General features: G+C 71.6%; 86 protein-coding genes, 1 tRNA gene and 1 rRNA gene (1 of these 88 running past the window's edge). 30 read left to right on the top strand and 58 right to left on the bottom strand.

Annotated features, from left to right (window positions below; all coding sequences use genetic code 11):
- Positions 1-731, bottom strand: partial view of a M16 family metallopeptidase gene (locus tag ABTZ58_RS24520; protein WP_351360480.1) — the 5' portion only. 658 nt of this gene lie to the left of the window's left edge; the window shows 731 of its 1,389 coding nt (coding positions 1-731); its start codon is at positions 729-731; its stop codon lies beyond the left edge, outside the window.
- Complete coding sequence (locus ABTZ58_RS24515; protein WP_351360477.1) at positions 728-2,116, bottom strand: M16 family metallopeptidase; 1,389 nt, start codon at positions 2,114-2,116, stop codon at positions 728-730. Before ABTZ58_RS24515 ends, ABTZ58_RS24520 begins: the two co-directional genes overlap by 4 nt.
- A 219-nt stretch (positions 2,117-2,335) precedes the next feature.
- On the opposite strand from ABTZ58_RS24515, the gene ABTZ58_RS24510 reads away from it, so the two are divergent.
- Positions 2,336-4,792 carry a DNA gyrase/topoisomerase IV subunit A gene (locus ABTZ58_RS24510; protein ID WP_351360474.1) on the top strand — a complete coding sequence of 819 codons (2,457 nt, stop codon included), beginning with the start codon at positions 2,336-2,338 and terminating at the stop codon, positions 4,790-4,792.
- On the opposite strand, the gene ABTZ58_RS24505 is transcribed toward ABTZ58_RS24510, so the two are convergent.
- Positions 4,789-5,937, bottom strand: coding sequence for a CobW family GTP-binding protein (locus ABTZ58_RS24505; protein ID WP_351360471.1), 1,149 nt, complete (start codon positions 5,935-5,937; stop codon positions 4,789-4,791). The genes ABTZ58_RS24510 and ABTZ58_RS24505 overlap by 4 nt on opposite strands.
- A 456-nt stretch (positions 5,938-6,393) precedes the next feature.
- Positions 6,394-7,554, bottom strand: coding sequence for a citrate synthase/methylcitrate synthase (locus ABTZ58_RS24500; protein ID WP_351360468.1), 1,161 nt, complete (start codon positions 7,552-7,554; stop codon positions 6,394-6,396).
- 110 nt (positions 7,555-7,664) lie between these two features.
- On the opposite strand from ABTZ58_RS24500, the gene ABTZ58_RS24495 reads away from it, so the two are divergent.
- The 4 genes from ABTZ58_RS24495 (at position 7,665) to ABTZ58_RS24480 (ending at position 12,378) form a co-directional block, all read left to right on the top strand.
- Positions 7,665-8,945 carry a citrate synthase gene (locus ABTZ58_RS24495; RefSeq protein WP_351360465.1) on the top strand — a complete coding sequence of 427 codons (1,281 nt, stop codon included), beginning with the start codon at positions 7,665-7,667 and terminating at the stop codon, positions 8,943-8,945.
- A gap of 53 nt (positions 8,946-8,998) precedes the next feature.
- Entirely contained in the window at positions 8,999-9,943 is a 945-nt protein-coding gene (locus ABTZ58_RS24490; protein WP_351360462.1) for a ferredoxin family protein, read from the top strand.
- A gap of 84 nt (positions 9,944-10,027) precedes the next feature.
- Positions 10,028-11,698, top strand: a complete 1,671-nt coding sequence (locus ABTZ58_RS24485) for a sensor histidine kinase (protein ID WP_351360459.1) — start codon at positions 10,028-10,030, stop codon at positions 11,696-11,698.
- Positions 11,698-12,378, top strand: coding sequence for a response regulator (locus tag ABTZ58_RS24480; protein WP_351360456.1), 681 nt, complete (start codon positions 11,698-11,700; stop codon positions 12,376-12,378). Before ABTZ58_RS24485 ends, ABTZ58_RS24480 begins: the two co-directional genes overlap by 1 nt.
- Positions 12,379-12,471: 93 nt before the next feature.
- Here ABTZ58_RS24480 and ABTZ58_RS24475 read toward each other — a convergent pair whose 3' ends face one another.
- From ABTZ58_RS24475 to ABTZ58_RS24465, 3 genes are all read right to left on the bottom strand, one after another.
- Complete coding sequence (locus tag ABTZ58_RS24475) at positions 12,472-14,064, bottom strand: monocarboxylic acid transporter (protein WP_351360453.1); 1,593 nt, start codon at positions 14,062-14,064, stop codon at positions 12,472-12,474.
- Positions 14,061-14,615, bottom strand: coding sequence for a DUF485 domain-containing protein (locus tag ABTZ58_RS24470; protein WP_351360451.1), 555 nt, complete (start codon positions 14,613-14,615; stop codon positions 14,061-14,063). The genes ABTZ58_RS24475 and ABTZ58_RS24470 overlap by 4 nt, the downstream gene beginning before the upstream one ends.
- A 166-nt stretch (positions 14,616-14,781) precedes the next feature.
- Positions 14,782-16,905 carry a DNA gyrase/topoisomerase IV subunit B gene (locus ABTZ58_RS24465; protein ID WP_351360448.1) on the bottom strand — a complete coding sequence of 708 codons (2,124 nt, stop codon included), beginning with the start codon at positions 16,903-16,905 and terminating at the stop codon, positions 14,782-14,784.
- 440 nt (positions 16,906-17,345) lie between these two features.
- Between ABTZ58_RS24465 and ABTZ58_RS24460 the strand changes: the two genes are divergently transcribed.
- The gene (locus ABTZ58_RS24460; protein WP_309094441.1) at positions 17,346-17,576 is read left to right on the top strand and encodes a DUF7455 domain-containing protein; all 231 of its coding nucleotides are present in this window, start codon (positions 17,346-17,348) and stop codon (positions 17,574-17,576) included.
- Positions 17,577-17,963: 387 nt separating this feature from the next.
- Here ABTZ58_RS24460 and ABTZ58_RS24455 read toward each other — a convergent pair whose 3' ends face one another.
- The 7 genes from ABTZ58_RS24455 to ABTZ58_RS24425 form a co-directional block, all read right to left on the bottom strand.
- Complete coding sequence (locus tag ABTZ58_RS24455; protein WP_351360445.1) at positions 17,964-18,794, bottom strand: S1 family serine peptidase; 831 nt, start codon at positions 18,792-18,794, stop codon at positions 17,964-17,966.
- Between the two features lie 163 nt (positions 18,795-18,957).
- Complete coding sequence (locus tag ABTZ58_RS24450; protein WP_351360443.1) at positions 18,958-20,496, bottom strand: RNA polymerase sigma factor; 1,539 nt, start codon at positions 20,494-20,496, stop codon at positions 18,958-18,960.
- 425 nt (positions 20,497-20,921) lie between these two features.
- On the bottom strand, positions 20,922-21,809 hold the full coding sequence (locus ABTZ58_RS24445; protein ID WP_351360440.1) for a FadR/GntR family transcriptional regulator: 888 nt from the start codon (positions 21,807-21,809) through the stop codon (positions 20,922-20,924).
- A 161-nt stretch (positions 21,810-21,970) separates the two neighbouring features.
- Complete coding sequence (locus ABTZ58_RS24440) at positions 21,971-24,301, bottom strand: ABC transporter ATP-binding protein (RefSeq protein WP_351360437.1); 2,331 nt, start codon at positions 24,299-24,301, stop codon at positions 21,971-21,973.
- A gap of 158 nt (positions 24,302-24,459) precedes the next feature.
- Positions 24,460-25,218, bottom strand: a complete 759-nt coding sequence (locus ABTZ58_RS24435) for an NUDIX hydrolase (protein ID WP_184589838.1) — start codon at positions 25,216-25,218, stop codon at positions 24,460-24,462.
- 130 nt (positions 25,219-25,348) lie between these two features.
- Entirely contained in the window at positions 25,349-27,268 is a 1,920-nt protein-coding gene (locus ABTZ58_RS24430) for a glycogen debranching N-terminal domain-containing protein (protein WP_351360434.1), read from the bottom strand.
- 626 nt (positions 27,269-27,894) lie between these two features.
- Positions 27,895-29,856: a DUF4192 family protein gene (locus ABTZ58_RS24425; RefSeq protein ID WP_351360432.1), complete on the bottom strand. Its 1,962-nt coding sequence runs from the start codon at positions 29,854-29,856 to the stop codon at positions 27,895-27,897.
- 142 nt (positions 29,857-29,998) lie between these two features.
- Between ABTZ58_RS24425 and ABTZ58_RS24420 the strand changes: the two genes are divergently transcribed.
- Together ABTZ58_RS24420 and ABTZ58_RS24415 are read left to right on the top strand one after the other, a co-directional pair.
- Positions 29,999-32,164, top strand: coding sequence for a RecQ family ATP-dependent DNA helicase (locus tag ABTZ58_RS24420; RefSeq protein ID WP_351360429.1), 2,166 nt, complete (start codon positions 29,999-30,001; stop codon positions 32,162-32,164).
- Positions 32,165-32,503: 339 nt separating this feature from the next.
- On the top strand, positions 32,504-33,118 hold the full coding sequence (locus ABTZ58_RS24415) for a hypothetical protein (RefSeq protein WP_351360426.1): 615 nt from the start codon (positions 32,504-32,506) through the stop codon (positions 33,116-33,118).
- 286 nt (positions 33,119-33,404) lie between these two features.
- On the opposite strand, the gene ABTZ58_RS24410 is transcribed toward ABTZ58_RS24415, so the two are convergent.
- The 3 genes from ABTZ58_RS24410 to ABTZ58_RS24400 form a co-directional block, all read right to left on the bottom strand.
- A complete protein-coding gene (locus tag ABTZ58_RS24410) occupies positions 33,405-34,034 on the bottom strand; it encodes a hypothetical protein (RefSeq protein ID WP_351360423.1) in 630 nt (209 codons plus the stop codon).
- A 68-nt stretch (positions 34,035-34,102) separates the two neighbouring features.
- Positions 34,103-34,804 (bottom strand): ribonuclease HII, encoded by a 702-nt coding sequence (gene rnhB / locus ABTZ58_RS24405; protein WP_351360420.1) that lies wholly within the window; start codon positions 34,802-34,804, stop codon positions 34,103-34,105.
- 81 nt (positions 34,805-34,885) lie between these two features.
- A complete protein-coding gene (locus ABTZ58_RS24400) occupies positions 34,886-35,503 on the bottom strand; it encodes a TetR/AcrR family transcriptional regulator (RefSeq protein WP_351360417.1) in 618 nt (205 codons plus the stop codon).
- 187 nt (positions 35,504-35,690) lie between these two features.
- Between ABTZ58_RS24400 and ABTZ58_RS24395 the strand changes: the two genes are divergently transcribed.
- On the top strand, positions 35,691-37,241 hold the full coding sequence (locus ABTZ58_RS24395) for an MFS transporter (protein ID WP_309097464.1): 1,551 nt from the start codon (positions 35,691-35,693) through the stop codon (positions 37,239-37,241).
- Positions 37,242-37,680: 439 nt separating this feature from the next.
- On the opposite strand, the gene ABTZ58_RS24390 is transcribed toward ABTZ58_RS24395, so the two are convergent.
- The 3 genes from ABTZ58_RS24390 to ABTZ58_RS24380 form a co-directional block, all read right to left on the bottom strand.
- Entirely contained in the window at positions 37,681-38,586 is a 906-nt protein-coding gene (locus ABTZ58_RS24390) for an ADP-ribosylglycohydrolase family protein (protein WP_351360414.1), read from the bottom strand.
- A gap of 12 nt (positions 38,587-38,598) precedes the next feature.
- Positions 38,599-39,258, bottom strand: a complete 660-nt coding sequence (locus tag ABTZ58_RS24385; protein ID WP_351360411.1) for a histidine phosphatase family protein — start codon at positions 39,256-39,258, stop codon at positions 38,599-38,601.
- Between the two features lie 140 nt (positions 39,259-39,398).
- Positions 39,399-40,004: a YdbC family protein gene (locus ABTZ58_RS24380; RefSeq protein WP_309098163.1), complete on the bottom strand. Its 606-nt coding sequence runs from the start codon at positions 40,002-40,004 to the stop codon at positions 39,399-39,401.
- 155 nt (positions 40,005-40,159) lie between these two features.
- Here ABTZ58_RS24380 and ABTZ58_RS24375 point away from each other — a divergent pair, with 155 nt between their 5' ends.
- A complete protein-coding gene (locus tag ABTZ58_RS24375) occupies positions 40,160-40,693 on the top strand; it encodes a TerD family protein (protein WP_351360408.1) in 534 nt (177 codons plus the stop codon).
- Between the two features lie 119 nt (positions 40,694-40,812).
- On the opposite strand, the gene ABTZ58_RS24370 is transcribed toward ABTZ58_RS24375, so the two are convergent.
- Both ABTZ58_RS24370 and nrdR read right to left on the bottom strand, forming a co-directional pair.
- Positions 40,813-43,704 (bottom strand): vitamin B12-dependent ribonucleotide reductase, encoded by a 2,892-nt coding sequence (locus ABTZ58_RS24370; protein WP_351360405.1) that lies wholly within the window; start codon positions 43,702-43,704, stop codon positions 40,813-40,815.
- 163 nt (positions 43,705-43,867) lie between these two features.
- Positions 43,868-44,428, bottom strand: a complete 561-nt coding sequence (gene nrdR, locus ABTZ58_RS24365; RefSeq protein ID WP_351360402.1) for a transcriptional regulator NrdR — start codon at positions 44,426-44,428, stop codon at positions 43,868-43,870.
- A 624-nt stretch (positions 44,429-45,052) separates the two neighbouring features.
- On the opposite strand from nrdR, the gene lexA reads away from it, so the two are divergent.
- Positions 45,053-45,832, top strand: coding sequence for a transcriptional repressor LexA (gene lexA, locus ABTZ58_RS24360; protein WP_309096025.1), 780 nt, complete (start codon positions 45,053-45,055; stop codon positions 45,830-45,832).
- A gap of 174 nt (positions 45,833-46,006) precedes the next feature.
- Here the strand turns inward: lexA and ABTZ58_RS24355 are convergent, their stop codons facing one another.
- From ABTZ58_RS24355 to ABTZ58_RS24340, 4 genes are all read right to left on the bottom strand, one after another.
- Entirely contained in the window at positions 46,007-47,986 is a 1,980-nt protein-coding gene (locus tag ABTZ58_RS24355; protein ID WP_351360399.1) for an ATP-dependent DNA helicase, read from the bottom strand.
- Between the two features lie 357 nt (positions 47,987-48,343).
- Positions 48,344-49,318, bottom strand: a complete 975-nt coding sequence (locus tag ABTZ58_RS24350) for a GNAT family N-acetyltransferase (protein ID WP_502996120.1) — start codon at positions 49,316-49,318, stop codon at positions 48,344-48,346.
- An 80-nt stretch (positions 49,319-49,398) separates the two neighbouring features.
- Positions 49,399-51,381, bottom strand: coding sequence for an IucA/IucC family protein (locus ABTZ58_RS24345; RefSeq protein ID WP_502996119.1), 1,983 nt, complete (start codon positions 51,379-51,381; stop codon positions 49,399-49,401).
- Between the two features lie 98 nt (positions 51,382-51,479).
- Entirely contained in the window at positions 51,480-52,856 is a 1,377-nt protein-coding gene (locus tag ABTZ58_RS24340) for an aminotransferase class III-fold pyridoxal phosphate-dependent enzyme (RefSeq protein ID WP_351360573.1), read from the bottom strand.
- Positions 52,857-53,322: 466 nt separating this feature from the next.
- Between ABTZ58_RS24340 and ABTZ58_RS24335 the strand changes: the two genes are divergently transcribed.
- The gene (locus ABTZ58_RS24335; protein ID WP_351360393.1) at positions 53,323-54,546 is read left to right on the top strand and encodes a trypsin-like serine peptidase; all 1,224 of its coding nucleotides are present in this window, start codon (positions 53,323-53,325) and stop codon (positions 54,544-54,546) included.
- Positions 54,547-54,770: 224 nt separating this feature from the next.
- Positions 54,771-55,970 carry a trypsin-like serine peptidase gene (locus ABTZ58_RS24330; RefSeq protein ID WP_351360390.1) on the top strand — a complete coding sequence of 400 codons (1,200 nt, stop codon included), beginning with the start codon at positions 54,771-54,773 and terminating at the stop codon, positions 55,968-55,970.
- A 70-nt stretch (positions 55,971-56,040) separates the two neighbouring features.
- On the opposite strand, the gene hflX is transcribed toward ABTZ58_RS24330, so the two are convergent.
- The 6 genes from hflX to miaA form a co-directional block, all read right to left on the bottom strand.
- The gene (gene hflX / locus ABTZ58_RS24325) at positions 56,041-57,534 is read right to left on the bottom strand and encodes a GTPase HflX (RefSeq protein WP_351360387.1); all 1,494 of its coding nucleotides are present in this window, start codon (positions 57,532-57,534) and stop codon (positions 56,041-56,043) included.
- A 161-nt stretch (positions 57,535-57,695) separates the two neighbouring features.
- The gene (locus ABTZ58_RS24320; protein WP_351360384.1) at positions 57,696-59,237 is read right to left on the bottom strand and encodes a M1 family metallopeptidase; all 1,542 of its coding nucleotides are present in this window, start codon (positions 59,235-59,237) and stop codon (positions 57,696-57,698) included.
- A gap of 92 nt (positions 59,238-59,329) precedes the next feature.
- Positions 59,330-61,594 (bottom strand): RelA/SpoT family protein, encoded by a 2,265-nt coding sequence (locus ABTZ58_RS24315; RefSeq protein ID WP_351360381.1) that lies wholly within the window; start codon positions 61,592-61,594, stop codon positions 59,330-59,332.
- Between the two features lie 279 nt (positions 61,595-61,873).
- On the bottom strand, positions 61,874-62,746 hold the full coding sequence (gene dapF / locus ABTZ58_RS24310) for a diaminopimelate epimerase (protein ID WP_351360378.1): 873 nt from the start codon (positions 62,744-62,746) through the stop codon (positions 61,874-61,876).
- 193 nt (positions 62,747-62,939) lie between these two features.
- Positions 62,940-63,452 (bottom strand): hypothetical protein, encoded by a 513-nt coding sequence (locus tag ABTZ58_RS24305; protein WP_351360570.1) that lies wholly within the window; start codon positions 63,450-63,452, stop codon positions 62,940-62,942.
- A 108-nt stretch (positions 63,453-63,560) separates the two neighbouring features.
- Positions 63,561-64,499 (bottom strand): tRNA (adenosine(37)-N6)-dimethylallyltransferase MiaA, encoded by a 939-nt coding sequence (miaA, locus tag ABTZ58_RS24300; RefSeq protein WP_351360375.1) that lies wholly within the window; start codon positions 64,497-64,499, stop codon positions 63,561-63,563.
- Positions 64,500-64,681: 182 nt separating this feature from the next.
- Between miaA and ABTZ58_RS24295 the strand changes: the two genes are divergently transcribed.
- Positions 64,682-64,951 (top strand): hypothetical protein, encoded by a 270-nt coding sequence (locus ABTZ58_RS24295; RefSeq protein ID WP_351360372.1) that lies wholly within the window; start codon positions 64,682-64,684, stop codon positions 64,949-64,951.
- 25 nt (positions 64,952-64,976) lie between these two features.
- The gene (locus tag ABTZ58_RS24290) at positions 64,977-65,378 is read left to right on the top strand and encodes an antitoxin (RefSeq protein ID WP_351360369.1); all 402 of its coding nucleotides are present in this window, start codon (positions 64,977-64,979) and stop codon (positions 65,376-65,378) included.
- A gap of 294 nt (positions 65,379-65,672) precedes the next feature.
- Here ABTZ58_RS24290 and ABTZ58_RS24285 read toward each other — a convergent pair whose 3' ends face one another.
- The 4 genes from ABTZ58_RS24285 to ABTZ58_RS24270 all read right to left on the bottom strand — a co-directional run bounded on the left by ABTZ58_RS24285 (position 65,673) and on the right by ABTZ58_RS24270 (position 69,764).
- Complete coding sequence (locus ABTZ58_RS24285; RefSeq protein ID WP_351360366.1) at positions 65,673-66,392, bottom strand: class III extradiol dioxygenase subunit B-like domain-containing protein; 720 nt, start codon at positions 66,390-66,392, stop codon at positions 65,673-65,675.
- An 85-nt stretch (positions 66,393-66,477) separates the two neighbouring features.
- Complete coding sequence (gene miaB, locus ABTZ58_RS24280) at positions 66,478-68,004, bottom strand: tRNA (N6-isopentenyl adenosine(37)-C2)-methylthiotransferase MiaB (RefSeq protein ID WP_351360363.1); 1,527 nt, start codon at positions 68,002-68,004, stop codon at positions 66,478-66,480.
- 63 nt (positions 68,005-68,067) lie between these two features.
- Entirely contained in the window at positions 68,068-68,721 is a 654-nt protein-coding gene (locus ABTZ58_RS24275; RefSeq protein WP_309096012.1) for a response regulator, read from the bottom strand.
- Positions 68,721-69,764, bottom strand: a complete 1,044-nt coding sequence (locus tag ABTZ58_RS24270; protein ID WP_351360359.1) for a sensor histidine kinase — start codon at positions 69,762-69,764, stop codon at positions 68,721-68,723. Before ABTZ58_RS24270 ends, ABTZ58_RS24275 begins: the two co-directional genes overlap by 1 nt.
- 123 nt (positions 69,765-69,887) lie before the next feature.
- Between ABTZ58_RS24270 and ABTZ58_RS24265 the strand changes: the two genes are divergently transcribed.
- Positions 69,888-70,373: a cation:proton antiporter regulatory subunit gene (locus ABTZ58_RS24265; protein ID WP_351360356.1), complete on the top strand. Its 486-nt coding sequence runs from the start codon at positions 69,888-69,890 to the stop codon at positions 70,371-70,373.
- Positions 70,374-70,377: 4 nt separating this feature from the next.
- Positions 70,378-71,601, top strand: a complete 1,224-nt coding sequence (locus tag ABTZ58_RS24260) for a cation:proton antiporter (protein ID WP_351360353.1) — start codon at positions 70,378-70,380, stop codon at positions 71,599-71,601.
- Between the two features lie 65 nt (positions 71,602-71,666).
- Here ABTZ58_RS24260 and ABTZ58_RS24255 read toward each other — a convergent pair whose 3' ends face one another.
- Positions 71,667-72,074 carry a pyrophosphohydrolase domain-containing protein gene (locus ABTZ58_RS24255; RefSeq protein WP_351360350.1) on the bottom strand — a complete coding sequence of 136 codons (408 nt, stop codon included), beginning with the start codon at positions 72,072-72,074 and terminating at the stop codon, positions 71,667-71,669.
- A gap of 94 nt (positions 72,075-72,168) precedes the next feature.
- Between ABTZ58_RS24255 and ABTZ58_RS24250 the strand changes: the two genes are divergently transcribed.
- Positions 72,169-73,170: a TAXI family TRAP transporter solute-binding subunit gene (locus tag ABTZ58_RS24250; RefSeq protein ID WP_351360347.1), complete on the top strand. Its 1,002-nt coding sequence runs from the start codon at positions 72,169-72,171 to the stop codon at positions 73,168-73,170.
- On the opposite strand, the gene ABTZ58_RS24245 is transcribed toward ABTZ58_RS24250, so the two are convergent.
- Both ABTZ58_RS24245 and ABTZ58_RS24240 read right to left on the bottom strand, forming a co-directional pair.
- Entirely contained in the window at positions 73,160-74,566 is a 1,407-nt protein-coding gene (locus tag ABTZ58_RS24245; protein WP_351360344.1) for a sensor histidine kinase, read from the bottom strand. The genes ABTZ58_RS24250 and ABTZ58_RS24245 overlap by 11 nt on opposite strands.
- A gap of 9 nt (positions 74,567-74,575) precedes the next feature.
- Positions 74,576-75,262, bottom strand: a complete 687-nt coding sequence (locus tag ABTZ58_RS24240; protein WP_309098141.1) for a response regulator transcription factor — start codon at positions 75,260-75,262, stop codon at positions 74,576-74,578.
- 290 nt (positions 75,263-75,552) lie between these two features.
- Here ABTZ58_RS24240 and ABTZ58_RS24235 point away from each other — a divergent pair, with 290 nt between their 5' ends.
- From ABTZ58_RS24235 to ABTZ58_RS24200, 8 genes are all read left to right on the top strand, one after another.
- Positions 75,553-76,329: an amino acid ABC transporter ATP-binding protein gene (locus ABTZ58_RS24235; RefSeq protein ID WP_351360341.1), complete on the top strand. Its 777-nt coding sequence runs from the start codon at positions 75,553-75,555 to the stop codon at positions 76,327-76,329.
- 74 nt (positions 76,330-76,403) lie between these two features.
- On the top strand, positions 76,404-77,249 hold the full coding sequence (locus ABTZ58_RS24230; protein WP_351360339.1) for a glutamate ABC transporter substrate-binding protein: 846 nt from the start codon (positions 76,404-76,406) through the stop codon (positions 77,247-77,249).
- Positions 77,250-77,377: 128 nt separating this feature from the next.
- Complete coding sequence (locus ABTZ58_RS24225; RefSeq protein WP_351360336.1) at positions 77,378-78,055, top strand: amino acid ABC transporter permease; 678 nt, start codon at positions 77,378-77,380, stop codon at positions 78,053-78,055.
- Positions 78,052-78,960 carry an amino acid ABC transporter permease gene (locus ABTZ58_RS24220; protein ID WP_351360333.1) on the top strand — a complete coding sequence of 303 codons (909 nt, stop codon included), beginning with the start codon at positions 78,052-78,054 and terminating at the stop codon, positions 78,958-78,960. The genes ABTZ58_RS24225 and ABTZ58_RS24220 overlap by 4 nt, the downstream gene beginning before the upstream one ends.
- A 281-nt stretch (positions 78,961-79,241) precedes the next feature.
- Positions 79,242-80,873 (top strand): FAD-dependent monooxygenase, encoded by a 1,632-nt coding sequence (locus ABTZ58_RS24215; protein WP_351360568.1) that lies wholly within the window; start codon positions 79,242-79,244, stop codon positions 80,871-80,873.
- A gap of 24 nt (positions 80,874-80,897) precedes the next feature.
- On the top strand, positions 80,898-81,119 hold the full coding sequence (locus ABTZ58_RS24210; protein ID WP_351360330.1) for a putative leader peptide: 222 nt from the start codon (positions 80,898-80,900) through the stop codon (positions 81,117-81,119).
- A 95-nt stretch (positions 81,120-81,214) separates the two neighbouring features.
- The gene (locus ABTZ58_RS24205; RefSeq protein ID WP_351360327.1) at positions 81,215-81,754 is read left to right on the top strand and encodes a cupin domain-containing protein; all 540 of its coding nucleotides are present in this window, start codon (positions 81,215-81,217) and stop codon (positions 81,752-81,754) included.
- 38 nt (positions 81,755-81,792) lie between these two features.
- Positions 81,793-82,167, top strand: coding sequence for a rhodanese-like domain-containing protein (locus tag ABTZ58_RS24200; RefSeq protein ID WP_502996118.1), 375 nt, complete (start codon positions 81,793-81,795; stop codon positions 82,165-82,167).
- A 54-nt stretch (positions 82,168-82,221) separates the two neighbouring features.
- Here ABTZ58_RS24200 and recX read toward each other — a convergent pair whose 3' ends face one another.
- The 4 genes from recX to ABTZ58_RS24180 form a co-directional block, all read right to left on the bottom strand.
- Complete coding sequence (recX, locus tag ABTZ58_RS24195; protein ID WP_351360324.1) at positions 82,222-83,211, bottom strand: recombination regulator RecX; 990 nt, start codon at positions 83,209-83,211, stop codon at positions 82,222-82,224.
- A 3-nt stretch (positions 83,212-83,214) separates the two neighbouring features.
- Positions 83,215-84,339 (bottom strand): recombinase RecA, encoded by a 1,125-nt coding sequence (gene recA, locus ABTZ58_RS24190; protein ID WP_351360321.1) that lies wholly within the window; start codon positions 84,337-84,339, stop codon positions 83,215-83,217.
- A gap of 958 nt (positions 84,340-85,297) precedes the next feature.
- A complete protein-coding gene (locus ABTZ58_RS24185) occupies positions 85,298-86,566 on the bottom strand; it encodes an AI-2E family transporter (protein ID WP_351360318.1) in 1,269 nt (422 codons plus the stop codon).
- A 90-nt stretch (positions 86,567-86,656) separates the two neighbouring features.
- Positions 86,657-86,851, bottom strand: a complete 195-nt coding sequence (locus tag ABTZ58_RS24180; protein WP_309097601.1) for a DUF3046 domain-containing protein — start codon at positions 86,849-86,851, stop codon at positions 86,657-86,659.
- A 78-nt stretch (positions 86,852-86,929) separates the two neighbouring features.
- Between ABTZ58_RS24180 and ABTZ58_RS24175 the strand changes: the two genes are divergently transcribed.
- Entirely contained in the window at positions 86,930-87,874 is a 945-nt protein-coding gene (locus ABTZ58_RS24175) for a hypothetical protein (protein WP_351360315.1), read from the top strand.
- Here ABTZ58_RS24175 and ABTZ58_RS24170 read toward each other — a convergent pair whose 3' ends face one another.
- From ABTZ58_RS24170 to ABTZ58_RS24160, 3 genes are read right to left on the bottom strand one after another with little or no spacing between them, the layout of a single operon-like run.
- Positions 87,875-88,183, bottom strand: coding sequence for an AzlD domain-containing protein (locus tag ABTZ58_RS24170; protein ID WP_351360312.1), 309 nt, complete (start codon positions 88,181-88,183; stop codon positions 87,875-87,877).
- Positions 88,180-88,899, bottom strand: coding sequence for an AzlC family ABC transporter permease (locus tag ABTZ58_RS24165; RefSeq protein WP_351360309.1), 720 nt, complete (start codon positions 88,897-88,899; stop codon positions 88,180-88,182). The genes ABTZ58_RS24170 and ABTZ58_RS24165 overlap by 4 nt, the downstream gene beginning before the upstream one ends.
- A gap of 23 nt (positions 88,900-88,922) precedes the next feature.
- Positions 88,923-89,780 carry an AraC family transcriptional regulator gene (locus ABTZ58_RS24160; protein ID WP_502996117.1) on the bottom strand — a complete coding sequence of 286 codons (858 nt, stop codon included), beginning with the start codon at positions 89,778-89,780 and terminating at the stop codon, positions 88,923-88,925.
- 194 nt (positions 89,781-89,974) lie between these two features.
- On the opposite strand from ABTZ58_RS24160, the gene ABTZ58_RS24155 reads away from it, so the two are divergent.
- Both ABTZ58_RS24155 and ABTZ58_RS24150 read left to right on the top strand, forming a co-directional pair.
- Positions 89,975-94,954: an ATP-dependent helicase gene (locus tag ABTZ58_RS24155; protein WP_351360306.1), complete on the top strand. Its 4,980-nt coding sequence runs from the start codon at positions 89,975-89,977 to the stop codon at positions 94,952-94,954.
- Between the two features lie 59 nt (positions 94,955-95,013).
- Positions 95,014-95,838 (top strand): Fpg/Nei family DNA glycosylase, encoded by an 825-nt coding sequence (locus ABTZ58_RS24150; protein ID WP_351360303.1) that lies wholly within the window; start codon positions 95,014-95,016, stop codon positions 95,836-95,838.
- 705 nt (positions 95,839-96,543) lie between these two features.
- On the opposite strand, the gene ABTZ58_RS24140 is transcribed toward ABTZ58_RS24150, so the two are convergent.
- The 9 genes from ABTZ58_RS24140 to ABTZ58_RS24100 form a co-directional block, all read right to left on the bottom strand.
- Positions 96,544-97,014 (bottom strand): Dps family protein, encoded by a 471-nt coding sequence (locus tag ABTZ58_RS24140; protein ID WP_309097046.1) that lies wholly within the window; start codon positions 97,012-97,014, stop codon positions 96,544-96,546.
- 234 nt (positions 97,015-97,248) lie between these two features.
- Positions 97,249-97,629, bottom strand: coding sequence for a helix-turn-helix domain-containing protein (locus tag ABTZ58_RS24135; RefSeq protein WP_309097037.1), 381 nt, complete (start codon positions 97,627-97,629; stop codon positions 97,249-97,251).
- A 109-nt stretch (positions 97,630-97,738) separates the two neighbouring features.
- On the bottom strand, positions 97,739-98,284 hold the full coding sequence (locus tag ABTZ58_RS24130) for a CinA family protein (protein WP_309097038.1): 546 nt from the start codon (positions 98,282-98,284) through the stop codon (positions 97,739-97,741).
- Entirely contained in the window at positions 98,281-99,129 is an 849-nt protein-coding gene (pgsA, locus tag ABTZ58_RS24125) for a CDP-diacylglycerol--glycerol-3-phosphate 3-phosphatidyltransferase (RefSeq protein ID WP_351360295.1), read from the bottom strand. The genes ABTZ58_RS24130 and pgsA overlap by 4 nt, the downstream gene beginning before the upstream one ends.
- Positions 99,126-100,607 (bottom strand): 30S ribosomal protein S12 methylthiotransferase RimO, encoded by a 1,482-nt coding sequence (rimO, locus tag ABTZ58_RS24120; RefSeq protein ID WP_351360292.1) that lies wholly within the window; start codon positions 100,605-100,607, stop codon positions 99,126-99,128. The genes pgsA and rimO overlap by 4 nt, the downstream gene beginning before the upstream one ends.
- 93 nt (positions 100,608-100,700) lie before the next feature.
- The gene (locus ABTZ58_RS24115) at positions 100,701-101,546 is read right to left on the bottom strand and encodes a helix-turn-helix domain-containing protein (protein ID WP_351360289.1); all 846 of its coding nucleotides are present in this window, start codon (positions 101,544-101,546) and stop codon (positions 100,701-100,703) included.
- Between the two features lie 263 nt (positions 101,547-101,809).
- A complete protein-coding gene (locus ABTZ58_RS24110; protein WP_351360286.1) occupies positions 101,810-104,569 on the bottom strand; it encodes a DNA translocase FtsK in 2,760 nt (919 codons plus the stop codon).
- A gap of 127 nt (positions 104,570-104,696) precedes the next feature.
- Positions 104,697-105,377 carry a response regulator gene (locus ABTZ58_RS24105; RefSeq protein ID WP_311689162.1) on the bottom strand — a complete coding sequence of 227 codons (681 nt, stop codon included), beginning with the start codon at positions 105,375-105,377 and terminating at the stop codon, positions 104,697-104,699.
- A 307-nt stretch (positions 105,378-105,684) separates the two neighbouring features.
- Positions 105,685-111,156 (bottom strand): HAMP domain-containing protein, encoded by a 5,472-nt coding sequence (locus ABTZ58_RS24100; protein WP_351360282.1) that lies wholly within the window; start codon positions 111,154-111,156, stop codon positions 105,685-105,687.
- Positions 111,157-111,532: 376 nt separating this feature from the next.
- Here ABTZ58_RS24100 and ABTZ58_RS24095 point away from each other — a divergent pair, with 376 nt between their 5' ends.
- Entirely contained in the window at positions 111,533-114,286 is a 2,754-nt protein-coding gene (locus ABTZ58_RS24095) for a SpoIIE family protein phosphatase (RefSeq protein ID WP_351360279.1), read from the top strand.
- A gap of 44 nt (positions 114,287-114,330) precedes the next feature.
- On the opposite strand, the gene ABTZ58_RS24090 is transcribed toward ABTZ58_RS24095, so the two are convergent.
- The 3 genes from ABTZ58_RS24090 to rrf form a co-directional block, all read right to left on the bottom strand.
- Positions 114,331-114,406, bottom strand: a tRNA-Thr gene (locus ABTZ58_RS24090).
- A gap of 73 nt (positions 114,407-114,479) precedes the next feature.
- Entirely contained in the window at positions 114,480-115,142 is a 663-nt protein-coding gene (locus ABTZ58_RS24085) for a DegT/DnrJ/EryC1/StrS family aminotransferase (protein ID WP_351360562.1), read from the bottom strand.
- A gap of 114 nt (positions 115,143-115,256) precedes the next feature.
- Positions 115,257-115,343, bottom strand: a 5S ribosomal RNA gene (rrf, locus tag ABTZ58_RS24080); the annotation flags it as partial.

The raw sequence follows: 115,343 nt of genomic DNA, 5'->3' as shown, positions 1-115,343 counted from the left end.
GGCACCGGGCGCGGCTCGGCCGGGGAACCGGTCCAGGAGCCCAGGGTGTCGCCGAGCAGGGCGTCCAGGTCGATGCCCGTGTAGTCGCCGACCACCACGGCCGTGGCCGTGGCGGGACGGACGTGCTTCTCGTAGAAGGCGCGGACGGCCGCGGAGTCGATCGCGGTGACCGTCTCCTCGGTGCCCTGCCGGGGCCGCGACATGCGCGAGCCCGCCGGGAACAGCTCCTTGGAGAGCTCCTTGGCGGCGCGGCGGGAGGGGTTGGCCAACTCGTGCGGGATCTCGTCGAGGCGGTTGCGGACCAGCCGTTCGACCTCGCTGTCCGCGAACGCGGGCGCCCGGAGGGCGTCGGCGATCAGACCGAGCCCCTTGGCGAGCCGGGAGGCCGGCACCTCCAGGCTGATCCGGACGCCGGGGTGGTCGGCGTGCGCGTCGAGGGTGGCGCCGGCCCGCTCCAGCTCGGCGGCGAACTCCTCGGCGGAGTGCTTGTCGGTGCCCTCCGAGAAGGCCCGCGCCATGATCGTGGCCACGCCGTCGAGACCGGCCGGCTCGGCCTCCAGGGGCGCGTCCAGCAGCACCTCCACGGCGACGACCTGCTGGCCGGGGCGGTGGCAGCGCAGCACCGTCAGGCCGTTGTCGAGCGTGCCGCGCTCGGGGGCCGGGAAAGCCCAGGGCCGGGCCTCGCCCGCCTGCGGCCGGGGGTGGAAGTCCATCGTGGCCAGCTCGGTCACTTGGCCGCCTCCTCGTTCTCGTCGCCGGCCGCGGCTGCGGCGTCCCCGGCGGTGTCGGCCTCGTCGGTCTCGTCGGTCTGGTCGGCGACGGGCTCGTAGACGAGCACCGCGCGGTTGTCGGGGCGCAGCCGGGCCTTGGCGACCTCCTGGACCTCCTCCGCCGTGACCTCCAGGACGCGCTGCACGGCGGTCAGCGCCAGCTGCGGGTCGCCGAACAGCACGGCGTACCGGCACAGTTCGTCGGCGCGGCCGGCGACCGTGCCGAGCCGGTCCAGCCACTCGCGCTCCAGCTGGGCATGGGCGCGCTCCATCTCCTCGGCCGTGGGGCCCTCCTCGGCGAACCGGGCGAGCTCCTCGTCGATGGCGGCCTCGATGACCGGCACCTCCACGTCACCGGACGTCTTCACGTCCAGCCAGCCCAGCGAGGGCGCCCCGGCCAGCCGCAGCAGGCCGAAGCCCGCCGCTACGGCCGTGCGGTCGCGCCGCACCAGGCGGTTGTACAGGCGGGAGGACTCGCCGCCGCCGAGGACCGTCAGCGCCAGGTCGGCCGCGTCGCACGCGCGCGTGCCGTCCTCGGGCAGGCGGTAGGCGGCCATCAGGGCGCGTGCCGGGATGTCCTCCTCGACGACCTCGCGCAGCTCCTCGCCGATGATCTCGGGCAGCGAGCCGTCCCGCGGTACGGGCTTGCCGTCGTGACCGGGGATGGAGCCGAAGTACTTCTCGATCCAGGCCAGGGTCTGCTCCGGGTCGATGTCGCCGACCACGGAGAGCACGGCGTTGTTCGGCGCGTAGTACGTGCGGAAGAACGCGCGGGCGTCCTCCAGGGTGGCCGCGTCCAGGTCGGCCATGGAGCCGATGGGGGTGTGGTGGTACGGGTGACCCTCGGGGTAGGCGAGGGCGGTGAGCTTCTCGAAAGCGGTGCCGTAGGGGACGTTGTCGTAGCGCTGGCGGCGCTCGTTCTTCACGACGTCCCGCTGGTTCTCCATCGACTCCTCGTCCAGGGCGGCGAGGAGGGAGCCCATGCGGTCGGCCTCCAACCAGAGGGCGAGCTCCAGCTGGTGGGCGGGCATGGTCTCGAAGTAGTTGGTCCGCTCGAAGCTGGTGGTGCCGTTCAGCGAGCCGCCCGCGCCCTGGACGAGCTCGAAGTGGCCGTTGCCCTTGACCTGGGCGGAACCCTGGAACATCAAGTGCTCGAAAAGGTGAGCCAGGCCGGTACGCCCCTTGACTTCGTGGCGCGAGCCGACGTCGTACCAGAGGCACACCGCCGCGACGGGGGTCAGGTGGTCCTCGGAGAGCACCACGCGCAGACCGTTGGCCAGGCGGTGCTCGGTCGCTGTCAGGCCCCCGGAGCCTGCCTGGGCTGTGGCCGTGTGACCCATGGGCATGTACGTCCCTTCGATCGCGGAGCGGTCTTCACAACCGCGGATTCCTGCCGGTCCTGCCACTGTATGCAAGCGTGCCAAGCGCCGGTGAAGTTCCCGGCGCCGGCCCGGCTCTCGGACCGCGGGAGGCCCTCGGTACAGGGTCCTGGTCCCGGTTGTCAGTGCGGCGGTCCACAATGGTCGGCGTCAGACACGGATCGCAGCAGCAAGGAGCCGGCAGCGATGGCCCGCCGCAGCACGAAGACCCCGCCGCCCGACGACTCGTACGAGGAGCGGATCCTCGACATCGACGTCGTCGACGAGATGCAGGGCTCCTTCCTCGAGTACGCGTACTCGGTCATCTACTCCCGGGCCCTGCCGGACGCCCGCGACGGCCTGAAGCCGGTGCACCGGCGCATCGTCTACCAGATGAACGAGATGGGCCTGCGCCCCGAGCGCGGGTACGTCAAGTGCGCCCGCGTCGTCGGCGAGGTGATGGGCAAGCTGCATCCGCACGGCGACGCGTCGATCTACGACGCCCTCGTGCGCATGGCGCAGCCCTTCTCGATGCGCGTCCCGCTGGTGGACGGCCACGGCAACTTCGGCTCCCTGGGCAACGACGACCCGCCGGCCGCCATGCGGTACACCGAGTGCCGGATGGCCGAGGCCACGAGCCTGATGACAGAGTCGATCGACGAGGACACCGTCGACTTCAACCCCAACTACGACGGCCAGGAGCAGGAACCGGCCGCCCTGCCCGCCGCCTTCCCGAACCTCCTGGTCAACGGCGCCTCGGGCATCGCGGTCGGCATGGCCACGAACATGCCGCCGCACAACCTGCGCGAGGTCATCGCCGCCGCCCGGCACCTGATCAGGCACCCGAACGCGGACCTCGACGCCCTGATGAAGCACGTCCCCGGCCCCGACCTGCCCACCGGCGGCCGCATCGTCGGCCTCTCCGGCATCCGGGACGCCTACGAGACCGGCCGCGGCACGTTCAAGATCCGGGCGACCGTCTCCGTGGAGCAGGTGACGACCCGCCGCAAGGGCCTCATCGTCACCGAGCTGCCCTTCGCAGTCGGCCCGGAGAAGGTCATCGCCAAGATCAAGGACCTGGTCGGATCGAAGAAGCTCCAGGGCATCGCCGACGTCAAGGACCTCACCGACCGCGAGCACGGCCTGCGCCTGGTCATCGAGATCAAGAACGGCTTCGTGCCGGAGGCGGTGCTGGAGCAGTTGTACAAGCTGACGCCGATGGAGGAGTCCTTCGGCATCAACAACGTCGCCCTGGTCGACGGCCAGCCGCTCACCCTGGGCCTGAAGGAGCTGCTGGAGGTCTACCTCGACCACCGGTTCAACGTCGTCCGGCGGCGTTCGGAGTTCCGCCGCGGCAAGAAGCGCGACCGGCTGCACCTGGTCGAGGGTCTGCTGACGGCCCTGCTGGACATCGACGAGGTCATCCGGCTGATCCGCTCCAGCGAGAACTCCGCGCAGGCGAAGCAGCGCCTGATGGAGCAGTTCTCACTGAGCGAGGTGCAGACGCAGTACATCCTCGACACGCCGCTGCGCCGCCTGACCAAGTACGACCGCATCGAACTGGAGACGGAGAAGGAGCGGCTCACCGGGGAGATCGAGGAGCTGACCCGGATCCTCGACTCGGACGCGGAACTGCGCAAGCTCGTCTCCTCCGAACTGGCCACGGTCGCCAAGAAGTTCGGCACCGACCGGCGCACGGTCCTGCTGGAGTCGGGCGGTGCCCCGGTCGCGGCCGTGCCGCTGCAGGTGGCCGACGACCCGTGCCGGGTGCTGCTGTCCTCGACGGGACTGCTGGCCCGCACGGCGAACGGCGAGCCGTTCCCGGAGGCCCCCGGCGCCAAGCGCGTGAAGCACGACGTGATCATCTCGGCGGTGCCGGCCACCGCGCGCGGCGAGGTCGGCGTGGTCACCTCGGCGGGCCGGCTGCTGCGGCTGAACGTGGTCGACCTGCCACAGCTCCCCGAGTCGATGCCGACGCCGAACCTCGCGGGGGGCGCCCCGCTGGCGGAGTTCGTCTCCCTGGAGGACGACGAGACGGTGATCTGCCTGACGACGCTCGACGAGTCGTCGCCGGGCCTGGCGCTCGGCACGGCACAGGGCGTCGTGAAGCGCGTGGTGCCGGACTATCCGGCCAACAAGGAAGAGCTGGAGGTGATCACCCTCAAGGAGGGTGACCGGATCGTCGGCGCGGTCGAGCTGCGCACGGGCGAGGAGGACCTGGTCTTCATCACCGACGACGCCCAGCTGCTGCGCTTCCAGGCCGCCCAGGTGCGCCCGCAGGGCCGCCCGGCCGGCGGCGTGGCCGGCATCAAGCTCGCCGAGGGCGCGAAGGTCATCTCCTTCACGGCGGTGGACCCGGCCGCGGACGCGGTGGTCTTCACGGTCGCGGGCTCGCGCGGCACGCTGGACGACTCGGTCCAGACGACGGCCAAGCTGACGCCGTTCGACCAGTACCCGCGCAAGGGCCGGGCCACCGGCGGCGTCCGCTGCCAGCGGTTCCTGAAGGGCGAGGACTGTCTGTCCCTCGCCTGGGCGGGTCCGAGCCCCGCGCTGGCCGCCCAGAAGAACGGCAGCCCGGCCGAGTTGCCGGAGACCGACCCCCGGCGGGACGGCTCGGGTGTGTCGCTGGCGAAGACGGTGGCGGTGGTGGCCGGGCCGGTCTAGGCCGGATCGGCGGGGCCGTCGTCCGCGGTCCCGCCGTCGTCCACGAACCGGTCGGGGTCCTGGCCGAAGTCCCCGTCCGGGTCGCGCACGAGGTCCCCGTCGGGGTCGCGCACGTACCGCAGGACGCCCCACATGCCGTGCTCGTCGGCGTGGAGGGCGTCGCTCCGGCAGGCGTCGAGCTGCTTGCCCAGGGCGGGGGCGTCGATGCCCGAGCCGATGAGGACCAGTTGCGTGAGGCGCTCCTCGCCGGCCGGCCAGGGCTCCGGGTAGAAGCGCAGGAACCGCCCGACGGCGTGGACGGCGTAGCGGTTGCGGACGTCGTACGGGCCGAAGTCGACGTACCCCTTGATCCGGTACAGCCCCTGGGGGCGGCTGTCGAGGAACTCCATCAGCCGGCGCGGGTCGAGGGGCTGCGGCGAGACGAACGACAGGCTGTCGTAGGCGTCGTGCAGATGCCCGGCGTGATCGTCCCGCGCGCCGGGCTCGCCGTGCTCGTGGAGGTCGTCGAAGGACAGCTGCCCGATGCGTTCCTCGCTCGGCCGGCAGTCGAAGAGGAACTCGGGGTCGATCCGGCCGTAGGAGGCCGGGACGACGGCGGCGCGGTCGACGAGGGACCGGACCAGCCCGAGGACCCGCTCGCCGTCCGCCGCCCGGTCCACCTTGTTGACGACGGCCAGGTCGGCCAGCGCGAGATGCCGGTCGATCTCGGGATGCCGGGACCGGGTGGCGTCAAACTCGGCGGCGTCGACCACCTCGACGAGTCCGCCGTACACGACGCCCGGGTGCTCGCTGGCGAGCACCATCCGCACGAGCTCCTGCGGTTCGGCGAGGCCGCTGGCCTCGATGACGATCACGTCGATGCCGAGGGAGGGTTCCGCGAGCCGCTCCAGGTACTGGTCGAGTTCGCTCGCGTCGACCGCGCAGCACAGGCATCCGTTGCCGAGGGAGACCGTCGAGTCGCCGAGCGCACCGGCCACGGCCATCGCGTCGATCTCGATGGCCCCGAAGTCGTTGACGATGGCGCCGATGCGGCTTCCGCCGCTGTGGTGGAGGAGGTGGTTGAGCAGCGTGGTCTTACCCGAGCCGAGGAATCCGGCCAGGACGACGACCGGGATCTGCTGCGGTTTCGAACTCGGCTGACGCACCGTACGACCTCTCTCACACCGACGCGCGCACCGGCTCGCGCGGCCGGCACGCCCACGAGCTGGGGACGCGGCCCAGGATACGAGCCGGGGATCACGCCGCGGGCGACGACCGCCGGTGGCCCGCGCGTCCGCCCGCCGGGGCGCCGCCGGGCGCCGCCGGGCGCGGCCGACGAGGTCCGGCGCGGGGCGGGCGGGGGCCGGGCCGGGTGGACGGGCGCGAGTCGGCAGGACGAGGCCGGGCCGGCAGGACGAGGCCGAGGCCGAGGCGAGTGGAGAGGCCCCGGCCGAATGGACGGGGCCAGGGCAGATGGACCGGGCCGGCCGGGCAGGACGGGGCTGAGGCTAGTGGGGAGGGCCGGACCGAATGGACGGGCCGGGCCAGGTGGACAGGCCCGGGTGGAATGGACAGGCCGGGCCGGGTGGACGGCGGCGGCTCCTCATGGTCGCTCGGAGGGCTCAGGCGGGCACCGGTGCCGGTGCCTTTGGACCCACGTAGCGGGCCACCGGGCGGATGATCTTCGTGTCCTCCGCCTGTTCCAGAATGTTGGCGCTCCAGCCCACCACCCGCGCGGCGGCGAAGGTCGGGGTGAACATCTCGCGCGGCAGGCCGCACAGTTCCATGACCACGCCCGCGTAGTACTCGACGTTGGTGTGGAGTTCACGACCGGGCTTCAGCTCGGCCAGGATCGCCTCGACGTGCCGCTCGACCTCCACCGCGAAGTCCACCCGAGGTCCGCCGAACTTCTGGGCGACCTCGCGCAGCATCCGCGACCGCGGGTCCTCCGTGCGGTAGATCGCGTGCCCGAAGCCCATGATCCGCTCGCCCGCCAGCACCCGCTCCCGTACCCAGGAGTCGATGCGGTCCGGGGTGCCGATCGCGTCCAGCGTGTCCAGCGCGCGACTGGGCGCGCCTCCGTGCAACGGCCCCGACAGCGCCGCCACGGCACCGGCGAGGCATGCCGCCACGTCCGCGCCCGTCGAGGCGATCACCCGGGCCGTGAAGGTTGATGCATTGAATCCGTGGTCAATGGTTGAGATGAGGTATTGCTCGATGGCCCGGGCGTGCCCGTCGTCCGGTACCGAGCCGGTCAGCATGTAGAGGTAGTTCGCCGCGCAGGACAGGTCCTCGCGCGGCTCCACCGGATCGAGCCCCTGCCCCAGCCGGTGCAGGGCCGTGAGCAGCGTGGGCACGGCCGCCGCCGCTTCGAGGGTGTCGCGTCGGCGCTGCTCGGCGTCCACGTCGTACACCGGGCGGAAACCCCTCGCCGCGCCCAGCAGCGAAAGTGCCGTGCGCATCCCGGCGAGCGGGCCGGAACGCCCGCCGGCCGCCGCGACGGCGGGCAGCGCGGCACGCACCTCGTCGGGCAGTCGCCGCAGCGCGGCGGTCTCCCGCGCGAAGGCCGCGCTCCGCCGGGCGTCGGGCAGTTCGCCGTGCACGAGCAGGTGCCAGACGTCCTCGAAGCCGCGGGTCCGCGCGAGATCGACGGCCGAGTACTGGCGGTAGTGGTAGAAGCCCTCGAGACCGCGGACGTCGCCGATCCGGGTGTCGGTCACGACGACACCGGCGAGTCCCCGCGGTACCTCGACAAGAGTGGCTGCGGACCTGTTGACGGACATGTCTTCCTCCCTGGACTTGATTCGACTGTCCACGCTTGACTCAACCTGTGTCAATATTGATTGAATCAATGTTGCGATCAATGATCCGCGAGACGGATACGGTGACCCCCATGCGCGATCAAGAACCCGCTCCCCTCGACCCGGAGCGGCGGCTGAGCACCAAGGAGGCCGCCGAGCTGCTCGGCGTGAAGCCGGAGACGGTCTACGCGTACGTCAGCCGCGGCCAGCTCAGCAGCCGACGGGGCAGCGGCGGCCGGGGCAGCACCTTCGACGCCCGGGAGGTCGAGGCGCTCGCCCGGCGCAACCGGCGCGAGAGCGCGGGCACTTCGGGGACCGGCGGCGAGCTGTCCGTGCGCACCCGCCTCACCCTCATCGAGAGCGACCGGTGCTACTTCCGCGGCGTCGACGCGGTCGACCTGGCCACACGGCACAGCTACGAGGAGGTCTCCGAATGGCTGTGGACGGGCCGGATGCACCCGGGCAGGACGTTCACCGCGCCCGCCGGCTCCGTGGCCGTCGCCCGCCGCGCCGTCGACGCCCTGCCCGAACACGCCGCCCCCGCCGACCTGCTCCGCGTCGCGACGACGGCCGCCGCGACCGTGGACCCGCTGCGCTTCGACCTGTCCGAGGACGCCGTGCTGGGAACGGCGCGCACGCTCATCCCGACGCTCGTCGCCGCGCTGCCGCCGGCGGGGCGTGACCGTCGCGACGACCGCCGCGACGACCGCCGTGACCAGGGCCCCCTGGCCCACCGCCTGTGGACCCGGCTGTCCCCGCGGGACGCCGACGAGGCGTCCCTGCGGGCCCTGGACACAGCCCTCGCCCTCCTCGTCGACCACGACCTGGCCGCCTCCACCCTCGCGGTGCGGGTCGCCGCCTCGGCCCGTGCGCACGCCTACGCGGCCGTCTCCGCCGGTCTCGGCGTGATCGAGGGCCCGCTGCACGGCGCGGCCAGCGGGCTCGCCCACCGGATGCTCCAGGACGTGCTCGACCAGGGCGACGCGGGGCCGGTGATCGCGGACGAACTGCGCGCCGGGCGCCGCATCCCGGGCCTCGGGCACCGGCTGTACCCGGGCGAGGACCCCCGCGCGCGTGCCTTGTTCGCCCTGCTGGAAGGCATCCCGCGCGCCGAGCCGGCCCTGCTGGCGGCCCGCGACGTCGTCGACACCGCCGCCCGCCACGCCCCGCTGCACGCCAACGTCGACCTCGCGCTGGCCGTGCTCACCGCGTCCTGCGGCATGCCCCCGACCGCCGGAGAGACGATCTTCGCGGTGGCCCGTACGGCGGGCTGGATCGCCCATGCCCTGGAGGAGTACGGCGAACGACCGCTGCGGATGCGTCCGAGCGGCCTCTACGCGGGTCCGAAGCCGCCGCAGCCACTACCGGAGTAGGCAGCGGCGGCCCCGGGAGGAGAGCCGCGCCAAGTCAGGTTAGGCTCACCTCTGTGAGTACGTGCTCAAGCGTCTCCCGGGACTCCGACGAGCCCGTTTCGGGAACCGCGGCCACCGCGAGGACCTGGCTGCTGCTGGAGCAGCCCGGTCCGTGGGGTGCCAAGGCGCTCACCTCGAGCCACCTGGACCCCGACCTGGGGCGTGCCCTGGAGGCGGCCACGCAGGACACGGGCGTACGGATCGTGCTCATCCGCCGCCCCGGGCGCCACGCGGACCGCCGGATGCCCGCCACCCGCCGGGTGTACGTGGCGCACACCGTCCCGGGCAACGTCTGGCTGCGCACCGCCACGACCTCGGATCCCGCGCGGCTGCTCGACCTCGACTTCGCCGCGCTCGGCCGGGGCGACCACGGCACCTTCGACGCGGTGCTCGGCGGAGTACCGCACGAGGGCGACCCGCTGGCGCTCGTCTGCACCAACGGCAAGCGCGACCGCTGCTGCGCCCTTCTCGGCCGTCCTCTCGCGGCCGAACTCGCCACCTCCGGGGTCGAGGGCGTCTGGGAGGTCACCCATCTGGGTGGTCACCGTTTCTCCCCGACCGTGCTGGTCCTGCCGTACGGCTACGCCTACGGGCGGGCCGAGGCGCACCTGCTCAAGGAGGTCCTGCAGCGCGCGCGGGACGGACGGGTCGTCGTGGAGGGCTGCCGGGGCAGGTCGGCCTGGGAGCGGCCGGGCCAGGCCGCCGAACTCGCCGTACGCACCGGCACCGGCGAGTACGCGGCGGAGGCGCTGTGCGTCGTACGGACGGCCGGTGCCGCCCCGCACTGGGAGGTGACCGTCGCGCACGTGGACGGACGCCGCTGGCTGGTCGAGGTGGCCCAGAGCGCGGCTCTGCCACCCCGTCCGGAGAGCTGCGGGGCGTCGGTCCTGGGCTCCCCCGCCCGGATGGACGTGGTGGCGGTGCGCGAGCTGAGGGTGACAACGGCCCTCGCCGGCTGACGCCGATCCCCGCTGCACCATTGATCAAGAGATCCATGCCACACCCGTTACAGGAGCCGGGCGGCCGCACGTACCGTCTTCGGTATGAGCCCCACTCCCCCCGGACGTCGCCTGCGCCTCGGCCTGCCGCGGCGGGTGTTCTCGCAGGTGCTGCTGATGCAGGTGGCCATCGCCGCGGGCGTCGCGGTCCTCGCGACCGGGCTGTTCCTCGCGCCCCTCGGCGACCAGCTGGACGACCAGGCCATGCGCCGCGCGCTGGCGATCGCGCAGACCACCGCGCAGCAGCCCGGGCTCGCGGACGACCTGCGGGAGACACCGCCCTCGCCGAATGGCCCGGTGCAGCGGGAGGCGGAGCGCATCCGGAAGGCCACCCAGGCCGAGTACATCGTGGTGATGGACTGGCGGGGCGTGCGCTGGTCGCACACCGACCCCGAGCAGATCGGCGGGATCGTCTCCACCGACCCGGGCCAGGCCCTGGCCGGCCGCGAGGTCATGGAGATCGACAACGGCACCCTCGGCCGTTCCGCCCGGGGCAAAGTGCCGCTGCGCGACAGCGACGGCAGGGTCGTCGGCGCGGTGTCGGTCGGCATCGCCTACGACAGCGTCCGGGCCCGGCTCATCCACGCGATCCCGGGGCTGCTCGCGTACGCCGGGGGTGCCCTGGCCGTGGGCGCGCTGGCGGCCTGGCTCGTCTCCCGCCGTGTGCACCGGCAGACCAGGGACCTGGCCTTCTCGGACATCGCCGCGCTGCTGTCGGAGCGGGAGGCGATGCTGCACGGCATCCGGGAGGGCGTCGTCGCCCTGGACCGCACCGGCCGCATCCGGCTCGTCAACGACGAGGCGCAGCGCCTGCTGGGCCTCGGGGAGACGGTGGTGGGCCGCACCCCCGACGAGGCGCTGGGCGCGGGCCGTACGGCCGATGTCCTGGCCGGACGCGTGACCGGCACGGACCTGCTCACCGTGCGCGGCCAGCGCGTGCTGGTGGCCAACCGGATGCCCACCGACGACGGCGGCGCGGTGGCCACCCTGCGCGACCGCACGGAGCTGGAGCAACTCGGCCGGGAACTGGACTCCACCCGCGGCCTGATCGACGCCCTGCGCGCCCAGGACCACGAACACGCCAACCGGATGCACACGCTCCTGGGGCTGCTGGAACTGGAGATGTACGACGACGCCGTCGACTTCGTCGGCGAGGTGGTCGGCGACCACCGTGCCACCTCCGAGCAGATCACCGAGCGGATCGAGGACCCGCTGCTCGCCGCCCTGCTGGTCGGCAAGGCGACCGTCGCGGCCGAGCGGGGCGTCGCCCTGGGGGTGTCGGACCGGACCGGGCTGCCCGACCGGCTGGTCGACCCGCAGGGGCTCGTCACGGTCGTCGGCAACCTGGTGGACAACGCCCTCGACGCGGTCGCGGGCACGCCGCACGCGCGCGTGGAGGTCGAACTGTGCGCCGAGGGGCGGGCGGTGACCCTTCGGGTGCGGGACACGGGCCCGGGAATCCCGCCCGAGCACCGGGAGTTGATCTTCGCCGAGGGATGGTCCACGAAGAAGCCGCCGGCCCACCGGGAGCGGGGCATCGGGCTGTCCCTGGTACGCAGGCTCGCCGAACGGCAGGGCGGCAGCGCGACCGTCGGCGAGGCGCACGGCGGGGGCGCGGAGTTCACCGTCGTCCTGCCCGAGGCGCTGACCGAGCCGGGCCCCAAACCGGCCCTGACCGTGCCGTCCGTCGCGCAGAACGCCGAGGAGGGGTCGTGATGATCGAGGTCCTGGTCGTGGACGACGACGCCAGGGTTGCGCGGGTCAACGCCGCCTACGTCGAGAAGGTGCCGGGTTTCCACGTCGCCGGCGAGGCCCACAGCGCCGCGGACGCGCTGCACCGGCTGGAGACGCTGCCCCGGCTGGACCTGGTGCTGCTGGACCACTACCTGCCCGACGACACGGGGCTGGCGGTCGTCCAGGAGATGCGGCGGCGCGGCCACCAGACCGACGTGATCATGGTGACGGCGGCCCGGGACGTGTCCACCGTGCAGGCGGCGATGCGGCACGGAGCCCTGCAGTACCTGGTCAAGCCCTTCGCCTTCGCGGGTCTGCGCGCGAAGCTGGAGGCGTACGCGGAGCTGCGCCGCACGCTCGACGGGGGCGGGGAGGCGGAGCAGGCGGAGGTGGACCGCATCTTCGGCGCCCTGTCCGCCGGGGCAGAGCCCGCCCTGCCCAAGGGGCACTCCCCCACGACGGCGGAGCTGGTCCGGCAGTCCCTGATGAACGCCGACGGGCCCCTGTCCGCCCAGGAGATCGCCGAACGGACCGGGGTGAGCCGCCAGACCGCCCAGCGCTACCTCAAGCTCCTGGAGCGCACGGGACGGGCCCGCCTCACCCTCAAGTACGGCGACGCGGGCCGCCCGGAACACCGCTACGTGTGGGCGACCCGCTCGTAGCGGCTCGGCAGTGCGTGCGGCGACCCGCTCGTAGCGGTCCCGCAGTGGGTGCGGCGACCCGCTCGTAGCGGCTCCCCAGCGCGGGGCCGGCCGCTAGGCCGCTCCCGCCCCCGTCAGCGACCGCACCTCGGTCTCCGCGTGCCGGGCGTCGTCCGGGACCTCCGCCGACGTGACCGTGCCCAGCCAGCCCGCCAGGAAGCCCAGGGGGATCGACACCAACCCCGGGTTCTGCAACGGGAAGTACTGCAGGTCGACGCCCGGGAAGAGAGAGTCGGGGCTCCCCGAGACGACGGGGGACAGCACCACCAGCACCACGGCCGGGATCAGACCGCCGTAGACGGCCCATACGGCGCCTCGGGTGGTGAAGCCGCGCCAGAACAGGGAGTAGACCAGCACGGGCAGGTTCGCCGACGCGGCGACGGCGAAGGCGAGGCCCACCAGGAAGGCGACGTTGAGGTCCCGCGCCAGCAGACCGAGGGCGATGGCGACCACGCCGACCCCGACGGCCGCGACGCGGGCCACGGCCACCTCGCTGCGCGGCTTCCCGCCCTTGCGTCGCAGGGACGCGTACAGGTCATGGGCCACGGACGCCGAGGACGCGAGCGTGATCCCGGCGACCACGGCGAGGATCGTGGCGAAGGCGACCGCGGCGACGATGGCGAACAGAACCGTTCCCCCCGTGCTTCCGGCACCGCCGCCCAGGTCGAGCGCCAGCAGCGGAACCGCCGTGTTCCCGGCCGCGTTCGACCCGCGCACGGCGTCCGGACCCACGATCGCGGCCGCGCCGAACCCGAGCACGATCGTCATCAGGTAGAAGCCGCCGATGAGTCCGACCGCCCAGACGACCGACCGGCGCGCGGCCCTCGCGGTGGGCACGGTGTAGAAGCGGGACAGGATGTGCGGCAGTCCCGCCGTGCCCAGGACGAGGGCCAGTCCCAGGCTGATGAGGTCGAACCGTGCGGTCCAGTCGCCGCCGTACTTCAGCCCGGGCGCCAGGAACGCCTCGCCGTGCCCGCTCCGCTCGGCCGCCGTGAGCAGCAGCCGGTTGAGGTCACCGTGGAAGCGCACGAGGACGAGCGTCGTCAGCGCGATGGTGCCGCCGAGCAGCAGGACGGCCTTGACGATCTGGATCCAGGTGGTCGCCCGCATCCCTCCCAACGACACGTAGATCACCATGAGCGCCCCGACACCGATGACCGTCCAGGCCCGCGCCGCCCCGCTCGTGCCCCCGAGCAGCAGCGCCACCAGGCTGCCCGCGCCGACCATCTGCGCCACCAGATACAGAACGGACACGGTGACCGAGGAGGTTCCCGCCGCGATCCGCACCGGCCGTTCCCTCATCCGCGCCGCCACGACGTCGGCGAGCGTGAAGCGACCGCAGTTGCGGACCAGTTCGGCGACGAAGAACAGCACCACCAGCCAGGCCACCAGGAATCCGACGACGTACAGCAGCCCGTCGTACCCGAACAGCGCGATGAGGCCGGTGACGCCCAGGAAGGACGCGGCCGACATGTAGTCACCCGCGATGGCAAAACCATTTTCCATGGGGGTGAAGAGCCGCCCGCCCGCGTAGAACTCCTCCGCCGAACCACGCCGGTTGCGGCCCACCCACGCCGTGATGCCCAGCGTGACCGCGACGAACCCGCTGAACAGCAGCAGCGCCAGGCTCTGGTGCTCGCCCGTCACGAGGCACCGCCGTTCACGCCGCGCGTCAGTTCCTGGGTGTCCCAGCGCAGTTCCAGTGCCGCCCGGTCCCGCCGCAGCCGCGCGTGCCGTGCGTACGCCCAGGTGAGCAGGAACGTGGTCAGGAACTGGCCGAGCCCCGCCAGCAGCGCCACGTTCACCGCGCCCGCCACGGGCCGGGCCATGAGCTCCGGCGCGGTCGTGGCCGCCACGACGTACCCCACGTACCAGGCGAAGAAGGCCGCGAAGGCCGGCACCACGAACCTCCGGTACCGCCGCCGCACCTCCTGGAAGGCCGCGCTGCGCTGCACTTCCAGATACACGTCGGCCGCCGCGACGCCACGGACGCCCGCCTCACACGCCCGAGGCACCGCCGCGGGCGCTCCGGCCCCCTCCGACTCGCCCCAGCCGGAGGCGAGGGCGTCGTACCAGGGGTCGTCGTACCTCAGCCGTACGGCCTCCTCGGCCGGACCCGGGTCATGACCGTCGAGCGGCTCGATGGAACTCTCCTGACCAGCCCCGACTCCGCGGGGACGCCCCTTGCTTGACTGCATGCCCAAGGATGGACAGAACGGGAAGATTCCCGGCTCTTCTTCCCCCCGCTCTTCACCCCATCAGGTGACGCGGCCCGCATGGGACCGCACCGGGCACCCTGCCAGGAACGCCGAACGCCCGCCGGGAGCCTCCGCGCTCCCGGCGGGCGTGAGCCCAGTGAAGCCGCTATGCGTCGATCCGCGACCGGTCCAGCGTCGCCGCCGAGTTGGAGATGAACTCCTTGCGCGGCGCGACGTCGTTGCCCATCAGCAGGTCGAAGACCTGCTCGGCCGCCTCCAGGTCGGAGAGGTTGATCCGGCGCAGCGTGCGGTGGCGCGGATCCATGGTCGTCTCGGCCAGCTGGTCGGCGTCCATCTCGCCCAGACCCTTGTAGCGCTGGATCGAGTCCTTGTAACGGATGCCCTTGCTCTGGAACTCCATGAGCTTGTCGCGCAGTTCCCGGTCCGAGTACGTGTACACGTACTTGTCCTGGCCCTTCTTGGGCTGGGTGATCTCGATCCGGTGCAGCGGCGGCACCGCCGCGAACACCCGGCCGGCCTCGACCATGGGCCGCATGTAGCGGTGGAAGAGCGTCAGCAGCAGGGTGCGGATGTGGGAGCCGTCGACGTCGGCGTCGGTCATCATGATGATCTTGCCGTAGCGGGCCGCGTCGATGTCGAAGGTCCGCCCGGAGCCGGCTCCTATGACCTGGATGATCGCGCCGCACTCGGCGTTCTTCAGCATGTCCGTGACGGACGACTTCTGGACGTTGAGGATCTTGCCCCGGATCGGCAGCAGTGCCTGGAACTCGGAGTTCCGGGCTAGCTTCGCCGTGCCGAGCGCCGAGTCGCCCTCGACGATGAACAGTTCGCTGCGGTCGACGCCGTCGCTGCGGCAGTCGGCGAGCTTCGCCGGCAGGGAGGAGGACTCCAGGGCCGTCTTGCGGCGCTGCGCGTCCTTGTGCTGCCGAGCCGCGATACGCGTACGGGCCGCGGCGACGGCCTTCTCCATGACGACCCGGGCCTGCTGGGCGGCGTCGCGCTTCGTGGACGTCAGGAACGCCTTGAGTTCCTTGCTGATCACGTTGTTCACGATGCGACGGGCCGCCGAGGTCCCCAGGACCTCCTTGGTCTGGCCCTCGAACTGCGGCTCGGCCAGACGCACCGTGACGACCGCGGTCAGGCCCTCCAGGGCGTCGTCCTTGACGATGTCGTCCTCGGCGACGCGCAGCAGCTTCTTGGCGCGCAGCACCTCGTTCATCGTGGCCGCCACGGCCTGCTCGAAGCCGGCGACGTGAGTGCCACCCTTGGGTGTGGCGATGATGTTCACGAACGACTTCAGGGTCGTGTCGTATCCCGTGCCCCAGCGCATGGCGACGTCGACGTCGAGCTCCCGGGTGACCTGGGTCGGGGTCATCTGGCCGTGCTCGTCCAGCACCGGGACGGTCTCCCTGAAGGTGCCCTGCCCGGAGAACCGGAGGACGTCGCAGACCGGCTTGTCGGTGGCCAGGTACTCGCAGAACTCGCTGATGCCGCCGTCGAAACGGAAGGACTCCTCGCCCTTGCTGCCGCCCTCGCCGAGCCCGTACTCGTCGCGGACGACGATGGTCAGGCCGGGCACCAGGAACGCGGTCTGGCGGGCACGCTGGTGCAGCGTCTCCAGATTGAGCTTGGCGTCCTTGAGGAAGATCTGGCGGTCGGCCCAGTACCGCACGCGCGTGCCGGTGCGGTTCTTCGGGATCTTCCTGGCCTTGCGCAGGCCGCTCTTCGCCTCGAACCTGGCGTCCTGGCCGTTTCCGGCGAAGGCACCGGGGACACCGCGGCGGAAGCTGATCGCGTGGGTGTGCCCGCTGCGGTCCACCTCGACGTCCAGCCGGGCGGACAGGGCGTTCACCACGGAGGCGCCGACGCCGTGCAGACCGCCGGAGGCGGCGTACGAGCCGCCGCCGAACTTTCCGCCGGCGTGCAGCTTGGTCATGACGACCTCGACGCCGGAGAGGCCGGTCTTGGGCTCGACGTCGACCGGGATGCCCCGGCCGTTGTCCCGGACCTCTACCGAGCCGTCGTCGTGGAGGATGACCTCGATGTGGTCGCAGTAACCACCGAGGGCCTCGTCGACGGAGTTGTCGATGATCTCCCAGAGGCAGTGCATCAGACCGCGGCTGTCGGTCGAGCCGATGTACATACCCGGGCGCTTGCGCACGGCCTCGAGCCCCTCGAGGACGAGCAGGTGCCGCGCGGTGTAGTTGGAACCGTCCCGGTCTGCTCCTGCCAGCAGAGCTGTGGACGGCACGGACGTCTCGGCGGTCACGCGGTTCGCTCCTCGCTGAATTTCAGATGGGGCCCTCATGGGTAAGGGCGCGGCTTCAGTCACCGGTGAGAGGGTACCCAGGCCTGGTAGAGCCCTTGTAACGCCACCCTCGCCGGGAACTCAGACTAGTCGAGACTCGCATGCCTGTTCGATCCCTCGATGGAGTGAAGTCCACATCACGTTCCCTTCCAGGCATGAACCATTTAGGCTCCGGGCACGTCCTCATGAACAACCGGCAACCCAGCCGGGAGGACCGACCACCGATACGACGCGAAGCCCCGTAAGACACATAGACACGCAATACGGCACATTCGCCGCCAACCGGCAGCAGACAGCCGCCTCGGAAGATTTTTCGAGGAAAAGCCACGAGCGGGAACGTTTTGGGGCTGGTTGGATGTTGACCCTGGTACGACAGCTCGTCGAGCTAGAGAAGAGGCGACGTGACTACTGTTCTGACCCCTGCGAGCCAGTTGACGGCCGCTGATCGCTGCGACCGCTGCGGCGCCCAGGCGTACCTGCGCGTCGTCCTGCTCAGCGGCGGAGAGCTGCTCTTCTGCGCCCACCACGGGCGCAAGTTCGAGCCGGAACTCAAGAAGATCGCCGCTGAGATACAGGACGAGACGGAGCGACTCACGGCCGCTCCCGCGACCGCCTCCGAGGAAGATCGCTGACACCTCGCGTCCGACGACGAGCCAGCCGGCACAGGCCGGAGAGCGGGCGGCTGCCTCTCCCAGAGGCAGCCGCCCGTCCTCGTCTCCATGGAGCCGCACGCGCTCCGTCGGACGCCTCACAGCCTTTCCGGCCGGGTCCGGTGCGGCTCCGGGTCCGGCTCTGCGTCGGACGCCTCACAGCCTTTCCCGCCGCGTCCTATGCGGTTCCGGGTCCGGCTCTGCTTTCGGGGTCGGCCTCCTGCGGGGGGCCGGACCCATCCGCGGCAGGTCCCCTTCCGCACCGGCCCCTCGCCGCACCGAACTCCCGCCGCACCGGCCTCCTGCCGGAGCGGGCCCCCTTCCCGGGCCCGCTCCGGCACTGGTCCGGTCTCCCTGCTGCCCGGATCCCTACTGCCAGCCGAGCGTCCGCATGATGTCGGACACCCGCACGTACACGCCGGGACTGCCGGCCCGCCCGCAGCCGATCCCCCAGGACACGAGGCCGATCAGCCGCCCCCGAGCGACCAGCGGGCCCCCGCTGTCGCCCTGGCAGGCGTCCCGGCCCCCTTCCGGCTCTCCGGCGCACAGCATGCTCCCGGCGTGGTAGGTCCCGTTGGCTCCGCCCGGATACGCCTCCTCGCAGAGAGCATCGGGGAGCACGCGCACGCGCGCCGCGCGAAGATCGCTGGGATACTGCCCGGTGCCCGAGATGTCACCCCACCCGTACACCGTCGCGACCTCCCCCGCCGCGTACGCCGGGTCGCCGTGGGCCGCCATGCCGATGACCGACTCGGCGGGCAGCGGCCGGTCGAGCGCGAGCACGGCGAAGTCGCCGATGTTGCTCACGTCGTCGTAGGCCGGGTTCACCCAGGTCGAACGCACGGCGATCTCCTGGCCGCCGCGGTCCGCCAGCAGGTCCGTGCGGCCGGCTATGACCCTGAGGTCCGTCACCCGCTCCGGAGGGCCGCCGAGGACCGCCCGGTCCATGCAGTGCGCCGCGGTGAGCACCGTGGTGCGTCCGACCGCCACGCCGCCGCAGAACTGCCCTGCGCGTGTACCTCCGAACCGGTCACGACTGGACAGGGCCACCGTCCAAGGGCTCTGCGACACATCGACCGGGAACCCGCCTATGACCGCCCGGTCGGCGGCCACAGAGGCCGTGGAGCCCGCTGACAGGGCGGTGACCGCGGCTGCCAGGGCCAGCGGTCGGACCAGGGCTCGGACCAGTCGTCGACGCATACGCACTCCTCACTCCGTGATGCCGGCGAGACACCCAGAGTGATGCAACCGACAGCACCCCGCACCCGCGCGGAGGCCACCTCTCGCGCACACCGGCGAGAGGGGCACGGCAAAGGCCCGGCCCCCTGAGGGGAACCGGGCCTCGCGTGTCGTACGACCTCGATCAGTCGAGGTAGTCGCGCAGCACCTGGGAACGGGACGGGTGGCGCAGCTTCGACATCGTCTTGGACTCGATCTGGCGGATCCGCTCACGCGTGACGCCGTAGACCTTGCCGATCTCGTCGAGGGTCTTCGGCTGACCGTCGGTGAGACCGAAGCGCATCGAGACGACGCCCGCCTCACGCTCGGACAGAGTGTCGAGCACGGAGTGCAGCTGCTCCTGGAGGAGTGTGAAGCTGACGGCGTCGGCCGGGACGACCGCCTCGGAGTCCTCGATGAGGTCACCGAACTCGCTGTCGCCGTCCTCGCCGAGCGGGGTGTGCAGCGAGATGGGCTCGCGGCCGTACTTCTGGACCTCGATGACCTTCTCCGGGGTCATGTCGAGCTCCTTGGCCAGCTCCTCCGGGGTGGGCTCGCGGCCCAGGTCCTGGAGCATCTGGCGCTGCACGCGCGCGAGCTTGTTGATGACCTCGACCATGTGCACCGGGATACGGATGGTGCGGGCCTGGTCGGCCATCGCGCGGGTGATCGCCTGACGGATCCACCAGGTGGCGTACGTGGAGAACTTGTAGCCCTTGGTGTAGTCGAACTTCTCGACCGCGCGGATCAGACCGAGGTTGCCCTCCTGGATGAGGTCCAGGAAGAGCATGCCGCGGCCGGTGTAACGCTTGGCCAGGGAGACCACCAGGCGGAGGTTGGCCTCCAGCAGGTGATTCTTGGCGCGGCGGCCGTCCTCGGCGATGATCTCCAGCTCGCGCTTGAGCTTGGGCGCCAGCTTGTCGGCGTTGGCCAGCTTGTCCTCGGCGAACAGACCGGCCTCGATGCGCTTGGCGAGCTCGACCTCCTGCTCGGCGTTGAGCAGGGGGACCTTGCCGATCTGCTTGAGGTAGTCCTTGACCGGGTCGGCGGTGGCGCCGGCGGCCGCGACCTGCTGGGCGGGCGCGTCGTCCTCGTCCTCGTCGGACAGCACGAAGCCCGCGGCCTCGGTGCCCTCGGGCTCCTCGCCGGCCTTGCCGGGGGCTGCTTCCTCGAGCACCTCCTCCTCGAGGATCTCGACGTCGTCCTTCTTGGCGCTGGTCTTCTTGGCCACCGTCTTCTTGGCGGGGGCCTTCTTCGCCGTCGCCTTCTTGGCGGTGGTCTTCTTGGCGGCCGCCTTCTTGGCGGGCGCCTCCTCCTCGGCGGCGGGCTCGGAGGTGGGCGCCGCCGGCGTGGCGCCGGCGGTGGCCTTCCTCGTGGTCACCGCCTTGGCCGCGACCGTCTTGGTGGCGGTGCGCTTGGCGGGACTCTTCGCTGCGACGCTCTTTCGGGTGCGCTTGGGCTCTGCGGCACTGACCATCAGCGTCACACCCTCTTCCTCGAGGATCTGGTTGAGGCTGCGCAGTACGTTCTTCCACTGAGTGGCCGGAATCTGGTCAGCTTCGAAGGCCCGACGCACGTCATCGCCGGCGATCTGCCCCTCAGCCTTTCCCCGCTCAATGAGCGCCATGACAGAGACGGACTCGGCGATCTCCGGCGGGAGCGTACGGGATGTGCTGGCCGACACGAACAACCTCTCGGAACGTTGGAAAACGGCTTCCGGCCCCGTCCACAGGGACAGGAGCCGACCGCCGGCTTGGGGATGGGCCGACGGCGCGGGCGGGGGCCGGGAAGATGCACAGCGCCGTGAACGGCGTCCGTATTCCCTCCGCGGCTGTCACCTCTTAGGTCATCGCGTTCTTCCCACGAGCGTTACGCCCAATCTGCGTGGCCCGAGTCACACCCCGTAAGCGAACAAAAACGGTCATACGCTGACAGAGATGGTCACCTCTGACATCGGCCCGGCCGCCCCGGCGGTCCACCACCCCTTCGCGCCGTCGGACCCCGCGGGATCACCAAGGATCCCACGGGGTCCGACGGGAGGCGGGTCACCGAGCGGGCGTTGCCACAGGAGGGGGGTGGCACACCCGCCGCGCCGCCCGTGGAACGCGGTCAGTGCTCGCGCGGGGCGGGCACTACGCGTTCCACCTCGGGAAGGACCGTGAGGAGTTGCCGCATCGCCGCCTCGGCGCCGGCTCCGTCGCCGGCGGCGAGGGCGTCGCAGATGCGGCCGTGGTGAGCCAGCGACGCCTCGTTCGGCCGGTCACAGCCGGTGACCGGACCGCCGGAGACCTGGAGGGCCGCGGAGACGATCCCGGAAAGGTGCTCCAGCATGCGGTTGCCCGCGACCTGGATGAGCAGCGAGTGGAACTCGGCGTCGGCGCGGGAGAAGGTGAGCGCATCACCCTGGGCCATCGCGTGCCCCATGATCTCGACCATGTCCACGAGGCGCTGCTGGACGTCCTCGCGGCCGTGCCCCGCGGCGAGGCGGGCGGCGAGCGGCTCGATCGTCCAGCGCAGCTCGCTCAGCTCACGGCGCTGGTTGTCGCGCTGTGGCCCGAAGGCCCGCCACTCGATGATGTCCGGGTCGAGGAGGTTCCAGTCGCTGACGGGGCGCACGCGCGTGCCGACGTTCGGCCGGGCGCTGACCAGGCCCTTGGCCTCCAGGACACGGAGCGACTCGCGGACGACGGTGCGGGAGACCTCGAAGCGCTGGCCGATCTCCTCGGGCACCAGCGGGCGGTCGGCGCCCAGGTCGCCGGAGACGATCATCTGACCCAGCTGCTGAACGAGTTGGCCGTGCAGTCCGCGCCCGCGGCTGCCTGTGGCGCGCCGGCCGACACGGCCAAGCTCCGGGTCCCCGCCGTCCCAGGCAGGGGCCCCGACACGGTCGACGGCGGGCGCCTCGGCGTAGGGGTAGCGGTCGAGTTCGCCCGGGCTCGCGAGGCCGGTGTCAGCAGAGCGGGCGGCGGTCATCATGGTGTGCGCAAGGGTACTCACGCATCCTTTGTCGGCGTCCTCTCCAACTCCCTTGAGGTCTTTGGTGAAAAGCACACGAAAGGGTGATCGCTCACCCCGTCGCAATTGACGCCTTATCGGAAAGAAATGGGCGTTCTGGGGGGAGTTGTGCGCATAGCCGAACTAAGGGTTACGGACAGTCGTCACCGGAACCTGTTCCGCAGGCCGGTGAGCAGGTAGGCGCAGAGCAGCGCGGCCAGCGACAACGTCAGTGCGCCGCCCACAGGTTGGGAGATCACCCGCAGCGCGGCCTCCAGATACCGCTCTCCCCCGAAGGGCCACCGCGGCAGCAGGGCCTCGCGCAGCCGCGTCGGAAGCCCGGCCGCGGTCCGCACGGACGGTCCGTTCAGGAGCTGGTGTACGACGGGGACGACGAGCAGGGGCACGGCGGCAACGGCGGCGAGACCGGCCGTGGTGGACCGGAAGACTCCTGCGGCCAGCACCCCGGCCCAGGCGCAGCCGGCCACCAGCCCGATCCAACTCGCACTGAGCGGGAGCCAGTCGGCGGGAACCTGGGCGAGTTCCCGTCCGTAGACGAGATAGAGCACTTCGGCGTTGCAGCCGACGGTGAGGACGGCCAGCGTGAGCGCGGTGGCCGAGGCGACGAGCAGTTTGGCGACCAGCAGCCCCAGCCTGCGGGGCACGGTGCCGCGATCCGCCGCCAGGGCGGGGTGGCGGAACTCGTCCCCGAAGGCCAGCGCGCCGAGCAGGCCCGCGCCGAGCGCAGCGGGCGGCAGGGGCAGTTCCTGGGGCCACGCGGCCAGCAGGCGTGGCTGCGGGGTGTGCCCGATGCGGGCGAGCACGACGGCGGTCACGGCGGACACGACGAGCACGACGGCCCCCGTGAGGAACCCGGTACCGATCCCGGCGGCCCGCCGGATCTCGTAACGGAGAGGGCGTAGAGGGCTGGGCGCGGGACGGACGGAGATGGGAGGCGGCAGCGGGGGCAGCGCGTCGAGGGTGCGCGCGCCGCGGGCATCGAGATTGCGCGTGGTACCGGCATCGGGGATGCGGGCTGTGCGGGCATCCGGGGAACGGGTGGCGTAGGCATCAAGGGGACGGGTGGTGCAGGCATCGGGGGTACGGGTCGTGCAGGCATCGAGGGGACGGGTGGTGCGGGCTCCGGTGGGGTTCGGCGGGCGGAGGCCGGGGCTGCCGTGCGGGGCTTCCGTGCCGACAGGCACGGGCGGCGCAGCGCCGGGCTCGCCGATCGAGGAATCCCTGCCGACGACTCGCGCCGACGGAAGGCCGGCGTCACCGGCCAGGGCCTCCACTCCGACAAGTGGCCGTGAGGGAACGCCGGGGTCGTCGGTCGGCGCATCCACGTCCGCGTGCGCACTCGACGATGAGGGTGCCATCGGAGCCGCCTGGGCTCCGTCCCCCGCATGGTTGGCCGATGCGGCGTCCGAGTGCGCGGAAGGCTCGCCCGAGTGCTGATCCGGCCCGGAGGAGGCCGGCGGCTCCCCGACCCCTGACTCCGGGACCTCTGTGGTGGCGAGCGGGTCCAGCGTGTGACGCCGCTCGGCGATGACGGTGCTGGTGACGGTGACTGGCTGCGTGGCGACCGGACTCGGCGCTGCCGGAGCGGCTCCCGCGCCAGGCCCCATGTCGCCGATCTCGTCGGCGAGTTGATGGACGACGATGCCGTGACGGAACGCGGTCTCCCCGACGTCCGCGCAGGTACTGCCGTACACGGACAGGCGGTTGCCGCCCTCGCGTACGACTTCGACGGAGCGCTGCGCGGCACGGGCCTGCTTGGTCAGGAGGGCTGCGAGACGGGCCGCGTGCGGGCTGCGTACGGCGACCCGGGGACGCAGTCGGGTCCGCGAGAACTCCGCTGCCTCCTGGTCGGCCACGACCCTGCCCTGCTCCAGGGTGACGACGCGGTCGGCTGTGCGGGCGGCCTCCTTGGGGTCGGCCGTGGTGAACAGGACCGTGCCGCCCTGTGCCGCGTGGGCTCGCAGCATGCCGTGCAGCCAGTTGCCCTCCCGCGTGGAGAGCCCGTCGGCGGGGTCGTCGAGGACGAGGGTGTGCGGGTCGGCCAGGAGGACGCAGGCCAGGCCGAGTCGGCGGTCCATACCGCGGGAGAGGGTGCCGAGACGCTCCTCGCGCAGGCTCACGAGCCCGACCGCCTCGAGGACTTCGTCGGCACGCCGGACCGGCACCCCCGCCGCTGCGCACAGCATGCGCAGATGACCGCGGACCGTCCGGGCCGGGTGACCCGGTACGTCCCCGAGCAGGACGCCGACCTCACGGGAGGGGTGAGCGATGCGATGCAGGGGCCGGCCCCGGAAGTAGGTGATCCCACGGCCCTGTTGTAGCTCCAGCATGAGTCTGAGGACCGTCGTCTTCCCGGCGCCCGGCGCACCGAGCAGCGCGGTGACACGGCCCGCTCGCGCCTGGAAGGAGACGTCGTCGGCCGCGGGCGGCAGCTCTTTGCGGGGGTTGCTGGTCAGTCCGAAGGCCTCGATCACCCGCAGCAAGATAGCGCGCTATGTCCGTTTTTCCGGACATCCGGCGGCCCTTCGCACGGCCTGCCCCAGCACGACGGGGCGACCCCGCGCGGGCCATGGACGGCCCTCGGTCGCAGGCTCGTGACCCTGATGCCGTTCGTGAGAGTCCGCTCCCGCGATCACACCTCGGGGCGCAGCATCGGGGGATTGAGCAGAGTCGCCCCACCCGCGCGGAACAGCTGCGCCGGGCGGCCGCCCTGTCGGGTGGTCGTCCCGCCGGTGGGGACGAGGAAGCCCGGTGTGCCCGTCACCTTGCGGTGGAAGTTGCGCGGGTCGAGCGCCACGCCCCACACCGCCTCATAGACGCGGCGCAGCTCCCCCACCGTGAACTCCGGCGGGCAGAACGCCGTGGCAAGCGACGAGTACTCGATCTTGGAGCGGGCGCGTTCGACCCCGTCCGCCAGGATCTGCGCGTGGTCGAAGGCCAGCGGCGCGACCGGCTCGGCGTCCCGTCCGTATCCGCCCTGCTGCAGCAGTTCCTCGACCGGCGCCCAGCGGGCGTTGCTGGCATCACCGCCTGCCCTCGGTGCGGGCAGGTCGGGTGCCAGGGCGAGGTGCGCGACGCTGACGACCCGCATCCGGGGGTCCCGCTTGGGGTCGCCGTAGGTGGCGAGCTGCTCCAGATGTGCACCGTTGTCCTGGGCGGGGACGGCCGGGTCGTGGACACGCAGCCCGGTCTCCTCGGCGAGCTCGCGTGCCGCCGCCTGCGCCAAGTCCTCGTCGGCCCGCACGAAACCGCCGGGGAGCGCCCACCGGCCCTGGAACGGCGGTTCGCCCCTGCGTACCGCCAGCGCACACAGGGCATGGCGGCGCACGGTCAGCACGACCAGGTCCACGGTGACGGCGAAGGGCGGAAACGCTGACGGGTCGTAGGGCATGCCGCGATCATAGTCGTCTGCCTGACGATAAACACTCCCTTCGCCGGTCGCTTCGCTTACTGATCCACTTGCTTACGGAATGGGCTCGACGTCTGTGCCAGGCAGTCCGCAAATGACAGGTCATGGCAGGTCACACCCCCAGTTGCAGTCCGTCGGCCGCCTCTTCGACCATGGCGAGGCCCAGTCGGCTGACCCGCACGGAGAACGGCTCACCGGCCACTCGCAGTCCGGTGAAGCCGATCTCGCCGAGGGGTGCGCCGCGCACGGGCCGGAGGGTGACCGTCCCGGCCGGGGCGTCGGGGCGGATGCCGGCGAGAGTGGTCAGCAGCAGCACCCCGGCCGCTGCCGCGGTGGCGGCGGGGCGGCAGGCGGCCGGGTGCGGGAGCGGGGCGCCCCCCTCCGTGCGCTGCTCCCCCGCGTACATCTCGGGCAGGCGGTGGTCGAAGGCCGCGGCGGCCGCGAGGGCGCCGTGCAGCAGCGACGTCGCCTCCCTCTCGTAGCCGGCGGCGGCCAGTCCCGCGACGGCGAGTGCCGTCTCCTGGACCCGTACGGCCCCGGCGCGGTGCCCGAACGGATTGAAACCCCGTTCCTTCGCACCGAGTCCGCGCAGGCCCCAGCCCGAGTCCATGACCGGGCTGCCGAGCAACCGGGCGAGGTGCTCGGTCCGCGCCTTGTCGAGCAGCCCGGGCGCCATGGCTCCCCCGCCCAGCAGGCCGGTGTCGAGGAGGTGGGCCGCGGCCGAGCTGAGATGCGGCACGGGCCTGCCGTCCGGCGCGCGGGCCACCGCAGGCCTTCCGCCGCCCAGGTCATCCACCCAGAAGTCCTCGCGGAACGCGGTCCTCAAGGCCTGTGCCCACTGTCTGAGCCCGTCCCCGCCCGTGCGTCCGCAGGCGTCGAGCAGGTCGGCACCGAGCAGCGCGGCCCGGTGGGCGTGTGCCTGTGTCTCGCAGCGGGTGAGACCGCCGGAGTGCAGATCGCGCAGGTACGGGTCGTCGCCCACCGTAGTCCGCAGCCACGTCAGGCATCGTTCGGCGGCGGGCAGCAGAGCCTCCGTCTCCTGCTCGGAGAGACCCCAGCGGCGGGCCTCGGCGAGCAGGGCCGGGAAGAGCAGCGTGGCCTCCGTGCCGGTGCACTGCGGCGGTAGGAACGGGCCGGCGTCCCGTCTCGGGCCGGGGATCATCCCGGACTGCGGTCCTGGGCCGGTGAGCTGGGTGCGGGCGAGGATGCGCAGCGTCCCCGCGGCCAAGCCCGTGCCGAGGGGCAGGACCATACGGGCGGCGACGAGTGCGTCGGCCGGGGCCAAACCGCAGCGCCAGGGCGCTCCTGCCGCGAGATGGGTGTCGGCGGGATGGGCGGAGTCCCGCAGCAGGAGGGACTGGAGGTCCTGGATGCTCGTCCGCAGCAGGGCGGCGGCTGCGGGATCGTCGCCCTCCGCCTGTGCCGCGGCCAGAGGGCTGGTCGCCGCGCGGCCCACGGCTCGGAGGGGACCCGCGCCGTCCGGCCGCACCCGCAGTTCCACGCTTCTGCTGCCGCCCGGCGGCAGGTCCAGCTCCCAGCGCAGCAGCCCGGCCGAGGCGACGGCGTCCGAGGGAGGCGGTTCGGCCGTTACGGACGCGTTGCCGGTGGCGCAGGACCACCGCAGGCCCGAGGCATGGACGCTGGGGGGAAGTTCGGGACCCTCGTTGCCGGAGGCGATCGCCCCGAGTTCGGCGAGGTCCGAGCCCAGGGCCACCTCGACCGGCAGGCGCAGCGGCCGGGAAGCCGCGCTGTGCAGGGTGATCCGCTCGGTGCCGTCCGCGTAGCGGTTGCGTTCCACCACCACGTCCGGGTCCGGTCCCCCCTGCGGGGACGTGCGAAGCGTGCCCACGAAACGAGCTCGGTCGGCGGCGATCATCCGGGCCTGCACCGCGAGGGGCTCCCGTCCGGCCACGCGGATCTCGCACCGGGAGAGCACGCGTCGGCCGGCACGGTAGAAGCCCTCCAGTCCCCGCCCGGTCAGCTGCCCTGCCTCCGTCGAGATGGCCAGGCCGGGAAGGGCGACACAGATCATCGCCGTGTGGGCGGGCGGCAGGTCCGCGGACCAGCGCAGTCCGGGGATGGTGGCTCCCCGGGGAGGTGGTGCTTGCCCCGTGGGATTCGGGGCCCGGTCCTGGGCCGAGGGTGGTGAGAGGGGCGAGGGCGAGCCGTAAACCGCAGCGGGACCTGGCCGACGGTCCTGCCCCGTCCACCGGGAGGACGGCCGGCCCGGCCCTGCCGCAGAGGGCGGGCTCGACTCCGGGCCCGTGGAAGGTGAGGCGTAAGCAGCGCCGTCCGGGAATCGGGGCCCGAAGCCGTCGACCCGGGCAGCTGCGCGCGGAGGTGCGTCGGTCTCACCCGGCGACCGTGTGCCCGGCCCTGGTTGCGCCCCGGACACAAGCTCGGATTCGGCGGGCGGCGCGGGCATGCCCGGGGAGAGACGGTCGTCGGCGGCGGAGGGCGGAGTCGGCTGGTGCATGGGAAGGCTTCCTCTGCGCTCTGTGCGCCTCGATCGGGTTCGGTGCCGGAGGGCTCCGACGGGGCAGGGGGAGTGCGGCGTCGCAGCCGGTCCGGGCGTTCCGCCACTCAGGTGAACGGTGGGGACGTCGTCGGGGTCACGCCCGCGCCCCGACCCCTTGCCCGCCCGGATCGCCCGGGTCCTCACTCCTCCCCCTCCGCGGCCCGGTCGAGACGGGTGCCGTCCTGTCCCGTGTCCCGGCTGGGCAGGGCCGCTTCGTGCGACCCACGTGCACGCGTGGCTCCCGCACGCGCGGTCCCGGGTCGCCCGGTGTTCCGCCATCCCGCGCGGCCGGGGCGCGTGACAGCTTCGGCAGCACCGGCAGGGCGCGAGGGGCCTGTCGGCGTATGCCGGTGGGACGCTCGCGGGCTCGGATCACGGTCGGCTGCACGGGTACGACCGGGGGACGCGCCGACAGAACGCGGGCGCCGGCGACGGCGAGGGCTCGCTGTGTCGGGCGCGGGGTCGGAGTCAGCCTGGGGTGGCACTTCCTCCGTCTCCGAAGCGACCGCTACGGCGTCCGATTCAGCCGGTACGGCTTCCAAGCCGGCTGCTTGAGCTCGCGATCCGGCCGGGCCTGCCTTCGAACCGACCGCTTGAGCTTCCGAACCGACTCGTCCAGCTGGCGAGCCGACTGCTTGAACTCCCGAACCGACGCCTCCAACTGCCGAACCGACCGCTTGAACCTCCGAACCAGCCTGCTCAGGCACCGAACCGACCGCTTGAACCTCCGCACCGGCCCGCTCTGTCGCCAAACCGGCCGCTTGAGATTCCGGGGCCGCCCCCCGCGCAGGCAAGCCCTCGGCCCGTACACCGGCCCCCGGGGCCACAGCCCGCCCGCGCCCTGCTCGCTCCGCCCGCAGGCAGCGGCGAATCGACTCCGGTTCGAGCCCTTCGTTGCAGGCCTGGTGCAGCAGACGGGCGAAGAGGTAGTCGGGGTCCGCACCCAGAGCCATGGCCAGGGCTTCTCGTGCCTCCAGTTCGTCGCCGGTGGACCATGCGACCCAGCCGGCGAGGGTGAGCGGCGCGGCGGCGTGTTCGCCGTAGGGTCCGACGCACCGGCGGGCCAGGGTCCGCCAGAGGCGCAGGGCGAGTGCGGCCTCGTCGCCCTCCATCCACTCGGCCGCCCGGTCCCGGGTCGAACGGTCCTGGAGACCGAGGATCAGCCGGGCGGCCTCGTCGTGCCCGATCAGTTCGTCGTCGCGAAGGTCGGCCAGGAGCATGCCCGAGACGGGCTCCGCCCCGGCCAGGCGGTCCAACATCCGCTGGACCAGGTCGAGCGTCTCGTCGGCGACCTCGTCGCGGCCTGCCTCGTCCAAAATGCGCGGGACGAGCGCCATGCTCGCGGCGTCCAGAGCAGCCTCCTGATCGAGGGCTGCCGCGATCTCCCAGGGCTGCAGCCGGGCACGCAGCTCCTTCAGCGTGCCGCGGACCTGGATTCCGGCATAGGCGGCTGCGGCGGCGAGCACGGAGGTGCCGGGCAGACCCATCGGCGCGCCTTCGGGGGAGCAGCAGACCGGGTTGTCGCAGCAGTACGACCAGTAGCGCCCTTCCGAGATGCACAGAGCCTCGACCACCACCACGTCGAGCGAACCGCACTCGATGCGCAGCCGCTGGGCCAGGGGCCTCAGCCGCTCCATGACCTGGCGCCCGGTCCGGCCTTCCCCCGGCTCCTGGCACAGGAAGGCCACCATGGACTCGGGACGGGCTCCTCTGCGCTCGCTGCCCTTCACCAGGCCGTGTGCCAGTTGCCGGGCGGCGGAGGGCCAGTCGTCCTCGTGGGGGGGAATGCCGAGCCGGGCCCGGCCCCCGAACCGGCCCCGGCCGTCCTTGTCGTGCAGGGCGACGAGGACGATGCTGTCCTCCGGCCGGTATCCGAGCAGGTAGGGGAGGGCGTCGGCCAGTTCGGCCGGGGTGCGCAGAGTGACCTGGTGCTCGCCGCCGTGACTGCCGTATGCCTGGCCGGGAACGCGCGGTCCGGCCGGGGGGTCCGCCCGCTTCTCATGTCCGCTCTCCCGTCCTTCCGCTGCGGGAGCGCGGTGTGCCCCGGACGCTCCGATGTCGCCGTTTTCAGAGGATCCAGTCGTTTCGCCGTGGTTCGTCATGCGAAGACGATCTCGCGGAATCCAAAGCTCCGCTTTGCTCTGTGGATAACTTCAATCAGGGACACGTCACCGAGCACGACGCGGTGGCCACTGTCCACAGGCACCGCGCCCGCTGTCACCGCCGTCCTGTTGTATGGGACGCATGGAGCACACGAGCAACGCGGATCTACGGGCGGCGGCCGACGCCGTCCTCACCCGTCTCGTCGGAGACGAATCGGGAGCGGCCCGGCTGCGTGAGGATCAGTGGCGGGCGATCGAGGCGCTGGTCGCCGACAGACGCCGGGCCCTGGTCGTCCAGCGCACAGGATGGGGCAAGTCCGCGGTGTACTTCGTGGCGACCTCGCTGTTGCGGGCGCAGGGCAGCGGTCCGACCGTGATCGTGTCCCCGCTGCTCGCGCTCATGCGGAACCAGGTCGAGGCGGCGGCCCGGGCCGGCATCCACGCCCGCACGATCAACTCCTCCAACACCGAGGAGTGGGAAGCGGTCCAGGATGAGATCACCGCGGGCGAGGTCGACGTCCTGCTGGTCAGCCCCGAGCGGCTCAACAACCCGGATTTCCGGGACCAGGTGCTGCCCAGGCTCGCGGCCGCCACCGGTCTGCTGGTGGTGGACGAGGCGCACTGCATCTCCGACTGGGGGCACGACTTCCGGCCGGACTACCGCCGGCTGCGCACGATGCTCGCCGACCTGCCGCCCGGTGTGCCGGTGCTCGCGACCACCGCCACGGCCAACGCGCGCGTGACGGCCGATGTCGCGGAGCAACTCGGCACGGGTGGCGGCTCGGACGCCCTCGTGCTGCGGGGGCCGCTGGACCGGGACAGCCTGAGTCTGAGCGTGCTGCGGCTGCCGGACGCCGCGCACCGGATGGCGTGGCTCGCCGAGCACCTCGACGACCTGCCGGGCTCCGGGATCATCTACACACTCACGGTGGCCGCCGTCGAGGAGGTCACCGCCTTCCTCAGGCAACGCGGACACACGGTCTCGTCGTACACGGGCAAGACGGAGAACGCCGATCGCCAGCAGGCCGAGGAGGACCTGCTCGCCAACAAGGTGAAGGCGCTGGTCGCCACCTCGGCACTGGGTATGGGCTTCGACAAGCCCGACCTGGGCTTCGTCGTGCACCTCGGCTCGCCCTCCTCCCCCATCGCCTACTACCAGCAGGTGGGACGCGCGGGGCGCGGTGTCGCGCACGCCGAGGTGCTCCTGCTGCCGGGGAAGGAGGACGAGGCGATCTGGAAGTACTTCGCGTCGCTCGCCTTCCCCTCGGAGGACCTGGTGCGCCGCACGCTCGACGTCCTGGCCCGTGCGGACAAGCCGCTGTCGCTGCCCGCGCTGGAGCCTCTGGTGGAGCTGCGCCGCTCCCGCCTGGAGACGATGCTCAAGGTCCTGGACGTGGACGGCGCGGTCAAACGGGTCAAGGGTGGCTGGACCGCGACCGGGCAGCCGTGGACGTACGACGCCGAGCGGTACGCGTGGGTGGCACGTCAGCGCGAGGCCGAACAGCAGGCCATGCGCGCGTACGCGTCGACCACGGACTGCCGCATGGAGTTCCTGCAGCGCCAGCTGGACGACGAGGCCGCCAAGCCGTGCGGCCGCTGTGACAACTGCGCGGGACCGCGCTTCACCGCCGACACGTCAGTGGAGGCGCTCGACGCCGCGCGCGTCGACCTGGGACGCGCGGGCGTGGAGGTGGAACCCCGCCGGATGTGGCCGACCGGCCTGCCGGCGATCGGCGTGGACCTCAAGGGACGCATCCCGGCCGGGGAACAGGCCGCACCGGGACGGGCCTTGGGTCGCCTGTCGGACATCGGCTGGGGCAACCGGCTCCGGCCCCTGCTCGCGCCGCAGGCACCTGACGAGCCGGTACCGGACGACGTGGCGAAGGCCGTGGTGGACGTCCTGGCCGACTGGGCCAGGGGCCCCGGCGGCTGGGCCTCGGGGTCTTCGGACGCCCCGCCGCGCCCGGTCGGCGTGGTCACCGTGGCGTCGCGCACCCGGCCCCGGCTGATCCACTCTCTCGGAGCGCGTATCGCGGAGGTCGGCCGGCTGCCACTCCTGGGCGCGGTCGAGTACACGGGCGACACGCACCCGGGTCCCCGCAGCAACAGTGCCCAGCGGCTGAAGGCGCTCGACGGGGCTCTGACCGTGCCGGACGCTCTGGCTTCCGTCCTCGCCGAGGCGCAGGGCCCGGTCCTCCTGGTGGACGACTACACGGAGACCGGCTGGACCCTCGCGGTTGCCGCCCGTCTGCTCCGACGCTCCGGCGCCCAGGGGGTGTTGCCGCTGGTGCTGGCCGTCCAGGCCTGACGGAGCCAGCCGCCCGCCCCCGTCGCGGGCGCAGGGCCGCCGGTCCCGCGCCTCCTCGCGCGCGCCTCTGGACGCCGCACGCCCCCGTGGCGTACGAACGTGTCGTGCTCGAACGCCCCATGGGTGGCTCGGCGGCACACGGGGTGGGGATATTAGCCGCGCATCATCTGATAACGGTCGGCTGCCTCAATTGCTCGTTGCCGCATTCAAGTTCGACAGGAACAATTGAGGTCCGCTCCCCGCACGGCTCGTCCGCCGCTCGGTAGGGCTTCCCTGCGGTGCGCGCTCCCAGGAATCCGACCCCGCCCGCAGTGTGGGCGCGTAGCCGAAGGGAGGACCGTGACCTTCGGATTCGCTCCGGCCTCGGCAGCGGCGTCGACATCCGCCGCTTCCGCCAACCGTCTGCTCGAACCCGCGGAATGGGCCGCTGCGGGTATCCCCCTGCTGCGCAGCCCCCGCGAGGTGGTCAGCGGACTGCACGCCCGGCACCATCCGCAGCCGGCGACCGCTGTCATCGCCGTGCTCGACCCGGACGAGCGGCTGCGGGCGAGCGCCTCGTTCGTCCGCCGTCCGGCCCCGGCCGACGGCTGGATGTCCCGCAACGTGCTGCTGGCGCAGTTGCGCCGCATCATCCCGCACGACCTGCGGCGCCGCACACCGGTGCGCACCGCGGTGCTGCTCTACTGTCGTGAGGGCGACGCGCGTTGGACGGAGGAGGACGGCGCGTGGATGTGGGGTCTGCGCGACGCCTGCACCCTGCACGGGCTGCGGTGCGGGGCGTACATCACGCTGACCCGTGACGGCTGGCAGGTCCTCGGTGAGGACCGCGGCGGACGCCGGCCGCACTCGGCCTCGGCGCCGGAGCCGTTCGCCACGTCGGAGGCTCCGCCACCGCAGCCGCGCACCGGTGGCGCGGCCTCCGAGATACTGCGCCGCGCGGCGGCGGCTCGCTGAGGCCCCGACCAAGCGCTCCCGCCCGGGGCCGTGTCCCGCGCCGCGGCACATCACGACCCCGTGCCTGCCCGGCTCTCGCGCAGGCATGCCGGACGACACGACGACACCTGGGCACGCCACGACGGCGACCGGCCTCTGGCCGGCCAACCCGATCCGCGGGACAGCGCCCACCCTCGACGCCAAGGCGTTCCGTCCGCAAGGCAGGCTGAACCGCCCGTCGTGCGAGGGCCGCCGAAGCGGCGCCCGGAGTCAGTCGCCGGCGCCTGGCGGACGCTGCGGCTCCGGCTCAGACGCCCGCGCCGAGCACCGCGTTGATCCGCTGCGGGTCTCCGCAGACGATCAGCAGGGCGTTGGCACGGGAGTGGGCCAGGGTCAACGCGCTCGCGGCCGCGGCCTCGGAACCACCGTTGACGGCTACGACGACCACCGGGCGCGACGCGGCGCGGGCGGCGACGGTGGCGTCCGTGTAGAAGACGTCGTCGCGGGCGTCGTGCTGGGCCCAGTAGGAGGCTTCGCCGAACGACAGCTCATGGGTGGCCCACGGGTGCTGTTCGCCGATCGTGATCACCAGGATGTCGCCGGGGGCACGGCCGGAGTCCAGCAGCAGGTCCACAGCCTCCTCGGCGGCGTCGAGCGCGCCTTCCACGGAAGCCGGGATCAGCTGGATCTGCGGCGTGGCCGGGGCGGCGGCACCGGCGTCGGGGCCCGACGGAGCGGGCTTGGCGGCCACGTCACGCGGGGTTCGCTGTACCGGCGGCGCGGGCCGGAGAGGCCCGGGACGACCGGGACGCGACGGAGCCGCGGGACGGGGGCCGGGTACGGGACGGGGGGTCGGCGCGGTGCGGCCACTGGCCGGAGTGGCGCGGGGACCCTGGGCACTCTCGTGAATCTGAGGCTCCTCGGGAATGAGAGGCATGGGTTGATATTTATCAAACGTTGGTACGACCCGCGTCAACGGGTGGCGCATGCGTGCGAGCGGGACCGTCAGAAATCGAAGCCCAGCTGGCCCTCGATTTCCGGAACACGTCCCTCCGCCCAGCTGCGGGCCTTCTTGAGGTGCCGCCACTGGGGCAGCGCATCAAGATACGCCCACGACAAGCGGTGGTAGGGGGTGGGGCCCCGCTCCGCCAGTGCGGCCTTGTGCACGGGTGACGGATACCCGGCGTTGTCCGCAAAACCGAAGTCTGCATGGTCGATACCCAGTTCGGCCATCATTTTGTCGCGCTGAACCTTGGCGATCACCGAGGCCGCCGCGACCGCAACGCACGACTGGTCGCCCTTGATCACCGTACGGACCCGCCAGGGCGCCCCGAGATAGTCGTGCTTGCCGTCGAGGATGACAGCGTCGGGACGGACCGGCAGGGCGTTCAGTGCACGCTCGGCCGCGAGCCGCAGAGCGGCGGTCATGCCCAGATCGTCTATCTCCTCGGGGGAGGCATGCCCCAAGGCGTACGACGTCACCCACGTCCGCAGCGTCTCCGCGAGTTCGGTGCGTCGCTTGATGGTGAGCAGCTTCGAGTCCGTGAGGCCCTCGGGCGGCCGGCGCAGTCCGGTGATCGCCGCGCAGACGGTGACGGGACCGGCCCACGCGCCGCGCCCCACCTCGTCGACACCTGCAACGATCTTCGCTCCGGTCGTGGCTCGAAGGGAGCGCTCGACGGTGTGAGTAGGCGGTTCGTACGGCATGGCGCCCCTAGATTACGCCGCCCCGAACCGCCCGCGACACCCTGGCCCGCCTTACGGCGTCGGGGTCCTCACCGACTCGCGTCAGGAACCGTTCGGCCGGAGCAGCGGAACCATCAACTGGTCGATCATCTCCTCGACTTGATCGTCCTGCCATTCGCAGCCGCACATCTTGGAGCGGTACATCATCATGGCCGGGATGGCGTCGAAGACATAACCGTTGGCAGCGTCGGGACGCACCTCGCCTCTCGCGATGCCACGCTCGATCACTTCCCGGAGCATCCTGATGGTGGGCTCCACGACGCCCTCGAAGATGACGGCATGGAAACGCTCGGCCTGAGTCGTGTCGCATTCGTGAATCACCGAGCGAAGGGCGAAACCGGGACGGGAGAACATCGCGTCGCGGGCGCGCAGACACAGCGCCAGGAGATCCTCACGCACGCCCCCCTCGTCGGGCGCCTCGTCGAACTCCGGCAGGCCCGCGCGCAGGGCGTCGGCGACGAGGTCCTCCTTGGAGGGCCAGCGCCGGTAGACCGCGGCCTTACCGGTCTGGGCGCCGGCGGCGACACCTTCCATCGTCAGGCCGTTCCAGCCGACGGTGCTGAGTTGGTCCAGCGCGGCATCGAGGATCGCGCGTTCGAGCACGGCACCGCGGCGGCGGGCCGTCTGAGCGGGGGCATCCGCCCAGCTCGGGGTAACCATCGGACTCTCTCCAACGAGCAGTGGAAGCGGGGATTCCGGGGATGGGGGGCGCGCCGCACGGCACCGCAGGGGGATGTGCCGAACGACGCCGCCATAAGTGAACGCTTGCGTTCACTGTCGGGGACTCACTACCGTTGACGCGACAGTGAACGCGAGCGTTCACTACACCTCTCGTGGGGGACCCACAGTGACAACCTCTCCATTGCTCCAGGACCAGAAGAAACCAGGTGCGGCCCGCCGGGAGGGACACCCCGGCATCGCTCTCGCGGTCATCGCGGCCTGCCAACTCATGGTGGTACTCGACGCGACGATTGTGAACATCGCGCTCCCGCACATTCAAGACGCGCTCCAGTTCAGCACCACCGACCTCACTTGGGTCGTCAGCTCCTACACGCTCACCTTCGGCGGTCTGCTGCTCCTGGGCGGCCGCGCCGGTGACATTCTCGGCCGCCGCCGGGTCTTCATGACCGGCATCCTGCTGTTCACCCTCGCCTCGCTGCTCGGCGGGTTCGCGCAGGAACCCTGGCAGTTGCTGGCCGCACGCGTCCTGCAGGGCGTGGGAGGCGCGATCGCGTCTCCCACGTCGCTGGCGCTCATCACCACCACGTTCCCCGAAGGGCCGGAGCGCAACCGGGCCTTCGGCGTCTTCGCCGCCGTCTCCGCCGGCGGCGGCGCCATCGGCCTGCTCGCGGGCGGCATGCTCACCGAGTGGCTGGACTGGCGCTGGGTGCTCTTCGTGAACGTGCCGATCGGCATCCTGATCGCTGTCCTCACCCCGCTGTACATCGGCGAGTCCGAGCGGCACTCCGGCCGCTTCGACATCGCGGGCGCGGTGACCTCGACCGCGGGCATGGCGTCCCTCGTCTACGGCTTCATACGCGCGGCGGACGAGGGCTGGCGGGACAACCTCACCATCGGTTCGTTCGCTGCCGCGGTGGTCCTGCTCGTGGCGTTCGCGATCATCGAGTCGCGAGCCAAGGAGCCGATCACCCCACTGCGGATGTTCGCCGACCGCAACCGCTCGGGCACCTACGTGATCATGCTCAGTCTGGCCGCGGCGATGTTCGGAATGTTCTTCTACATCGTGCTGTTCGTGCAGAACGTGCTCGGGTACACCCCGATCGAGGCAGGGCTGGCCTTCCTCCCCGTGACGGTCGTGATCGCGCTGGGCGCCGGTCTGTCCCAGCGGTTCCTGCCCGTGCTGGGCCCCAAGCCCTTCATGGTCGTGGGCTCGATGCTCGCGATGATCGGGCTGGCCTGGCAGGCCCTCATCAGCTCGGACAGCTCGTACGTCGGAGGTGTCCTCGGCCCGATGCTGGTGTTCGGCTTCGGCATGGGGCTGAACTTCGTCACGCTCACGCTCACCGCAGTCTCCGGCGTCGCCCAGCACGAGGCGGGTGCCGCGTCCGGGCTGCTCAACACCACGCAGCAGGTGGGCGGAGCGCTGGGCCTGTCCATCCTGACGACGGTGTTCGGCACGGCGACCAGGGACGAGGCGGAGAAGCAGCTTCCGCAGTTCATGGCCGAGGGCTCCGCTCAGCAGAAGGCCGAGTTCGCCAGCACCCATCAGCTGCCGGCGCCGTGGGGACACGAGGTACTGGCCCAGGGCATCTCCGCGGCGTTCGTCCCGGCCGCCGCGATGGCCGTCCTGGCCGTCGTCACGGCCTGGCTGGTGATTCAGGTCCGCAAGAGCGACCTGGAGGCACTGGCCGGCTCGGCCGGGCCGGGGGTCGGCTGAGGCGAGGCCGTCACGAACCGGCCTCGGCGGCTCGCCGGCAGGACCCACGCAGGCCTGCCGGCAGCTGTCGGGCCGGTTCGCGACCCACCCCGTCCCGGGACGGCGTACGACAGCTGCCCAGCAGTGGCGCAGAAGCGCGAGCAACGCCTTCATGATCACACCCCCTCGCACGCCAGTACGGCTTCCGGGCCCGTGCGCCCTGGCACCACGCGCAGTGGGTAGCAGGACAACGAGCGAGCGGTCACAGAGAGTTCCCAAGGTGTACGGAGAGTTCACAGAGGGCGTCGATGGCCACCCGGCCGCCCACAGCGCCCAGAACCCAGCGCCCGCACCCTGACCCGCACAACCGTCACGTACCCATGCCGAGCCTCAGGCCCAAGCGGGGCGTGCGCGTGCCGAGCCTCAGACAGGCTCGGGCGTCACGTACACGCGCCGAGCCCTAGGCCGGAGCGGGCACCCAGTCCGGAAGGGCCTCGGTCCGCTCCACCCACGGGGCAGGTGGCGTCCCGACCTTGCCCGAGGCGATCACGCCACCGACGATCGCGCAGGTCGTGTCGACGTCACCGCCGACCTGGGCGGTCGTCCAGAACGCCTTCTCGTAGTCGCCGAGACTCCTCGCGGCCGCCCAGAGTGCGAAGGGCACGGTGTCGTGGGCCGTCGTCCGTCGCCCGCAGCCCAGCACCGCCGCGACCGTGGCGGCGTCGCCGTAGTCGAGCATGTCCCGGGCCCGGCGCAGCCCCGCGCCCACCGCGCTCTTGGGGACCAGGTCGATCACCCCGTCGAGGAGTGCCTCGGCGCTGGGCGGTCCGCCCGGCGCCGAGGCGAACGCGGCGGCCGCGGCGACGGCCATGGCGCCGACCACGGCCTCGCGATGCTGGTGGGTGGTGTAGGCGGAGATCTCCGCCTGGTGGGTCGCCTGCTCGGGATCGTCCGCGTACCAGGCGCCCAGCGGGGCGATCCGCATCGCCGCGCCGTTGCCCCAGGACCCCTGGCCGTTGAAGAGCGCGGCGGCGAGCTCGCGCCAGTCGCCGCCCTCCCGGACCAGCCGCAGGAGGCGGTTGACCGCGGGGCCGTAGCCCCGGTCCAAGTCGTGGTGCTCGGCGAAGGACCGGGCGAGCGCGTCCTGGTCGATGCGGTGGTGGGCGGCCAGCACGGCGACGACGGAGGCCGCCATCTCGGTGTCGTCGGTCCACTGCCAGGGCCCGGGCGGGAGCTCGCGGCGCTTCAGCAGCGGGTAGTTCACCGGCACGAAGTACTGGGAGCCCAGGGCGTCCCCGACGGACAGTCCGCGCAGAGCGGCCAGGGCGCGGTCCAGGCGCGCGTCGGGGGAGAAATCAGAGGTCATCGCCCTGCCACTCTATCCGGAGATCCCGTACGGCTCGGGATCCCGCCAGCGGTCGAACGGCCGGTCCAGCGTGTACTTGCCGTCGTCTCCCAGAACGAGCATCCGCACCTCGCCGTTCCCCGGATTCGAGAGCGACTCGAACTCCGCGACCGTCCAGTGGAACCAGCGCATACAGAACAGCCGCATGGCCAGCCCGTGGGTCACGATGAGGACGTTCGGCGGATGGTCGGGGTCTTCGAAACTGCGGAACAGGCTCTCCAGGAAGCCGCCGACCCGGTCGTAGACATCGGCGCCGGACTCCCCCTGGGCGAAGCGGTAGAAGAAGTGGCCGTACGCGTCCCGGTACGCCTTCTGGAGGCGGACCTCGTCGCGGTCCTGCCAGTTTCCCCAGTCCTGCTCGCGCAGCCGGGGCTCCTCGCGTACCCGTATCAGTGCGGGGTCGAGGCGGAAGGCCCGCAGCGTCTCGTGGGTGCGCCGGTACGGGGAGACGTAGACGCTGACGCGTTCGCCGCCGAACAGCTCGCGCAGGTGCTCACCCGTGGCCTCCGCCTGCCGTCGACCGCGGTCGGTCAGAGCCAGGGCGTGGTCGGGTTCACGCTCGTACACGGAGTCATCAACATTGCCCGTTGACTCGCCGTGCCGGACAAGGACGATGCGCCGTGGTCGTGCCATGCCAAAACCCTAGATCGGGTGAGGGCCCGCCGAGCACCCGGACGGTACCCATACAGCGTAGGTCACACGGATTCGCCACCGCATCGCGCCCGCGGGAGGCCGCCGGCCGCCCGGGCCAGTGGGGCGCGTGCCGGCCGGGGTCAGACGGTCCAGCTCGGCTCCATGTCCACGACGGCGCCCGTCAGCGCCGCCACGTCCGCCTCCGTCTGGGCGCGCAGGGCGAGCCGTTCCACGCGTTCGGTGCGGTACTTGCCGTGCTCGGCGGCCGACCGCCACATCGACAGCACCAGGTACTCGTGGCCGGGCGCCTCGCCGAACAGCCCGCGCACCATGCCGGGCGAGCCGGCCATCGCCGGATTCCAGACCTTCTCCTGCATCAGCACGAAGTGCTCCGCCCGTTCCTCGTGGACACGGCAGAGCGCGACGCGCAGCAGGTCGGCGTCCGTGAAACGCGGCTCGAAGCCGGTCTTCACGTCGAAGCGGTAGTCGAACAGCCTGACCCGGGCGTCCTTGAAGGTGCCCGACTGGGCCGACGCGAGCCGGTCGTGGGACCGCGCCATGAACGAGTCGTAGAAGGCGCGGCTCTCCCAGAACGCGAAGATGTGCGCCACATCCGGCCGTCCCCGGCTCCAGCCACCCCCCTGCCCACGAAACCCCGGCTCCCCCAGAAGCCCCGCCCACTTCCGCTGCCCCCGCTCGAACCCGCGGCGGTCCACCACGGTGCAGCGAATCCACTTGACCAGCACCGCGCCATGGTAAGGCCAGGGAGCGTGGCGCCGGTCACTCTCGGCTGGACCGCTCCGCCACGCGCGCACCCGCGCGCATGGCAGGATGGACAAACAGTCGTGAGTGCCCGTCAGTTGGGGTGGACGGGCGGGTCGGTACGGGGAAGGGGACGCCGGTGGACGGGCTCAACAAGGGGCTGCGCAAGGTCGAGATCGCGGTGCGGTGGGATCCCAGTCCTGCGGGGCAGCCCTCCACCGACCTGGATCTCGTCGCGGCGACGTACACGGCGGACGATCCGCACGGCGACCCCGCCTACGTGGTGCACTTCGACAGCCGCTCCCCCGACGGCACGATCTACCTGAACCGGGACAGCAAGGACGGTCAGGGCTTCGGCTTCGACGAGGTCATGATGCTGGAGCTGGAGCGGCTCGCCGACCGGTACGCGCGCGTGGTGGTCGGCGTCATCATCCAGCAGCGCCCCGCTGAGCGCACCTTCGTCAGTGTCGTCAACCCCGGTCTGCGCATCCGCGAGGGGTATGACGTCCTCGCCGAGGACGACTTCGGCGGCGTCCTGGGAGCCACGGCGGCCACGGTCGCGGAGTTCGTCCGGGAAGGCACCGGCCCCTGGCGCTTCCGTCCCGGCCTGCGCGGCTTCGAGGGCGACCCCGTGGCGTTCGCCAGGACGATGGGCGCGGCCGGCCGGGCCTGAGCCGGCCCGCCCGCGCGTCTCTCCCGGACATCCCCGGGGCACGGTGACGACGAGGCACGACTAGAGGGGCACCAGCCCGAAGGCTGGTGCCCCTCTGTCATCGGTTCAGGCGCCCGGAATCAGCTGCAGCCGCTGGTCGAGCCGCAGCCCTCGCAGATGTAGCAGGAACCGGCGCGCTGCATCTTCGTCCCGCAGGAGAAGCACAGCGGGGCGTCGGCCTGGATGCCCAGCTGCATCTCGACCAGTTCCGCACTGGTGTGGGCCTGCTGCGGGGCCGGCTTGGCCGCCTCTTCCGCCTTCGGAGCGGAAACGGCCTTCAGCTCCTGGGCCCGAGGCGCCGACTGGGCCAGGCCCTCGACGTCGACCTCGTCCTCGGACGGCTCGTACGAACCGGTCTCCAGGTGACGCTGGCGCTCCTCGGCGGAGTGGATGCCGAGTGCGGACCGCGTCTCGAAGGGCAGGAAGTCCAGCGCCAGGCGGCGGAAGATGTAGTCGACGATCGACTGCGCCATCCGCACGTCCGGGTCGTCCGTCATGCCGGCCGGCTCGAAGCGCATGTTGGTGAACTTCGAGACGTACGTCTCCAGCGGCACGCCGTACTGGAGGCCGACCGAGACGGCGATGGAGAAGGCGTCCATCATGCCCGCGAGGGTCGAGCCCTGCTTGGACATCTTCAGGAAGACCTCACCGAGACCGTCGTCCGGGTAGGAGTTGGCCGTCATGTAGCCCTCGGCACCGCCGACGGTGAAGGACGTGGTGATGCCGGGACGTCCCTTCGGGAGGCGCTTGCGGACCGGGCGGTACTCGACGACCTTCTCGACCGCGGTCCGGATCGTCTCCTCGGTCTTCTCCGTGATCTCCGCCTTCTCCTTCTCCTTGGTCTTGGCGGAGAGTGGCTGGCCGACCTTGCAGTTGTCGCGGTAGATCGCGAGCGCCTTGACGCCGAGCTTCCAGGCCTCGAAGTAGATCTCCTCGACCTCCTCGACGGTCGCCGTCTCCGGCATGTTGACCGTCTTGGAGATGGCGCCGGAGATCCACGGCTGGATCGCGGCCATCATGCGGACGTGGCCCATCGGGGAGATGGCCCGCTCGCCCATGGCGCAGTCGAACACCTCGTAGTGCTCGGGCTTGAGACCGGGGGCGTCGATCACGTTGCCGTTCTCGGCGATGTGGGCGACGATCGCCTCGATCTGCTCCTCGAGGTAGCCGAGGCGACGCAGGGCCTGCGGCACGGTGCCGTTGACGATCTGCATCGAGCCGCCGCCGACGAGCTTCTTGAACTTGACCAGCGCCAGGTCGGGCTCGACACCGGTGGTGTCGCAGGACATCGCGAGACCGATGGTGCCGGTCGGGGCCAGCACGGACGCCTGCGAGTTGCGGAAACCGTTCTTCTCGCCGAGGCGCAGGACGTCGCCCCAGGCCTCGCTGGCGGCGGCCCACACCGGGGTGTCCAGGTCGTCCATGCGGACGGCCTTGTCGTTGGCGTCGGAGTGCTGCTTCATGACGCGCTTGTGGGCGTCCGCGTTGCGGGCGTAGCCGTCGTACGGGCCGACCACCGAGGCGAGCTCGGCGGAGCGGCGGTAGGCCGTGCCGGTCATCAGGGAGGTGATGGCGCCGGCGAGGGCGCGGCCGCCGTCGGAGTCGTAGGCGTGGCCGGTGGCCATCAGCAGGGCGCCGAGGTTGGCGTAGCCGATGCCGAGCTGGCGGAACGCGCGCGTGTTCTCGCCGATCTTCTGGGTCGGGAAGTCCGCGAAGCAGATCGAGATGTCCATCGCGGTGATGACCAGCTCGACGACCTTCTGGAAGCGCTCGGCCTCGAAGGACTGGTTGCCCTTGCCGTCGTCCTTGAGGAACTTCATCAGGTTCAGCGAGGCCAGGTTGCAGGACGTGTTGTCCAGGTGCATGTACTCGCTGCACGGGTTCGACGCGGTGATCCGGCCGGACTCGGGGCAGGTGTGCCAGGCGTTGATGGTGTCGTCGTACTGGATGCCGGGGTCGGCGCACGCCCAGGCGGCCTCCGCGATCTTGCGGAAGAGCTGCTTGGCGTCGACCTCCTCGATGACCTCGCCGGTCATGCGGGCGCGCAGGCCGAACTGGCCGCCCTCCTCGACCGCCTTCATGAACTCGTCGTTCACACGGACCGAGTTGTTGGCGTTCTGGTACTGGACGGACGCGATGTCGTCGCCGCCCAGGTCCATGTCGAAGCCGGCGTCGCGCAGGACGCGGATCTTCTCCTCTTCCTTGACCTTGGTCTCGATGAAGTCCTCGATGTCCGGGTGGTCGACGTCGAGGACGACCATCTTGGCGGCACGGCGGGTGGCGCCACCGGACTTGATCGTTCCTGCGGAGGCGTCGGCGCCGCGCATGAAGGAGACCGGGCCGGAGGCGTTGCCGCCGGAGGACAGCAGCTCCTTGGAGGAGCGGATGCGGGAGAGGTTCAGGCCGGCGCCGGAGCCGCCCTTGAAGATCATGCCCTCTTCCTTGTACCAGTCGAGGATCGACTCCATGGAGTCGTCGACGGACAGGATGAAGCAGGCGGAGACCTGCTGGGGCTGCTTGGTGCCGACGTTGAACCAGACCGGGCTGTTGAAGCTGAAGATCTGGTGCAGGAGGGCGTACGCCAGCTCGTGCTCGAAGATCTCGGCGTCGGCGGGCGAGGCGAAGTACCTGTGATCCTCACCGGCCTTCCGGTACGTCTTCACGATGCGGTCGATCAGCTGCCTGAGGCTGGTCTCGCGCTGCGGGGTGCCGACGGCACCACGGAAGTACTTGCTGGTGACGATGTTGACCGCGTTCACCGACCAGAAGTCGGGGAATTCGACGCCGCGCTGCTCGAAGTTGACCGAGCCGTCGCGCCAGTTGGTCATGACGACGTCACGGCTCTCCCAGGCCACCTCGTCGTAGGGGTGAACCCCAGGGGTGGTGTGGATGCGTTCGATACGCAGACCCTTGCTCGCCTTGGGGCTCTTGGCGCGGGAACTCCGTGCCGGACCGCTCGCCGTCTCTGTCATGCCGCCTCCCTGTACGGGCGAAAACGCCCTGAAGTGCCCCGTTGTTCCCGGTGCACGATGTTCTGTCTGGTGCTGCGGGCACCCACTCACGTCGCCCGCAACAGGTCTTCACATGGCCGCCGTCCGGCCGGTCCGGATCTGCCGTCCGGGTCCGGTCCGCCGGTCAGTCGGCGGCGCCTGCGGGCTCGGGGACCTGTGCCGTCCCTCCGGGCCCGCGGTCGTCTTCCTGGCTCCCCACACCCTTGTCCTCGCGGTCGCCGTCGTCCGCGTCGGGACGCCCCGCGCCCTCCCTGAGCTCCGCGATGGCCGCCTCGAAGTCCTCGAGCGAGTCGAAGGCCCGGTAGACGGAGGCGAAGCGCAGGTAGGCGACGAGATCGAGTTCCTGCAACGGGCCGAGTATGGCCAGCCCCACGTCGTGGGTGGTCAGCTCGGCGCTTCCGGTGGCCCGCACCGCCTCCTCGACCCGCTGGCCGAGCTGGGCGAGCGCGTCCTCGGTGACGGGCCGACCCTGGCACGCCTTGCGCACACCGTTGATGATCTTCGTGCGACTGAAGGGTTCGGTGACGCCGGACCGCTTGACCACCATGAGCGAGCACGTCTCCACGGTCGTGAAACGACGGGAGCAGTCAGGACACTGGCGGCGCCTGCGGATCGACGTGCCGTCGTCGGTCGTACGGCTGTCGACGACCCGGCTGTCGGGGTGCCTGCAGAAGGGACAGTGCATGATCTCCGAACCCTCCTCACAGCAGACTCAATAGCCTCGCCAGACGTCTCGCGCCCCACGAAGCAGCCCCAAGCATAGGCGATGACCATGGCCGCGAAGACCGGGGGGACCACAACTTGTGGGCTGCTGTTGCAATCCAACCACTAGATGTGGGGATTGGCTCATACATCCAGGCTGTAAGCGCGTGTCGCGCGTGTAGCCGCAGGTGGCGCCCGGCGGCCAGTCCCACACGAACCTCGCACGCCACCAAGGCGGCACCGAGGCGCGCCCGCCCGCCGCGACACGGGCCCGATCCGTTCACGCCCAGCCGTATCGCTACGGCACATGCGGAGATACGGTGGGCGCCGCGAGGAGGGGACGTGGGACTCCCGCACAGATGAGGGCTGCCCCCGAGGCAGGGGCATGCCGGATGGCAGACTGGGGCAACAGTCCACGAGGCGATCACCCCGGCGGTGAAGAGTACAGCAATGGGCCCTTTTGTCCGCCAGGTGGCCCGGCCGCCAATACACCCGGACACATGATCGCGTCCGGCAATTCGCGTTTTTTCACTCGAACGTGTGTTTGGCGCAACCTTTCGAAAGCAACTACCGTTGGCTAGCAGGGAGACCATCGAGAGGGGCCGACGTGACCACCACCGCAGACAGTGCCACCATCACTGCCCAGGACCGCTCCCAGAGCCGACCGGAGCCGGTACATGCGATGAACGAAGCCACGAACCCTGAGGGGCACAAGCGCTCCCTGCCGGGCCGACCTCCCGGCATCCGGGCGGACAGCTCGGGCCTCACCGACCGGCAGCGCCGCGTGATCGAGGTCATCAGGGACTCGGTACAGCGCCGCGGCTACCCGCCGTCGATGCGGGAGATCGGCCAGGCCGTCGGCCTCTCCAGCACCTCCTCGGTCGCTCACCAGCTGATGGCGCTGGAGCGCAAGGGCTTCCTGCGCCGCGACCCGCACCGCCCGCGCGCCTACGAGGTGCGCGGTTCGGACCAGGCCGCCTCGGTGCAGCCCACGGACACGGCGGGCAAGCCGGCCGCGTCGTACGTCCCGCTGGTCGGCCGTATCGCCGCCGGTGGCCCGATCCTCGCCGAGGAGTCCGTCGAGGACGTCTTCCCCCTGCCCCGCCAGCTCGTCGGCGACGGTGAGCTGTTCGTCCTGAAAGTCGTCGGCGACTCGATGATCGAGGCCGCGATCTGCGACGGCGACTGGGTCACGGTCCGCCGCCAGCCGGTCGCCGAGAACGGCGACATCGTGGCCGCCATGCTCGACGGGGAGGCCACCGTCAAGCGTTTCAAGCGCGAGGACGGCCATGTCTGGCTCCTGCCGCACAACGCGGCCTACGAGCCCATCCCCGGCGACGACGCGACCATCCTCGGCAAGGTGGTGGCCGTACTGCGCCGCGTCTGACCGCGCGCACCGCGTCTGGCGGGCCGAGCAGGCCCACCCTCAGACCGGGCCCCGGAACCCCTGCGCCGGTTCCGGGGTCCTGCGCTGTCCGGGACCGGTCGGCGCGCAGATGGACGATTCACTCGGCCAGGGGTCGGTCGGCCCACGGTTCCTTGACCACGGACCGACCCGGGTTCATCCGGCTGCTTCCGTCTGCCTCGCCGCCGCGTCGATCGCCGCCAGCGACTTCCGCACCTGGTTGCGGTCCGTCGTGTACCAGAAGTCGGGCATCGACGCCTTCAGGTATCCGCCGTAGCGCGCCGTGGCCAGCCGCTGGTCGAGCACCGCGACCACACCGCGGTCGCCCGACGCCCGTACGAGACGGCCGGCTCCCTGCGCCATGAGGAGGGCGGCGTGCGTGGCGGCGACCGCCATGAAGCCATTGCCACCGGCTTTCTCCACGGCCTTCTGGCGGGCGCTCATCAAGGGGTCGTCCGGGCGCGGGAACGGGATCTTGTCCATGACGACCAACTGGCAGCTGGGCCCGGGCACGTCCACGCCCTGCCACAGGGACAGCGTGCCGAAGAGACAGGTCCTGGGGTCGGCCGCGAAGTTCTTGATGAGCTCGCCGAGCGTCTCCTCGCCCTGGAGGAGGATCGGGAACTCGGGGATCCGTGAACGCAGTTCCTCGGCGGCCAGCTGGGCGCCCCTCATGGACGAGAACAGGCCCAGGGTGCGACCGCCGGCCGCCTGGATCAGCTCCGTGAGTTCGTCGAGCATGTCCGCGCGGTCGCCGTCCCGGGCGGGACGCGCCAGATGCTTGGCGACGTACAGGATGCCCTGCCTGCGGTAGTCGAAGGGCGAGCCTACGTCGATGCCCTTCCACTGCGGGAGATCGTCGCCCTCGGTGCCCTCCGGGGCGAGGCCCAGGGAGGCTCCCACACCGTTGAAGTCGCCACCGAGCTTCAGCGTCGCCGACGTCAGGACCACGGAACGGTCCGCGAAGAGCTTCTCCCGCAGCAGCCCAGAGACCGACATGGGTGCCACGCGCAGGGAGGCACCGAACCGGTCGTGGCGCTCGTACCAGACCACGTCCCATTCGGAGCCGTTGGTGATCCGCTCCGCGACGTCGTGCACGTTCTCCACGGCGGCCAGGGCCTGCTTGCGTACCGCGTCCTCGTCCTGGACGGACTTGTCCCGGGTCGTACCGATCGCGGAGATGACGGTGCGGCACGCGTCACGCAGCGCCATCAGCGCGTACCCGAGGTCCTCGGGAATCTCCTCCAGGCGGCCCGGCAGCGCCAGCTCCATGAGCCGCTCGAAACCCTCGGCAGCGGTCTGGAGCTGGTCCGCGGCCTTCTCGTTGACGAGCTTCGCGGCGCGGCGCACCGCGCGGTTGACCTGGCCGGGGGTGAGCTCGCCGGTGGCGACACCGGTGACCCTCGACACCAGTTCGTGCGCCTCGTCGACGATCAGCACCTCATGCTGCGGGAGGACCGGGGCGCCCTCGATGGCGTCGATGGCGAGCAGGGCGTGGTTGGTGACGACGACATCGGAGAGTTTGGCCCGCTCCCGGGCCATCTCGGCGAAGCACTCCGCCCCATAGGCGCACTTCGAGGCGCCCAGGCACTCCCTCGACGACACCGACACCTGCGCCCAGGCGCGGTCGGAGATGCCGGGGGTGAGGTTGTCACGGTCACCGGTCTCGGTCTCGTCGGCCCAGTCGCGGACCCGCAGCAGGTCCTGCCCCAGCTTGCTGGTGGGCGCGGCCGCCTCGAACTGGTCGAAGAGGCCGTCCTCCTCGTCCTGCGGGACACCCTCGTGCAGACGATGCAGACAGAGGTAGTTCGACCGGCCCTTGAGCATGGCGAACTCCGGGCGGCGGCGCAGCAGCGGGTGCAGCGACTCGACCGTTCTCGGCAGGTCGCGCTCCACGAGCTGGCGCTGCAGGGCCAGGGTGGCGGTCGCGACGACCACTCGCTCCCCGTGTGCGAGCGCGGGCACCAGGTAACCCAGCGACTTGCCGGTGCCGGTGCCGGCCTGGACCAGCAGGTGGGAACCGTCGTCGATCGCTTCCGCGACGGCTTCGGCCATGGCCACCTGGCCGGGACGCTCCGTACCGCCGACGGCAGTGACGGCAGCGTGCAGGAGTTCGGGGAGTGAGGGCTTCGTCATAGCGCGACCACCCTACGACCCAGCACTGACAAACGGGTGCTCAAGGCGAGGGCGGGGGACGGGATCAAGACCGTGGACTCCTCGGGGCGGGGTGAGGCGGATGGGCCGGGTATGGGAGCAGGGCGCCGGGAATCGCTCGTGGGTGACTCCAGCGTGTGACAGACGCGAGCGGTGCCGGAGGCACCAGCGGTGCGGCAGGCGCCACCGGTACGGCAGGAAGCACCGGTGCCGCAGGCCCGGGCGAGGCGGCAGGCGCGAGCACTGCGGCTCGGCGGGCGGCTCGGGAAGTTTCCGCGATCGGTGGGAACGGCGGCGAGGCGCGGTGCGTTCAATGAGTGATGGCACGGTGACACAGCGCTACAGCAGATGCCGGACGGAGCGGTCTCGGACCATGAGGGCGGCCCGCTTGGTGGGCAGGTCGACCTCGGCGGAGAACCGGAATCCGGCGGTCAGGAAAGCGGCGACGGAGGGGGTGTTGCGAATGTCGGGTTCCGCGATGACGCGCGCGCAGAAGGGGCGCCGCGCGAGAACGAGATCGGCCACGGCCCTGAGCAGCGTGCCGCCCAGACCACGCCCGCGGTCGGAAACGGCACCGACCAGAAGGTGGACGCCCGTGTCATGGGGCCGGACAGGGTAGTGGCGGGCCAGCGGGTCCAGGTCCGCCCGGTAGATCTCCCAGTAGCTCATCGGCGTTCCTTCCAGCACGCCGACGCACGGCACGCTGCGCCCGTCACCGGCGAGCTGGGCCCGCACATGGTCCTCGGTCACGCTCGGCGGTCCCGACAACTCCCAGAACTCGGCGGCGGCGGGGTCGTTCATCCACCGGCTGATGAGCGGAAGGTCACGTTCGACGCGGACAGGGACGAGGTGGAACAGGCCCGCGGGTGTGCCGGCCGGGCCCCATTCGGCCACGCCGTCGAGCAGGTCGTCGTACGGCATGCGGGAGCCGAACCGGGAGGTCGCGGTGAGGGGCGCGGGGGACGACGCCGGGTCCCGGTCGCCACTCCGCCCTGACCCCTTGGGCTCGGCCGTCTCCTCCGCGATCAGGGCGAGGAGTTCGTCCGGGAGCCGAAGATCCATGGTGTCCCCGGGGTCCTCGGGGTCCTCAGCGCTCTCGCCGGCCTCGGTGTCCTCGCCGGACCTGCCGTCGGCGGGGCCCGCACCTGGGTCCGTGCTGAGGCCCCCGTCGTCAGCGGCACCGGACGCGGAACCGCGACCTGGATCGCTCCCCGCTCCGGGCTCGCTGCCGGCGTCGGCCTCGGGTTCGGCGGGGAAAGCCGCTCCGGGGGAAACAGTGGTCGCCGTCGGGGCGGACGGGTCGGCGGAAGGCACCAAACGCTCCTCTCAGAGTGGTGGATGGGGCGTGTCCTCAGCGATGAAGGAGTCGGTCATGGCCGGAAGGGATCGGGTGATCAGCGGTGGAGAGGGTTGGCGATGGTGACGTACACGGACTGGGTGTCCACCGGGCCGGCGAGTTCGTCGAGGCCGTGCAGCCGCGTGAGCAGGTTCGCCTTGCAGCGCAGCACGGGTGAGTCGAGCAGCCGGACGGGCAGCGAGGTGCGGAGTCGGGCCGGGCCGGAGGCGACGGTCTTCAGGAAGCGACGGAAGGCGGCGAGGAGCAGTCGCTCGTCGGCCAGTCCCTGGGAGCCGAACGCGCCGACGAGACCGAGCACGTTGTTGACGCCCAGGTAGTACGCGAGGCGTTCGTCGGCGACCTCGTCGCGGACGAAGGTGTCGCTCCGCTCCCCGATACCGGGCAGTCGGGCGTCGAGTTCCGCGCGCCGGGACTCGCGGAAGTAGAAACCCTGGTTGTCACGGTAGCGGCCGCCGGTGGGCCAGCCGTCGGCGTCGAGCAGGAGCAGGGTGTTCTGCTGGTGCGCCTCCAGGGCGATGCCGGCCTCGCCGTCCAGCCAAAGGACAGGACGCACCACGTGTTCCAGGTAGCGCAGGAACCACTCGGCGGCGACGGCTCCGCGGGGCCGGCCGGTGCGGCGGGCGATGCCGGTGACGAGTTCGGACAGCCGGGAGCTCATCACCGGGCGTACGCCCTCGGAGCGGCTCGCGGCGGTGCCCGGGCGGGTCGGTGAGCACGGGCGCGGCGAGACGAGTCCGGCTACGCAGGAGACATCGTCCGAGGGGCTGAACGGGTTGTGGCGGATGACCACGTCCAGTCCGGGCAGCGGGGTGCCGTCCGGCCCGTCAACGGCGAGCCAGGCGGGGTCGCGCACGATGTCGAAGCCTGGATGCTCGGCCCGCCACCGCTGCCCGAGGCCACTGCGGAGCAGGCGATGGACCTCGACGCCGCGGTGGAGTTCTTTACGCAGGTTCTCTCTACGGGAGTTGGTGATGCGCAGGCCCAGAGACAGTTTGAGCATCGCGGGGGCGCCGGACCGGTAGACGGTGCGCACGGAGGAGGTGGGGTGCCAGGGCGATCCGTGCGGACCGAGGTCACGAAGCTGTCCGTCGTCCAACAGGGCGGCGATCTCCGGACGGTGTCGGACGTCGCGTGCTTGCCAGGGGTGCAGGGGTAGCAGGGCGTGGCCGTCCGGCAGTGGCAGTCCGGGTCCGGCCAGGTGGGCGGTGAGGGAGGGGGCCGGGACAGGGCGGCCGCGTTCGGTCCAGCGGGAGTCGGTGGCGAGAGCGGAGGGGGCGACTGCCATCCAGTGCAGAGAGAAGGACCCGCGCAGTTCGGGTGAGCATTGCCGAGCCTCGGCCTCGGAGAGGCCCTCACGGCTCTTGGGCGTCGGGTGCAGGGGATGTCCGAGGACGAGAGCCTGTTCCGCGGCCAGGAAGAGATCGGGGGTGTCGGCCGGCTGGTTCCGGCGTTCGCTGACAAAGGTGGTGACCCTGCGGAGGGAGTCGGCGACACCGGCGACAAGACCGATGCCGTCGTCGCCGACCGAGGTGGCGGCGCCGGGGTTGGTGGGAGTGATGCCGCTCAGGGCCGGGCCGCCAGACGGATACTCCCTGGTGAGCAGGGCGGCGACCGTCACGGCGTCCACCACTGGGGCGTCATCGGACACGTCGGCCAGGCGTGGGAGGCCGAAGCGGTGCCATCCCGTCGGTGACCAGTAGCGAACCGGGACGAGGAGGGCAGTGCCGCTGGCGGGGAGGGGGATGCGGAGGACGCCGTCGCAGGGGGCAGGTCGGCCGGTCTCACGAACCCAGCAGCGCAGCAGGGTTTCCACGGATGCCGAGTGGGCGACGAGGCGGGGGTCGGGATGGCTCAGGAGGTCGGTGGCGGGTCTGCCGTCGTGACTCTCCTGGGCGGGCCCTGCTGCCCCGAGTCGTTGGCGAGGCAGCGCCGATGTCACCGACGTCCCGGGCCGTTGGGTGTCGCCGGAGGCTCCTGTCCACGTCGTGGCGTGGTCGTCGGGGGCGGGGGTGGCGTTCAAAGGGGGGTACCTCGGGGGGTGCGGGCCGTGTGGACCGGGGCGGGGGTGGCGGGATGTCCCCTCGGGCGAACGGGCAAGCGAGAGGGCGGCCTACGGCGTCAGGGGGCACGACGCGAAGGCGAAGTACGGCCCCGCTGCCGTGCCCTGCTCTCCTGGCACTGCATCGCCGCCGCCCGGATCGCGTCGGTCAGGCGGTCGAGAACGGCCGCCGCCTGTTCGTCGGTGATCGTCAGGGGCGGCAGCAACCGCACGACGTTCGCGTGAGGGCCGCAGAGTCCGACGATGAGGCCACGCCGCAGGCACTCCTGCTGGACCACGGACGCCAGTTCCCTGGCAGCCGGTTCTTCGGCAGTCGGCCCTTCTGCAGTCAACCCCTCTGCAGTCGGTTCATCTGCGGTCGGCCCTTGTGCAGTCGGTTCTTGGGCGACGGGACGCTCCGATGCCTTTGGCGGCCCCGGCTCCGTCTCCCCCGCCGCGTCCACCAGTTCCACGCCGATCATCAGCCCTCTCCCCCGCACTTCACCCACACACGCGAAGTCATCGGAAACTGACCGCAGTTGGTGCGACATCCGCTCGCCGAGGGCCGACGCGCGCTCGGCGAGGTGGTTCTCTCGGACGTGGGCGAGGGTCGCCGTGCCTGCTGCCATGGCGAGTTGGTTGCCTCGGAAGGTGCCGGCGTGAGGAGAGGGTTTTCCGGAGTCGAGGTCGTCGCGATAGACCACGACGGCCAGGGGCAGGCTGCCGCCGATGGCCTCGGAGAGGACCATCACGTCTGGAGTCACGCCGCTGTGCTCCACCGCCCAAAAGGTGCCGGTGCGCCCAACGCCTGTTTGGATCTCATCGACGATCAGCGGGACGGACCGGTCTGCTGTGAACTGCCGTACTCGTCGCAACCAGGCGTCCGGCGCGGGGAACACTCCGCCCTCGCCCTGGACGGGTTCGACGATCACGCCGGCGGGCAGTGCAGCAGCGTCGGCACCGAACGGGTCGGGGCGGTCCTGCGCAAAAGCCAGACAGACGACGTCTGCGTCACGACCGCCGAGGTCGTTCCGTCCGGTCGCCGCACGGACCAGTTCGCTGGCCGTCCGCAACGCGTCGCTGCCGGTGGGGCCGCAGAAGCGCACACGTGCCCGATCGGCGAGTCCTGGGGGCAGGGTGCGGGAGAGCTCGGCGACGAAGGCGTCCTTGACGGGTGTCGCGAGGTCGAGGGCGTTGAGGGGGGCGCCGGAGTCGAGGACCTTGCGGATGGCTTCGAGGACTACGGGGTGGTTGTGCCCGAGGACGAGGGCTCCCGCGCCGGAGAGGCAGTCCAGGTAGCGGCGGCCGTCCGCGCCCTCGATCGTCATACCTCGCGCCCGCACCGGCACGATGGGCAGGGCCCGGGCGTACGTCCGGGCAGCGGCCTCTCGTACGGACTGGCGGCGCGAAAATCCTTCCCTCGCAGTCCACCCTCCTGGGATGCCGTCGTCCAGGATCTGGTCGTCCGCCCCCGGGGCAGAGCCACCCACCTCCGGGCCGGTGCCCTCCACTCGCAGGCCGCCGTCGCCCCTACCCCGTGCCGTGCCGTCGACGGGACCACCGCAGACGGTCTTCACCGGCGCTTGCCCCACAGCGGCCTCCTCTGACGCACGACCCCCAAGGGTGGATTCCGCCACGACTTCCCTGACCTCCCACTGGGCACCGGCCACCAGGGACCGCACACAGACAGCAGACCCCGCACCGCTACCAACCCCGGACCGCTCACCCGGTTACGGGTTGCCTCAAGATCCTTTCCGTGACGGAACTGTTGCTGTTCCGTCGGGCCTCCCCCACAGCCACCGCATAGTGTGTGGTGCCGTTCCCGGACGCGGCGTGTCGGCCCGAAGTCCCCGCGCAGCAGCGAGAACCGCGGCCGAGGCACCGGTTTCGTCCATGTTCGTCACCATCAGGGGGAGTCACATCATGCGATCCATCCGGCCGTCGTCCGCCACACGCCGAGGGGGGAGGGCGCGCCGCAGGAACTCCCCCACGCTGTTCGCGATAGCCCTCGCCTCGGCACTCGCGCTCACCGCCACCGCCTGCGAGTCGGGTGACGCCGCGGCGGGCGGGGAGGCCTCCGCGTCCGCCACCGCCTCCGACGACGGCAAGCTCCGGATCCCGGACGACATCAGGGACCGGCTCCGCGAGCACGGGATCGACATCGACAAGTGGAAGAACGGCGCCTGGAAGAACTGGGACCGGGACGACTGGCTGCGCGAGGCCCACGAGTACGTCAACCCGATCATCGAGGGGCTGTGGAACCCGGACCGGATGCGGGAGGCGGAGGAGCCCGACCAGGGCGTCGACGAGAGCGACCTCTCCGGTGACCAGGGCGTCACCGATCCCACGCCGAGGCCGGTCCGGGCGCAGGCCGTGCCGCCGTCGTACCACGCCGCCGTACCCACGGCCGGGAAGGTGTTCTTCGACTCCCCCAAGGGCTCGGCCGTCTGCTCGGCGACGGTGGTGAAGGACCCGGCGCACCCGGGCAAGTCCAACCTGGTGTGGACTGCGGGCCACTGTGTGCACGCGGGCAAGAAGGGCGGCTGGTACCGCAACATCGCGTTCGTGCCGTCGTACAACGACGACGGCGAGTCGGTCCAGGAGCTGGAGAACGCCACCCGCGAGGACGTCGCTCCCTACGGTGTCTGGTGGGGCGACTGGGCGCAGACCTCGGACCAGTGGATCGAGCAGGGCGGTTCGACGGGCGGTGACGGCGCACCGTACGACTTCGCCGTCATCCATGTGACGCCGGAGAAGGGCAGCGGCGGCAAGTCGCTGGAGGAGACGGTCGGTTCGGCGCTGCCGGTCGACTTCAACGCTCCCGCCGTAGCGCAGGTCGAGAGCGTCACGGCGATCGGCTACCCGGCGGCGCCTCCGTACGACGGGCAGAAGCTGTACCGGTGCCAGGACCGGCCGGGACGGCTGTCGCTCACGGCTTCGGACCCGACGATGTACCGGATCGGCTGCACCATGACCGGCGGTTCGTCGGGCGGGGGCTGGGTGGCGACCGGCTCGGACGGCAAGCCTGCCCTGGTGTCCAACACCTCGATCGGCCCGGTGACGTCGGGCTGGCTGGCCGGGCCGCGCTTGGGCGACGCGGCGAAGGGCGTGTTCGACTCGGTCAGCGAGAAGTTCGCAGGCCGGTAGGCAGGGACCGGCCCAGCCCGCAGGGGCGGGCCGCCCGGCGGCCCGACGGTCCGGCGCACGGGCCCCACCGTCTCAGCCGCTCAGTGACCCACCGGCTCACGGAAACCCTCACCACCCCACACAGCACCAGACACACAGCTCACAACACCCATCCCTGAGCACCCAGCACCCAGCACCCAGCACCCAGCACCACACACGTACGCATCAACGGGGGTCATCGCACCATGCGTTCCACACGTACGCCCGCACCGAGGCGCGGGCGGCGCGCCGTTCTCGCCGCCACCGGGCTCGTCGCCGCCCTGGCGCTCACGGCTACCGCCTGTGGCGGGTCGGCGGACTCGGCGAGTGACAAGCCCGACGCCGCCACCTCGCAGGCGCCGGAGGCCGGCGGCAAGGTCGAGATCCCGGCCGATCTCGCGGGCAGGCTCAAGGAGCACGGGATCGACGTCGACAAGTGGAAGAACGGCGGCTGGAAGGACTGGGACAGGGACCAGTGGCTCAGTGAGGCCAAGGACTTCGTCAACCCGGTGATCGAGGGCCTGTGGAAGCCGGAGCGGATGCAGTCCGCCCAGGAGGCCAACAAGACGGTCACGACGAAGGACGCGTCGGCCGGGCAGGGCATCAGCGATCCGGAGCCGTCGGCCGTCGCCGCGCAGGCCGAGAAGACGCCGTACCACCGCAACGCGGCACCGGTCGGCAAGGTCTTCTTCGACTCCCCCGACGGCCCGGCGGTCTGCTCCGGGACGGTGATCAAGGACGTCAACCACCCGGGCAGGTCCAACCTGGTGTGGACGGCGGGCCACTGCGTGCACGCGGGCGGCAACGGCGGCTGGTACCGGAACATCGTGTTCGTCCCGGCCTACAACGACCTCGGCAAGTCCGAGGCGGAGCTGAGCGACGCCAACCCGACGGAGATCGCCCCGTACGGCAACTGGTGGGCGGACTGGGCCTCGACGTCGAACCAGTGGATCCAGGGCGGCTCGGAGACGGGCGGTGACGGTGCCGCGTACGACTACGCCGTGCTGCACGTGAAGCCCGAGCAGGGAGCGAAGTCCCTGGAGGAGACGGTCGGTGCCGCGCTGGACGTGGACTTCTCCGCCCCGTCCGCGGCGGACGCCGCCAAGCTGGGCGCCTGGGGCTACCCGGCCGCGCCGCCCTACAACGGCCTGAAAATGTTCAAGTGCGTCGACGTCCCCGGCCGGTTCTCGCTCAGCCCGAGCCTGCCGACGATGTACCGCATCGGCTGCACCATGACCGGCGGTTCGTCCGGCGGCGGCTGGTTCCGGGTGCTGAACGGCAAGTCCGTGCTGGTCTCCAACACCTCGATCGGCCCGGCCGACAACACCTGGCTGGCGGGCCCGCAGCTGGGCCGGGACGCCGAGGCGCTCTACCAGAACATGAGCAGCACCTACGGCGGCCGCTGACCCGCACCCGCCCATGAAGAAGGCCCGTCCCCGATGGCTCGGGGGCGGGCCTCCTCTACGAGCCGGCCGGTCAGGCGAGCGGCGCCGGGACGTACGGCGTGAACTCCGCGGCCAGTTCCTCGTGCACCCGCACCTTGAGCAGCGTGCCCTCCGGGGTGTGCTCCTCGGAGATCACGTCACCCTCGTCGTGGGCGCGGGCGACGAGCTTGCCGTGCGTGTACGGCACGAGCGCCTCGATCTCGACCGAGGGACGCGGCAGCTCGTTGTCGATGAGCGCGAGCAGTTCCTCGATGCCCTGGCCGGTGCGGGCCGAGACGGCCATGGACCGCTTCTCCACGCGCAGCAGCCGCTGCAGCGTGAGCGGGTCGGCCGCGTCCGCCTTGTTGATCACGACGATCTCGGGCACGCCGGTGGCTCCGACGTCCCTGATCACCTCGCGCACGGCGGCCAGCTGCTCCTCCGGGTTGGGGTGCGAACCGTCGACCACGTGCAGGATCAGGTCGGACTCGCCGACCTCCTCCATCGTGGAGCGGAACGCCTCGACCAGGTGGTGCGGCAGGTGGCGTACGAACCCGACCGTGTCGGCGAGGGTGTACAGCCGTCCGCTCGGGGTCTCGGCCCGGCGCACGGTCGGGTCGAGGGTCGCGAACAGGGCGTTCTCGACCAGCACGCCCGCGCCCGTGAGGCGGTTGAGCAGCGAGGACTTTCCGGCGTTGGTGTAGCCCGCGATGGCCACGGACGGCACCTTGTGGCGCTTGCGCTCCTGACGCTTGATCTCGCGGCCGGTCTTCATCTCCGCGATCTCACGGCGCATCTTCGCCATCTTCTCGCGGATCCGCCGCCGGTCCGTCTCGATCTTGGTCTCACCGGGGCCACGGGTGGCGAGGCCGCCGCCCTTGCCGCCGCCCATCTGCCGGGACAGCGACTGACCCCAGCCGCGGAGCCTCGGCAGCATGTACTGCATCTGCGCGAGCGCGACCTGCGCCTTGCCCTCTCGGGACTTGGCGTGCTGGGCGAAGATGTCCAGGATCAGGGCCGTACGGTCGATGACCTTGACCTTGACGACGTCTTCGAGGTGGATGAGCTGGCCCGGGCTGAGCTCACCGTCGCAGATGACGGTGTCCGCGCCGGACTCGAGGACGATGTCCCGCAGCTCCTCGGCCTTGCCGGAGCCGATGTACGTGGCCGCGTCGGGCTTGTCGCGGCGCTGGATCACGCCGTCGAGCACCAGCGCGCCCGCCGTCTCGGCGAGGGCGGCGAGCTCCGCGAGGGAGTTCTCCGCGTCCTGGGCGGTTCCGGAGGTCCATACGCCGACCAGCACGACCCGCTCCAGGCGGAGCCGGCGGTACTCGACCTCGGTGACGTCCTCGAGCTCGGTGGACAGGCCCGCCACGCGGCGCAGGGCCGCGCGCTCGGAGCGGTCGAACTGGTCGCCGTCCCGCTCTCCGTCGATCTCGTGGCTCCAGGCGACGTCCTCTTCCATCAGGGCATCGGCCCGAAGACCCTCGGGGTGGCTGTGCGCGAAGCGCTTGGTGTCCTGGGAAGGGGAAGAAGAGGAGGTCATTGGATCCTTACGTAGCTGGGAAACCGATGTCGGCGACGGAGAGCCGGGGCTGGTCCGTCACTGTGCACAACGCATGGGCACTCCGGGAGATTCCCGGCGTCCGGCCCCGCGCCGCGCCGACTTCAAGATGGTCGCACGGCACGGGGCGTCTCGTCACCGTGTTATCGCGCGCCTCCCCCGGCGGAAACGACGGACGCGGCGGGCTCGGCAGAGGCGGCGGGCTCGGCAGAGGCGGCGGGCTTTCCGGGCTGCTCCGGCTTCCAGTCCGGGTGCCCGGGCATCGGCGGCGTCTTCTCGCCGTACAGCCAGCTCTGGAAGAAGGCGTCCAGGTCGCGTCCGGAGATCTCGGTGGCCAGCCGGACGAAGTCCCGCGTGCCGGCCGTGCCGTCCTGGTGGCGGCTCACCCACGCGCGCTGGAGACTTTCGAACGCCGGGCGGCCGATCTCCTGGCGCAGGGCGTAGAGGACGAGCGCGGCGCCGTCATAGACGTTGGGCCGGAAGATGTCGGTCTTGTGGCCCGGCTCGGGTGCCTTGGGGGCAGCGGGCGGTCCGCCGGCCTCGCGCCAGCGGTCGGAGGCGCCGTAGGCGAGTTTCATCCGGTCCCGCATCGGCTTTCCGGCCTGCTCCTCGGCGTAGAGCGCCTCGTACCAGGTGGCGTGTCCCTCGTTGAGCCACAGGTCGGACCAGGTGCGAGGGGTGACGCTGTCGCCGAACCACTGGTGGGCCAGTTCGTGGACCATGATCGACTCGACGTACCAGGCGGGGTAGACGGGCTCGGTGAACAGTTCCCGTTCGAAGAGGGAGAGCGTCTGGGTCTCCAGTTCGATGCCGGTGGAGGCGTCGGCCGCGAGGACGCCGTAGGTCTCGAAGGGGTAGCGGCCGACCTTCTTCTCCATCCAGGCGATCTGCGCGGGGGTCTTCTCCAGCCAGGGTTCCAGCGCCTCGCGGTACCGGGTGGGGACGACGTCCCGCACGGGCAGTCCGCGCGGGCCGGTGCGGTGCAGCACCGTGGAGCGGCCGATGGAGACCTGGGTGAGCTCGGTGGCCATGGGGTGCCGGGTGCGGTACGTCCACGTGGTCTGCCCGCCGGACCGGTCCACCCCGGCGGGCAGACCGTTGGCCACGGCCGTGTGGCCGTCGGGCGCGGTGACCCGGATGGTGAACATGGCCTTGTCGGAGGGGTGGTCGTTGCAGGGGAACACCAGGTGGGCGGCGTCGGCCTGGTTGGCCATGGCGAGGCCGTCACCGGTACGCACCCAGCCGCCCTCGCGGCCCTCGGCGGGCACGGGGTCGCTGGTGTGGCGCACGGTGATGCGCATCCAGTTGTCGTCCGACACGGAGTCCTCGGGCGTGATCACCAGGTCCTCGCCGGCGGTGCGGAACCGCGCGGGGTCCCCGTCGACCTCGACCGACTCGACCTTGCCGTGCGCGAAGTCCAGGTTGATCCGGTCCAGGTCAGCGGCGGTCCAGGCGTCGATGGTGGTGACGGCCCGCAGCGGCTCACTGTTCGTGCCGGGGTAGGTGAGGGACAGGTCGTAGGAGGCGACGTCGTAGCCGGGGTTGCCCAGGTACGGGAAGAGGCGGTCGCCGACGCCGAGCGGGACGGCGGGGGCGCCCGCGGCGACGAGGCACACGGACACGGCCGAGGCGAGCAGGGCGGCGGACGTCCGCCGGCGTGTGGGGGAAGAGGGCCTGAGGGGCATGCCTCACGGCTATCAGCGCCCGCGTGCGCGGCACGGGCGACGCGCGTCCGGCCCACCCGAACCGGGGACCGGGGCCTGCGCCGCCTGCCGTCTCAGCTGCTCTGTGTCTGCGGCTGCGCCCGGCTCACGTCGTACACCCCGGCCACGTTCCGCATCGCGCGCATCAGGGCCGGGAGGTGGGCCGCGTCCGGGAGCTGCACGGTGTAGGTGTGCCGGACCTGCTGCTGGGTCGGGGGTTCGACGGTCGCGGAGACGATCTCGGCGCCTTCCAGGGCCATGGCCTCGGTGAGGTCGGCGAGCAGATGGGGACGGACGAACGATTCGGCGACCAGCGTGACCCGGCACTCGGTGGCCTCACCCCAGAGCACGCCGACCTCCGCACGCCCCCCGTCTTTCATGCGCGCCACCGCCGCGCACTCCACGCGGTGCACCGTGACCGCTCCCCCGCGTACGGCGAAGCCGGTGATCTCGTCGGGCGGCACGGGCGTACAGCACCGGGCGAGCCGTACGGTCGCGTCCGGCAGGTCCGTGAGGACGTCGCCGCCTGCGGCGCGGATGGCGGGCTGTTCGGGGCCGGAGGCGGCCGGTGTGTCCGTACCGGACAGGCCGGCGGACCGGGACGCGGTCGCACGATCCGTGGCGGGCCGTGGCGCGGCGGGAAGCCGTCCTCGCGCTGAACGGCTCGCACGGTCCCCGGAGGGCCGGTCGGTCTCGGCCGTCCGGGCCTCGTTCTCCTGGGCCTCGGCCTGGGCCGGGTGGGCGGCCAGCCACCGCTGGATGGCGATCCGGGCCGCGGGCGTGTGGGCGTGCTCCAGCCACTCCCGGGAGGGCTCGGAGGCGGGGTCCTGGCCCATGAGGAGCTGGACGGTGTCGCCGTCCCTCAGCACGGTGGAGAGCGTCGCCAGCCGGCCGTTGACGCGGGCGCCGATGCAGGCGTGCGCGTCCTCCCCGTACTGCGCGTAGGCGGCGTCCACGCAGGTCGCGCCCTCAGGCAGGCCGAGCGTGCCGCCGTCGGGCCGGAAGACGGTGATCTCGCGGTCCTGGGCGAGGTCCTCGCGCAGGGTCGACCAGAAGTGGTCGGGGTCGGGTGCGGCCTCCTGCCAGTCGAGGAGCCGGGAGAGCCAGCCGGGGCGGGTGGGGTCGACGCGCTCGCCGTCGGCCGGGTCGTCGGGGGCGGGGGCGTAGGGGTTGCCGAGGGCGACGACTCCGGCCTCGGCGACCTTGTGCATCTGGTGGGTGCGGATGAGGACTTCGACGACCTGGCCGTCCTCGCGGGCGACCGCCGTGTGCAGCGACTGGTAGAGGTTGAACTTCGGTACGGCGATGAAGTCCTTGAACTCCGAGACCACCGGCGTCATGCAGGTGTGCAGCTCGCCCAGGACGCCGTAGCAGTCGGCGTCCTCGTTCACCAGGACGAGCAGGCGGCCGAAGTCGGAGCCGCGCAGCCGGCCGCGTTTGCGGGAGACACGGTGCAGGGAGACGAAGTGGCGTGGGCGGATGAGGACTTCGGCTGCGATGCCCGCCTCGCGCAGCACGGCGCGCACCTCGTCGGCCACCTCGGCGAGCGGGTCGTCGGCACGGTCGGCGTTGCGGACGATCAGCTCCCTGGTGTGCGCGTACTCCTCGGGGTGCAGGATCGCGAACACCAGGTCTTCGAGCTCGGTCTTGAGCGCCTGGACACCGAGCCGTTCGGCGAGCGGGATGAGCACGTCACGTGTCACCTTCGCGATGCGCTCCTGTTTCTCGGGGCGCATGACGCCGAGCGTGCGCATGTTGTGCAGCCGGTCGGCGAGCTTGATCGACATGACGCGGACGTCGTTGCCGGTGGCGACGAGCATCTTGCGGAACGTCTCCGGCTCGGCGGCGGCGCCGTAGTCGACCTTCTCCAGCTTGGTGACTCCGTCGACCAGGTAGCGGACCTCCTCGCCGAACTGCTCGCGCACCTGGCCGAGCGTCACGTCCGTGTCCTCGACGGTGTCGTGGAGCAGGGACGCGGTCAACGTCGTGGTCTCCGCGCCGAGTTCGGCGAGGATCAGGGTCACGGCGAGCGGGTGCGTGATGTACGGCTCGCCGCTCTTGCGCATCTGGCCGCGGTGCGAGGACTCGGCCAGGATGTAGGCGCGGCGCAGCGGTTCGAGGTCCGCGTCGGGGTGGTGGGCGCGGTGGGCCTCGACGACGTGGCTGATGGCGTCGGGCAGTCGGTCCCGGGCGGCGGGGCCGAGCAGCGCGGCTCTGCCGAGGCGGCGCAGGTCGATCCGGGGGCGGGCCTTTCTGCGCGGCGCTGTCGGCGTCACCGGCCCCGACACCGCGCCCGGCATCGGGCCTGGGGTCACGGGATTCGTGGCCTCCGCACTCATGGGCACCTCCGGCTGCGTCAACCGGCGGACGGGGTGCCCCAGAGCGGACACGGCTCAGGAGCGGCTTCGGTCCCCCGTCCGGGCCGGTGCTTGATGCTATCGAGCCCACCACGCGTGGCTGACCGCCTCTCGCCGAGCGTGAAACTGATCACCCATTCGAGGGACGAATGTGAGGTTTGTACCCGAGTGCAAGGTGACTAGAGCGCTCGTGTTCCCGCCAAGTGGCCGGTTCCGTACGGCGTTTTCGGGTCGAGCGGCCTGCCGGACAGTGGCGCCGCCTCACCCTCGCGGGACGGCCTCCAGCCACTCCGCGTCGATCTCGCCCTCGGCCACGATCACCGCCGGGCCGGTCATCTCGATCTCGCCGTCGGGCCGCTCGGTGATCACGAGGGTGCCGCCGGGGACGTCCACGGTGTACGTCACCGGCGTTCCGGTGATCCCGGGGTCGGCGCCGTCGCGGCGGGCGGTGGCCACGGCGACGGCGCACGCGCCCGTACCGCACGAGCGGGTCTCGCCGGAGCCGCGCTCGTGCACGCGCAGCGCGACGTGCCGGGGGCCGCGGTCGACGACGAACTCGACGTTCACCCCGTCCGGGTAGACGGAGGCCGGGCTGACGGGCGGCGGGGCGTACAGGTCGCCGGCGTGCGCCAGGTCGTCGACGAAGGCGACCGCGTGCGGGTTGCCCATGTTCACGTTCCGCGCGGGCCAGCTGCGCTCGCCGACGCTCACGGTGACCTCGTCGCCGGGGAGCAGCGCCTTGCCCATGCCGACGGTGATGTCGCCGTCCTTGGCGAGGTGCACGGTCTTCACGCCTCCTCGGGTGGCGACCGCGAGGTCCCCCTCGGTCACGTGCCCGGCGCGCTGGAGGTAGCGCGCGAAGACCCGCACGCCGTTGCCGCACATCTCCGCGACCGAGCCGTCGCCGTTGCGGTAGTCCATGAACCACTCCGCCTCGGCCGCCATGCTCCTGGCCTCGGGGTGCGCGGCGGACCGCACCACGTGCAGCAGTCCGTCACCGCCGATGCCCGCGCGGCGGTCGCACAGGGCGGCGACGGCGGCCGGGGGCAGGTCGATGGTGTTCTCCGGGTCCGGGACGATCACGAAGTCGTTCTCGGTGCCGTGACCCTTGAGGAAGGCGATCCGCGTGCTCATGCCCCGATCGTACGGCGCGCTCCGCGGGGAGGGCGGGGCGGATTCGCCGTGGGTGTGAGGGTGCCTTGCGGAGTGCGGGTGCCTTGCGGAGTGGGGTGCGTCGTGGAGTGGGGTGCGTCGTGGAGTGAGGTGCTTCGTGGACTGAGGTGCTTCGTGGCTTGCCGCGCGGCTCCCGCGCCCTGACGGGGCACCTTCAGCGGAGCCGGGCCACCCGCCACACGGCCAGGACGACCACTGCGGCCACCATCACCGCGTACGCGAGGACGACCCGCCAGTCCGCTCTGCGGCCGGAACCCCTGGCCGGGAGGCCGGGCCAGGTGTAGCCGACGCGGCGGGCCGCCATCATTCCCCAGCCGGCCGCGCAGGAGCAGATCAGCAGGCCGAGCATGGCGATGACGGCCCCGCTGTCGCCGAAGTCGAAGGCGAGCGGGAACGCGAACATCAGGGAGCCGAGTGCCGCGAGTCCGACGATGGGCGCGAGCTGCCAGATGCGCAGCCGGCGCTGCGGGCGCAGCTCGACCTCGACCTCGCCCGCGAACATCTCGTCGGGCTCGGGGCCGTCGTCGGTCACACTCGGCGTCTCGTCGGGGCCGTCGGAGCTGAGGCGGTCCGACTCCTCCTCCGGTCCGTCCTCGTGCTCCGGCACATCCCGCTCGGCGGTGCTGTGATCGGTGCTTTGTGCGGTGTCGCGAGGGCCGGCCTCCATCGCCACGCGCCCTCCCAACTAGGACTCAACTCGGTCGATCGAAGCTCGATGATGGCACGCCGCCGAAGGACCGGATGACGGCCTGGGCGTCCCGATGCCATGACGTGATCAGGCTGTAACCGGTCGTTCGACCAAGGACAGTGCGAGCTGCGGAAGTTCCATGAGATCGGCCGCGGCCCCACTCAACCAGTGCACCCGTGGATCGCGCCTGAACCATGAATCCTGACGGCGCGCGAAGCGCTTGGTGGCACGGACGGTCTCGGCCCGCGCCTGCTCCATCGTGCACTCCCCGGCGAGCGCCGCGAGGACCTGCTGGTAGCCGAGCGCGCGCGAGGCCGTACGCCCTTCGCGCAACCCCTGCGCCTCCAGTGCCCGCACCTCGTCCACCAGTCCGGCGTCCCACATCCGGTCGACCCGGCGTGCGATGCGCTCGTCCAACTCGGGGCGGGCCACGTCGACGCCGATCTGGAGCGTGTCGTAGACCGAGTCGTGGCCGGGGAGGTTGGCGGTGAAGGGTTTGCCGGTGATCTCGATGACCTCAAGGGCCCGCACGACCCGGCGTCCGTTGCTCGGCAGGATGGCCCGGGCCGCCTCGGGGTCGGCGGCGGCCAGCCGGGCGTGCAGCGCGCCCGAGCCGCGCAGGGTGAGCTCCTCCTCCAGCCGGGCCCGGACCTCGGGGTCGGTGCCGGGGAACTCGAGGTTGTCGACGGCTCCCCGGACGTACAGCCCCGAGCCGCCGACCAGGATCGGCCAGCGGCCCTCGGCGAGCAGTGCGTCGATCCGCTCACGGGCCAGGCGCTGGTACTCGGCGACGGACGCGGTGACGGTGACGTCCCAGATGTCGAGGAGGTGGTGCGGGACTCCGCCGCGCTCCTCGGGCGTCAGCTTGGCGGTGCCGATGTCCATCCCTCGGTAGAGCTGCATGGAGTCGGCGTTGACGACCTCACCGCCGAGCCGCTGGGCCAGGAAAACGCCCAGATCGGACTTTCCGGCCGCAGTTGGACCGACGACGGCGATGACGCGGGGGGCGGGGGGTGCACTGCTCACCGCCCCAGTCTCGCAAACCTCGGACCCCACTCTCGAACGAGTTACGTGACGCCACGGCCCCGGGGTCGTTGCCCGTTGCGAGGTTCCTGCCGCCGGATCACAGAGGCGGTGACCCGGGCCGCGCAAACGGACGCACCGGGCGACGCGGGATTTCGCCCGCACGAGTAACGTATGGAGTGGATATGGGCGTTTTTGCACGCATTCTCCGGTGGTCCAAGGCCACGGAGGAGGCGCCTGCCGCCAAGGCCGGCAGCGACGCGGCCAAGGCCGGGTCCGAGAAGGAGGAGGCGGCGGCGACCGCCGGGGCGAAGACGGCCGAGGGAGTATCGGAGGCCGCCGAGCCGGCGGCCAAGGGCGCCGGGGGCACCGACGGCGAAGGCGTCGACATCCCCAAGCAGCAGTCCACCGACAAGGCGGCCGACAACGAGGCCGGTGAGGGCGCCCGTACGTGACCGCCCCGCGCGAGGAAGGTGAACCATGGGTCTTCTGGCCAACGTGAAGGCCAAGCTGGGCCCGGCGAAGGGCAAGGTCTCGCACCTCGCGCAGCGGCACGAGGACAGGATCCAGCACGGTCTCGACAAGGCCGCACAGGTCGTCGACAAGAGGACCAAGGGCCGGTACAGCGACAGGATCCAGTCGGGCACGGGCAAGGCCAAGGGCGCCATCGACCGACTCGCGCACCAGGGCGACGCCGTACCGGACGGAGACGGCCCCGCCCCACCGGCGGGCACGGCCACCCGACCGCCGGGCACGGCCACCCCACCGGCGGGCGGGGCGCCCCAGCAGCCGGGTGAGGCGACCAGCAGCCGGGTGGGGCGCCTTCGCCGGGTGAGGCGACCCAACCGACGAGTGGGACAACTCCTCCGCCGGATGGGATGACCCAGCCGCCGGGTGAGGCGGCCCGGTCGCCGGGTGGGGCGGCACAGTCGCCGGGTGGGGCGACGCCGCCGCCGGGTGGGGACACCGCCACCCCGCCGCCGGACGCGGGCCGTACGGAGCCTCCGCGGGAGGCGGGTGGCACCGCGTCGCCGGACGACACGCCACCGCCCGTTTCCTGACCCGCGCGTCGGTACACCGAAGGGGACATCGCCGGACGGCCGTGGAGACGAGCTCCCGGCCGTCCGGCATTCCCCGTGTCCGCCGTCCGATCCGTCCGATCCGCGACGCGGCCGCCTACGACCAGGTGGCGACGGCGTACCCCACGCCGTACGGCGCGTCCTCGAACAACAGTGATCCCCCGAGGCCGGCACCCTCGGCCGCGCCGGCCAGCACCTGCCACGGCGCCCGGCCGGACACCTTCAGCTCCTGGGCGAGCCCGCTGTCCAGCGCCAGGAGGGCGGGCAGGTCCGCCGCGCCGAGCGCGCGCCCCACCTCCGCGTCGAAGGGGGCCGCCCGCTCGTCGAGATACCCCGGGGCCTTGAGCGTCCGGCACGCACTGGCATCACCCATCACCAGCAGCGCGAGCCGCCCCGCACCGGCGACGAGCTGCCGTCCGGCCCGGGCGCAGTCGCCGGGCGCGAGCAGCTCCCCCACGCCGAGTCCTTCCACCGGGGCGTCGGACCACCCGGTCCGCGCCAGCAGCCAGGCGGCCACCGCCAGCGAGTACGGCAGCAGCCGCTCCGTGCCTGTGTCCCAGGCCCCGGCTCGTCCCAGCCGGACGTCGAGATCGACCCCGAAGCCGCGGAACGACCCCCGGCTGCCCTCCGGGTACGTCTCGGGCCCGGGGGCGTCCACCGGACCGACGACCACCAGCCGGTCCGGACGGGCGGCGGCGAGCACGCCCAGCGCGTCCGTGCAGGCGGCACGCGCGGCGTCCAGCTCCGGAGCGGCACCCGCCGCGACCTCGGAAACCAGCAGGGGCGGGCAGGGACAGACAGCGGCGGCGACAAGCATGATCGGCAGGGTAACCCTCAGCAGACGCGATGCCGCACGGGGCGGCCAGGACCCGGCCCTACCCCGCCGGCGGCCACGACCTCGCTCAGTCGCAGCCGCACCCGCTCGCCGCCACCGGCAGCGGCTCCGGGACGCCGATCTTGGGCAGGCCGAGCAGGACACCCGTCGGCTGGGACGCCTTCGACACCTTGTCGGCGTTGCGCTTCTCCCAGGCGTCGCCCGCGCGTGTGCGGCGCACGGCGAGGACGGGGCCCTCGGCGAGCAGGTGGTGCGGGGCGGCGTAGGTGATCTCGACCGTGACGACGTCGCCCGGGCGGACCTCCTGGTCCGGCTTGGTGAAGTGGACGAGGCGGTTGTCGGGGGCGCGGCCGGACAGGCGGTGGGTGGTGTCGTCCTTGCGGCCCTCGCCCTCGGCGACCATCAGCTCCAGCGTGCGGCCGACCTGCTTCTTGTTCTCCTCCCAGGAGATCTCCTCCTGGAGGGCGACCAGCCGCTCGTAGCGCTCCTGGACGACCTTCTTGGGGATCTGGCCGTCCATCTCGGCGGCCGGGGTGCCGGGCCGCTTGGAGTACTGGAAGGTGAAGGCCTGGGCGAAGCGGGCCTCGCGGACCACGTGCAGCGTCTGCTCGAAGTCCTCCTCGGTCTCGCCGGGGAAGCCCACGATGATGTCCGTGCTGATCGCGGCGTGCGGGATGGCGGCGCGGACCTTCTCGATGATGCCGAGGAAGCGCTCCTGGCGGTACGAGCGGCGCATCGCCTTCAGGATCGGGTCGGAGCCGGACTGCAGCGGCATGTGCAGCTGCGGCATCACGTTCGGCGTCTCGGCCATGGCGGCGATGACGTCGTCGGTGAAGTCGCGCGGGTGCGGCGAGGTGAAGCGGACGCGCTCCAGGCCGTCGATCTTCCCGCAGGCCCGCAGCAGCTTGCTGAAGGCCTCGCGGTCGCCGATGTCCGAGCCGTAGGCGTTGACGTTCTGCCCGAGCAGGGTGATCTCGGAGACGCCCTCGGCGACCAGGGCCTCGATCTCGGCGAGGATGTCGCCGGGGCGGCGGTCCTTCTCCTTGCCGCGCAGGGCCGGGACGATGCAGAACGTGCAGGTGTTGTTGCAGCCGACGGAGATGGAGACCCAGGCCGCGTAGGCGCTCTCGCGGCGCGTGGGCAGCGTCGAGGGGAACGCCTCCAGCGACTCGGCGATCTCGACCTGCGCCTCCTCCTGCACGCGGGCGCGCTCCAGCAGGACCGGGAGCTTGCCGATGTTGTGCGTGCCGAAGACGACGTCCACCCAGGGCGCCTTCTTCACGATGGTGTCGCGATCCTTCTGGGCCAGGCAGCCGCCGACCGCGATCTGCATGCCGGGGCGGGCGGCCTTCTTCGGCGCGAGGTGGCCGAGGTTGCCGTACAGCTTGTTGTCGGCGTTCTCACGCACCGCGCACGTGTTGAAGACGACGACGTCCGCCTCGCCGTCGGAGCCCTCGGGGGCGCGGACGTAGCCCGCGTCCTCCAGCAGGCCGGCCAATCGCTCGGAGTCGTGGACGTTCATCTGGCACCCGTAGGTGCGTACCTCATACGTGCGCGTGCCGCCCACTGACTGGCTCCGGTCGATGCTGCTCATGGGGACAAGGGTAGGCGGTCGGCGCACATGCGACGGCCGCCTGTGGACAACCCCGCCCGGGGCTCACGGCTCGATGAGCCCGGCCCTGATGGCGTACCGGGTCAGCTCCAGGCGGTCGCGCATGCCGAGCTTCTGCAGGAGGTTGGCGCGGTGGCGTTCCACGGTCTTGGCGCTGATGAAGAGGAGTTCGCCGATCTCCTTGGAGGTGTGGCCCTCGGCGACCAGTTTGAGGATCTCCTCCTCGCGTTCGGTGATGGCCCGTTCCGGCAGGCCGTCGCCGCGGTGCAGGCGCTCCAGGTAGGAGCGGACGAGGGCCCGTTCGGCGCCCGGGTAGATGAACGGCTCGTCCCGTACGGCCGCCCGGCACGCCTCGACCAGGTCGCGGTCGGCGACCGACTTGAGGACATAGCCGCTGGCCCCCGCCCTGAGTGCCTCGAAGAAGTACTCCTCGTTGTCGTACATCGTCAGGATGAGGATGTGCAGGCCGGGCAGTCGGCGGGAGAGTTCGCGGGCGGCCTGGAGGCCGGTCATGCGGGGCATGGCCACGTCGAGGACGGCCAGGTCGACGGGAGTCTCCCGGGCCTTCGCGACGGCCTCGGCGCCGTCTCCGGCCTCGGCGACGACCGTCAGGTCCGGCTCGCCGTCCAGGATGAGGCGCACGCCCCGGCGCACCAGGGTGTGGTCGTCGGCGAGCAGGACGCGGATCGGGGCGGGCATCAGCGTGCTCCCTCCGTCACCGGCAGGCGCAGCCGTACGTCGGTGCCGCCGTCGGGGGCCGGTCCGACGGTCAGGGCGGCGCCGATCAGGAGGGCACGTTCGCGCATGCCGGTGATGCCTGCGCCTTCGGCGGTGGTGCCGATGCCCGCGCCGTTGTCGCGGACGAGGAGTTCGACGCCGTCCGGGACGGGCCGGAGGCTGAGTTCGGCGCGGTCGGCGCAGGCGTGCCGGGCGGTGTTGGTCAGGCCTTCCTGGGCCACCCGGTAGACGACGAGTTCCGCTTCCGGGGTCAGGGCGGGGAGGTCGCCGGTGACGTGGTGGCGCACGCTCAGCCCGTGCGTCGTGAACTCGCCGGCGAGTGAGCGCAGGGCGCTGGCCAGCCCCAGTTCCTCCAGGACGCCCGGGCGCAGCCGCCGGGCGATCCGGCGGATCTCGTCCAGACCGGCCCGGGTCGCCTCCTGCGCCTGGCCGACCTCGTCGCGCAGGTCTCCGGGGGCCCGGTCGGCGACGCGCTTGAGCTGGAGCAGGACGGCGGTCAGGGTCTGCCCGACCTCGTCGTGGAGTTCCCGCGCGATGCGGTGCCGTTCGCTCTCCTGCGCGGACAGCGCACGGGCGGCGCCCGCGGTCCGCTCGGCCTCCAGCCGGTCGAGCATCGTGTTGTACGTGGTGATCAGCCCGGCCGTCTCCGCCGGGCCGCCGACCACCGGGCGGGAGCCGGGGCGCAGCAGGTCCGCGGTGGCCATGGCCCGGTCCAGCCGCTGCAGGGGCGCCAGGCCGAAGCGCAGCACGAGCGCGTTCCCCGCCAGCAGCAGCGCCAGGCCGCCGAGCAGCACGAGCGCCTCGCCGGCCAGGACGGGAGTGGAGACGGTGACCGGGCCGAGCAGCAGCGCGGTGGCCACGACCAGGCCGGCCGCGTTGAGCGAGAAGATCCGCCAGAACAGCGACACGTTCCTGGCTCCGCCCCTTCCGGCGCCGGCGTCCGGCACCTCCCCGGTCAGTCTCTCCGGCGACCGGCGGCTGCGTATATCCGTCACGACACCCATGTCGCCACGGTACGGCCGGATGGCAGCATGCGGACGTGGCCCGTCCGTTGATCGACACCGTTCACGGCACCGCTCGGGGCACGGACACAGGCAAGACCGACCGGACGAACAAGGGGAAGCAACGTGTCAGCTCCGCGCCTGAGGGCGACGCCGCTGCCGGGCATCGGGGTCCAGTACGACCTGGAGACCCGCGAACACCGCCATCTGTCGGTGGTCGCGCACCGCGACGGGACGCGCACGGTGAACGTGTACCGCTCCGACGACCCCGACTCCTGTGCGCAGTCCCTGCGGCTGACCGGCTCCGAGGCTGGTTCGCTGATCGACGCGCTGATGCCGTCCCACCACAGCCCCAGTCTGCTGTACACCACGGACCTGGGACTCGTCGCCGAGCGGATCGAGGTGGCCGCGACCTCGCGCTGGAACGGACGGGTCCTGGGCTACACCCGGATGCGGACCGACACGGGCGCGTCGGTGGTGGCGGTGCTGCGCCGGGCCGAGGCCATCCCGTCGCCGGCGCCGGACTTCCGGCTGGCGGGCGGTGACATCCTGATCGTCGTCGGCACGCGCGAGGGCGTCGACGCGGCCGCGACGATACTCGGGCGGGAGTGAGCCGGTGCACTCCGCGGTCCTGCTCATCGAGTTCGGTTCCATCATCCTCGGCCTCGGCCTGCTCGGGCGGTTCGCCGCCCGCTTCCAGCTCTCGCCGATACCCCTGTACCTCCTCGCCGGGCTGGCCTTCGGCGAGGGCGGTCTGCTGCCGCTGGGCGCGAGCGAGGAGTTCATCGCCACGGGCGCGGAGATCGGCGTCATCCTGCTGCTGCTGATGCTGGGCCTGGAGTACACGGCGAGCGATCTGGTCTCCAACCTGAAGACGCACTATCCGTCCGGTCTGGTCGACTGCGCGCTCAACGCCCTGCCCGGGGCGGCGGTGGCGCTGCTGCTCGGCTGGGGGCCGGTGGCCGCGGTCGTCCTGGCCGGTGTCACCTGGATCTCCTCGTCCGGCGTGATCGCGAAGGTGCTCGGCGACCTGGGCCGGGTCGGCAACCGGGAGACGCCGGTGATCCTCAGCGTGCTGGTGCTGGAGGATCTGGCGATGGCCGTGTACCTGCCCATCGTCACGGCGCTGGTGGCGGGCGCCGGGCTGCTGGCCGGGAGCGTGACCCTGGCGATCGCGCTGGGGGCGGCGGGCCTCGTGCTGTTCCTGGCCCTGCGCTACGGCCGGGTCATCTCGCGGTTCGTCTCCAGCGACGACCCGGAGAAGCTGCTGCTGGTCGTGCTGGGCCTGACGATCCTGGTCGCGGGCGTGGCGCAGCAGCTGCAGGTGTCGGCGGCGGTGGGCGCCTTCCTGGTCGGCATCGCGCTGTCCGGGGAGGTGGCGGAGGGGGCGCACACGCTGCTGAGCCCGCTGCGCGACCTGTTCGCCGCGGTCTTCTTCGTCTTCTTCGGGCTCCACACCGACCCGTCGAGCATCCCGCCGGTCCTGCTGCCGGCGCTGGGCCTGGCCGTCGTCACCGCGCTGACGAAGATCGCCACCGGTTACTGGGCGGCCCGGCGGGCCGGGATCTCCGTCAAGGGCCGCTGGCGGGCGGGGGGCGCACTGGTCGCCCGCGGCGAGTTCTCGATCGTCATCGCGGGCCTCGCGGTCGCCGCCGGCATCGAGCCGTCCCTCGGCCCGCTGGCCACGGCGTACGTCCTGATCCTGGTCGTCGTGGGGCCGCTCACCGCGCGGTACACGGAGCCCGTGGCGACCTGGTGGGGGCGGCGCCGCGAGCGGGACCGGCCGGAGCCGGGGCCGACGCCCCGGGCCACGGAGGCGGAGGCACCGGTCGCCGACTGAGGGAGGGGCCGGGGGGCTGGTCTGGCGCCCGGCCCAGCCCTCCGCCCCCCGGGCCGGCGCCGAGGTCACTCACCCCCGCCCGGCTCCCACCCCTGCTTCCGCAGCACCCCGCGCACGTCCGGTGGCGCGTAGTGCTCCCCCTTGAGGACCTTGCCGTCGGCGCGGCGGGAGACGGAGCCGTCCCGCCCGATCTTGGTCATGTTGGAGCGGTGGATCTCGGCGAGCACCGCGTCGAGGTCGATGCCGTGGACCAGGGCCGTGCCGTACGCCACGTAGACCACGTCCGCCAGTTCGTGCGCGAGCCGGTCCAGTGGGCCCGTCACCGCCACCTCGGCGACTTCCGCGGCCTCCTCCGCGAGGAGTTCGCCGCGGTGGGCGGCGAGTTCCGGGGAGATCTCCGTCGGGGTGCTGCGGGCGTCCAGGCCGAAGGCGCGGTGGAACTCACGGACCAGGTCGGCGGGCGAGGAACTCATGGGCGCGACTGTAGTGGCCGCCACTGACACTCCTGCCTCCTCCTGTGACCCCCGCCCTGGCCAGGGGGGCGCCCCGGCTGGCAGGATCGCCCGCATGTCCAGGACGTTCCCACCCATCGGCCGGCGCCGGGCCCTGCAGGGCGGTACCGCCGCCCTCGTGGTCCTCGGGCTGCTGCTGTGGTGGCTGCGCCCCTGGGCCGAGGAACCGCCCGGCGGGGACATCGACTTCGGCACCGGCACGCGCGCCGGGGTGTACTACGAGTACGGCAAACTCCTGCGCCACGAGATCGCCGAGGACATGCCCGCCCTGCGGGTGCGGCTGCTGACCAGTGCCGGTTCGCAGGAGAACGTCGCGGACGTGGCGACCGGCGAGGCGGACTTCGCGATCGCCGCGGCCGACGCGGTCGCCACGTACAAGCTCGACAACGGCACAGGCGCCGACCGGCTCCGCGGGGTCGCGCGCCTGTACGACGACTACGTCCAGCTCGTCGTGCCGCCGGACTCGGACATCCGCTCCGTCTCGGACCTGCGGGGCAAGCGCGTGGCCATAGGGCTGCCCGACTCCGGCGTGCGGCTGATCGCGAACGGGGTGCTGAAGGCGGCCGGTATCGACCCGGAGAAGGACATCGAGCCGTCGTCGGACGGCATCGACACCGGGCCCAAGCGGCTGGGCCAGGGACTCGACGCGTTCTTCTGGTCGGGCGGCCTGCCCACGGACGGACTCAGCCGGCTGGCGGAGAAGTCGGCGTCGGCCTTCCGGTTCGTACCGATCGACGCCGCCCTGGTGGCCAAGCTGCACGACCAGGGCGGTGCCACGCGGTACTACCGCGCGACCAAGATGCCCGAGTCGGCCTACCCCACCATCCAGCGGGGAGACCCGGTGCCGACCCTGGCGGTGTCCAACCTCCTGGTGACGCGCAGCGACGTGGATCCGCGGCTCACCGAGTGGCTGACCCGTACGGTGATCGACAGCCGCGACGGCATCGGCGGGACCGTCCACTCCGCCCAGCTGGTCGACGTCCGCACGGCGATCTACACCGACCCGCTGCAGCTGCACGCCGGGGCCCAGCGCTACTACCAGTCGGTCAAGCCGTAGGCCCCGACCGCGGGACGCGCACGGTCACCCGCAGGCCGTGCGGCTCGTGGTGGTCGTAGGCGATGGAGCCGCCGCCCGCGGCGAGCAGGGCCCGCGAGATGGACAGCCCGAGGCCCGAGCCCTTGATGTTCTGGTGGCGGCCGCTGCGCCAGAAGCGGTCGCCGATGCGGGCCAGCTCCTCGTCGGTGAGGCCGGGGCCGTGGTCGGTGACGACGACGGTGGAGGTGCCGCCGTCGGGGGCTACGGTCACCTCGACCGCCTCGCCCTCGGGGGTGAACTTCACCGCGTTGTCGATGACCGCGTCCAGGGCGCTGGACAGGGCGACCGGGTCGGCCCATGCGGTGGTCGGGGGGCAGTCGCCGACCAGGCGTACGCCCTTGGCCGCGGCGGTCGGGGCCCAGGCCGCGACGCGTTCGGCGGCGAGCTCGCCGATGTCCGTGATGCGCAGGTCCGCCTCGGTGTGCTCGGCCAGCGCCAGGTCCAGCAGGTCGTCCAGGACCTGAGCGAGGCGCTTGCCCTCCGCCTGCACGGAGGCGATCTCCTTGTTGCCTTCGGGCAGCTCGAAGGAGAGCAGCTCGATGCGCAGGAGCAGAGCCGCGAGGGGGTTGCGCAGCTGGTGGGAGGCGTCGGCGACGAAGGCGCGCTGCTGCTCCAGGACGTCCTCGACGTTGTCCGCCATCTCGTTGAACGACCGGGCGAGGCGCCGGAGTTCCGGCGGACCGCCGGCCGCGGCGACCCGTGACTTGAGCCGTCCCGTGGCGATGTCGTGGGTGGTGGCGTCCAGGATCCGCACGGGCTTGAGCACCCAGCCGGTCAGCCGCAGGGCGGCACCGACGGCCAGCAGCATCGCGGCGAACTCGCCCGCGCCGATGACCAGCCAGCCCTGCAGCGTCCGGGAGCGCATCTGCCCGGTCGGCGAGTCCGTGACGACCACCGCGACGACGTCGCCGTCCCGGATGACCGGCGAGGCCACCACGAGGTTGCGGCGCTGCCAGGGCCACACCTGCTTCGGGTCGTGGCTGCGGCGGCTGAGCAGCGCCTCGTCGAAGGCGGCGCGCACCTCGCCCGCCGCCGGCAGGGCCCACCTGACCGGTGCCTGGGCCATGGCCTGGCGGTTGCGGTAGAAGACACCGGCGCGGATGCCGTAGACCTCGTGGTAGCTGCGGAGTTCACTGCTGAGCGTGGCCAGACGCTCGTTCTCGAACGCCTCCGTGGTCCCGCCGGGCGAGTCGGTGACGAACTGGGCGAGGGCCGCGAACCGCGCGGTGTCGTCGATGCGGTCGACGACGACCTTCTGCTGCTGGGCGCCCGCCAGGCTGACGGCGAGCGGCACGCCGAGCGCGAGCAGCACGGCCGCCATCAGGATGATCAGCAGCGGGAGCAGACGAGTGCGCACCCGGCCCCGCTACCCGGCGGGCGCGACGAGCCGGTAGCCGACCCCGCGCACGGTCTCGATGAGGGCGGGCATGCGCAGCTTGGCGCGCAGGGAGGCGACGTGCACCTCCAGGGTGCGCCCGGTCCCCTCCCAGCTGGTCCGCCACACCTCGCTGATGATCTGTTCGCGGCGGAAGACCACCCCGGGCCGCTGTGCCAGCAGGGCCAGCAGGTCGAACTCCTTGCGGGTCAGCTGGATCACCGACCCGTCCACGCTGACCCGGCGCGTGGGCAGCTCGATGTGCACGGGGCCGAGCCGCAGCTCGGTCTCGATGCCGCTGGAGGTGTCCTCGTGGGAGGTGCGCCGGCTGACCGCGTGGATCCGGGCGAGCAGCTCGCCGGTGTCGTAGGGCTTCACGACGTAGTCGTCGGCGCCGAGGTTGAGGCCGTGGATGCGGGAGCGTACGTCGGAGCGGGCCGTCACCATGATCACGGGGGTGCTGGTGCGCTTGCGGATCTTGCCGCAGACCTCGTATCCGTCCTGGTCGGGCAGGCCCAGGTCGAGCAGGACGACACCGAAGCCGTCACCCTCGGGGACCAGGGCCTGGAGAGCCTCCTCGCCGCTGCGCGCGTGCGTGACGTCGAAGCCGTGCCGTGCCAGGACCGCCGACAGGGCGGCGGCGACGTGGTTGTCGTCCTCGACGAGCAGCAGTCTCACCCGGGCCCCCTTCGGTTCACTGGCCGTACGATCAGGATGTGTACAAAAACGCGTGCACGCGCGCGCGTGCACCCTGTGCAGTCACGCTGATGGATGAGGACGGCGTCAAGAGGGTTCCGGTTGCTGAGGGCTTCCGTTACCCGGCTGGTATGAGCCCTGCTCATAAGTGCTACGACACGTGTCCGATTGCTATCGGATCGTGATGCTCAGATTCCCCTCAGATGTAATGACGCAGGTCGTAGAGGGTTACTACTGTCCTCCGAAACCGAGGAGGACGGAGCCTGAGAGCGATGACCGAAGTATCGGTGGCCAAGGAAGATGTGGCCGCGACCGGAGAACTGGTCGTCCTGAAGAGCGTCAACAAGCACTTCGGCGCGTTGCACGTACTCCAGGACATCGACCTGACGATCGCCCGCGGTGAAGTCGTCGTGGTCATCGGACCCTCCGGGTCCGGCAAGTCCACGCTGTGCCGCACCATCAACCGCCTGGAGACGATCGACTCCGGCTCGATCGCGATCGACGGCAAGCCGCTGCCCGCCGAGGGCAAGGCACTGGCGAAACTGCGCGCCGACGTCGGAATGGTCTTCCAGTCCTTCAACCTCTTCGCGCACAAGACCGTGCTCGAGAACGTGATGCTCGGCCAGGTCAAGGTCCGCAAGAAGGACAAGCAGGCGGCCGAGGAGCGGGCCCGTGCCCTGCTCGACCGGGTCGGCGTGGGTGCGCAGGCCGACAAGTACCCGGCACAGCTCTCCGGCGGCCAGCAGCAGCGCGTCGCGATCGCGCGGGCCCTGGCCATGGAGCCGAAGGTCATGCTCTTCGACGAGCCGACCTCCGCGCTCGACCCCGAGATGATCAACGAGGTGCTGGAGGTCATGCAGCAGCTCGCCCGCGACGGTATGACCATGATCGTCGTCACCCATGAGATGGGTTTCGCACGATCGGCGGCAAACCGCGTGGTGTTCATGGCGGACGGCCGAATCGTCGAGGAGGCTGCGCCCGACCAGTTCTTCAGCAATCCGCGCAGCGACCGCGCCAAGGACTTCCTGTCGAAGATCCTGCACCACTGACGGCGCGCGTCGCGCCCGCGACGGTCCGCGTCACCCGTAACGACGGTTTCTCTTCACGGCAAAGGATGTTCCCAATGAAGCTCCGCAAGGTCTCCGCTGCGGCCGCCACCGCTCTCGTCCTCGCCCTGACCGCCACTGCCTGTGGAGGCGACGACGGCGGCGACTCGAACGGCTCCGGCTCCGGCGGCGGCGACAAGATCAAGATCGGCATCAAGTACGACCAGCCCGGTCTGGGCCTGAAGGAGCCCGACGGTTCCTTCTCCGGCTTCGACGTGGACGTGGCGACGTACGTGGCCAAGGAACTGGGTTACGAGCCCGACCAGATCGAGTGGGTCGAGACCAAGAGCGCCGACCGTGAGAACGCGCTGTCCCGCGGTGACGTGAAGATGATCGCGGCCACCTACTCGATCACCGACGAGCGCAAGCAGAAGGTCGACTTCGCCGGTCCTTACCTGCTGGCCCACCAGGACCTGCTGGTGAAGAAGGACTCGGACATCACCAAGGCCACCGACCTCAACGAGAAGAAGCTGTGCTCGGTCGCCGGTTCGACCTCGGCGCAGAACGTCAAGGACGACTTCGCTCCGAAGGCTCAGCTGACTCAGCGCGGTGGCTACTCGGAGTGCCTCTCCGCTCTGCAGAGCGGCGCTGTGGACGCGCTGACCACCGACGACTCGATCCTCGCCGGCTACGCCGCTCAGGACCAGTACAAGGGTCAGTTCAAGCTGGCCGGTCTGAAGCTGAGCAACGAGAACTACGGCATCGGTGTCAAGAAGGGTGACAAGGCGACCCTCGACAAGATCAACAAGGCCCTCGAGAAGATGGTCAGCGACGGTGCATGGAAGAAGGCCGTCCAGGAGAACTTCGGCCCGGCGAACTACAAGAACGAGCCCGCCCCGAAGATCGGCCAGATCGTCCAGTAACGCGGGACTCAGCCGACGCAGGATCCCCGCAGTCGCTGCGGGGATCCGCAGGCGCGCCGCCATCACCTCTCTGACGGCGGCGCGCCACGTCCGCCACCTTCGCCACCCACCCGGAAGCGCGGGAGATCGTGTTCGACTTTCTTTCAAATTATGACGACCCGTCCGTGCTGGGCGCTTTCTGGGTCACCATTCAGCTCACCGTCTTCTCGGCCATCGGTTCCCTGATCTGGGGCACCGTCCTGGCGGGCATGCGGGTCAGCCCCGTCCCGCTGATGCGCGGTTTCGGCACTGCCTACGTGAACATCGTCCGGAACATCCCGCTGACGGTCATCATCGTCTTCACGTCGCTGGGCCTCGCCGACATCTTCGGCGTGACGATGGGCGCATCCGAGGACTTCGAGCTCAAGTACTTCCGGCTGGCTGTACTGGGGCTCACCGCCTACACGGCCGCCTTCGTCTGCGAGGCGATTCGCTCCGGCATCAACACCGTGCCCGTCGGGCAGGCCGAGGCTGCACGGGCCATCGGGCTCAGCTTCAGCCAGGTGTTGAGGCTCGTGGTACTGCCACAGGCGTTCCGCTCGGTCATCGGGCCGCTGGCCAACGTGCTCATCGCGCTGACCAAGAACACCACAGTGGCGGCAGCGATCGGCGTGGCCGAGGCCGCCCTCCTGATGAAGGAAATGATCGAGAACGAGGCACAGACGCTGCTGATCGGCGCGGTCTTCGCCTTCGGGTTCGTGGTACTGACCCTGCCCACCGGCCTGTTCCTCGGCTGGCTGAGCAAGCGACTGGCGGTGAAGCGATGACGTCCGTTCTCTACGACGCCCCGGGCCCGAAGGCCAAGCGGCGCAATGTGCTGTTCTCAGTGATCTTTTTCGTCCTGCTCGCCCTGCTGCTGTGGTGGATCTGGCAGACGCTGGATGACAAGGGACAGCTGACGTGGTCCCTGTGGAAGCCCTTCACCACTTCCGAGGCGTGGACGACCTACCTGCTACCGGGTCTGGCCGACACGCTCAAGGCCGCCGCGCTCTCCATGGTCATCGCCCTCCCGCTGGGCGCCGTCCTCGGCATCGCACGCATGTCCGACCACCGCTGGGTGCGCATCCCGGCCGGTGCCGTGGTCGAGTTCTTCCGGGCCATCCCCGTGCTGCTGCTGATGCTCTTCGCCAACGAGTTCTACGTCCGTTCCACGGGCATCCCCAGCGATGAGCGGCCCCTGTACGCGGTCGTCACAGGCCTGGTGCTCTACAACGCGTCGGTCCTCGCCGAGATCGTGCGCGCGGGCATCCTCTCGCTGCCCAAGGGGCAGTCGGAGGCGGCGATGGCGATCGGCCTGCGCAAGAGTCAGACGATGAGCAGCATCCTGCTGCCGCAGGCGGTCACCGCCATGCTGCCGGCCATCGTCAGCCAGCTGGTCGTCATCGTGAAGGACACCGCGCTGGGCGGCGTGATGCTCGGGTTCACCGAGTTGCTCAACACGCGGAGCACCCTCGCGGCCAACTACGCGAACGTCATCCCCAGCTTCATCGTGGTGGCGGTCATCTTCATCGTGCTGAACTTCATCCTCACGTCCTTCGCCTCCTGGCTGGAGGGCAGGTTGCGCCGCAGCAAGCGGGGCACGGGCGCTGTTCTGGGCGCCGACAAGGTCGACGACGTGAACGCGGCTGAGGTGGGCGGCTCCTACGGCACCGGAGCCGGCGGATCGATCTGACGGCCCGGCAACCGTCGCGACTGTGGCCCGCCGGATTTCCGGCGGGCCACAGTCGTGCCCAGCCATGAACCGTCCTGCACGGGCCGCCCCTGACGCCTCCTCATGGGACGAACGGGTCGCCCCGCTACCCTTGGGACGGCGGCATGATCGCCACCTGCCCCTGGTCACTTGACGCAAGCACCGGCAATGGGTTGCATACGTTCTGTGATCGTGCACCCTGCTCCACCTTCGTGTTCACCTACGTCTCTCAGGACAACACCGCGGGCAGGGGGCGCCGCGCCGTGGACCCGGTGATCATCGTCGGAGCGGGGCCCGTCGGGCTCACGCTCGCCCTTGCGCTGGCGCGTCAGGAGGTGCCGTGCGTCGTCCTCGACGAGGGCCCGGGCAAGGACGAACCCCGCGCGGCACGCACCGCCGTCCTGCACGAGGACACCGCCGCCCTGATCGAGCGCCTGACCGGTGTCCCCCTGGACCAGGTCGGCGCCCAGTGGGCCGGATGGCGGTCGGTACGGCGCAAGCAGGTGATGCGCGAGGTCTTTCTCGACGGCTCCGATCCCATCCCCCTGCACATCGCCCAGCACGTCCTGACCGGCATCCTGCGCGCCGCCCTCGCGGACGAACGGCTCGTCCGGATCGCCGTGGACAGCCGCCTCGACGGTATCGAACAGGAGTCCTCGGGCGTCACGGCCCACACCCGCGGTCCGAAAGGCACCTACTGGCGAGGCAGTTACCTGGTCGGCTGCGACGGCCCCCGCTCCACCGTGCGCAAGCTCCAGGACATCCGTTTCCCGGGCCGTACGGCGGTGGAACGTCACGCCGTCGCGGCCCTGCGCACGGAACTGCCCTGGCACAACGAAGCGTTGCTGCACCGCATGCCGCCCTGGCGCATGTCGGGTCCCTCGGCCGGCGAGATCACGGCACGGCCGCTGCCGGACGGCGTCTGGCGTCTGGACTGGCTCCTGCCACCCGGCAAGGACCTGGTCACGCCCGAACTGCTGCTGACCCGCATCCGGGAGACCCTGGCCGGCTGGTCGGGCGGCTCCACCCCGCCGTACGAGCTGCTCGACACCGGCGTCCACACGGTCCACCACCGGCTGGCCCGTCGCTGGCGCGCCGACCGCGTCTTCCTCGCCGGGGACGCGGCCCACCTGCTCGGCGCCCTGGGCACACACGGGCTGGACGAAGGGCTGCGGGACGCGGACAACCTCGCCTGGAAACTGGCCCTGGCCTGGCACCACGGGCCGCACGAGGCGCTCCTCGACAGCTACCAGGCCGAACGCCGGGCGGTCGTCGCCGCCCGGCTCCGCGCCGCCGACCAGGCGCTGCCACTGCTCCGCGGCGGCGCGGGCCTGCGCTCCTACGTCCCCGGCTCCTCCCGGAACCACGACGCCCTCCTCACGGACGGTCACCTGGGGCAGGGTCAGCTCGGCGCGCCGGGGGCGTACGCCGAGTCACCGCTCGCGCCGGGGCCCCTCGAAGGGGAGGTGCCCGTCGACACCCCGCCCGGAGCTCTCGTCGCCGACGTCCGGGTCACCGCCGAGGACGGCACCTTCGTACGGCTGCGCGACCGGCTCGGCCGGGGCACCCTGCTCGTGGTCCTGATCGCGCCGGGCACGGGCGTGTGGGAGCGCAAGCACTGGGCCCGGGCGGGCATCATGCCCCGGCTGGCGGCGGCCGTGGCGGCCCTGCCGCACCCCGCCGAGCTGCTGGTGGCCGAGAGCTATCCGGGCGCCGCCGCCCACACCGTGCTCCTGGTACGGCCCGACGGGCACCTCGTCACCGCGCTCGGCGGAGTGCGCCCCGAGGACCTGTACGCGGCGGCCGAGGCCACGGTCGGGGGACCGGCACAGGCACAGGCGCAGGCACAGGCGCAGGCGCAGGCGGGAGCGGGTGCTTCGACCGGGGCGCCCTGACGCCGACGTGTCCTGACGCCGGGCGTGCGCGCGACCAGCGCGCCCCGCGCGCCTGCGCGCCCTGATACCGGCACGGGGAGTGACGGCCTCACTGTCACGGTGCGTCCGCATGGTGACAGTGAGTTGACCGGTCCGGGCGGTCATGGTGTACTCCGGTGCGTGACCGACACCTGTGTGCGCCTGTGGCGGAGGGTCCATATGGACCTCCTCCGCTATGCGGGCTGCGTGTGTCGCCCGTCCTGCTGACTTCGCATCCTTCTTCCCCTGCGTGCGCCGCGCCCTCCGCGTCGACTGCCGCGCGCTCTTCGCGAACCCTCATCAGGACCATCAGGACGGCACCCGTGTCTGTATCCCCTTCCGCGCCCCCCTCTGTCTCCTCCTCCCGTTCGGTTCCCACACAGGCCGACCTCTACGACTTCGTCCGGCGCACGGCCGCCGACAGCGAGCTGATCGCCTCCCTGCCGCTCGACCCGGAGGGCCGCACCTGGGTGCGGCTGGACGGTCCCGGCGGCAGTGAGGCCTGGCTGATCGGCTGGCCGCCCGGCACGGGCACCGGCTGGCACGACCACGCCGACTCGGTCGGTGCCTTCCTGACCGCGTCGGGCGAGCTCAAGGAGAACTCACTCGCCGCGCGGCTGCCCACCGACGGCTGGAAAACGCTCGAACTCACCGAGGGGGTGGACCGGGAACGGCGGCTGCCGGCCGGTCAGGGCCGCGCCTTCGGACGCCACCACGTCCACGAGGTGCTCAACGAGTCCCGCGACCGGCACGCCGTCTCCGTCCACGCCTACTACCCTCCCCTGCCGCAGATCCGCCGCTACAGCCGCAGCGGGCCGATCCTGCGCCTGGAGCAGGTGGAGCGACCGGAGGACTGGCAGTGAGCGCTTCTGGGTCTGGAAGCGGCGAGGTCCGGCCTCCCGTGGGAATCGACGAACTGCTGGAGCGCGTACGCGCCGGGTACGAGCGCATCGAGCCGCGGGAGGCGTACGAGGCCGCCCGGGCCGGCGACGCGCTGCTGGTGGACATCCGTTACGCCGCCCTGCGGGAACGGGACGGTCTCGTCCCCGGTGCCGTCGTCGTCGAGCGCAACGAACTGGAATGGCGCCTCGACCCGCAGGGAAGCCACCGTCTTCCCGAAGCCACGAGTCATGCCCTGCGCGTGGTGGTGTTCTGCAACGAGGGATACGCGTCCAGCCTGGCCGTGCAGTCCCTGCACCAGCTGGGACTGCACCGGGCCACGGATCTGGTGGGCGGGTTCCAGGCATGGCGGGAGGCGGGGCTTCCGGTGGAGTGAGTCGGATACCCGTGAGGTGCGTCAGCCGGCCTCCGGCTCAGGCCGGCCTCCGGCTCAGAACTCCTCGCCCACCGGAAAGTCCGTGTCCTCGCCCTCCTCTTCCAGCGCCTGCCGGACGACGCGCAGCGCCATGCCCTCCGGGTATCCCTTGCGGGCGAGCATGCCGGCGAGGCGGCGCAGCCGCTTGTCCCGGTCGAGCCCACGGGTCGATCGCAGCTTGCGGTCGACGAGCTCCCGCGCGGTCGTCTCCTCCTGCTCGGAGTCGAGCTGCGAGACGGCCGCGTCGATCAGCGTGGAGTCGACGCCCTTGGTGCGCAGCTCCTGGGCGAGCGCCCGTCGGGCCAGTCCTCGTCCATGGTGACGGGACTCCACCCAGGCGTCGGCGAAGGCGCCGTCATTGATGAGCCCGACCTCCTCGAACCGCGACAGCACCTCCTCCGCGGCCTCGTCCGGGATCTGCCGCTTGCGCAGGGCGTCGGCGAGCTGCTTGCGCGTCCGTGGGGTCCCGGTCAGCAGGCGCAGGCAGATCGCCCGAGCCTGCTCGACCGGGTCCCCCGGAGGCGCCTCCTGCTCGGCCCTCGACGAGGAAAGGGCACCTCCGTCCTCGGCGTCGGCCGCCTCACCGAAGCCACGCCGACGCCGCCCACGCCCCCGGCGCGTCCCGCCGCCACGCGAGTCGCCCCTGGGAGTGCCTCCCCCGTACGGTCTTTCGTCCCCGTGCGGACCGCTACCCCCGTGCGGACCGTCGCCCTCCCGGGGGTCACCACGGCCGTAGGCTTCACGGTCCCCGCCCAGGCCTTCGCCCCTGCCCGGGCCTTCGTCCCCGTCCAGGTCGTCGTGCCCGTACAGGCCGTCATCCCCGTGCGGACCGCTGCCCCCTCGCAGCCGGTCACCCCTGTGCAGCCGGTCACCCCCGTACAGCGCGATGTCCTCGTGCGTGCCCTCCCCGTCCACGGACGAGCCCGTTCCTCCTCCGGTGCCCCTCCCCCGTGGGGCACCGGAGGCGGCGTACTCGTACTCCGCCCAGTCGGTTCGTCGTGTCACGGGTCAGCTCTTGGCTGCGGCGGCCTTGGTCTTGGTGGCCTTGGCCGCCGCCGGGGCGGGGACGGCCGGGGCCGCGTCGGCCGGGGCGGCAACGGCGGCGTCCGTGCCCGGCTCGGCGGCCGGCGCCTCGGGACGCACGCCGACGCCCAGCTTCTCCTTGATCTTCTTCTCGATCTCGTTGGCCAGGTCGGGGTTGTCCTTCAGGAAGTTGCGCGCGTTCTCCTTGCCCTGGCCGAGCTGGTCGCCCTCGTACGTGTACCAGGCGCCGGCCTTGCGGACGAAGCCGTGCTCCACGCCCATGTCGATCAGGCCGCCCTCGCGGCTGATGCCCTGGCCGTAGAGGATGTCGAACTCGGCCTGCTTGAAGGGCGGCGCGACCTTGTTCTTGACGACCTTGCAGCGGGTGCGGTTGCCGACCGCCTCCGTGCCGTCCTTCAGGGTCTCGATGCGGCGGATGTCGATGCGCACCGAGGCGTAGAACTTCAGGGCCCGGCCACCGGTCGTGGTCTCCGGGGAGCCGAACATCACGCCGATCTTCTCGCGGAGCTGGTTGATGAAGATCGCGGTGGTCTTGGACTGGTTGAGCGCGCTGGTGATCTTCCGCAGGGCCTGGCTCATCAGGCGAGCCTGCAGACCCACGTGGCTGTCGCCCATCTCGCCCTCGATCTCCGCGCGCGGGACGAGCGCGGCGACGGAGTCGATGACGATGAGGTCGAGGGCGCCGGAGCGGACCAGCATGTCCACGATCTCCAGGGCCTGCTCGCCGTTGTCCGGCTGGGAGAGGATGAGGTTGTCGATGTCGACGCCGAGCTTCTTCGCGTACTCGGGGTCGAGGGCGTGCTCCGCGTCGACGAAGGCGACCTGGCCGCCGGCCTTCTGCGCGTTCGCCACCGCGTGGAGGGTCAGGGTGGTCTTACCGGAGGATTCCGGTCCGTAGATCTCGACGACGCGGCCGCGCGGCAGGCCACCCACGCCGAGGGCCACGTCCAGGGCGGTGGATCCGGTCGAGATGACCTCGATGGGCTCCTGGGTACGGTCGCCCATGCGCATGACCGCGCCCTTCCCGAATTGCCGTTCAATCTGTGCGAGCGCGGCATCCAGGGCCTTCTCGCGGTCGGTTCCTGCCATGGGTTCCACCCGATTTGCTTGAGTCGATCGCTTCACGTCAAAGACGCTAACGCCTGCCACTGACAATGCGCCTCGACGCACGTCCGGCCTGTGGATAACTCGGGCACTTCTCCACCCAAACTACGTCGAAACGCCCGTCGTTGAGCCTGGCCGGTGCCCCCATAAGAATAGATGTTCGATTTTCGTGTCAAGCGCACCACACGGCACCTGAAGCACAGGTTCCCCGGTTCCCGTGCCGAACGCTCGGCCCGGCCCGGGCACGCCCGACCGGGCAGACCGACCGGGCAGACCGGCCCGGACACGGCCGACCGCGCCGAAGTACCGTGCCCCCTTACGGCCGCGGTCATACCGACAGGGGGAGACAGACGGATGTGCCGGGTCGACGCGGCGGCCAAGCGGGCCTTCGTCACACGGTTCCTCCAGGAGTTCCCCGCGGCGGAGCCGGCCGGGAGCATCCCGCGCTGCTCGGCTGCGACAGGATCGTCTGGACGACGTTCCCCGGGTGCCCCGCCGGGATTCCGGCGCTGCTGCGCGGACTGCTCGATCGGGCCGCGGCCGCCGAGGCGGAGAGGGTGCTCTGCAACGTCCTCATGGACGGGGTCTTCCAGATGGGCTCGGCCATGCCTGCGGCCCTGCCGTACCTGATCCGTCTCACGGCCGCCCCGGAGGTATCCGTACGGTCCAGGCTGCTGGAGCTCCTGCTCGTGGTCGTGGTCGTGGTCGCGGGGTTCTCGCACTCCGTGGGCAGGGAGGGCGAGCACGCGGTCCAGCTCTTCGGCAACGACCGCGACCACCCCGAACGCACGCAGTGCCGGGCGGTCTTCGCCGACCACGCCGACCTGCTGCGCGCCCTGCTGGACGACGGGACGCTGCGCGGCGAACCGCTGCGGCCCGACGAGCGGGAGAGCCCGGGCCGCGGCCCACTGGGGCCGGGCAGGGCCCGGCGGCGTCCGGTCGCTCAGGAGCCGCCTTCCCCGGAGCCCTCGCCCGCGTGCCGTCGCTCGCCCGGCCGTTGTGCCGCCCACAGCCCCCGCGCGCGCGTGACCAGGCCGGGCCCCTCACCACGTCGGTGTCCGTGGACCCGAGGGTCGTCCGTGACGTCGTAGCGCTTCACGTACGCCCCCAGGAAGGCCTGCAGGGTGGCGATGGCCGGGATGGCGATCAGCGCGCCGACGGCGCCGAGGAGCGCGGTGCCCGCGATGACCGAGCCGAAGGCGACCGCGGGGTGGATGTCGACGGTCTTCGAGGTCAGCTTGGGCTGCAGCACGTAGTTCTCGAACTGCTGGTAGATGACGACGAAGATAAGCACCCACAGCGCGTACCAGGGGTCCACCGTGAACGCGATCAGCATGGGCAGCGCACCCGCGAGATACGTGCCGATGGTGGGGATGAACTGCGACACCAGGCCCACCCACACGGCGAGCACGGGCGCGTAGGGCACGTCGAGTATCTGCAGCAGCACGAAGTGGGATATGCCGGAGACCAGCGCCATCAGGCCGCGCGAGTACAGATAGCCGCCGGTCTTGTTCACGGCGATCTCCCATGCGCGCAGCACCTCGGCCTGCCGGGCGGGCGGCAGGACGGAGCAGATGGTGCGGCGCAGGCGCGGGCCGTCCGCGGCGAAGTAGAACGAGAACAGCGCGACCGTCAGCAGCTGGAACAGGCCGCCGATGACCTGAGCGGAGACGTCGAGGACGCCCGTGGCGCTGTTCTGCACGTAGTTGCGCAGCCAGTCGGAGCGCAGCAGGCCCTCCTGGATGTCGACGCGCTTGAGGTCCGTCCTGAAGTGCGCGTTGACCCAGTTGATGACGGAGTCGAGGTAGTCCGGGAACCCCTCGACCATCTTGATGATCTGGCCGGCGAGCATGGACCCGAGGAGCGTGACGAAGCCCGCGGCCACGATCACCACGCCGATGAAGACGACGAACGCGGCGAACCCCCGGCGCACGCCGCGTGAGGCCATCCAGCTCACCGCCGGCTCGATGGCGAGGGCCAGGAAGAACGCGATGAGAATGTTGATCAGCAGGCCGGTGAGCTGGTGGAACGCCCAGCTGCCGAGCTGGAAGACGGCGACGAGCGCGAGCGCGAGCACCATGGCGCGCGGCAGCCAGCGCGGCATGCGTCCGTTCGGTCCGGCGGTCCCGCCGGCGGGGGGCCGGGCGGGCGGCGTCGTGTCGAACGGGGATGCCTGCCGGGCTGCCTGCCCGGTCTCGTCAGTGGGTGCCACGGACCAAGTCTCACTCACGCCACCGACAGCCGTGTGCCCGCCTGCGATCTTCGTGACCGGCCGGCGATCCCCAGGGCCCGTCGGCAGCGGTCAGCGCTTCTCCCGGGGCACGTCCATCACCGAGCAGACCACCTGCCAGACGTCCTTGGCGTCCCAGCCGGAGTCCAGCGCCTCGTTCACCGTGCGCCCGCCGAGCTCCGACATCACGTGGTCGCGTGCGAAGGTGTCGGCGGCCCCCGGACCGAAGTGCTCCGCCATCCGCTGCCAGAAGACCGTCAACCGCATGACTCCAGTATCCCGCCCCTGGGGTGGGCCTGAGCCGGGACCGCATGCGCGCGCCCTACCGCGCCCTACGGTCGGTCCATGGCCGCAACAGGAGCATCCGCACTCCCCCCGACGTCCCCGCCGCTCACCCCCGTGGTGCGTGCCGAACGCTTCGTCTGGCTCACCGCGCGCGTGCTGGAGCAGCACCTCTTCGCGCACCACTTCCGCGGCGGCTCCGCCGACCCCGTGGAGACGGCCCTGGAGGCCTACCGCAACGGGGACGGCGGGTACGGCCACGGCCTCGACCCGGACCTGCGCGGCCCGGTCAGCCAGCCGCTGCACACCGCCCGCGCCCTGCGCGTCCTGGACGCCGTCGGGCGGTGTGCGGGCCAGCGGGTGGAGCGCGTGTGCCGCTATCTGACGTCCGTCTCCACGGCGGACGGCGCGCTGCCGGCGGTCCACCCCGGTCAGCGCGGCTGTCCCACCGCCCCGTTCGTGCCGGTCGTGGCTGACCCGCCCAGCGACCTGCTGGCGACCGGGCCGGTGGTGGGGTTGCTGCACCGCAACGAGGTGTGGCACGCGTGGCTCTTCCGGGCCACGGACTTCTGCTGGCAGGCGGTCGAGTCCCTGGAGAAGTCACACCCGTACGAGATCGAGGCCGCCGTGGCCTTCCTGGACGCCGTCCCCGACCGCCCGCGCGCGGAGGCCGCCGCCGACCGTCTGGGCCGCCTGGTACGCGCACAGGGCCTCGCGGTACTGGACCCCGAGCGCCTGGACGCGTACCCGCTCTCCCCCGGCTACGCCCCGGGCGAGCACCACTTCCCGTACGACTACGCGCGGACACCGCACTCCCTCGCGCGCGCGTGGTTCACGGACGACGAGATGGCCCGCTCCCTGGATCACCTCGCGGCCCAGCAGGGCGAGGACGGCGGCTGGCCGGTCCGATGGCGCCAGTGGGCCCCGGACCCGGCGCTGGAAGCCCGTGCCATGGCGACGATCGAGGCCCTGCGCACCCTCGGCGCGTACGGCCGGCCCATCGGCTGATCACGCACCGAGGGCACGCACCCCCGCGGTCACCACCACGGCCGCCGCGACGACGAGCAGGAAGGGCGCGCGCAGCAGCAGCGCCACGGCGGCGGCACCCAGCCCGGCGGCCCGTGCGTCCAGCACCAGCGCCTGTCCGTCGGCGAAGGTCTGCTGGGCCGTGAGGGCCGCGAGCAGCGCCACGGGCAGCAGGGCGGCCAGGCGTTTGACGACAGGCCGTTCCAGGGCGCCGGCGGGCACCAGCAGCCCGGCCAGCTTGACGGCGTAGCAGCCGAGGACGGTCACGCCGATGGCGATCCAGACGTTCATCGGCCGGCCCGCTGTCCCCGGCGCCGGCCGTCCGCCCACAGCACGACGGGCGCCGCCAGCGCGGCCAGCAGCACCGGCACTCCTGCGGGCAGGACGGGCAGCAGCCCGATGCCCAGCAGGACGGCGAGTCCGGCGGCGGCCCGCTCGGTGCCGCTCTTGAGCATGGGTGCGAGCAGCGCCAGGAACACGGCGGGTCCCGCGGCGTCCAGCCCCCAGGCGTCGGTGTCGCCGATGGCCTCGGCGCCCAGGGCACCGAGGAACGTGGTGAGGTTCCACAGCACGTACAGGCTCAGTCCGGTCACCCAGAAGCCGATCCGTGCGGTGCGGCGCGTGGGCTGGGCCAGCGCGACGGCGGCCGTCTCGTCGATCACCCATTGGGCGGCGAACGGCCGCACCGCGCGCGGGATCGCCAGCACCTGCGACAGCCGCAGGCCGTAGAAGGCGTTCCGCACGCCGAGGAAGAACGCCCCCGCAGCGGCCGTGAACGGACTGCCCCCGCCGGCGAGGGCGCCCACCAGGGCGAACTGGGAGGCACCGGTGAAGACGAGGAGACTGAGCGCACAGGTCTGCCACAGCGTGAGTCCGCTCCCGGCCGACGTCACGCCGAAGGCGAACCCGGAGAGCCCGACCGCCACCCCGACGCCCAGGGCGTCCCGCACGACGGCCCGGTCCGGATTCCCACCGGTGCCTGCATTTTTGAGAGCTGTTTCTGCCACGCACAGAAAACTACGGGCGGCCGCTACGACGGGTCTTGTACGTTCTTGCGCCACGACGAATCTTCTTCGTTCCTGCGCTCCCGCTGGTACGCCCCCGGAGGTACTCCGACGATCCGGCTGAAGTGCCGGTTCAGATGCGGCTGATCGGTGAATCCGACGGCGACGGCCACCTCCGAGGGTGCCGTCCCCGCGTCGAGCAGGCGCCGCGCCCTGCGGACCCGAGCGTCCGTGAGCCACGCGTGCGGTGGCATCCCGTAGGTGTCCCGGAAGGCCCGTAGCAGCGCGAACGGGCTGGTCCCGAGGTCGGTCGCCAACTGCTCCAGGCTCGGCGGCCGCGCCATCCGTTCCTCCAGCACGCCACGCGCGCGTGCCGCGATCGCGGCCCCGGCCGTGCGCACCGCGCGCCTCGGCATGGGCCCGCCGTTCAGCCGAAGCAGCCTCGTCACGGCGACCCGCAGCAGCGTGTCGGCGGCCAGCGCGTTGCCCTCGTCGGCGGCCCGCAGCACCTGGTGCACCAGCCCGACGGCATAGGGATCGTCCACCACCGGGCTGACGAACCCCGGCGTCCCCCGCAGGGCCGTCGTCTCGGCCGCGATCTCCGCCACCACGTCCGCCGACGGATACACGGCCCCGTAGCGCCATCCCTCGGGCACCCCGGCCCTGCCGGTGTGCGGAGTGTCCGGGTTCACCAGCGCGAGGGCCCCCGCCCCCGCGTACTGATCGCCGCCGCCGTGGTGGAACACCTCCACGCCGTCCGCGATGGCGGCGATCACGAAGTTCTCGTGTGTGTGCCGCACGAAGGTCTTGCGCACGTACCGGGCCCGTAGCAGGTCAACCCCGGGCAGTTCCTCGTACTGCCAGTGCCGCGCGCGCTCGCTCATCCCTCCATTGTCCGGCCTGCGACCGGCAGCGGGACGGCGGGCGGGCACACGGTCGGTCCTCCGCTGACCCGCCTGCGATCGGAAGCGGGACGGCAGGCGGGCACACGGGCCGGCCCTCCGCGGACCCGGCCGCGGAACGGCAGGCGGACTCGCCGCGGCCCCCCGTTGTCAGTGCCGGGGTGCACGATGGACGCATGGTCAGCAAAGCGCCCGGCCCCCTCGACGCCTTCTCCCCCGCGACCCGCGCCTGGTTCACGGGCGCCTTCCCCGCGCCCACCACGGCCCAGGCCGGCGCGTGGCAGGCCATCCACGAGGGTTCGGACGTGCTGGTCGTGGCCCCGACCGGCTCCGGCAAGACCCTGGCCGCCTTCCTGGCCGCGCTGGACCAGCTGGCCTCGACCCCTCCCCCCGCCGACCCCAGGAAGCGCTGCCGCGTCCTGTACGTCTCTCCGCTCAAGGCCCTGGCCGTCGACGTCGAGCGCAACCTCCGCAGCCCCCTGACGGGCATCCGCCAGGAGTCCGTGCGGATGGGCCTGCCCGAGCCCGAGGTCAAGGTGGGCATCCGTTCGGGAGACACCCCGGCAGCGGAGCGCCGCGCCCTGTCCACCCGTCCACCGGACATCCTGATCACGACCCCGGAGTCCCTGTTCCTGATGCTGACGTCGGCCACGCGCGACGCGCTGACCGGCGTGGAGACGGTGATCCTCGACGAGGTGCACGCGGTCGCCGGCACCAAGCGCGGCGCCCATCTCGCGCTCTCCCTGGAGCGGCTGGACGACCTCCTGCCGAAGCCCGCCCGCCGCATCGGCCTGTCCGCGACGGTCCGCCCGGTCGACGAGGTGGCCCGCTTCCTCTCCCCGCGCCGCAAGGTGGAGATCGTCCAGCCGGAGTCGGGCAAGGAGTTCGACCTGTCCGTGGTCGTCCCGGTCGAGGACCTGGGCGAGCTGGGCGGCTCCCCGGTGTCGGACGGCTCGGAGGGCGCCGAGCGCCCCTCGATCTGGCCGCACGTGGAGGAGCGGATCACCGACCTGGTCCAGTCCCACCGCTCCACGATCGTCTTCGCGAACTCCCGCCGCCTCGCCGAGCGCCTGTGCAACCGCCTGAACGAGATCGCCTACGAGCGGGCCACAGGGGAGCCCCTGGACGAGCATCACTCCCCCGCCGAGCTCATGGGCGGTTCGGGAGCCGCCCAGGGCGCGCCGCAGGTCATCGCCCGGGCCCACCACGGCTCGGTGTCCAAGGAGCAGCGCGCCCTGGTCGAGGAGGACCTCAAGGCGGGCCGCCTGCCCGCGGTCGTGGCCACGTCCAGTCTGGAACTGGGCATCGACATGGGCGCGGTCGACCTCGTCGTCCAGGTCGAGTCACCCCCGTCGGTGGCCTCCGGACTCCAGCGCGTGGGCCGCGCGGGGCACCAGGTGGGCGCGGTCTCCACCGGCGTGGTCTTCCCGAAGTACCGCGGCGACCTGGTCCAGGCGGCGGTGGTCACGGAACGCATGCGCACGGGCGCCATCGAGTCCCTCAAGGTCCCCGCCAACCCGCTGGACGTCCTGGCGCAGCAGATCGTCGCGATGACGGCGATGGACACCTGGCAGTTCGACGACCTCCTGGCCGCCGTCCGCCGGGCCGCCCCCTTCGCCTCCCTCCCCGAGTCAGCGTTCACGGCGGTCCTGGACATGCTGGCCGGCCGCTACCCGTCCGACGCCTTCGCCGAGCTGCGCCCGCGCGTGGTGTGGGACCGCGTCACCGGCGAGATCACCGGCCGCCCCGGCGCCCAGCGCCTCGCCGTCACCTCCGGTGGCACGATCCCCGACCGCGGCCTGTTCGGGGTCTTCCTCGCCGGGTCGGACCCCAAGAAGGGCGGCGGCCGGGTCGGCGAGCTCGACGAGGAGATGGTCTACGAGTCCCGCGTCGGGGACGTCTTCACGCTCGGCACGAGTTCATGGCGCATCGAGGACATCACCCGCGACCGCGTGCTGGTCTCCCCCGCCCCGGGCGTGCCGGGCCGGCTGCCCTTCTGGAAGGGCGACCAGCTGGGCCGCCCGCTCGAACTGGGCCGGGCGGTGGGCGCGTTCCTGCGCGAGGTCGGCTCGCTGTCCAAGGACGACGCCCGCCTGCGCCTGGTCGCGGCCGGGCTGGACGCCTGGGCGGCGGACAACGTGCTGTCGTACCTGGACGAGCAGCGCGAGGCCTGCGGCCACATCCCGGACGACCGGACGATCGTCGTGGAGCGCTTCCGCGACGAGCTCGGCGACTGGCGCGTGGTCGTGCACTCCCCCTTCGGCGCGCAGGTGCACGCCCCCTGGGCGCTCGCGCTCGGGGCCAAGCTCTCCGAGCGGTACGGCATGGACGCACAGGTCATGCACGCCGACGACGGCATCGTGCTGCGCCTGCCCGACGCCGACCTGATGGGCCTGGACCTGCTGGACCAGGAACCGGTGAGGACGGGCCGGGAGTACGACGCCGAGCAGGCCCCCGTGGGCGCCGCCGACGTCGTCTTCGACAAGGGCGAGGTCGACCAGGTCGTCACCGACCAGGTGGGCGGCTCGGCCCTGTTCGCCTCCCGGTTCCGTGAATGCGCCGCCCGCGCGCTGCTGCTGCCCCGCCGCACCCCGGGCCGGCGCACGCCACTGTGGCAGCAGCGGCAGCGCGCCTCGCAGCTACTGCAGGTGGCGAGCGAGTTCGGCTCGTTCCCGATCGTCCTGGAGGCGATCCGCGAGTGCCTCCAGGACGTCTTCGACGTCCCCGGGCTGGTCGAGCTGATGGGCGACCTGGAGTCCCGCAAGGTCCGCCTCGTCGAGGTCACCACGCCCGAGCCGTCCCCCTTCGCGCGCTCCCTGCTGTTCGGTTACGTCGCCCAGTTCCTGTACGAGGGCGACTCCCCCCTCGCCGAGCGCCGGGCCGCCGCCCTGTCGCTGGACTCCCGGCTGCTGGCCGAGCTGCTCGGCCAGGCGGAGCTGCGCGAGCTGCTGGACGCCGAGGTGCTGACCGAGCTGGAGCGGGAGCTGCAGTGGCTCACCGAGGACCGCCGCGTCAAGGACGCCGAGGGCGTCGCCGACCTGCTGCGCCTACTCGGCCCGCTGACGGAGGCGGAGCTGACCGAGCGGGGTGCCGAGCCGCGGTGGGCCGAGGAGCTGGCCGGTGCCCGGCGCGTCATCCGGGTCCGGATCGCCGGCGTCGACCACTGGGCGGCCATCGAGGACGCGGGCCGCCTGCGCGACGCGTTGGGCACCGCCCTGCCGGTCGGCGTCCCGGAAGCCTTCACGGAGCCCGTCAAGGACCCGCTCGGCGACCTCCTCGCCCGTTACGCCCGTACCCACGGCCCGTTCACCTCGGCGACCGCTGCCACCCGCTTCGGCCTGGGCGTCGCGGTCACCGAGGGCGCCCTCCAGCGGCTGTCCGCGGCGGGAAGGGTGGTCCAGGGCGAGTTCCACCCGGCCGGCATCGGCCAGGAGTGGTGCGACGCGGCCGTACTGCGCCGGCTGCGCCGCCGCTCCCTGGCCGCCCTGCGGCACGAACTGGAGCCGGTGCCCCCGGCCGCGCTCGCCCAGTTCCTGCCCCAGTGGCAGCACATCGGCAAGGGGCACTCCCTGCGTGGCGTCGACGGCCTGGTGCGCGCCATCGAGCAGCTCCAGGGGGCGTCGGTGCCGGCCTCCGCCCTGGAAAAGCTGGTCCTGCCGTCGCGGGTCGCGAACTACACCCCGGCGATGCTGGACGAACTCACCGCCGCGGGCGAGGTCGTCTGGGCCGGGGCGGGCTCCCTGCCCGGCAAGGACGGCTGGGTCTCCCTCTACCTGGCGGACGCCGCCCCGCTGCTCCTGCCTCCCCCGCACCCCTTGGAGCCGACCGCCCTGCACCAGTCCGTCCTGGACACGCTCACCGGCGGCTACGGCCTGTTCTTCCGCCAGATCGCCGACCAGGTCCGCGCCACCACCCATCCCGAGGCCACCGATCCCCAGCTGGCCGACGCCCTGTGGGACCTGGCCTGGTCGGGCCGGCTGACCAACGACACGCTCAGCCCTCTGCGCTCCCTGCTCGGCTCGGGCCGTACCGCCGGCTCCACGGCCCACCGTGCCAAGCGCGCGGTCCCGCGCGGCCGCTACGGCTCCCTGACGGCCGCGGCCCGGACGGCGTCCCGCTCGGGCCCGCCGACCGTCGCGGGCCGCTGGTCCCTGCTCCCGCCCCACGAGGCCGACCCGACCGTGCGGGCCCACGCCCTGGCCCGCACCCTGCTGGACCGGCACGGCGTGGTCACCAGGGGCGCGGTCGCGGCGGAGGGCGTCGAGGGCGGCTTCTCGGCGACGTACCGGGTCCTGTCCGTCTTCGAGGAGAGCGGCCAGGCCCGCCGCGGCTATGTCGTGGAGGGGCTCGGCGCCGCGCAGTTCGCGATGGACGGCGCCGTGGACCGGCTGCGGGCGGTGTCCAGCGCCCGCGACCGCGGCGAGACCCTGCCAGGACCGGCTTCCGGCCCCGACCCGTTCACGGGCACCGGCGCCGACCCGTTCGCGACCCCCGCTCCCGGACCGTTCGCGGGCGCCGACCCCGGCCCCTTCCCGGCCCACGACTTCGCCGGGCCGGACGACTCCACCCCCTCCACCGACCACACGGACGACCCGGGCCGCGACGGCTTCCCCGGAGCAGGCTCCTCGTACGATGCGCCCAAGCCGGCCCCGGGTGAGTGGATCTCGCCCCGCGACTACGCACCGCAGGCCGCCCCGCCCTGGCAGAACGGCGGACGAGCGGCCTACGACTCCGGTTTCTCCGGCCGTCGCACCCGCGCGGACGCGTCCCGGGCCGTCGTACTCGCCGCCGCCGATCCGGCGAACGCGTACGGCGCGGCCCTGCCCTGGCCCGAGCCCCCGACCGGTGCCGGACACAAACCGGGGCGCAAGGCGGGCTCCCTGGTGGTGCTCGTCGACGGTGAGCTGACGCTCTACATGGAGCGCGGCGGCAAGACCCTGCTCGCCTGGGCCGCCGATCCGGACGGCGACCCGGGTGACGATCCCCGCCTGCACACCGCCGCCGAAGCCCTGGCCTCAGCCGCCCGCGCGGGCTCCCTCGGCACGGTCACGGTGGAGCGCGTCAACGGCGCCCAGGCGCTCACCTCCCCGGTCGGCACCCTCCTGGAAGGAGCGGGCTTCATCGCGACGCCAAGAGGTCTCCGCCTGCGCGCCTGACGGCCGGACCACGACAGGGGTCCCGTCCGCGCGCACGGTCGACGTGCCACCCTTGACCCATGCCCGAAGGAGACACGGTCTGGCAGGCGGCGAGGCGGCTGCATGACGCCCTCGCGGGCCACGTGCTGACCCGCAGCGACCTCAGGGTGCCCCGCTTCGCCACGGCCGACCTCACCGGCCGCACGGTCCTGGACGTCACCCCACGCGGCAAGCACCTCCTCACCCGCATCGAGGGCGGTCTGACCCTCCACTCCCACCTGCGGATGGACGGCTCGTGGAAGGTGTACGCGAACGGCCGGCGCTGGAGCGGCGGCCCCGGGCACCAGATCCGCGCGATCCTCGGCACCACCGAGCGCACGGCCGTCGGCTACCGCCTCCCCGTGCTGGAGCTGATGCGCACCACCGACGAACACCGCGCGGTCGGCCACCTCGGCCCCGACCTCCTGGGCCCGGACTGGGACCCCGACCTGGCCCTGGCCAACGTCCTGCGGGACCCGGCCCGCGAACTCGGCGAGGCACTCCTCGACCAGCGCAACCTCGCCGGCATCGGCAATGTCTACAAGAGCGAGCTCTGCTTCCTGCTCGGTGTCACCCCGTGGCTCCCCGCGGGTGAGCTGCCCGCCGACCGCGCCACGATGCTGCCGGTACTCGCCAAGAAGCTGCTGGAAGCCAACCGCGAGCGCCCGACCCGCATCACGACGGGTCTGCGCGGCCAGGACCTCTTCGTGTACGGCCGGGCCCGCCGCCCCTGCCTGCGCTGCCGCATCCCGATCCGGGTCGCCGACCAGGGCGACGGCTCCCGCGAACGCCCCACGTACTGGTGCCCGGCCTGCCAGCCGGGCCCGACCCCGGCCCCGCGCATCGGCCGCGACGCCGCCCGTTGACTGTGGCAGACCATGACTGGTGTGGCGATGCGGTGGTGACATCCGAGAGGCGCGACACCCGAACAGGGCGACACCCCACCCCACGACCGATGCGCCCCCCACGCAACCCCCGCCCACGACCCGTACGCCCCCACCAACCGACCGCGCCCCCAAGACCACCACCCCACCCCCCACCCCCATCCACCCAAAGCTCACCCCCGCCGCACCACCCCCCGCACCCCAACCCCCAGCAGCCTCCGCAGCCGCCCCGCACCGACCACCACCCCGCCGGCCCGCCCCTTCGGCACACAGTGAACCGGCAGCACGCTCAGCCCCCACCCCCCGGCCGCCACCGTCGCCTCCAGCACCCCGGCCCCTGGCGACACCACCAGCCGCACCACAGCCCACCACCACAGCGCCCCGAGCCCCAGCGCCGCCCCACGGGCCCCCCAGCCCGAGACCCCCCGGCGCCCTATCCCCGCCATGGCCGCCACCTCCAGCCCGACGCTATTCGGGTGCCCGGGCCCGCGCACAGGGCGCACCACCGGCACACAGGCGCACCGCACACGCCACCCCACAGAGGAGCGCCGACCCCGCCCCTCTGAAAAGCACCGGCCCCGCTCCGCCCGGACGCACCACGCCCGCCCGACCCGGACGCACCGCACACCCCGCCCCACCGAGCGGCGAGACCGGCCGGCCCGTCGCCCGTTGCGGCGCCCGCGTCGGTCACCCGTTCTCGGCCTGGAACATCCAGTGATGCTTCTCCAGGTCCGCCGTGATCTGGATGAAGATGTCCTGGCTCACCGGATCCGGCTCCCCGGTCGCCTCGACCCGCTCCCGCATCCGTGCGATCACCGCGCCAAGCGCCTCGACGAGCGCGCTCACGGCGGTCGTGTCGTTGACCCATCCCTCGGGCGTCACGCCGATCCCGCTGCCCACGGCCACCGTCGCGGCACGTCCGTCCGGCGGGATGCCCAGGGCCGCGGCACGCTCGGCCACGGTGTCGGAATACGTCCGCGCGGTGTCGACGACCTCGTCGAGCTGGAGATGCACGGACCGGAAGCGCGGCCCCACCACGTTCCAGTGGATCTGCTTCGCCACCAGGGCGAGGTCCACCAGGTCGACCAGGGCGCCCTGCAGTGCCTCGGACACGGTCTTCAGACTCGCGTCCGACAACGGGCTCTTCACGACGTACATCCGCACCTCCGTGGACTGCCCCCCGGTCATCCCTTCAACGATGACCGCCGCACGCCACACGGGCAAACGGAGTCGAACCGGACATGAGGTCCCCCGCACCACGCGGCACTGCGCGCGGGCAAGCGAAAACCCCGACCGACACCCCTCCGGATCTCCCGGAGAACCCCGGCCGGGGCCTCACCACGTTCCGGCGCGCTGTGGCGCCGCTTGTTCATGCCACGTACGCGCGAGGCGTCACGCGGCGACGACGTCCACCGCCTCGGCGGGCGCCTTGATCGTCACCCGTTCCGGTGGCACACCGGTCACGGAAACGGAGCCCAGCATCGGTCGAACCGGCCTTGGCACAGGCTCGCTGGGGGTGGCCGCAGCAGACTGGGCCAGCTCGGCGAGGGCGAGCTCGTCGCTCACTTCCCGCATGAGCTCGGACATCCGTACGTCCAGCGCGTCGCAGATGGCGGAGAGCAGCTCGGAGGAAGCCTCCTTCTGCCCCCGCTCCACCTCGGAGAGATAGCCGAGTGAGACTCGGGCGGACGAGGAGACTTCGCGCAGAGTACGGCCCTGGCGCTGGCGCTGCCGACGCAGCACGTCACCCAGCAGGCGACGGAGCAGAATCATCGGTGGCTCCCTCCTCGGACCGCGTAGCCGCATCCATTACGCCCCACCGTACCGCCTTGCGCCGCGGCCGTGCGGGGAGCGATGTCGTGTTCACTCAGGGCTGCAAACATCAAAACCCCCCGTTCCGTTCCGTATCCTGTGCCCGCTCATTCCCAGTCTGTTCGCCCGCCAGCTCCTTCAGGAGCAGTGCGAGCACGCTCCGTACACTCTCTCTACGAATTTCCGCGCGGTCGCCGTTCAACCGCAGACCCTCCACTTTTCCGCCGCCGGCAGAACCGGAATCCGGCGCGAACGGCCCGTCCACGGCGACGAAGACCGTCCCGACCGCCTGCCCGTCCTGCGGCTCGGGACCCGCGACCCCGGTGGTCGCGATGCCCCAGTCGGTGCCGAGCGCCTTGCGGACGCCGGCCGCCATCTGGGCCGCGACCTGCGGATCCACCGCTCCGCGCGCCGCCAGCAGGGTGCCGTCGACACCGAGCAGCTCCTGCTTCAGTTCGGTGGCGTAGGCGGTCACCGAGCCCCGGAAGACCTTGGACGCCCCGGGCACCGATGTGATGTCCGCCGCTACGAGGCCACCGGTCAGCGACTCCGCGACGGCGAGCGTCTCGCCCTTGACTGTGAGTAGTCGCACCACGTCGGTGGCCGTGGAACTCACGCTTCCTTCTCCTCCAACGCGGCCTTGCGCTCGGCGATTCCCCGCCTGCGCAGCACAATGGCCTGTTTCACATAGTCCAGCCCCGTCGCCACGGTCAGCACGACCGCCGCGGCCATCACCCACCACCGCAGGGTGGCCAGCCACCCCGTCAGCGCCAGCACGTACATGCCCACGGCCACGCCCTGGATGAGCGTCTTGAGCTTGCCTCCACGGCTGGCGGGGATGACGCCGTACCGGATGACGAGGAAACGCAGCAGGGTGATCCCCAGTTCTCGCCCGAGGATCACGCCGGTCACCCACCACGGCAGATCACCGAGGGCGGACAGACAGATCAGCGCCGCCCCCATGATCGCCTTGTCGGCGATGGGATCGGCGATCTTCCCGAAGTCCGTGACCAGGTTGTAGGTGCGCGCCAGATGACCGTCGAAGAGGTCGGTGATCATGGCGATGGCGAAGGCGGCCCAGGCCAGGCTCCGCCACGCCGGGTCGTAACCGCCGTCCGCGAGCATGAGCGCGACGAACGCCGGGACGAGGATCAGCCGGAGCATGGTCAGCAGGTTGGCGATGTTCCAGACGCTGGCCTGGTTCACGGCCGCGGCCGCCAGCTTCGCACCGCGCGGCGGTTTGTCGTCGCCCTGGGCGTCGCCACCCGCAGGCGCCGCGTCCGCGCGGACCAGGGCCTCACCGCCGGGGGCCGCGGGCGTCGCGCTCTCGGCCGGCGGCACGGCGGCCACCTGCCCCGCCACCGCCCCGGGGGCCTTCTCCGCGGCAGCGGCCGCCGCACCGGCGGCGGTCCTCCTCGCGCCGGAGGAGCCTCCCGCCGCGGATGCCGGGACACCGGTCATCTGCCCGCCTCCTCACTCGACGAAGGCGAGGCGAACGAGCCCGGAAGCGGCTCGGCCACCAGGTCGACACCTTCCGTACCGACCACCTTCGCCTCGACCATACGGCCGACACTCAGTCCGGCGCCGCTCGTGAGCAGCACCTGGCCGTCCGTCTCGGGCGCCTGGTGCGCCGCGCGGCCGTACACGCCGTCCTCGTCGTCGACGGACTCGACCAGGACGTGGACGGTCTCGCCGACGCGCTCCTCGGCGCGCTGCGAGACCAGTTCCTCGGCGAGCCGCGAGACACGGGCCAGCCGCTCGGCGACGACGTCCTCGGCGAGCTTGTTGTCGTATCCCGCCGCCTCGGTGCCCTCTTCGTCGGAGTAGCCGAAGACGCCGATGGCGTCCAGGCGCGCGCCGTTCAGGAAACGCTCCAGCTCGGCGAGGTCGGCCTCGCTCTCGCCGGGGAAGCCGACGATGAAGTTGGAGCGCACACCGGCCTGGGGGGCCTTGGAGCGGATGGTGTCGAGCAGTTCCAGGAAGCGGTCCGTGTCGCCGAAGCGGCGCATCGCGCGCAGCACGCCGGGCGCGGAGTGCTGGAAGGACAGGTCGAAGTAGGGCGCGACCTTCGGGGTCGAGGTCAGCACGTCGATGAGGCCGGGCCGCATCTCGGCCGGCTGGAGGTAGCTGACGCGCACGCGCTCGATGCCGTCGACCTCGGCGAGCTCCGGCAGCAGCGACTCCAGCAGGCGGATGTCTCCCAGGTCCTTGCCGTAGGAGGTGTTGTTCTCGGAGACCAGCATCACCTCCTTCACGCCCTGCTCGGCGAGCCACCGCGTCTCGTTCAGGACGTCGGAGGGCCGGCGCGAGATGAAGGAGCCGCGGAAGGACGGGATGGCGCAGAAGGTGCAGCGCCGGTCGCAGCCGGAGGCCAGCTTCACGGAGGCGACCGGGGAGCCGTCCAGACGGCGGCGCAGGGGCGCACGCGGCCCGGAGGCCGGGGCCAGGCCCTCCGGGAGGTCGGCCGGGGCGTGCCCGGGCAGCGCGACCTCGGTGGCGGACTCCTGCCGCTGGGCCGGGCTGATCGGCAGCAGCTTGCGCCGGTCGCGCGGGGTGTGCGAGGCGTGGATGCCGCCGTTGAGGATGGTCTGGAGGCGGTCGGAGATGTTCGCGTAGTCGTCGAAGCCGAGCACCCCGTCGGCTTCGGGCAGGGCTTCGGCGAGCTCCTTGCCGTACCGCTCGGCCATGCAGCCCACCGCCACGACGGCCTGGGTTCTGCCGTGCCCCTTGAGGTCGTTGGCCTCCAGCAGGGCGTCGACGGAGTCCTTCTTGGCGGCCTCGACGAAGCCGCAGGTGTTCACGACGGCGACGTCGGCTTCCTCGGCGTCCTCCACGAGCTGCCAGCCGTCCGCCTCCAAACGGCCTGCCAGCTCCTCCGAGTCCACCTCGTTACGGGCGCAGCCAAGGGTGACGAGTGCGACGGTACGGCGTTCAGGCATGGGCTCAAGAGTACTTCGTCCCGCTGACACCCCACGTCGACGGGGTTGGCCGATCACGGCCAACCCCGTCCCCACCGCACCCTTGCGGGGCTGTCATCCGGCCTCGGGGTCACCCTTGGTGTACGTGAGGCGTTCGACGGCGCCGGGCTGGAAGTCGTCCTCGATCTTCTTGCCGTTGACGAAGAGGTCGATCGCACCGGCGTCCCCGAGGACGAGGTGGATCTTGGAGCTGTCCTGGAAGGTCTTGGAGTCGCCCTGCTTGAGGACTCCGTCGAACAGCATCCGGTTGTTGTGGTCCCGGGCGGCGATCCAGCTGCGGCCGTCGGCGGCGGCCACCCGGACCGTCACCTTGTCCTGCGGCGCGGCCGCGATGGCACTGTCGGACGGTTCGGACTCGGGATCGGCGGGCTTGTCGGTCTTGGTGGTGGGGGTGGCGGAGTCGCTGGGCGTGGCACCCTCGGCCACGTTCGCCTCGCCGCCGTCGTCGCCGCCCTGGAACATGGTGAACCCGACGAAGCCGATCACGGCGACGATCGCGGCGACCATCGCCGCCGTCCAGTTGGGTCCCCGCCGCTCCGGACGGATGCGTTCCGCCTCGAAGAGCGGAGCCGCCGGGGTCGGTGCCGGGCGCCCGCCGTGATCCTCGCCGTACTGGGCGAGCAGCGGCTCGGGGTCGAGGTGGACGGCCTTGGCGAGGGTCCTGATGTGCCCACGGGCGTAGACGTCACCGCCGCAGGGGGTGAAGTCGTCCGCCTCGATGGCGTGCACGATGTTCATGCGGACCCGGGTGGCGCTGCTGACGTCGTCGACGGTCAGCCCGGCGGCGATACGAGCCTGCTGCAGGGCACGGCCGATGGAGGGGCGGGCTTCCTCGCGGTCTTCTTCGACGCGGTCGTCTTCGAACGGACGCTCGTCTTCAGGGGAGTTGCCGATGGACACGGGGGCGCCTTTCGAGCGTATAGCCGCCTGTGCTGGAGGTTCAGTCTAGGGGGGGTGCAAAAGGGTGGGGCAACCGGGCGGTGTCACTTTGTACGCCATCGGAATGGCCCGACATTCCGATGGTGGGCTCGCTGCGTTTCGCTTCGCTCAACTTGACGTACGCCGAAGGGAAACGGTTGCTCGATGATCCCTACGGGAAAGTCACGATCCGGACACCCGATTGCCGTACACGCCCCGCGAGTCGACCATCGTCTCCCGCTTCCCTACCCTTCAGACTCCCCCCGGATCAGGGCGAGCACGCCATCCAGCTCGTCAGGCTTCACAAGAACGTCACGAGCCTTCGAACCCTCGCTCGGCCCGACGATGTTCCGGGACTCCATGAGGTCCATCAGCCGCCCGGCCTTGGCGAAGCCGACGCGCAGCTTGCGCTGGAGCATGGAGGTCGACCCGAACTGCGTGGAGACGACCAGTTCGGCCGCCTGGCACAGCAGGTCGAGGTCGTCGCCGATGTCCTCGTCGATCTCCTTCTTCTGCTTGGTGCCCACGACGACGTCGTCCCGGAAGACCGGGGCCATCTGGTCCTTGCAGTGCTGGACGACGGCCGCGACCTCGGCCTCGGTGACGAAGGCGCCCTGCATACGGGTGGGCTTGTTCGCCCCCATCGGCAGGAACAGCCCGTCGCCCTTGCCGATGAGCTTCTCGGCGCCGGGCTGGTCGAGGATGACCCGCGAGTCGGCCAGCGAGGAGGTGGCGAAGGCGAGCCGGGAGGGCACGTTCGCCTTGATCAGACCGGTGACGACGTCCACCGAGGGCCGCTGGGTGGCGAGCACCAGGTGGATGCCGGCCGCGCGCGCGAGCTGCGTGATCCGCACGATCGCGTCCTCGACGTCCCGCGGCGCCACCATCATCAGGTCGGCCAGCTCGTCCACGATCACCAGCAGGTAGGGGTACGGCTGGAGCTCGCGCTCGCTGCCCTCGGGCGGCTTGACCTTGCCCTCGCGCACGGCCTTGTTGAAGTCGTCGATGTGCCGGAAGCCGTAGGCGGCCAGGTCGTCGTAGCGCAGGTCCATCTCGCGCACGACCCACTGGAGCGCCTCGGCGGCCCGCTTGGGGTTGGTGATGATCGGCGTGATCAGGTGCGGGATGCCCTCGTAGGCGGTCAGCTCGACCCGCTTGGGGTCGACGAGGATCATCCGGACGTCCTCGGGGGTGGCCCGCATCATGACCGAGGTGATCAGGCAGTTGATGCAGGAGGACTTGCCGGAGCCGGTGGCGCCGGCGACCAGCATGTGCGGCATCCTCGCCAGCGAGTGCATGACGTAGCCGCCCTCGACGTCCTTGCCGAACGCGACCAGCATCGGGTCGTCGTCCTCGGCGGACTCCGCCAGGCGCAGCACGTCACCGAGGTTGACCATCTCCCGGTCGGTGTTGGGGATCTCGATGCCGACCGCGGACTTGCCGGGGATCGGGCTGATGATCCGCACGTCCGGGCTGGCGACGGCGTAGGCGATGTTCTTGGCCAGCGCGGTGATCCGCTCCACCTTCACGGCGGGGCCGAGCTCGACCTCGTAGCGCGTGACCGTCGGCCCACGCGTGAAGCCGGTGACCCGGGCGTCGACCTTGAACTCGGTGAACACGGTGGTCAGCGCGGCGACTATGGCGTCGTTGGCGGCGCTGCGGGCCTTGCCCGGGCCGCCGCGCTCCAGCAGGTCGAGCGACGGCAGCGCGTACGTGATGTCGCCGGAGAGCTGGAGCTGCTCGGCGCGCGCGGGCAGGTCTCGGGGCTCGGCCGGCGGGGCCTTGGTGAGGTCCCTCACGCCCGCCCTGGGCTTCTGCGGCGCGGGCTCGTCCTGCTGCGGCTGGTCCGGCCGGGGCTCGTCCTGCCGGGGCCGGGCGGCCGGGACGGGCGTCGGCGTGGTCGGCTCCTGGTCGCCCACCCGCACGCCCTGGGTGAGGTCGGCGACGACCGGGGAGGGCGGCATGCCGTGCAGCACGGCCCCGTCGAGCGCGGCCGCGGCCGCCGCGGCGATGTCCACGGCGTCCCTGGGCCGGTCCATGTCGGGCTGGGGCACGGCCGAGCGCCGGGGGCGGCCCCGGCGCCGTGTGAGGGCCTCCTGCTCGGCGCCGTCGGGGTCGTACGCCGCGGGCGCCGGCGCGCGCCTGCCGCGCGGGCGCGCGGGCAGCGCCTCGCGCCACTGCTCCTCGTAGCGTTCGTCGTCGTCCTCCGCGTAGCCGTACTCGGTCTCGGCCGGGTCGCTGAGGATGCCGAGCCGCACGCCCAGCAGCCGCAGCCGCTGCGGGATGGCGTTGACCGGCGTGGCCGTCACGACGAGCAACCCGAAGATGGTCAGCAGCACCAGGAGCGGCACGGCGAGCACGTCGCCCATGGTGTACGAGAGCGGGGTCGCCATGGCCCAGCCGATCAGGCCGCCGGCGTCCCTTATGCCCTGCATGCCGTCGCCGCGCGAGGGTGAGCCGCAGGCGATGTGGACCTGGCCGAGCACGCCGATGACCAGCGCGGACAGGCCGATGACGATGCGCCCGTTCGCCTCGGGCTTCTCCGGGTGGCGGATGAAGCGGACGGCGATGACGGCGAGCAGTATCGGCACGAGCAGGTCGAGCCGGCCGAAGGCACCGGTCACCAGGATCTCGACCAGGTCGCCCACGGGACCCTTCAGGTCGGCCCAGGTGCCGGCGGCGACGATCAGCGCGATGGCGAGCAGCAGCAGGGCGACGCCGTCCTTGCGGTGGGCCGGGTCGAGGTTCTTGGCGCCCTGCCCTATGCCGCGGAAGACGGCACCCACGGCATGCGCCACACCGAGCCACACGGCGCGCACGAGCCGATAGACGCCACCGGTGGGGCTGGGTGCCGGTCTGGGCGCGACCTTCCTGGCCGCGGCCTTCCTGGCGGGCGCCTTCTTCGCGGGAGCCTTTTTGGCAGCGGCCTTCTTCGCCGGGGCCTTCGCGGAAGCGGCCGCCTTCTTCGCCGGCGGCTTCTTGGCTGCGGAGGGACGTGAGGCCATGGGTGTGAGGTTACCGGGGGAGACGACGGGGGACACGTGTGCCTGCCGCTTCACCCGTTCGTGTCGCTCCGGAAGAGGCGCGAAACTGACGCGCGGTCATGGGCGGGCAACACCGCGTCCGGGTGCGTCAGTTCTGCGAGGACACCGAGGAGGTGCTTCCGGTGCCGGGCTCCAGCGCGTCCAGCGCCCGCCGCAACCCCGTGAGCTTGCGCTCCAGATGAGCCGCCGTGGCCACCGCTGCGGCGTCCGTCGACTCGTCGTTCAGCTGCTTGGTCAGCGCTTCGGCCTGCTCCTCGACGGCGGCCAGCCGCGCGGAGAGCTCGGCGAGCAGCCCGGCCGACTCCTTGGCCTCGCCGTCCGCGTCCTTGCCACCGCCCTCCAACTGGAGCCGCAGCAGCGACGCCTGCTCCCGCAGCTGGCAGTTCTTCATGTACAGCTCGACGAAGACGGAGACCTTCGCGCGCAGCACCCACGGGTCGAACGGCTTGGAGATGTAGTCGACCGCGCCCGCCGCGTAGCCCCGGAAGGTGTGGTGCGGACCGTGGTTGATCGCCGTGAGGAAGATGATCGGGATGTCCCGGGTCCGCTCGCGCCGCTTGATGTGCGCGGCCGTCTCGAAGCCGTCCATGCCCGGCATCTGGACGTCCAGCAGGATCACCGCGAAGTCGTCCGTGAGCAGCGCTTTGAGCGCTTCCTCCCCGGACGATGCCCGCACCAGCGTCTGATCGAGCGCAGAGAGGATCGCCTCCAGCGCAAGCAGATTCTCCGGCCGGTCATCGACCAGGAGGATCTTGGCCTTCTGCACCATGGCCCGCCCTCCTCGCCCCGGCTTGGGGCCTCCCCTGTCCGCAGGACCTGAGGATGCACCGGTGGGTGCCACCTCAGCGGGCGACTCCCTTGCGCCGCCCGTCCTTGTGCCGGTCATCGTAGCCGCACCCCGCCCGTCACCACACCCTGTCACCGTGATGTCACTGTGCACGTAGCAGAAACGTGGCAGGAGACCAGAAGGTTCCCCGGAACCCGTACTTCTACACGACTATGCGCACACCGAGTCGGCAACTCCGCGTGAACACGCAACCTTCCCGGCACGGTCGCGCGACGGTCGGCGGACACCCTCATTCCCCGCGCATCCACTGATTCATCACCGTCAGCAGGTGATCGGGGTCGACCGGCTTCGTGACGTAGTCGGACGCGCCCGACTCGATCGCCTTCTCGCGGTCGCCCTTCATCGCCTTTGCGGTCAGCGCGATGATCGGCAACCCGGCGAACTGCGGCATCCTGCGGATCGCCGTGGTCGTCGCGTACCCGTCCATCTCGGGCATCATGATGTCCATCAGGACGACCGCCACGTCGTCGTGCTGCTCCAGGACCTCGACGCCCTCACGGCCGTTCTCGGCGTACAGCACGGACAGGCCGTGCTGCTCCAGGACGCTCGTCAGCGCGAAGACGTTGCGGATGTCGTCGTCGACGATCAGGACCTTCTCGCCGCCGAACCGGATGCCCCGCTGCGGCCGCGGCGCCGCCTCCGGCTCGGCGGGCGTCCACTGCTCGGGCTGCGCCGGGCGCGCCTCCGGCTCGGGCGTCCTGCGGCGCCGCCGGAACAGGGCCGCCGGCCCGTTCTGCGTCTCGCGGTAGGACTTCACCTCGGCCGGCGTCTCGACCTCCGCGTCGGACAGCTCGGCGAACTCGGCCTTGGACGCCACCAGGTCACCGGCCTCCAGGGCGGGCAGCTGCTGCTGGTAGCCCTGCGGCGGCAGCTCGCTCGGGTGCAGCGGCAGGTACAGCGTGAAGGTCGAGCCGCGGCCCGGCTCGCTCTGGGCGTGGATCTCACCGCCCAGCAGCTGCGCGATCTCCCGCGAGATGGACAGCCCCAGGCCCGTACCGCCGTACTTGCGGCTGGTCGTGCCGTCGGCCTGCTTGAACGCCTCGAAGATCACCCGCATCTTGCTGGAGGCGATGCCGATCCCGGTGTCGGTCACGGAGAACGCGATCAGCCCGGCGTCCGGGTCGGTCAGCGACCCGGTCTCCAGCAACTGCTCCCGGATCTTCTGCGGCACGTCGTCCCGCGCCGGCCTGATGACCAGCTCCACCGACCCCGAGTCGGTGAACTTCACCGCGTTGGAGAGCAGGTTGCGCAGCACCTGCAGCAGCCGCTGCTCGTCGGTGTGCAGGGTGGCGGGCAGCTCCGGGGAGACCCGCACGGACAGGTCCAGGCCCTTCTCCGCGGTCAGCGGCCGGAACGTCGCCTCCACGTAGTCCACGAGCTGGACGAGCGCGATCCGCGTCGGGGAGACGTCCATCTTGCCCGCCTCGACCTTCGACAGGTCGAGGATGTCGTTGATGAGCTGGAGCAGGTCCGAACCGGCCCCGTGGATCGTCTCGGCGAACTCGACCTGCTTCGGGGAGAGGTTCCCCTCGGCGTTGTCGGCGAGCAGCTTGGCCAGGATCAGCAGCGAGTTGAGCGGCGTGCGCAGCTCGTGCGACATGTTCGCGAGGAACTCGCTCTTGTAGCGCATCGACACCGCGAGCTGCTCGGCGCGCTCCTCCAGGACCTGCCGCGCTTCCTCGATCTCGGTGTTCTTCACCTCGATGTCGCGGTTCTGCTGCGCCAGCAGCTCGGCCTTCTCCTCCAGTTCGGCGTTGGACGCCTGCAGGGCCTTCTGCCGCTGCTCCAGCTCGGCGGAACGCTCGCGCAGTTGCTCGGTCAGCTCCTGCGACTGCGCCAGCAGCAGCTCCGTCTTGGTGTTGACGGAGATGGTGTTGACGCTGGTGGCGATCATCTCCGCGATCTGGTTCAGGAAGTCCTTCTGGATCTGCGTGAACGGCGTGAACGACGCCAGCTCGATCACGCCGAGCACCTTGCCCTCGAACAGCACCGGCAGCACGATCACCTGCGCCGGGGGTGCCTCGCCGAGCCCCGAGGAGATCTTCAGATAGCCGCTGGGCGCGTTCTCCACCAGGATCGTGCGCTTCTCCGTGGCGGCCGTGCCGATCAGCGCCTCACCGGGCCGGAACGACGTCGGCATCGAGCCCATCGAGTAGCCGTAACTGCCGAGCATCCGCAGCTCGTACTGGTCCTCGTCCGCGGCACTGATGTCCTCGCCGTCGACCAGCGGCATGGCCAGGAAGAACGCCCCGTGCTGCGCCGAGACCACCGGCGTCAGCTCACTCATGATCAGCGAGGCCACGTCCTCCAGGTCCCGCCGGCCCTGCATCAGCGCCGAGATGCGGGCCAGGTTGCCCTTGAGCCAGTCCTGCTCCTTGTTGGCGATGGTGGTGTCGCGCAGGTTGGCGATCATCTTGTTGATGTAGTCCTGGAGCTCCTGGATCTCCCCGGACGCGTCCACGTCGATCTTCAGGTTCAGATCGCCCCGGGTCACCGCGGTCGCCACGCGCGCGATGGCCCGCACCTGCCGGGTCAGGTTCCCGGCCATCTCGTTCACGGACTCCGTCAGGTCCCGCCAGGTGCCGTCCACGTCACGCACGCGTGCCTGACCGCCCAGCTGCCCTTCGGTGCCCACCTCACGGGCGACCCGGGTGACCTCCTCGGCGAACGACGACAGCTGGTCGACCATCGTGTTGATGGTCGTCTTCAGCTCCAGGATCTCGCCGCGCGCGTCGATGTCGATCTTCTTCGTCAGGTCGCCCTTGGCGATGGCCGTGGTCACCATGGCGATGTTGCGCACCTGGCCGGTCAGGTTGGACGCCATCTGGTTCACCGACTCGGTGAGGTCCTTCCACGTCCCGGCCACGCCCGGCACGTGCGCCTGGCCGCCGAGGATGCCGTCCGTGCCCACCTCACGGGCCACCTTGGTGACCTGCTCGGCGAACGAACTCAGCGTCTTCACCATCGTGTTGATGGTGTCGGCGAGCTGGGCGACCTCACCGCGGGCCTCGATGGTGACCTGCCGCGTCAGGTCACCGTTGGCGACCGCCGCCGAGACCTGGGAGATGTTGCGCACCTGGGTGGTGAGGTTCTTCGCCATCAGGTTGACGTTGTCGCTCAGGTCCTTCCAGATGCCCGTGACACCGGGCACGTGCGCCTGTCCGCCCAGGATGCCCTCGGTGCCCACCTCACGGGCCACCCGCGTCACCTGCTCCGCGAACGAGGACAGCTGGTCGACCATCGTGTTGACCGTCGTCACCAGCTCCAGGATCTCGCCCTTGGCGTCGACGGTGATCTTCTTCGACAGATCGCCCCGGGCGACCGCGGTCGTGACCTCGGCGATGTTGCGCACCTGGATGGTCAGGTTGTTCGCCATGCCGTTCACCGACTGGGTGAGGTCCTTCCAGGTGCCGGAGACACCCTGCACCTCGGCCTGACCGCCCAGGATGCCCTCGGTCCCCACCTCACGGGCCACACGCGTGACCTCCTGGGCGAACGACGACAGCTGGTCCACCATCGTGTTCAGGGTGTTCTTCAGCTCCAGGATCTCGCCGCGCGCGTCCACGGTGATCTTCTGGGAGAGGTCACCCCGGGCCACCGCGGTCGCCACCTGGGCGATGTTGCGCACCTGCGCGGTGAGGTTGCCGGCCATGCCGTTCACCGAGTCGGTCAGGTCGCGCCACACACCGGCGACGCCCGGCACCTGCGCCTGACCGCCCAGCCGCCCGTCCGTACCCACCTCACGGGCCACCCGCGTCACCTGATCGGCGAAGGCCGAGAGCTGGTCGACCATCGTGTTGATGGTGTTCTTCAGCTCCAGGATCTCGCCGCGCGCGTCCACGTCGATCTTCTGCGACAGGTCGCCCCGGGCCACTGCCGTCGTCACCTGCGCGATGTTGCGCACCTGGGAGGTGAGGTTGCCGGCCATCGAGTTGACGGAGTCGGTGAGCTCCTTCCAGGTGCCCGACACTCCGTCGACCCGGGCCTGACCGCCGAGCCGGCCCTCCGTGCCCACGTCCCGAGCCATCCGCGTCACCTGGTCGGCGAAGCTCGACAGCTGGTCCACCATCGTGTTCACGGTGTTCTTCAGTTTGAGCATCTCGCCGGAGACGTCGACCGTGACCTTCTGCGACAGGTCGCCGTTGGCCACCGCCGTCGTCACCTGCGCGATGTTGCGCACCTGGCCGGTGAGGTTCCGGAACGCGGTGTTGACGGAGTCGGTCAGGTCCTTCCACGTCCCCGCCGCGCCCGGCACCTGCGCCTGACCGCCCAGCTCGCCCTCGACACCGATCTCCCGCGCCACACGCGTCACTTCGGCACCGAAGGAGGACAGCTGGTCCACCATCGTGTTGACGGTGTTCTTCAGCTCCAGCATCTCCCCGGCCACGTCGACGGTGACCTTCTGCGACAGATCACCGTTGGCCACGGCCGTGGTCACGGCGGCGATGTCCCGCACCTGAGTGGTGAGGTTCCGGAAGACCGTGTTCACCGAATCGGTGAGGTCCTTCCACGTCCCGGCCGCGCCCGGCACGTTCGCCTGACCGCCCAGCCGCCCCTCGGCGCCGACCTCGTTGGCCACGCGCGTGACCTCGTCCGCGAAGATCCGCAGCGTCTCGGTCATCTGGTTGATCGTGTCGGCGAGCTGCGCGACCTCGCCGCGCGCCGGCACGGTCACCTTGCGGGACAGGTCGCCGTTGGCGACCGCCGTCGTCACCTCGGCGATCCCGCGCACCTGGGCCGTGAGGTTCCCCGCCATGGTGTTGACGGAGTCGGTGAGCTCCTTCCACACCCCGTCCACCCCGGGCACCTGCGCCTGCCCGCCCAGCGCACCCTCGGTGCCCACCTCACGGGCCACCCGGGTCACCTCGGAGGAGAACGCCGACAGCTGGTCCACCATCGTGTTGACGGTGTTCTTCAGCTCCAGCATCTCCCCGGCCACCTGGACCGTGACCTTCCGGGACAGATCGCCCTTGGCGACCGCCGTCGTCACCAGCGCGATGTCCCTCACCTGAGCGGTGAGCCGGTTCGCCATCGTGTTGACGGAGTCGGTGAGGTCCCGCCACGAACCCGACATGCCACGCACGCGTGCCTGGCCGCCCAGCTTGCCCTCGGTGCCCACCTCACTGGCCACGCGCGTGACCTCGTCGGTGAACGTCGACAGCTGGTCGACCAGGTTGTTGACGGTCCGCCCGACCTTCAGGAACTCGCCCCGCAGCGGCTGGCTGTTCCCGTCCGCCGCCTGGGTGCGCAGCTCCATGCGCGGCGACAGATCGCCCTCCGCCACCGCCGACAGCACCCGGCCGACCTCGGAAACCGGCCGGACCAGGTCGTCCACCAGGGCGTTCGAGTGGTCGATCGCGGTCGCCCAGGAGCCCTCGCAGGCACCCGTCTCCAGCCGCTCGGTCAGCTTGCCCTCGCGACCCACCATGCGCCGCACCCGCGACAGCTCACCCGTCAGATGCAGATTGCGGTCGGCCACCTCGTTGAAGACCGCCGCGATCTCGGCCATCACGCCGTCGCCGGACACCGTCAGCCTCTTGCGGAAGTTCCCGTCCCGCATGGACACCAGGGCCGCCATCAGCCGGTTCAGGGCCGCGGTGTCCACCTCGGTCGTGCCACCCCGCGCCCTGCCGTGCTTGCTAGGGGACTGTCCGCCTTTCGCGCGCGTCTTCGTGCCACGCGTCGCTGCGCCAGACTCCACTGTGTCCCTCCCGCAGGGGTCGACCGTCACTCTGTGCTCGCGGTACCGCTCGGCGTACCAGTCACTACCGCGTATTCTCTGCCCTGCACACCGGGCCCGTCCCACGGGGCTGCTGCCCGCCATACGCCTTGTGCACTCAGCCTGCCCGGACCTTTACAAGAAGCCTGCCCAGTGTTTCACCCCCGCCCAACCAGGCCATAACAGTTCGGCAGCTTCGCACACCGTCCGCACACCCTCCGGACGGAAACACTGCAGACCGGCATCCGCATGGACCGCGAAGGTAAGTAACCTTGCATCCGGCTGTCCAGCCGCGCCGGTCCGTCCGGCCTGGGCGGTGGCACGAAGACGAGCGGGCATCGGAGGGGCGGCCGCACACATGACCACCGGACTGATCCCGGGGGGACAGCCCCCGGACCCCCGGCCGACGGGCGGCCTGCCGCATCAGCGGCACGAGCCGGTCGGCCCCGCAGCCCAGCACGTCGAGAACCGGTCGAGGAGTTCTGTGATCACCGCGCGCGCGGCCGCCAGTTTCGAGCCCGTCGGGCGCTCGGTCGCGAGCGCCCGCTCCTTCGTCCGCGACACCCTCCAGGGCTGGGGCTTCGCCGACATCGTCGACGACGCCGTGGTTCTCACCAGCGAACTGGTGACCAACGCCGTGGTCCACGCCGGCACCTCCGCCGACGTGCTGTGCCTGCGCAGCGACGAGGGCGTCCGCGTCGAGGTGGCCGACCGCTACCCCGAGCGCGAGGTCCCGCTCCAGGGCGCGGCCGTCACCATGGGCAACCCCGACCGCGAGGGCGGCCGCGGCCTCCAGCTCTGCGCGGCCCTCGCCGGCCGCTGGGGCGTCGAGTACACCCCCACCCACAAGACCGTCTGGTTCCAGCTCGACCTCCCGGCCCGCACGGTCGGCACCCGCGCCGCCGGCCCCGCCCTCCCGGCCGACCTCCTCCCCCTCGCCGACAGCCGCGTCCGCGTGGCCGTCGTCCAGGTCGACCGCACCGGCCACATCAGCGCCTGGAACGAGGACGCCGAGGAACTCTTCGGCTACCCGGCCGAGCAGGTCACGGGCAAGCCCCTAACCGACCTCGCCGCCTGGCCGCACACCCCCGGCACCAGCACCGGCATCGCGGAGGCACTCCGGCTCTCCCGCTGGGAGGGCAGTTACGGCATCCGCGACGCGAACGGCCGCGTCACCCCCGTCTACGCCTCCCACCTGCGCGTCCGCGACACCGGCGGCGAACCGTCAACCGTGTGCCTCCTGGTACGGGACCACGAACGGGCCGTTCTGCAGACACCCCTGCGCATCCCCGCCTCCGACACCTCGACCGGCTCCGAGGGCCAGAGCACCGACCCCTTCGAGGTGTTCATCGGCTCCCCCGCCCCGGACGACCTCGACGGCCTCCTGCAGCGCACGGTCGAACGCGCCCGCGACATGCTCGACGGCGACTCGGCCTTCCTGCTGCTCGCCACGGACGACGAGACGGAACTGGAGGTCCGCGCCTCCACCGGCCTCCCCTCGGCCCGCCAGCGCTTCGCCCGCGTCCCCGTCGAAGCGGGCACCGGCCGCTACGGCTCCGCCCGCATGCCCGCCGTGCACGACGACCTCACGGCGGTCTCCGGCGCGGTGCCCCTGCTCAACGGCACGGGCATGCGCTCGGTCGTCACGGTCCCGCTCAAGGTCGAGGGCCGCCTCACCGGCTCCCTCGGCGTCGCCGCCGAGGCCCCCGGCAGATACTCCAACGAAGAGGCCCTGCGCCTGCAGTTCGCCGCGGACCGCATCGCCCTGGCCGTCGAATCGGCCCGCCTGGGCGAACTGGAACGGCTGCGCCGCGGCTCCCTCAGCTTCCTGGTCGAGGCCTCCGACCTGCTGGCCGGCACCCTGGACCGCGACCAGACCCTGGCCCTGATGGCCCAGATGACCGTCCCGACCCTCGCCACTTGGTGCGCCGTCTACACGATCGCCGACCAGGCCTCCGAGCCGTACCTCTCCTACGTCCTGCACGAGGACGAGGAACTCATCGACGGCATCAAGTCCCTGCTGTCGAAGGTCCCCCCGCCCGACCCGGTCCCCACCCCGGGCGCCCGCGTCTGGACGGCCCCCGCCGAGATCGCCCACCAGGCCGCCCTGCGCAGTTCCATGCGCAGTCTCGGCCTCAGCGGCGGCCCCACCCGCCAGGTCACCACCGGTATCGGCCCGACCCTCGCCACGGCCTCCGCCGTCGGCGGCGAGACGGTCGTCCTCCCACTGGTCGCCCGCAACCGCGTCATCGGCATGCTCACCCTCGGCAAGCCCACCGACGAGCACTTCCGCCAGGAGATCCTGGAACTCGCCGAGGACCTCTCCCGCCGCGCCGCTCTGGCCCTGGACAACGCCCGCCTCTACTCCGAGCGCACGGCCATCAGCCAGTCCCTCCAGCGCAGCCTCCTGCCCCCGGAACTCCCCGCGATCGAGGGCGTCGAGGTCGAGGTCATCTACCGCGCCGCGGGCGAGGGCAACGAGGTCGGCGGCGACTTCTACGACGTCTTCCCCATCCGCGACGGCGCCTACGGCTTCGCCATCGGCGACGTCTGCGGTACGGGCCCCAACGCGGCGGCGGTGACCGGCCTGGCCCGGCACGCCCTGCGCCTCCTCGCCCGCGAAGGCCTCAGCGGCCCCGCGGTCCTGGAACGCCTGAACTCCGCCATCCTCGACGAGGGCGCCCGCAGCCGCTTCCTCACCCTCCTCTACGGCGAGATGCGGCCCCAGGAGGACGGCAGCGCCGAGCTGAAGGTCGTCTGTGCCGGCCACCCGCTGCCGCTGCGCCTGCGCCAGGACGGCACGGTCGAACCGGCCGCCGAACCCCAGCCGCTCCTCGGCGTCATCGACGACCTGGAGCTCTACGAGCAGACCGTCACCCTCGACCCGGGCGATGTCCTGCTGTGCGTCACCGACGGCGTCACCGAACGCCGCGAGGGCACCCGCATGCTCGGCGACGACGGCCTCGCCGACGTCCTCACGACCTGCACGGGCCTCACGGCCGGCGCGGTCGCGGCCCGCATCATGCGCGCGGTGGAGCGCTTCGCCTCGGACGCCCCGTCCGACGACATGGCGATCCTGGCGATGCGCGTCCCGGGTCTCCAAAAGGACTAGGACAACGGAAAAGGCCCCACCCGTCAGGGTGGGGCCTTTTCAACTGGAGCCCCCAAACGGAATCGAACCGTTGACCTTCTCCTTACCATGGAGACGCTCTGCCGACTGAGCTATAGGGGCCTGTTGCTTTCCGGGTTTTCCCCGCGGCAACGGAATAGATCATACCCCGAACTCACGCGTGCTCCCAACCACGTCAGAAGGCGGGCTGCAGCAGCCCTCCGAGGGCGTTGCACGCGGACACGATCCGCTGCATGTCCCGCTTGGTGAGTGCGGCGTGCACCGGCAGCGCCAGCGTCTCGTCGGCAGCTCGCTCCGTCTCCGGCAGGGACACACATCGCCGGAACTCGGGCAGCCTGTGCACCGGCGTCTTCACCGGCACCCGGGCCTCGACTCCCCTGGCCCGCACGGCCCGAGCGAAAGCGTCCCGGTCGGGGCGCCCGTTGCCCGGCACCCGCACGACGTACCGCTGATACGTGTGCCCGTCTCCATCGTCCGGCGTCCGCACGCCCCGCAACTTCGCGTCGAGATACGCCGCGCGCTCCCGACGCTGGGCTATCTCGTCGTAGGGCGCCTCGGACTCACCCTGCTCCAGGACGAGCAACCCGTGCCGCTGTCCCACATCGTGCAGCCGCGCGATGTCGGCGAGCCGACCGAAGCGGTGCACGACGACGACGGCCGCGGTCCGCGGAGTCACCGCCGCTTCCACGGCGGCGGCATCCAGGCAGTAGGTGACGGGATCTATGTCGGCGAACACCGGCAGCGCCCCGGACATGGCCACGGCCTCGGCGACCTCGACGTTCCCGAAGGCCGGCACGACGACCTCGTCACCGAGTCCGACACCGGCGGCCCTGAGCATTGCAGCAGTACCCATGCTGTGAATGCTGGTTGCGCAACGTGAACTTCAAGTGACGCACAACAAAAAAGGGTTGGACCCAGAACCGAAGTTCCGGGTCCAACCCTTTCAATGATTGTTCGGCGGCGTCCTACTCTCCCACAGGGTCCCCCCTGCAGTACCATCGGCGCTGTAAGGCTTAGCTTCCGGGTTCGGAATGTAACC

Origin of the sequence: Streptomyces sp. NPDC094143, from assembly GCF_040303825.1 — a bacterium.
Lineage (GTDB): Bacteria > Actinomycetota > Actinomycetes > Streptomycetales > Streptomycetaceae > Streptomyces.
Note: the sequence above shows the minus strand (reverse complement) of the source record. Positions and strands in the feature narration are given on the sequence as shown.

Excerpts from the sequence above, each read along its gene's own strand:
- ABTZ58_RS24515 (WP_351360477.1), bottom strand. The coding sequence starts at position 2,116 with ATGCCCATGGGTCACACGGCCACAGCCCAGGCAGGCTCCGGGGGCCTG.
- ABTZ58_RS24510 (WP_351360474.1), top strand. The coding sequence starts at position 2,336 with ATGGCCCGCCGCAGCACGAAGACCCCGCCGCCCGACGACTCGTACGAG.
- ABTZ58_RS24500 (WP_351360468.1), bottom strand. The coding sequence starts at position 7,554 with ATGTCCGTCAACAGGTCCGCAGCCACTCTTGTCGAGGTACCGCGGGGA.
- ABTZ58_RS24495 (WP_351360465.1), top strand. The coding sequence starts at position 7,665 with ATGCGCGATCAAGAACCCGCTCCCCTCGACCCGGAGCGGCGGCTGAGC.
- ABTZ58_RS24485 (WP_351360459.1), top strand. The coding sequence starts at position 10,028 with ATGAGCCCCACTCCCCCCGGACGTCGCCTGCGCCTCGGCCTGCCGCGG.
- ABTZ58_RS24480 (WP_351360456.1), top strand. The coding sequence starts at position 11,698 with ATGATCGAGGTCCTGGTCGTGGACGACGACGCCAGGGTTGCGCGGGTC.
- ABTZ58_RS24470 (WP_351360451.1), bottom strand. The coding sequence starts at position 14,615 with ATGCAGTCAAGCAAGGGGCGTCCCCGCGGAGTCGGGGCTGGTCAGGAG.
- ABTZ58_RS24455 (WP_351360445.1), bottom strand. The coding sequence starts at position 18,794 with ATGCGTCGACGACTGGTCCGAGCCCTGGTCCGACCGCTGGCCCTGGCA.
- ABTZ58_RS24435 (WP_184589838.1), bottom strand. The coding sequence starts at position 25,218 with ATGCCCTACGACCCGTCAGCGTTTCCGCCCTTCGCCGTCACCGTGGAC.
- ABTZ58_RS24430 (WP_351360434.1), bottom strand. The coding sequence starts at position 27,268 with ATGATCTGTGTCGCCCTTCCCGGCCTGGCCATCTCGACGGAGGCAGGG.
- ABTZ58_RS24425 (WP_351360432.1), bottom strand. The coding sequence starts at position 29,856 with ATGACGAACCACGGCGAAACGACTGGATCCTCTGAAAACGGCGACATC.
- ABTZ58_RS24420 (WP_351360429.1), top strand. The coding sequence starts at position 29,999 with ATGGAGCACACGAGCAACGCGGATCTACGGGCGGCGGCCGACGCCGTC.
- ABTZ58_RS24410 (WP_351360423.1), bottom strand. The coding sequence starts at position 34,034 with ATGCCTCTCATTCCCGAGGAGCCTCAGATTCACGAGAGTGCCCAGGGT.
- rnhB (WP_351360420.1), bottom strand. The coding sequence starts at position 34,804 with ATGCCGTACGAACCGCCTACTCACACCGTCGAGCGCTCCCTTCGAGCC.
- ABTZ58_RS24400 (WP_351360417.1), bottom strand. The coding sequence starts at position 35,503 with ATGGTTACCCCGAGCTGGGCGGATGCCCCCGCTCAGACGGCCCGCCGC.
- ABTZ58_RS24390 (WP_351360414.1), bottom strand. The coding sequence starts at position 38,586 with ATGACCTCTGATTTCTCCCCCGACGCGCGCCTGGACCGCGCCCTGGCC.
- ABTZ58_RS24385 (WP_351360411.1), bottom strand. The coding sequence starts at position 39,258 with ATGGCACGACCACGGCGCATCGTCCTTGTCCGGCACGGCGAGTCAACG.
- ABTZ58_RS24370 (WP_351360405.1), bottom strand. The coding sequence starts at position 43,704 with ATGACAGAGACGGCGAGCGGTCCGGCACGGAGTTCCCGCGCCAAGAGC.
- nrdR (WP_351360402.1), bottom strand. The coding sequence starts at position 44,428 with ATGCACTGTCCCTTCTGCAGGCACCCCGACAGCCGGGTCGTCGACAGC.
- ABTZ58_RS24355 (WP_351360399.1), bottom strand. The coding sequence starts at position 47,986 with ATGACGAAGCCCTCACTCCCCGAACTCCTGCACGCTGCCGTCACTGCC.
- ABTZ58_RS24335 (WP_351360393.1), top strand. The coding sequence starts at position 53,323 with ATGCGATCCATCCGGCCGTCGTCCGCCACACGCCGAGGGGGGAGGGCG.
- ABTZ58_RS24330 (WP_351360390.1), top strand. The coding sequence starts at position 54,771 with ATGCGTTCCACACGTACGCCCGCACCGAGGCGCGGGCGGCGCGCCGTT.
- hflX (WP_351360387.1), bottom strand. The coding sequence starts at position 57,534 with ATGACCTCCTCTTCTTCCCCTTCCCAGGACACCAAGCGCTTCGCGCAC.
- ABTZ58_RS24320 (WP_351360384.1), bottom strand. The coding sequence starts at position 59,237 with ATGCCCCTCAGGCCCTCTTCCCCCACACGCCGGCGGACGTCCGCCGCC.
- ABTZ58_RS24315 (WP_351360381.1), bottom strand. The coding sequence starts at position 61,594 with ATGAGTGCGGAGGCCACGAATCCCGTGACCCCAGGCCCGATGCCGGGC.
- dapF (WP_351360378.1), bottom strand. The coding sequence starts at position 62,746 with ATGAGCACGCGGATCGCCTTCCTCAAGGGTCACGGCACCGAGAACGAC.
- ABTZ58_RS24305 (WP_351360570.1), bottom strand. The coding sequence starts at position 63,452 with ATGGAGGCCGGCCCTCGCGACACCGCACAAAGCACCGATCACAGCACC.
- ABTZ58_RS24295 (WP_351360372.1), top strand. The coding sequence starts at position 64,682 with ATGGGCGTTTTTGCACGCATTCTCCGGTGGTCCAAGGCCACGGAGGAG.
- ABTZ58_RS24290 (WP_351360369.1), top strand. The coding sequence starts at position 64,977 with ATGGGTCTTCTGGCCAACGTGAAGGCCAAGCTGGGCCCGGCGAAGGGC.
- ABTZ58_RS24285 (WP_351360366.1), bottom strand. The coding sequence starts at position 66,392 with ATGCTTGTCGCCGCCGCTGTCTGTCCCTGCCCGCCCCTGCTGGTTTCC.
- miaB (WP_351360363.1), bottom strand. The coding sequence starts at position 68,004 with ATGAGCAGCATCGACCGGAGCCAGTCAGTGGGCGGCACGCGCACGTAT.
- ABTZ58_RS24275 (WP_309096012.1), bottom strand. The coding sequence starts at position 68,721 with ATGCCCGCCCCGATCCGCGTCCTGCTCGCCGACGACCACACCCTGGTG.
- ABTZ58_RS24270 (WP_351360359.1), bottom strand. The coding sequence starts at position 69,764 with ATGGGTGTCGTGACGGATATACGCAGCCGCCGGTCGCCGGAGAGACTG.
- ABTZ58_RS24255 (WP_351360350.1), bottom strand. The coding sequence starts at position 72,074 with ATGAGTTCCTCGCCCGCCGACCTGGTCCGTGAGTTCCACCGCGCCTTC.
- ABTZ58_RS24250 (WP_351360347.1), top strand. The coding sequence starts at position 72,169 with ATGTCCAGGACGTTCCCACCCATCGGCCGGCGCCGGGCCCTGCAGGGC.
- ABTZ58_RS24235 (WP_351360341.1), top strand. The coding sequence starts at position 75,553 with ATGACCGAAGTATCGGTGGCCAAGGAAGATGTGGCCGCGACCGGAGAA.
- ABTZ58_RS24230 (WP_351360339.1), top strand. The coding sequence starts at position 76,404 with ATGAAGCTCCGCAAGGTCTCCGCTGCGGCCGCCACCGCTCTCGTCCTC.
- ABTZ58_RS24220 (WP_351360333.1), top strand. The coding sequence starts at position 78,052 with ATGACGTCCGTTCTCTACGACGCCCCGGGCCCGAAGGCCAAGCGGCGC.
- recA (WP_351360321.1), bottom strand. The coding sequence starts at position 84,339 with ATGGCAGGAACCGACCGCGAGAAGGCCCTGGATGCCGCGCTCGCACAG.
- ABTZ58_RS24180 (WP_309097601.1), bottom strand. The coding sequence starts at position 86,851 with ATGCGGTTGACGGTCTTCTGGCAGCGGATGGCGGAGCACTTCGGTCCG.
- ABTZ58_RS24175 (WP_351360315.1), top strand. The coding sequence starts at position 86,930 with ATGGCCGCAACAGGAGCATCCGCACTCCCCCCGACGTCCCCGCCGCTC.
- ABTZ58_RS24170 (WP_351360312.1), bottom strand. The coding sequence starts at position 88,183 with ATGAACGTCTGGATCGCCATCGGCGTGACCGTCCTCGGCTGCTACGCC.
- ABTZ58_RS24160 (WP_502996117.1), bottom strand. The coding sequence starts at position 89,780 with ATGAGCGAGCGCGCGCGGCACTGGCAGTACGAGGAACTGCCCGGGGTT.
- ABTZ58_RS24155 (WP_351360306.1), top strand. The coding sequence starts at position 89,975 with ATGGTCAGCAAAGCGCCCGGCCCCCTCGACGCCTTCTCCCCCGCGACC.
- ABTZ58_RS24150 (WP_351360303.1), top strand. The coding sequence starts at position 95,014 with ATGCCCGAAGGAGACACGGTCTGGCAGGCGGCGAGGCGGCTGCATGAC.
- ABTZ58_RS24140 (WP_309097046.1), bottom strand. The coding sequence starts at position 97,014 with ATGTACGTCGTGAAGAGCCCGTTGTCGGACGCGAGTCTGAAGACCGTG.
- ABTZ58_RS24135 (WP_309097037.1), bottom strand. The coding sequence starts at position 97,629 with ATGATTCTGCTCCGTCGCCTGCTGGGTGACGTGCTGCGTCGGCAGCGC.
- pgsA (WP_351360295.1), bottom strand. The coding sequence starts at position 99,129 with ATGACCGGTGTCCCGGCATCCGCGGCGGGAGGCTCCTCCGGCGCGAGG.
- rimO (WP_351360292.1), bottom strand. The coding sequence starts at position 100,607 with ATGCCTGAACGCCGTACCGTCGCACTCGTCACCCTTGGCTGCGCCCGT.
- ABTZ58_RS24110 (WP_351360286.1), bottom strand. The coding sequence starts at position 104,569 with ATGGCCTCACGTCCCTCCGCAGCCAAGAAGCCGCCGGCGAAGAAGGCG.
- ABTZ58_RS24105 (WP_311689162.1), bottom strand. The coding sequence starts at position 105,377 with ATGGTGCAGAAGGCCAAGATCCTCCTGGTCGATGACCGGCCGGAGAAT.
- ABTZ58_RS24095 (WP_351360279.1), top strand. The coding sequence starts at position 111,533 with ATGACCACCGGACTGATCCCGGGGGGACAGCCCCCGGACCCCCGGCCG.
- ABTZ58_RS24085 (WP_351360562.1), bottom strand. The coding sequence starts at position 115,142 with ATGCTCAGGGCCGCCGGTGTCGGACTCGGTGACGAGGTCGTCGTGCCG.